The organism is Bradyrhizobium sp. Arg816 (assembly GCF_029989365.1).
Classification (GTDB): domain Bacteria; phylum Pseudomonadota; class Alphaproteobacteria; order Rhizobiales; family Xanthobacteraceae; genus Bradyrhizobium.
The window spans coordinates 1-112,251 of the sequence record NZ_JAPRAQ010000005.1; the positions used below are offsets into that span (position 1 = coordinate 1).

Sequence of the window (112,251 nt, forward strand, 5' to 3'; positions counted from 1 at the left end):
GCCGCCCGCCGAGGGCGACAACTACAGATCTTGGCAGGAAATTACCGGGACCAAGGCCTTCTCTCCTGACGTCTTCAGCCTCAAGAGCCGATAACGCAACAGGCCCCTTGTGGGAGAAGGTGGCGCGCGTAGCGCGTCGGATGAGGGGTCTCTCTCAGCGCGTACCCCTCTCAACGCTTGAACTCGGGGATAGAACCCCTCGTCCGGCGCTTCGCGCCACCTTCTCCCACAAGGGGAGAAGGAAGAAAGCGTCGCCCAGCGCGCTCCTCACATCATCCCGCTCTCTTCCTCTTCCGCCTGCTCGATCAACTCCTCGCTCACCACCAATTCGCGGCGGGGGACGACGAAGATCATCATGCAGGCGCAGAGCAGCGAGATCGCCAGTACCGCAGAGGTCAGCGGCAGCGTGGTCGCGGAGTGGCCGCCGAGATAGGCGCCGAACTGCGACATCAGCGCGCCGATGCCCTGCTGGAGGAAGCCCATCGCGCCTGACGCGGTGCCGGCGGCTTCAGGGCGGATGCTGATGGCGCCGGCGGCGGAATTCGCCATCACGAAGGCATTGCCGACCATCACGATCATCTGCGTGCCGAATAGCCACGCCGGTGCCTCGTTCCAGCCGGTGAAGCTCCAGAGCAGGTTCAACAGGCTGCCGCAGAGTTGCAAGGCCAGCCCGAACCAGATCAGCTTCTCCAGCGAGTGCCTGGGCGCGAAGCGCACGCAGAGCAGATTGCCGACGAGATATGCAAAGCCGGTGGTTGCGAACCAGGCGCCGTATTCGGCGCTGGTCCGGCCCATCTGCGTCACGACGATGTAGGGGCCGCCGCCGGCGAAGGTGAAGATGATCTGCGACGCCAGCACCTGGCACATCACATAGCCGATGAAGGCGCGACTCTTGATCAGGGTGCCGACGTCGCTGCGAAAGCCGCCGCTGCCGACGGCGCGATCGCGGCGGGTCTCGGGCAGCGCGATCGCGATGCCGATTGCGACCGCGATCGCGCCGATCGTGACGGCGTAGAAGATCGCCCGCCAGCCGAATGCGGTCTCGATCAGGCCGCCGGTGAGCGGTGAGACCATTTGGCCGATCATGAGTGCTGCGATTACGAGGCTGATCATGGAGGCGACGCGGTCGCGCTCGTAGATATCGCGGATGATGGCGCGGCTCACCACCATGCCGGAGGCGCCGCCGAGCGCCTGGAAGAAGCGCGCTGCGATCAGTTGCGGCAGGGTTTCGGCGAAGATGCAGGCGATGCTCGCCGCGACCATCAGCGCGAGACCGCCAAGCAGCACCGGACGCCGGCCGAACTTGTCCGACAGCGGTCCCATGATGAGCTGCGACAGTGCGATGCCGACCATGTACAGCGATACCGTCATCTGCGCGATCGAGATGTCGCGGCCGAACGTCGTCGCCAGCACGGGCAGCGCCGGAACCAGGATGTAGAGCGAGATCGGCGCGATCCCGGTCATGACGACCAGCAGCAGCAACACCACGCGCGAGGTCGCGATGTTTTTCGTCGCCGCGTCCGGCGGCCTGCTGATCATGCCGTGCATAGTCGTCCGTCTTTCGAAGTCGAATCGACTGTAGCGTGCTCGCACAAGACGGATATCGGCGTTTCGGAATGCGGCTATTCGGATTTCGGGACGGTTAGGATGAGGGCACGATGGCGACCGATTGGGCGCGTTGCTGGTGCCACATCACAGGTGTCATTCCCCGCGAAAGCGGGGAATCCAGTACGCCGCGGCTTCTCCGCATACGTTTGCTGCCTCGGGAATACTGGATGCCCCGCTTTCGCGGAGCATGACAATCATGGTGGCGAAGGAGCCGTGCGCAAATCGCGTGGCGCTATGCGCGCTACGCCTTCAGCTCCGCCGTGGCCTGATCGAGCCAGGCCTTCGTCGTCTCGTCCAGCGCCGGCCGCACCTCGGCGCGAACGCGCGCGTGGTAGGCATTGAGCCAGTCGAGCTCGTCCTTGCCCAGCATCGCGACATCGATCAGCCGGCGGTCGATCGGCGCCAGGGTCAGCGTCTCGAACGCGTTCATCGGTTTTTCCGCGCCCTCGATGTCGGCGGCGACCACCAGCTCGAGGTTCTCGATGCGGATGCCGAAGCCGTCGGTCTTGTAATAGCCGGGCTCGTTGGAGAGGATCATGCCGCGCTTCAGCGGCGTCGTGCCGAGCTTCGAGATCCGCGCCGGTCCTTCGTGCACACTGAGATAGCTGCCGACGCCGTGGCCGGTGCCGTGCTCGAAATCGATGCCGGCGGCCCAGAGATATTGCCGCGCCAGCGTGTCGAGCTGCGCGCCGGTGGTGCCGTCGGGAAACACCGCGCGCGCGATCGCGATGTGGCCGCGCAGCACGCGGGTGAAGCGGTCGCGCATCTCGCCGGTCGGTTCGCCAACGGCCATGGTGCGGGTGACGTCGGTGGTGCCGTCTTCATATTGCGCACCGGAATCGATCAGCAGCAGATCGCCCGGCGCGATGCGCCGGTTGCTCTTGCGGGTGACGCGGTAGTGCACGATGGCGCCGTTCGGACCGGTGCCTGATATGGTCGGGAACGAGACGTCCTTCAGCGCGCCGGTGTCACGGCGGAACGTCTCAAGCGCCTCGACCGCATCGATCTCGGTCAGCTTGCCGCTCGGTGCCTCGCGGTCGATGAAGCCGAGGAAGCGCGCCAGCGCCGCGGCATCGCGGCGGTGCGCCGTCCGTGTGCCCTTGATCTCGGTCGCGTTCTTGACGGCCTTGAGCAGTGCAATCGGATCGCTGCCGCGCACCGGCTTGCCGCCGGCGCTTGCGATCAGCCGGCTGAGCGCGTCGGCCGCGGTGGCATTGTCGAGTGCGATCGCGGCGCCGCTCTTGGCCAGCGCCATCAGCGTCGGCGCCATCGCATCGGGCTGGCGCACGTCGGCGGACTGCTCAAGATGGTCCCGCGTCAAATTGGAGAGTTTTCGGTGGTCGATGAACACGGTCGGCCGGCCATCCTTCGGCACCAGCGCGTAGGACAGCGGCAACGGCGTATGGGCGACGTCGGCGCCGCGGATGTTGAAGGTCCAGGCCACGGCGTGGCTGTCGGAGAGCACCAGCGCGTCGACGCCGAGCTTGGCGATCTCGCTTTTGATTTGCGTGATCTTCTCGGCCTCGGCGATCCCGGCATTTTGCAGGCTGTGCACCGCGACCGGGGCCAGCGGCGGCTGCGGCCGGTCCTGCCAGATCGCGTCCACCGGGTTGTTGTCGACCGCGACCAGCTCGGCGCCGGCCTTGGCGCAGGCTGCGGCGAGGCGCTCGGCTGCCGAAGAAGTGTGCAGCCACGGATCAAATCCTAGGCGGTCGCCGGCCTTCAGGTGCGTCGACACCCAGCTCTCCGGCGGCGGATCGATCAGCGATTCCACCGCCCAGGCCTTTGCGTCGACCTGCTTGGCCGCCTGGATCGTGTAGCGGCCGTCGACGAAGATCGCGGCCTCATGCGTCAGCACCACCGCCAATCCCGCCGAGCCGGTAAAGCCGGTCAGCCAGGCCAGCCGCTCTTCCGAGGGGGGCACATATTCGTTCTGCTGCTGGTCGGCGCGTGGAACGACGAAGCCGGTCAGCTTGCGGCGGGCGAGTTCCTCGCGGAGCGCGGCAAGGCGCGCCGTCAATGCGACGCCGGCCTCGGGTTCTTCGAATGTCTGGAAGTGTGCTTCGAACATTGGCTCAGTTTAGGATCATGAGGACTGGTCCGCAATGTAGACGCATTTGGGGGCGGCATTTGGCACGGACTGTGCTTGAAAATGTTCCATTCGAATTGAGTGGAGTACAGGATGCAGCAGTTGCGCTTCGTCCGGATAACAAGGAAATTCGAGCAGGTGGTTCATCTCAACGGCGAGGGGACACACGATGCCAGCGTTCATGTTTGAGAAGATTTCGCCGCCGGCCCACCGCGCCCCGGCCGCAACGACACCGAAGAAGCCGCGCGGCCTCATCAGCCAGATGATCGACCGTTTCGCCGAGCGCCGCGCCAGGCGTGCCCTGCAGGGCAAGCGCGCGACACGTCGGGACGAGAAGCCGGCGGAGTAGCGGCGGTGTTCGTTCGCCTCGCCCCGCTTGCGGGGAGAGGTCGGATTGCGAAGCAATCCGGGTGAGGGGGACTCTCCGCGAGTCCAACTCTCACCGTCGCTGCGGAGGCAGCCCCTCACCCCAACCCTCTCCGCGTAAGAACGGGGCGAGGGGGCGCAGTACCGCCGCGGACGCGGTTCACCCCACCTTCCGCAGCAACAAGCTGCTCCACCCCTCGATCCGCAGGTGCCGCACCGGCACGAGGCCGCGTGCGCGGTAGGCGGCGATCACGGCGGGGGCCTGGTGGGTCAAGAGGCCGGAGAGGATGACGCGCGCGCCGGGCGCGAGGTGCCGCGCCATCGGGCCGGCCAATTGCCTTAACGGGTTGGCAAGGATGTTGGCCAGGACCAGGTCGAACGGGCCGCATCTGGCAAAGTCCGGCGCGGCAAATCCGGTCGCGCGGATCACCCGCACCTGGTCGCCGGCGTGGTTCAGCGTCGCGTTCTCGGCCGCCACCCGCACCGACGGCGGGTCGATGTCGGAGGCGAGCACCTCGCGATGCAGCGCTTTCGCTGCCGCGATGGCCAACACGCCGGTGCCGGTGCCGAGGTCGAGCAGGCTCCTCGGCCGGGAACTCTTCAGGACGTGGTCAAGCAACAGTAAACAGCCCCGCGTGGTGCCGTGGTGGCCGGTGCCGAAGGCGAGCGCTGCCTCGATCTCGATGGCAAGCTTGTTCGGCGCCACGCGGTCGCGGTCGTGGCTGCCGTGCACGACGAAACGCCCGGCCGGCACCGGGACGAGATCTTCGAGGCTCGCCTTGACCCAGTCCTTGGCTTCGACAATGTCGAAGATGAGCGTTTCGGCGATGTCGTTTCCTGCAGTCGTTGCAACGAGTTCGCGCAGCCATGCCTGATCGGGCGCCGCGGCGAAATGGAGCGTGACGTCCCACTGTCCGTCCGGCCGCTCGAAGGCGGCGACCGCCGCATCGCCGTCGAAAAAGACCTCCGTGAGCACGTCGACGACGCGCTTGGCCGCGGCCTCGGTGCCGATCGAAAAGCAGGCGCGATGAGTGGGAGAAAGCTGCATCCTAGGGTTCCGTCAGTTCAATTTTTGGGACTTTTGTTCCCAATTTTCCACATAACTTGCAGGTTCCGATTTAACCTGACTGCAGGTTGTATCCCGTACATTTCCGGGTGTTGGATTCAGCCAACGCATCTTGGAATTGAAACGGAGGCGAGTCTTGAAGAGCATGGTTTTGAAGTTCTGGTCGGACGAATCCGGTGCAACCGCGATCGAATACGGTCTGATCGCAGCGGGCATCGCGCTGGCGATCATCACCGTGGTGAACAGCCTGGGCACCAGCATGAACGACAAGTTCGGTTCGATTAGCAGTTCCTTGAAGTAATTTCCGCCTCCCATTTTCCGGCGGGGGCTGTTTTTCTTTAGAGGCTGTTACCTGACGATTGCCCGCACGGGGAATTGCCCCCCGGCGGGCGAGGTCGTTTTGGGGGCCCGGAATGCCCACAGGCCCTCCACTCGTTTCCCCAAAGTTGTCCACGGCTTTATCCCGCCACTCATCCCCAGCTTTTCCACCGCCTTTTACGCGGCTCGCCGGGCCTGCCGCGCGCAGGCAGCCCACTGCTTTCTCACAGCGTTGCCAACAGACTTGCCAACAGCCTGTCCACAGCTCTTTCCACAGACCTATCCACGGCTTCCGAACGGCGAGCGGTGATCCCTCAAGATCGCCTGCGCAGCGTTATGGCCGGGGGCGCCGGTGACGCCGCCGCCGGGGTGGGCGCCGGAGCCGCAATGATAGAGGCCCTTCAGCGGACCGCGATAGTCGGCATGGCCCAGCATCGGCCGGGCCGAGAACAACTGGTTCAGCGTCAGCGCGCCGTGGAAGATGTCGCCTCCCAACAGGCCGAATTGCCGTTCGAGGTCGAGCGGGGAGAGCATCTGGCGGCCGAGCACGCTTGCCGCGAAGCCAGGTGCGTATTTGTCCACTGTCGCGATCATGAGATCGGCGACCTCCTCGCGATGGTCGTCCCAGGATTGTCCGTCGGGCAGTTCGGGCGCGACGTGTTGGCAGAACAGGCTCGCGACGTGTTTGCCCGCCGGTGCGAGCGTGTCGTCGAGCGTGGAGGGGATCAGCATTTCGACGACAGGCTCCCGGCTCCAGCCTAGCGCGCGCGCGTCGAGATAGGCGCGGTCCATGTAGCCGAGGCTCGGCGCCAGGATGATGCCGGAGGTGAGGTGATCGCCGTCGCCCGGGAGCGCGGTGAAGGAGGGCAGGCGGTCGAGCGCCACATTCATGCGGAAGGTGCCGGAGCCGTTCTTCCAGTGCCGGATGCGGGCGAGAAAGTCGGCGGGCAGCGCGTCGGCCGCGATCAGCCGCGTATAGAGCAGCTTTGGATTGACGTTGGCCGCGACATATTTCGCGCGAATGATCGAGCCGTTGTCCAGCACCACGCCCACGGCGCGGTCGCGCTCGACGATGATCTCGCGCACACCCGCATCCGTGTCGATCGTGACGCCGCGGCCCTGCGCGGCGCGCGCCATCGCCTGCGTGATCGCGCCCATGCCGCCGATGGCGTGGCCCCAGACGCCCTTCTTGCCGTTCACCTCGCCGAAGGCGTGGTGCAGCATCACATAGGCCGAGCCCGCCGCGTACGGGCTGGCATAATTGCCGACGATGGCATCGAAGCCGAACAGCGCCTTGACCAGATCGTGCTCGAAGCGCTCGTCCAGCATCTCGCCGGCCGAGCGGGTGAAGAGGTCGAGCAGGCTGCGGCTTTGCTCCAGCGTCAACCCACGCAGGATGTTGGCGCTCTGGAACGCGTTCACCGCTTCGCGGATCGCGTTCGTGCCAAAACCGTCGAGCAGGTTCGGCGGCGCACGCAGCACGAACTGCCTGAGCACGTCGGCGATGTCTTCCAGCTCGCGCGAGAACCCTTCGAGCGCGCTTGCGTCATGCGTGCTCAGCCGCGCGACGGACTCCTTGGTCCGCCCCTCGCCGGTGAGCAGATAGCTGCCGTCGGGCGCGGGCAGAAAATTCTGGGCGCGCCGCTCGACGATCCGCAGGCCCTGTTCAGCGAGGCCCAAGTCGCGGATCACCTGCGGATTGAGCAGGCTCACCGTGTAGGCGGCGACCGAGTTGCGGAATCCGGGGTGAAACTCCTCCGTGACCGCGGCCCCGCCGACCACCTTGCGGCGCTCGACGACGCGCACGCGCAGGCCGGCCATCGCGAGATAGGCCGCGCAGGTAAGGCCGTTATGGCCAGCGCCGATGATGATGACGTCGGTTTCGGTCATGAAGGATTCAAAATGTTCCACGGTCATTCCGGGATGGTCCGAAGGACCAGACCCGGAATGACATCTGTATATCAAGCAATCGTCGCTGCAACATCACGAGACCCTTTATTGCCCGTTCATGCGCCTTGTGCTCCATTGCGCGCGTCCGGCGCCCGCCGGAGTTCAGCCGGAGCTTCCATGGATTCGATCGTGCAACCCGCCGCCACGGAGCAGCCGTCCTCGTCGCGCAATCGGCTGCTGCTGACGGTCTACACCGCCGCGATCTTCGTCAGCGCGCTGCTGCTGTTCTCGGTGCAGCCCTTGTTCGCCAAGATGGTGCTGCCGCGGCTCGGCGGCTCGCCGGCGGTGTGGTCGGTGGCGATGGTGTTCTTCCAGTCGCTGCTGCTGGCGGGCTATGCCTATGCGCATCTCTTGATGCAAATCAGGAATCGCATCGTTCCGGTCGCGGTGCATCTGGTCTTGCTGATCGCAGCCTTCGCCACGCTGCCGCTCGGCATCGCCACCGCCTACGGCGATCCACCGGCCTCCGGCTATGCATTCTGGCTGCTCGGCCTGTTCGTGGTTTCGATCGGCCTGCCGTTCTTCGCGCTCGCCGCCAACAATCCGCTGCTGCAGGCCTGGTTCGTCCGCACCGGCCATCCTGCCGGACACGATCCCTATTTCCTCTATGCCTCCTCCAACATCGGCAGCTTCCTCGCGCTGTTGTCCTATCCGTTCCTGCTGGAGCCGATGTTCACGCTGCACACGCAGAACCGGTTCTGGACCCTTGGCTATGGCCTCCTGATCCTCCTGATTGCCGCCTGCGGCGCGCTGCTGCTGCGTTCGCCGAAGCTGGCCGTGGTCGACGCAAAAGTCGAGGACGTCAATGCGCCCGCGCCGGACCTGGTGACGCGGCTGCGCTGGATCTTCCTCGCCGCGGTGCCGTCCGGCCTGCTGATCGCCGTCACAGCGCACATCTCGACCGACGTCGCGGCGGCGCCGTTGCTCTGGGTGCTGCCGCTGTCGCTGTATCTGCTCACCTGGGTCGTGGTGTTCCAGTCGCGGCCGCTGCTGCCGCACAAATGGATGCTGATGCTTCAGCCGGTCGCGATCGCGGGCGTCATCGTCCTGCTGGCCTTCGGCGGCGAACAGAATCTGCTGCTGACCCTCGGCGGCCACCAATTGTGCTTCTTCGTCATCGCCATGGCCTGCCATGGCGAGCTGGCGCGGACACGCCCGGCCGCCAAATATCTCACGGGTTTCTATGTCGCGCTGTCGTTCGGCGGCATGGTCGGCGGACTCTTTGCCGGCCTCGTTGCTCCATTCACCTTCTCCTGGATCGCCGAATATCCGATCCTGGTCGCGCTGGCCGCGCTGTGCCGGCCGCCGGCAAACGAGCGGCTGGCGGGCATCGTCAGATGGTACTGGCTGGCACTCGCCGTGCTCGCAGTGGCGCTGGTGGCGCCGTCTTACACGACCGGCGATCTCTCGACCTGGTTCGAGGATCATCGCGTCTGGGTCGCGGGAGCCGTAGGCGTGCTCGCAGCACTTCTGGCGCTCGCGCTCAACGCCAGCCGCTGGAAGATCTTCGCCACCGCCGCGCTCGCGCTGGCGTTGATCCGGGCCTATCCGGCGGACGAAGGCCGCGTCACGACGGTGCGCAGCTTTTTCGGCGTGCACAAGATCGTGGTGACGCCTGGCGGCTATTTCCATGTGCTGATGCACGGCACCACGATCCACGGCGCCGAGCGCTTCCGCAACAATGACGGCACGCCGGTCGTTGGCCGGCCCGAGCCGATCACCTACTATCACAAGGACGGCGGCATCGGGCAAGCCATCACCGCGATCCGCGAGCGCAAGGGCGCGCCGCTGAAGGTCGCCGCAATCGGCGTCGGATCGGGCACGCTCGCCTGCGCCGCCGAGCCCGGCGAAACCTGGACCTTCTTCGAGATCGACCAGTCCATGGTCGACGCGGCGAGCGACCCGAAGAACTTTCGCTACATATCGAGCTGCATGCCGGGCCTGAAGCCGGTGATCGGCGATGCGCGCCTCACCTTCGCGAAAGAGCCCGACGGCGCTTATGACCTGATCATCGTCGACGCCTATTCGTCGGATGCGATCCCGATTCATCTCGCCACCGAAGAGGCGATGAGTATCTACAAGGACAAGCTGGCGCCGCACGGCGCTGTGGTGATGCATGTCTCCAACCGGCACCTCGATCTCGAGACCGTCGTGGTCAGTATCGCCGATGCCAACGATCTGAAGAGCTGGGTCTTCAACGAGGACTCGGGCCGCGATGGCGACTATATCTTCTCGACCGACGTCGTCATCTCCGCGCGCGAGGACGCCGATGTCGGCCGGCTCGCCTCCTCCAAGTCATGGGAGCAGACCGAAGCCGACGACCGGGTGCGGGTCTGGACCGACGACTATTCCAATATTCTGGGCGCGCTGTACCGGCGGTTGAGGGACGGGGAGTAGGGACGTCTTCGTAGCCCGGATGGAGCGAAGCGCAATCCGGGGGCGTTTCCGCGTGGCGACACTGCTCCCGGATTTCGCTGCGCTCCATCCGGGCTACAAGGGGAAGGCTTCTACGGCACGACCGGCGTTCCCGCCGGCAGCGCAATTCCCTTCTCGCCCGCGACTTGCCGCAGCAGGTCCGGCCTGTCCGAGATGATGCCGTCGACGCCGAGCTCGATCATGCGCGCCATGTCCTCACGCTTGTTGACGGTCCAGACCACGATGTGCAGTCCGAGCGTGTGTGCCTCCGAGACGACCGCCTCGGTCACGTCGCCGAAATAGGGCGACCAGACCGTGCCGCCCGCAGCCTTGATCGTCCGCGGCAGCGAGCCGCCGTGATCGGCCGGGCTGAAACCCGCCGTCCAGTTCGTCGCCTTGTCCAACGACACCGTCTGGCCCGAGCCGCGCTGGAGCGTCAAATACACCGTCGGAATGTTGGGCGCCTGTTGCTGGACGAACAGCAGGGTCCGCCAGTCGAACGACTGGATCATGACGCGATCGGAAAACCCCTCGGCCTCGATCAATCCGAGCAGCTTTACGACAAAGCCTCGCGGATCGAGCGATTCGTCCGGATGGTTTGGATCGATCTTGGTCTCGATATTGAAACGCACGCGCGTGTTGCCGGCCTTGCGCACCAGCGCGAACAGCTCGCCCAGGGTGGGAATGCGTGTTCCCGGCACGGCCCGCTGGTCGGGGAATTGCTTCGCGTAAGAACTGTCGGGGCGGATCTGGCCGACGTCATAGGTCCTGACGTTGGCCAACCGCAGCTTCACGAACGGCGTGCCGGGCGCGGCGACATAGGCGCCACCTGCATCGCGCGCGAGGTCGGGATTGAGCCCGCGTTCATGCGAGATGACGACCTCGCCATCGGCGGTGACGCCGACGTCGAGCTCCAGCGTATCCACGCCCATCGACAGCGCGTTCGCGAAAGCCGGCAGGGTGTTTTCCGGCAACAGCGCGCGCCCGCCGCGATGCGCTTCGAGATCAAAGGCCATGGCTTGTCCCGCAGTGAGAACCGAGAGCACGATCAGGATTGTTGCGGCACGTGACGACATCAGGGTTCGCAGCCCGGGTGAAAGGAGGAGCTTATGAAATCTTCGCCCGGTTCGTCCAGCGTCGCGGTCGACTTGTGCTTGACGGCAGCCGGGGAAGGCGGAAACTGGCTCTCAAAAAACAACGGTTCAGGGAGCCATTCCTATGCGGCTTATCTTCATCGCAACGATGGCGGTTCTCATGGTCGGACAGGCGATGGCCAAGGATGTGCTTTCGGGTGCGAGCCTCTATGAAGATGTGGCGCGCTATGCATCCTTCGGTCTGCACCGCTTCGGCTCCGCGGGCGATCGCGCGACGGCCGACTGGATCGCCGGCGAGATGAAGCAGGCGGGTTTCGAAATCAGCTTCCAGCCCGTCGTGCTCGGGCGGCAATATGTCGTCGAGCGGGCCAGCGCCGAAGCTGCCGGCATCTCTGTCGAGGCGACGCCCTTCTGGTGGCCGCCGGAAGACAAGGCCAGCTTCCATCTCGCCGCGCCGCTCGCGCGCGATGGCGATGTCACCGGCAAGATCCTTCTGCTCGATCTGCCGTTCGATCGCGGCGCGTATCTGGGGCCGACCCATCGTGCGGCGATCGCGGAAGCCGCGGCAAGGAAGCCGGCGGCCATCCTGCTGATGATCGGCAATCCCGCCGACGACCGCTTCGCCTATAACGTCACGCAGGAGGATGCGCCCTGGCCGGTGCCGGTGATCGTGGTCGGTGCGGCATCGCGAGCGGTGTTCGAGCGCGCGCTCGCCTCAGGCGCGCCTGTGACCTTCGACGTCAAGGGCCATTACGAGCGCGATGTAGTCGGCCGCAATGTCATCGCCGAGATCGGAGCCGGCCGTGGGCCGGTCATCGTCGTCTCCACGCCGATGACCGGCTGGTACTCGTGCGTCTGCGAGCGCGGCCCCGGCATCGCCAACTTTCTCGCGCTGGCGCGCACCGTCGCCGCCGAGAAATGGCCGGCGCATCTTGTTTTCATCGCCACCGCCGGCCACGAGATCGGCCATGGCGGCATGGAGCTGTTCTTGAAGCACGGAGCGCCGTCACCGAAGGACACGCTGGCGTGGATTCATTTCGGATCGTCGAACGCCTGCTATGCCTTCGCGGAAGGCGCCCGCACCAATCGGCCCGAGCAAGAGCGTTATCTCGTGCTGAGCAAATCCGCCGTCGCGCTGACCGACGAGGCTTTTGCAAAAGTCGAGGCCAAACGCCTGGTGACGGAGAAGCAGGCGGTCGGTGAGCTGCGCGACGTGCATGCGGCGGGTTACGCCAATTTCCTCGGCATGGCTGGGCGCCATCGGACGTTTCATACGCCGTCCGACGATCTCGCCGCGACCGGGCCCGAGATCCTCGAGCCGGTCGCGCGCGCCTTCGTCGATGCTGCGCGAAAGATCGTCGAACGCGGCAACGCCGCGTTCCGGTAGCGTCAGTTCTGATAGTAACCGCGCGGCTGATAGTATTGCCGGGGCTGTGGCTGATAGTAGCCCTGCTGGCCGTAGCCTTGATTGTAGTACTGCTGCGGCTGCTGCTGTTGATAGACCTGCGCGTCATACAGCGGGCGGCTGGCCGAGCGCGGCGCGGGATAGCGCGTGCCGTTGTCACTGCCGTCGGCCGGATAGATGTAATTGTCGTCCTGCGGCATGTAGCGGCGGGCGGGCTGCGCCGGCGGTGCGAGATTCACGGGATCGCCCGAGGTGGCGTACTGCTCTTCGGCCGGCTGCGGAGCGCGGGCCACCGCAGTATTGGCGCGGCCGCGCGGATTGCGGGCCAGAGCCACCTGGGCCGAGCCGGTCAGCGTCACCGTGGTGTTGAGCACGCCCTGCTGCTGCACCAGCGCGTACAGCGTCGAGGCATTCTGGCGCGACAGCCGTACGCAGCCGTGCGACGCCGGCGAGCCGAGCCGGCCGACCGAGTCGGTGCCGTGGATGGCGTGCCCGACCTTGGTGAAGAAGATCGCGTGCGGCATCGGCGCGTCGTCGAATTCCTTGGAGTAGTGATCCTCTTCCATCCGGAAGGCCCGGAAGGCGCCGCCCGGCGTTTCGCGCGAGGGGATGCCGGTCGACACCGGCCAGTGATAGCGCGCGACGCCGTCGACGGCGACGGTCATCTGCTGATTGTCCTTGTCGACGGTGATCTCGACCTTGGCCTGCGCGGCGCCCGCGCTCAAAAACATCAACGAGGAAAAAGCGATGAAAAAGGAACGCATCTGGAAACGCATTTGAGGGAAACGCATTTGAGTTCTGGCCTCCGGCCTGTTCACGCTAGGCGCCGCGGCTCTCCGTCCCCCGGCGTGCAATATGCCTGCAATCCGGCTTTCGTTCCAGCGGACTGGCCGTCCATCGTTAACGCGATGCCGGGCGTAAGCAAGGCCGCTTTGTGCCGCGCGGCTGGCGGCGGCGCTGACATTTTCGCGAGCGTGCCAAGCAGTCACAACGCCGACAATTCGTCACAAAGGCGCAACCATTCGGCCGCTTCAGGCGTTGATCCTGGCTGCCCTCGACGGGCGGCTTCCGCTGCCCTTTCCCCTTTAATTCCCTTGGGACCGAAGATGAACAAAGCCCGTATCGCCGCCGCGCAATTGCCGGCCGGTTTGCCCGTCCGCCTGCTGTTCGCAGCCGCCGCCATCCTGCTCGCGCTGTTGTCGCTGCCGCAAGCCGGCCACGCCCAGGGCATCGTGCGCGGCGCCCAGGAAGGCTCCTACGAAGGCAACCGGATCGCCGGGCCTGTCGGTGGCGTCGTTGGCGGCGCGGTCGGCGCCGGTGTTGGCGGGGCCGTGGGTGCGGTGGAGGGCGTGTTCGGCATTCCGCATCACCGCCATTACCGCTGCCGCGGCTACTATGACGGCTACCATCGCTTCCACTGCTACCGGTGAGTCCACCGTCGTCATTCCGGCGCGCCCGAAGGGCGAGCCCGGAATCCATTCATCCACCAACTCTGCCGCCTGATGGATTCCGGGCTCGCGCTACGCGCGCCCCGGAATGACAGCTCAGTTCTTCAGCCGGTAACCGGTGCGGAAAATCCACCAGATCACGGCGAGGCAGATCAACAGGAACGCCGTCGTCATGCAGATGCTGACGGACACGCTGACATCCGCGATCTCGTAAAAGCTCCAGCGGAAGCCGGAGATCAGATAGACGACCGGGTTCAGCAGCGCCACCGAGCGCCAGCCTGCCGGCAGCATGTCGATGGAATAGAAGCTGCCGCCGAGGAAGGTCAGCGGCGTCACCACCAGCATCGGGATCATCTGCAGCTTTTCGAAGCCGTCGGCCCAGATGCCGATGATGAAGCCGAACAGGCTGAACGTCACCGCCGTCAGCACCAGGAAGGTCAGCATCCAGATTGGATGGTGGATATGGAGCGGCACGAACAGGCCGGCTGTCGCCAGGATGATGAGGCCCAAAATGATCGACTTGGTCGCGGCTGCGCCGACATAGCCCAGCACGATCTCGACATAAGAGATCGGCGCGGAGAGAATTTCGTAGATCGTGCCGGTGAATTTCGGAAAGTAGATGCCGAACGAGGCGTTGGCGATGCTCTGCGTCAGCACCGAGAGCATGATCAGCCCCGGCACGATGAAGGTGCCGTAGCTGACGCCCTCGACCTCGCTGATGCGCGAGCCGATCGCAGCACCGAACACCACGAAATAGAGCGAGGTCGAGACGACAGGCGAGACGATGCTTTGCAGCAGCGTACGCCAGGTGCGCGCCATTTCGAACAGATAGATGGCGCGGATGGCGCGATGATTCATGACGTCCTCACGAGGTCGACGAAGATGTCCTCGAGCGACGATTGCGTCGTGTCGAGATCGTTGAAGCGGATGCCGGCATTGCGGAGGTCGCTGAGCAGGCTGGTGATGCCGGTGCGCTCGCCCTTGGTGTCGTAGTCGTAGACGAGCGTCGCGCCGCCGTCGCAGAGGTCGAGCTCGTAATGGCTGAGGCTGTCCGGCAGCGTCGTGACCTTGCCCTGCAGATGCAGCGTCAGCCGCTTCTTGCCGAGCTTCTCCATCAACGTCGCCTTGTCCTCGACCAGCACGATCTCGCCCTTGTTGATGACGCCGATGCGGTCGGCCATCTCCTCGGCTTCCTCGATGTAGTGCGTGGTCAGGATGATGGTGACGCCGGATTGCTGCAGCGTGCGCACCACCTCCCACATGCCCTTGCGCAGCTCGACGTCGACGCCGGCGGTCGGCTCGTCCAGGAACAGGATCTGCGGCTCGTGCGACAGCGCTTTTGCGATCATCACGCGGCGCTTCATGCCGCCGGAGAGCGTGATGATCTTGTTGTCCTTCTTGTCCCAGAGCGAGAGGTCCTTCAGCACCTTCTCGATATGGGCGGGGTTCTTCGGCTTGCCGAACAGGCCGCGGGAGAAGCTCACCGTCGCCCACACGCTCTCGAAGGCGTCGGTGTGCAATTCCTGGGGCACGAGGCCGATCAGCGAGCGGGCCTTGCGGTACGAGGTCTGGATGTTCTCGCCGCCGACGAGGACCGTGCCTTCGCTTGGGTTGGCGATGCCGCAGATGATCGAGATCAGCGTGGTCTTGCCGGCGCCGTTGGGGCCGAGCAGCGCAAAAATCTCGCCGCGCTTGATGTCGAGATTGACGTTCTTGAGCGCCTTGAAGCCGGACCCATAGGTCTTCGACAAATTGGCGACGGAAATGATGGAGGACATGATGGCCGCAGGCTGAAAGGTAAGGACTGGGGAGGGGAGGCTGGAACCGTCCCGGGAGGAGGTCAGCGGAGCCCTGAAATAGGAATGCACTTGCCCGGCCGCAATTGGCTGGGGAAAAATGGTCTCAAAACAGGCCCTTCGGTGGTGGGTTTCGGGAAAGTGTTGCGCGATGGTCACGGGCTGCGGCTAAGATTGCCGCTCACGCGCCTCTTTGTTGCGTCTGCGAGCGCGCCGTGGCTACGATTCCGGCCAATCGCAAAGCGTATTGTCCCCAGGGAAAAGATCGATGAGACCGAACGGCCGTCACACCGCCGGCGCCAGCCAATTGTCCGCCCACCGTGTGTGGGCGATCTGCCTGCTCCTGCTGTCAGCTGTTGCCATCAGCCCGACCACCGCCAGGGCCGCGCCCAGCCAGGCCGCCGCCACGACGCATGTCTACCTGCTCCGCGGCGTGCTCAACATCTTCTCGCTCGGCCTCGACACGATCGGCTCCCGCCTCCAGGCGCAGGGCATCCAGGTGACCGTCGCGAACTTCGTGTCCTGGTCCTCGCTCGCCGATGAGGCCGCGGCCAACTACAGGGCCGGTCGCGTCAAGACCATCGTCCTGGTCGGCCATTCCTCCGGCGCGACCGCGCTGCCGGACATGATCGCCAAGCTCAACCAGCTCGGCGTTCCCGTGAAGCTCGCGATCGGCCTCGATTCCGTGTTCAAGACCAGGCTGTCGACCGGAGCCGAACGCTACATCAACATCTATATCGGCGACGGTCCCGGTGAGCCAGTGCGGGCCGCGTCTGGCCTGCGCGGCAAGCTCGACAATGTCGACGTGCGCGGCACCGGCGTCGGCCACATCTCGATCGACAAGAACGAGGCGATCCAGCGCCGCGTCATCGGCGAGATCGACGCCGCCATCATGCGCTCGCGCGCACCGGCAGCTCCGGTCGCCGAGCCCGCCACACCGCGGCGGGCGCGCTCGGCGGCGGCGGCGGCTCCGGCCAGGAACTGAGGCGGTTTGCGCGACCGGCTGCTGTCCGTCGCGCAGCGATCTTTCCGTATTGGCCGGCAAGCGCAGAGATCGCGAGGGGCGGGAGTGAGCGTGTGCGCGTCATCCCCGCGCTCCCTCGTCATCTCATGAAGGCGCGAATGGTGTCCGCGATCTCACTTGAATGCGTTTCCAGCGCGAAATGGCCGGTGTCGAAGAACCGCACCTCGGCGTTGGGATTGTCGCGCTTGAAGGCTTCGGCGCCGGGCGGGATGAAGAACGGATCGTTCTTGCCCCAGACTGCGAGGAACGGCGGCTTGTGGGTGCGGAAATAGTTTTGGAATGACGGATAGAGCGCGACGTTGCTCTTGTAGTCGCCGAACAGGTCGAGCTGCACCTCGTCAGAACCCGGTCGCGCCAGATAGAAATTGTCGAGGTTCTGGCCGTCAGGCGACACCATGGTCGGATCTGGAACGCCATGCGTGTACTGCCAGCGTGTCGTCTCCGGCGTGAGGAAGGCGCGGAGCGCGTCGCGGTTCGCCGGCGAGGGATCCTGCCAATAGGCCTTGATCGGGGTCCAGCCGTCGCTGAGGCCGTCCTCATAGGCGTTGCCATTCTGCGAGATGATGGCCGTGATCCGCTCGGGGTGGCGCAGCGCCAGCCGGAAACCGGTCGGCGCGCCATAGTCGAAGACGTAGACCGCAAAGCGATCGAAGCCGATCACTTCGGTGAAGCGCTCGATGACGCGCGCGATATTGTCGAAAGTATAGGCGAAGGTTTCGCGTGAGGGCATATCGGACTGGCCGAAGCCGGGCAGGTCCGGCGCCACGATGTGAAACTTGTCCGCGAGCAACGGGATCAGATCACGGAACATGTGGCCGGCACTCGGGAATCCGTGCAGCAACAGCAGCTTTGGCCCATCCGAAGGACCCGCCTGGCGATAGAAAACCTTGAAGCCATCGACGTCCGCGGTGCGATACGTGGTCGGGGACATGACCGTTCTCCGTGAGATTAGTAACCTGTATAACGCCAATGAAAAGGTTACATACTACGAGTAACTTGTCAAACGCCATATAAGAGGTTACGCATGTTCGGCCACCTTCAGATCGGCTGGGACCGCTCCATGAACAGACCGCCTGCCGTGTTCATCGCCGACGCGCTCGGCCTCGATTTCCTGAATTCAGTCGCGACGCCGGTCGATACGCCCGTCGATTGGCTCAACGATGGTGATGGTCTGTTCGACTGGCTGGCGCAGGCGGGGCTGGTGCCGACAAACGAGTTGGAGGCGCTGAGGGCGCGTGCGATGCCGGGCGAGTTGGACAAAGTCGCCGATGAGGCCAGGGCCTTGCGCGAGTGGTTCAGGGCTTTCGTTCGCAAGCATGCAGGCCGGCCGCTCGCGGTAGATGCGTTGCGCGAGCTCGGTCCGCTGAACAGCCTGCTGGAGCGCGACGAAGCCTTCAGTCGTATCGAAGCACGGGACGACGACGGCAATCAGTCCCTCGCGCTACGGATGACGCGGCGCTGGGAATCACCTGAATCCCTGCTGCTGCCGCTCGGCGAGGCAATGGCGAAATTCGTCTGCGATGAAGACTTTTCCGACGTGAAGGCGTGCGAGGGTCATAACTGCACGATGCTGTTCGCGGACCACACCCGCAGGCGGGCGCGGCGATGGTGCGCGATGGCGATCTGCGGCAACCGCGCCAAGCAGGCCGCACACCGCGACCGGCTCAAGAGCAGACATTGACCGAGGGCAGCGCCATATGCGGCGCAGCCTAGGCAGCCGTCACGCGGACCGGCATGCTCTCCAGCCCACGCAGGGAATTGTTGAGCCTGCGTCTGGGCTCTGCCGTGAGCTCGATGGTCTTCACGCGCCGTGCGAGCTCGCCGAAGATCAATTCGCCTTCCAGACGTGCGATCATCTGCCCGACACAGGCGTGAATGCCGGCGCCGAAGCCGACATGTCCGGTCGCACTCCGTTCGACCTCGAAGCGGTCCGCGTTGTCCCAGCGCGCGGGATCGCGGTTGGCTGAGGCCATGAACAGCAGCACCTTGCGGTGCGCTGGGATCACGCCGCCACGCGTCTCGACCTCGCGCGAAGTGGTTCGGAAGAACGTCTGCACCGGTGAGTCGTAGCGCAGGCCTTCCTCGAAAGCGTTGCGCGCCAGCTCCGGCTTGTGGTGTAGCTTGCGATATTCATCCGGGTGTGTGGCGAGTGCCAGCAGGGTATTGCCGATGCCATTGACGGTGGTGTCGATCCCCGCGGTGAGGAACGGCCGCACCAGGTGCGTTGCTTCGTGCTCGGTGATCTCGCCGTCGTCGGCCGCCTGGTAGATCATCATGCCGAGCCCGTCGGGCTGCAGCGCGTCCCGAGCGCAGCATTCCATGATCCAGCTCTGTGCGGCGAGGCCCGCCTTGCGCGATGTGGCCAGCATCTCGTTCTCCGGGCCAAAGCTGTCGAACACGAACGTGCTCCAGGCCAGCAATTTCTCGCGGCCATCCGGCCGGATGCCGATCGCATCCGGAAACACTTTCATGGGATAGGCCTCCGCAAGATCGGCCACGGCATCGAAGGTGCCTTTGTCGATCAGCTCCGAGACCTTCCTCTCCGCCTCCTGCTGAAACGTCTCGCGCAGCTTCCTTGCGACGCCCGGAGACAGGGTGCGGCCGAGGACGCGGCGGCCCTTGTCGTGATCGGGAGGATCGATCTGGAGTGTCAGCGGCTTCGGCAGGGCAGGATTCATCCCGTGAAGCCCGACGCCCTCGCCGCTGATGAAGGTCTTCCAGTCCTTCAGCGCCGCCTCGACCCCAGCATAGCCCGCCATGGCCCACACGTCGTAACGCGCGAGAGTGAACACGGGCCCCAGCGCACGCAAGGTTTCGTAGGCAGGATACGGATCGATCAGGAAATCAGGTGCAAACGGGTCGGCCTGGCTACACGCGATGCCGGTCATCGTGAACTCCTGATGCTGCTTATTGACTGGAGAGTGGACACTTGCCTTCGCGCTCCGAGCGGAATGCGTCCTCGCCCTTGATCGTGGCGACGACCTTCAGCAGGTCCCAGGCCGAACTCGACTCCTCGGGCGCCTTGACCTGGAGCAAATAGAGCGGATGGATTTTGCGTCCGTCCCTCCGGATGTAACCTTTGCCGAACAGCGGATCGTCCGTCGGCATCTCCTTCATCGCGGCAACGACGGCCTTGCCGTCCTTGGCGCCGCCGGCCTTGTCGACCGCCTTGAGGTAGTGAATGACCGAGGCATAGACGCCGGCCTGCATGTCGTTGGGATAGGCCTTCGAGGGAATGCGCTCGGCGAAGCGTTTGGCGAAAGCCCGCGTGCCGTCGTTCAGATCCCAGTAGAACGGGTTCATGATCTGCGCACCCTGCGCAAACTTCAGTCCGAGTGAGGGAAGGCCATTCATCCCTAGGATCAATCCGACCAGCTTGTGGTCCTTGGTCAGCCCGAACTCGGCGGCCTGCTTCATCGAGGTGATGGTATCGTCGCCGGCATTGGCGAAGCCGACGACGTTCGCGCCCGAAGCCTGGGCCTGGAGCAGGAAGGAGGCATAGTCGGCCGTTCCCAGCGGATGCCGCACGCTGCCGAGCACTTCGCCGCCGGACGCTTTCACGGCCTCCGCGGCCTGCTTCTCCAGATCGTGACCGAACGCATAGTCGGCGGTGATGAAGAACCACTTCTTGCCGCCCTGCTGCACGATCGCCTTGCCGAGGCCGCGCCCGTAAGCATAGGTGTCGTAGGTCCAGTGTACGGTGTTCGGCGTGCATTTCTCGCCGGTCAACAGCACCGTGCCGGCCCCCGATCCGACGAAGACCTTGTTCTTCTCGGCGCTCATGCCGGCGACAGCGAGCGCGATCGAGGAGTTGGGGATGTCGAAGATCGCGTCCACGCCGTCATTCTCGTACCAGCGCCTGGCGATGCCGATCCCGATGTCGGTCTTGTTCTGGTGATCCGCCGCGACGACCTCGACGGGCTTGCCGGCAGCCTTGCCGCCATAATCCTCGACGGCCATTTTTGCGGCGACGACCGAGCCGATCCCCTGATAGCTCGCGAACGGACCGGATTGGTCGTTCAGGATGCCGATCTTCACGGCATCCTGGGCGAAGCCCGGCGCGGCAACCAGCGTCGAAGCCAAAATGCACAATTTGTGCAGGAATTTGCTGTTCATTGTGTCCCTCCCATGGGCGGTCTTGGTGCCGCTAAATAATAGTTATATTTTATAGCTATTTTTGAGAGTGTCAATTCGGCTGAGCCGGTGGCCGCCGCGGATTGAGGATCATGAGCTTGAAAACCGTAAGACCCGGGTTGAAGTCCGACCAGCAGCCGGAGAAATCGCTGGACCTGCGCGCGCTCCGGCGGACGCCCGGCTTCATGCTGCGTCTCGCGCAATTGAAGTTCTTCGAAGGCTTTTACGAGGAGTTCGCCGCGTTGGGCCTGACGCCAGCGACCTATGCGATCTTCGCCGTCATTCGTGACAATCCCGGCGTGCCGCCGAGCAGCCTCGCCAGCCTGCTTCGGCTGCGCCTGCCGAACCTGATCAAGATCCTGAACGAGCTCGAATCGTCCGGCTTCATCAAGCGCAATCGCTCGAAGGCGGATCGCCGTGCCGTCGAGCTGATGCTGACGCCGAAGGGCGCAAAGCTCATTGCCGAGGGGGCAAGGCTGACCGAGCCCTACAACGAAAAGATGCTGGCCCCGCTCAGCGCGGCCGAGCAGCGCGCGCTGCTGGAATTGCTGAACCGCCTCCTGCCGCTCTAGGGTCGGGCTCTATCGCTTCCTGACCAGCTTCAGGGGACGACCGGCCTTCTGAATGCGGGGCTTGATCGCAACGCTCTGTGCGTCGGGCGGGTTCAGGAAGCGGACGAGCATCGTTCTCAGATGCTCTACGCTCTGCTTGATATCCAGCTTCGGATTGCGGATCGGCATGGCGCGTGACCCGTCGATGAGGGCGATCAGGATGTTTGCCGTCGCGTCCGGATCGAGTCCCGGATCCACCCGTCCCCGGTCTTGCGCCTGGCGCAGGAAATCGCTCCACATGCGGCGAACCGCCCTGGTGTGGCGTTCGATGATCTCGGCGAATTCCGGATTGCGGGCGGCCTCCGCGAGGCCATCCAGATTGAGGATCTGGGCGGGACGAAATCGCAGGCTGGTTTCCTCGATATCGACGAGCAGCGCCTCGATCACGTCGGGGGCAGCTAGAATTTTTTCGAACTTTTCGGTCGACCGCGCGAGACCGAGGTCGATCATCGCCTCGATGATCGCCACCTTGCTCGGAAAGTAGTGATAGAGGTGGCCCGGACTGATGCCGGCTTCGGTGCAGATATCTGTCGTGCTGGCGCCGCGGAAGCCGTCCCTGATGAAGCAGCGGATCGCCGCGCCGAGGATTTCCCCGCGCTTCTGCTCATGCTTGACGGGATCGACTTTCCTCAAATGGGACATCTCCATTCACACTCGCCCCGTTTAGCACGACGGTCCGCCACGAGAAAATCAAAATTAGAGAGTTCCATCTATTTACGTTGACGGATGTTGCGGGGCGTGAGAAGTGATTATTAGAGCGATCTCTCTAATAAGCTGCCGATGCGGGAATGGGACCATGCGCTTTCCACGGACGGCCCTGATGGGTGCCGCGCTTGCGCTCGGAGGGTGTGCGACCGCGCCGCTCGAACAGGCCGGCTCGCTCAGGAGCTACGACCGGATGTCGGAAGCGAACGGGCTGGTGACGCGATCGAAAATCCGCGTGAACAAGCAGGATGTGCTGGCGGCGAAGACGATCCGGATTGCATCGACCGTCTTTCCCGCGCGCACCGATGTCGTGTTGAACGAAAAGGAACGTCGCCTGGTTGCAAACGCCATCAGCCGCGAGCTGTGTCTCCGCCTGAGCGAGCGCTTCCGTATCGTCTCATCCGATGACGACGCCGATCTCACGGTGCAGGCGACGGTGACGCATGCCGCGCCGACCAGCCCGACCGCCTCCGGCGCATCGAAAGCCCTGTCGATTGCCAAGACCGTTGCGCTTCCCGGCGTGCCTGTACCGGTGCCGAGGCTCCCGGTCGGGCTCGGCAGCCTGTCGGTCGAGGCGGAAGCGCGCGACTTTGCAGGATTTCAGAAGGCGGCCATGGTCTGGGCGCGTGGCGCCAACTCGCTTACCAACTCTCCGCGGGTCGCCAATGAGGGCGATGCCTACGATCTCGCCGCCGATTTCGGCACGGACTTCGCAAAACTGGTTACGACCGGAGAATCGCCGTTCGGCGGCATCCCTGCGCTGCCGCCGATGGACAGCATTCCCGTGCGCTTCGGCGGTGCGCCCAAATATGTCGCCTGCGAAGCGTTCGGACGGTTTCCCGGCATCACCGGCTTCGCGGGGCAGGGGCTCGGCCTGCCGCCGGCCTGGACCGATTCCGGCGCCAAGGAGAGCCCGGCCAACAATGCGGCCCCGCCGCCTGTGTCAGGAGCGAATTCAGAGCAGGCGCTGACACAGTGATGCGGCTGCGCGCCCCGCAACATCCGAGCTCGACATATTGGTCGCCGATCAGAGTCAATGACATGCTGACATCCGGAATAACTCGCCCTTCCCAACACGCTTTGCGTCAAAGCACAGCGCGCGATGATGCGCGGGCGAGCAGCGTTCCCCTGTTCACGGCCGATGAAGCTTGGAGCCGGACGAACGCAGATCGGCGTGCAGTGGATGAGAGGGATGACCAGGACTCGATGCTCGAGCCCGGCTTCTGGATGACGGCCCTGGTCGCGTTCCTGCCCACGGTCGCCGGCTGCCTCTATCTCGTCCTGACCCGGGGATGAGGCGCGCAGCGAGCGCGGCACCGGGGACAAGCGATGCATCCACGATATGAGTTGGCGCGGTGCGGCCAGCGAAGCTCCGTCTTCGGCCGTCGCAGATCGCTGGCGGCCTTGTCCGCCGTCTTGACGCTGCTACTGGCGGGATGCGCGTCGAGCGGGAATTTGCCTCCTGTCTATCATCCTCCGCGTCCGCCTGGTGCCGAGGCGGTGCAGGAGGGCGTCAGGAAGGCAGCCGCCGAAGTCAAGCTGACCGGGGGACTCGAGACATCCGGCGTCCGTCCTACCGACCACGGGCCGGGGTCGTATTTCGTCTGCCTGAGGCAGCGCGGTGGTCCGTCTGACAGACACCCGGCCTATTCGGTCTTTTTCGACGATGACGCCTACAAGGGAATTCAGAGCTCGGTGATCCTCGATACCTGCGAAGCCCAGCCATGGGCTCCGTTCAATTGATGCCGGGGATGCAAGGGGGCAGAATGAGAACCTCGACCGACGGGCGTCACGGGCCCGGTTCCGTGCCCCAAAATCCACCCAATCGGTGGTCACTAAGCCCCCGGAGGGGGCCTTTGCCTCCCATGGTGGGACTGCTGGACTGATGATCGATCTGAGACGGCTGGTCGTGCTGGCGGCGGTTGCGCTGCTCGCCCTGGGCACCGGCATGGCCGTTGCCTCACCTGCGAAGCCGAAGCGCCCCGCGGTCGCGACCGCTGCGCCGCCGCCTCCTGCCCCGCCCGCCGAACCGCTGCCGCCGCCAAAAATCTACCTGTTCCGTGGCGCCATGGGGCCGATCTTCTCGACCGGCATGGACCGGCTCGGCGAAAAGCTGACGAAGGCCGGCTTCTCGGCCGACGTCTATGAATTCACCATCTGCCGATGGGTCGGCGATCGTGTCATCTCCAGCTACAAGGAAACACCGGCGCCGATCGTGCTGATCGGCCATTCCATGGGCGGGCTGTGCTCGGTCGTGATCTCCGAGATGGCGGCCAAGGAGAACATCCGGATCAGCCTCGTCATCGCCATCGATTCCGCGCATGCGACCGGCGACGTGCCGCTCAATGTCGAGCGCTTCATCAACATCTTCCTCTCCGACAGCGTGCTCGGCGGCGGCGACGTCGTGGCCGTGCCCGGCTATCGGGGCCATTATGCGAGCTACGACCTCAAGGAGAACAGCCGCGTCTCGCACATCAACATCGAGAAGTCGGACGACATCCATCGCCAGATCATCGAGATGGTGACGCAGCTGCCACGCATCCCCGCGCAGAGCCAGGCCGATGCGGTGCCGCTGCGCTATCTCGTTCCGGCGAACACGCCGGTCGAATTGTGGGACAGCGGCGTGCGGGTGCCCGTGCGCGCCGGCGACACCATGGAGAGCATCGCCGCCGCCCGCCGCGTGCCGCTGTGGACGCTGGCGCAGAGCAACTCGCTGGCGGAGAACGCGACCCTCACCCCCGGCCAGTCCATCATCGTCCCGCGCCATCTGACGCCGCCCGAGCCTATGGCCGCGATGGCGGCGCCGGCGCCGCCGCCGCAAGGGCGGAAGTAGGGCTCTTCGCCTCTCCCCGCGTGCGGGGAGAAGCCGGATCGCATCGCAGATGCGATCCGGGTGAGGGGGACTCTCCGCGAATCTAACTGTCACCATCCTTGCTGAGGCAGCCCCTCACCCCAACCCTCTCCCCGTAAGAACGGGGCGAGGGGGCGCACTTGCGTTCGCGGCGCTAGCTTGGCCTCAGACGTTCGTCCCGTGGATCGCGTCGATCACGGCGTCCGTGACTTCCTTCGTCGTCGCCTTGCCGCCGACGTCGGGCGTCAGCACGCCGGCCGCGCAGACGCGCTCGACCGCCGACATCAGCCGTATTGCCGCGTCCTTCTCGCCGAGATGCTCGAGCATCTGGGCACCGGTCCAGAAGGTCGCGACCGGGTTGGCGATGCCCTTGCCGGTGATGTCGAACGCCGAGCCGTGGATCGGCTCGAACATCGAGGGGAAGCGGCGCTGCGGGTCGATGTTGCCGGTCGGCGCCACCCCGAGGCTGCCGGCGAGTGCGCCGGCAAGATCGGAGAGGATGTCGGCGTGGAGGTTGGTCGCAACGATCGTGTCGAGGCTCTTCGGATGCAGCGTCATTCGCACCGTCATGGCGTCGACCAGCATCTTGTCCCAGGTGACATCGGGGAATTCGGTCGCGACTTCGGCTGCGATCTCGTCCCACATCACCATGCCGTGGCGCTGCGCGTTCGACTTGGTGACGACGGTCAGGAACTTGCGCGGCCGCGACTGCGCGAGCTGGAAGGCGTAGCGCATGATGCGGGTGACGCCGACGCGGGTGAACACCGCGACCTCGGTGCCGACTTCTTCCGGAAGGCCCTTGTGGGCACGGCCGCCCATGCCGGCATATTCGCCTTCCGAGTTCTCGCGCACGATCACCCAGTCGAGATCGCCGACGCCGACATTGCGCAGCGGCGAGGCGACGCCGGGCAGGATCTTGGTCGGCCGCACATTGGCGTATTGGTCAAAGCCCTGGCAGATCGGCAGGCGCAGGCCCCACAGCGTGATGTGGTCGGGCACGTCGGGCGCGCCGACCGCACCAAAGTAGATCGCGTCGAACTTCTTCAGTTCAGTGAGGCCATCCGCCGGCATCATCACGCCGTGCTTCTTGTAATAGTCCGAGCCCCAGTCGAACGTCTTGACGTTGAAGGCGAGGTCGCCGCTGCGTTTTGCCAGCGCCTCCAGCACGCGGACGCCGGCCGAGATGACCTCGGGGCCGATGCCGTCGGCCGGAATTGCTGCGATCGAATGAGTGCGCATGAAGATGCTCCGTTTGAGATGTCAGTGGGATTGCGGGACGGGTTCGACGGGCGCGGTCTGCGCGCGCGACAATAGCAGGGTCAGGACCGCCGAGAGAACGAGCAGGCCGCTGACGAAATAGAGTCCGCCGACAAAACTGCCGGTCTGGTCCTTGATCCAGCCGATCATGGCCGGACCGACGAAGCCGCCGAGATTGCCGATCGAGTTGATGGTGGCGATCCCGGCCGCGGCCGCGGGGCCGGAGAGGAACAGCGTCGGCATGCTCCACAGCGGCGGTTTTGCGGAAGAGATGCCGATGTTCACGAGAGCGAGCGCGACCAGCACGGCGACGACGCCGGCCGCAAGACCGGCATAGGCGAGCCCCACGGCCGCGAGCAGGCAGGCGAGCACGACGTGCCAGGTGCGCTCGCCGGTGCGGTCCGAATGCCGCGCCCACAGAACCATGGCGACGACGGCGGCGGTTGCCGGCAGCGCATTGAGGAAGCCGACCTGGAGCGTGGACAGGCCGAACTGCTTGATGATCTGTGGCGCCCAGACGCCGAGCGTGTAGAGGCCGGCCGAGGTGCCGAAATAGATCAGCGACAGCGCCAGCACCCGCGGGTCCGCAAGTCCGCGCCAGATGCTGTGGCTCGCGGTCGCGGCTTTGCTGGTGGTCTCCGCGTTCATGGTCTCGACCAGCCAGCGCCGCTCGTCCTCCGCGAGCCATTTCGCCTTCTCGGGGCGATCGGTCAGGAAGCCCAGCACGACGAAGCCGAGCAGCACGGCCGGCACCGCTTCGAGCACGAACAGCCATTGCCAGCCCTTGAAGCCGAGATGGCCGTCCATCTCCAGCAGCGCGCCTGATATCGGCGAGCCCAGCACGGTCGAGAGTGGCGCGGCCGCCATGAACAGCGCGGTCACCGCGGCACGCTGGCGCGCTGGGAACCAGTAGGAGAGATAGAGGATGATGCCGGGGAAGAAGCCGGCCTCGGCGACGCCAAGCAGGAAGCGCAGCACGTAGAAGCTGGTCGCGCCCTGCACGAACGCCATCGCGGCCGAGACGAGGCCCCAGGTGATCATCACCCGCGCGATCCAGATCCGCGCGCCGACCTTGTGCAGGATGATGTTGGAGGGCACCTCGAACAGGAAGTAGCCCCAGAAGAAGATGCCGGCGCCGAAACCGTAGACGGTGGGCGACAGGCCGATGTCCTTGTTCATGGTCAGCGAGGCGAAGCCGATATTGACGCGGTCGATGAAGGCCACGAAGTAGAGCAGCATGATGAAGGGAACGATGCGCCAGGTGATCTTGCGCAGCACGCGCGTCTGAATCTCGCTCGCCACCCTGGCCTCCTCGAGTTCCGGTTTGTTGTTGTATCGGCGGACCCGGAGGTCCACGCCGGCAACGAGCCTAGGCGGGGGAAGGAGGCATACTCAATTGGCGCTGGTTTATACAAAAAAATGATATAATCCTCGCCTGGCGAGACGAGAGGACCTTGAATGGAATTGCATCAGTTGCGATGCTTCGTGGCAGCGGCCGAGCAGCTGCATTTCGGCCATGCGGCGCAGCAGCTCCAGATGCTGCCCTCCGCGCTCGGCCGGCAGATCAGGCTGTTGGAAGAAGATCTGGGAACGCGGCTGTTCGCACGGACCACGCGCGCGGTGTCGCTGACGGAAGATGGTTCGACGCTGCTGCGCGATGCCCGCGCCATCCTCGCCCGGGTCGAGGCGGTCGAGAGCAATCTGCGCAACCGCTCGCGCGCGGGCGCTGCGCGGCGGCTGCGGGTCGGCGCCATCGACAGCGCGGCGGCGGGATTGCTGCCGCCGCTCTTGCGCGATTTCCGCGACAAGCATCCTGAGATCGCGGTGCAGCTGCTCGAAGACAAGACCGTTCGGTTGCTGCCGAAGATTTTGACCGGCGCGCTGGATCTCGCCTTCGTCCGCCCGCCCGACAGCGCGGACAAGCGGCTCGAATTCCGCGATCTGCTCCAGGAGACTGCCATCGTGGCGTTCCCGCAGCGCCATGCGCTCGCCGCGCGCAAGTCGATCACGCTGGCGCAGATCGCCGACGAGGCGATGCTGGTGCCGGACCGCCGCTCGCGGCCGCACAGCCATGACCTCACGATCAAGCTGTTCGAGCAGGCGGGGCTGACGCCGCGCATCGTGCAGGTCGCCGACGAGAAGCAGACCATCATCCATCTGGTGGCAACGAAGCTCGGCGTTGCGATCGTGCCGCGCTGGACCACGCGGATGGCGGTATCAGGCGTGCGCTTCGTGCCGCTGCGGCCGAAGCAGAGCGGACCCATCGGCCGGCTGCCGCTTGCCGCCGCATGGCTGCGCGGTTCGCGCGACCCGGCCCGCGATGCCATGCTGGCGGTGCTGGAGGCGCGCCTGCGCAGCTATGCGCGGGAGGCGTGAGCGGCTATGACATTGGCTTGGCGAGAAGGTGGGACGCGATGACTGGACAGAAAGATTCGAACGAATTGCGGGTTGCCATCGCAGGCCTGGGCTCGATCGGCACCAAGATCGCGTCGGCGCTCGATCAGGGTATCGAGGGCTTGACCCTGTCGGCCGTCGCGGTCCGCAATCCCGCAAAGCATCAGGCCTTTATCGGCGGTCTGCGCCGTCCGCCGCAAATCGTGCCGATCGAGCAGCTCGGCGAAGTCGCCGACATCGTGGTCGAGTGCGCTCCGAGCAGCCAATTGCGCGCGATCGTCGAGCCCGCGGTGAAACGCGGCAAGGCCGCGGTCGTCGTCAGCGTCGGCGGGCTGCTCGATAATTTCGATCTCGTCGATCTCGCCCGCGCCAATGGTGGCCGCATCATCGTGCCGACCGGCGCGTTGATCGGGCTGGACGCCGTCAACGCCGCCGCAATCGGCACCATTCATTCGGTGAAGATGGTGACGCGCAAGCCGATCGACGGCCTGAAGGGCGCGCCCTTCATCGTCGAGAACAACATCGATATCGACAATCTGCGCGAGCCGCTCAAGCTGTTCGAGGGTACCGCGCGTGAAGCCGCAAAGGGCTTTCCGGCCAATCTCAACGTAGCGGTCGCGCTGTCGCTCGCGGGCGTCGGGCCCGACCGCACCTCGGTGCAGATCTGGGCCGATCCGACCGTGTCGCGCAACGTTCACCGCATCGAGGTCGAGGCGGATTCGGCGCGCTTCTCGATGTCGATCGAGAACATCCCGTCGGAGAATCCCAAGACGGGCCTGATCACGGCGCTCTCCGTGATCGCGCTGCTGCGCAAGCAGCGCGCCACGCTTTGTGTCGGAACGTAACCTCTACGCCCCCGTCACGCGCCAGATCACATTGCCGACGTCGTCGGCCATCAGCAGCGACTTCTTGTCCGGGCCGATCACGACGCCAACCGGACGGCCGTAGGATTCCTTCTCGTCCGGGGACAGGAAGCCCGACAGGATGTCGCGACCCGGGCCGGACGGGCGGCCGTTCTCGAACGGGATGAACACCAGCTTGTAGCCCGAGAGAGTGCTGCGATTCCACGAGCCGTGCTGACCGATCACCATGCCGTCGGGGAAGCCGGGCAGCGTGCCCGCCGGCATCCAGCACAGGCCGAGCGAGGCGGTGTGGCCGCCGAGCGCGTAGTCCGGCGTCAGCGCCTTGGCGACCATCGCGGGATCCTGCGGCACGCGATCGTCCACCGTCTTGCCCCAGTAGCAATAGGGCCAGCCGTAGAAGCCGCCGTCGCGCACGGAAGTGAGATAGTCCGGCGGCGTCTCGTCGCCGAGCCCGTCGCGCTCGTTGACGACGGTCCAGAGCACGTTCGTATTGGGCTCCCACGCGAGTCCAACCGGATTGCGCAGGCCCGCACCAAAAATGCGATGCGTGCCGGCGGCGAGATCGAGCTCATAGACCGCGGCGCGGCCTTGCTCGACCTCCATGCCCATCTCGGCAATGTTGCTGAGCGAGCCGACGCCGGCATAGAGCTTCTTGCCGTCGGGGCTTGCGAGCAGGCTGCGCGTCCAGTGGCCGCTCGGCTTGAACGTCGTGAGCCGCTTGCCCGGCGCGGTGATGCGGTCGGCATTGGCGACATAGGGGAAGGCCATCACGCCGTCGGTGTTGCCGACATAGAATGTGTTGCCGACCAGCGCCATGCCGAACGGCTGGCTGAGGTTCTCCATGAAGGCGCCGCGCACTTCCGCGACGCCGTCGCCGTCCTTGTCGCGCAGCAGCGTGATGCGGTTGGCGCTGACGCCGAGCGCTGCGGCGCGCCGCATCGTCGCCTGCATCGCATAGTGAAACACCGACCTCGGCGCGCCCGCAATCTGCGTCGCCTCCGCGATCAGCACGTCGCCATTCGGCAGCACCTCGATCCAGCGCGGATGGTCGAGCGCGGTCGCGAACGCATTGACCTTGAGCCCGGGGGCGACCGTCGGCTTCTGCCCCTCGCTCCAACCCCTGGCCGTCGGCATCTTCAGCGTCGGGATTGCGCCTTGCGGCTTGGCTTCGGGAATGGAGGGCGTCTGGCCCCAGGCCGGCGCAGGCATGGTGCCCGATAACTTCCGCCATTGCAGCGCGATGCCACCGAGGAGCGCAACGAACTGCGCGAAGATGCTGGAAAATGTCATGAGAACCCCTGTCGAACCCTAGGCACAGTGCACAGTCCAACACCGGATCGCACCAAGCCCCGCGCGGGCTCAGGCCTGATCGTCGACCTCTCCAGATCCACGATGAATGTCGTCATGCCCAGTTGCGCGCGCATCCAACTGGGTCGTGGGACAAAGGTCAACCGTTGCGGAACTCGACCAGCGCCTATTCCCGTGGAATGGCAGCCGACCAAATTTGCATGGAGAGAGGAAGATCAGCGGCCGATCTGCCGGTCCAGCCGCCGGCGCGGGCCTCTGCTGCTACGCTAGGCACGCCCAAAGAACTGACTGATTTTCGGTGCCATTGCCCGCCGCGCGCCGTTACGACATCTCCAGGCATGCAACTGGTTAACCATCCGTTAACCACAGCTATTCATGATACTGCCCGTGTATGTGTGTTCGCGACGAGCTTGAACTGCATGGCGCAGCGTGGTTCCAGAGCGCCAGTTGGAGGGGATGAAGGCATCTTGAGCTTTCCCTCACCGCTGGCACCAGACAAGGGAGCAACAGCCCTCGATCTGGTATATCAAGCGGCCGATGTCTTCCGCGATATGGAGAAGCACGCCCGCGAGACCGAAGCCCGTGCCCAATCGCTTTGCACGAGCGCCTTAGAAAGATTGCAACTGGCCGAAGGGCGAGCCGAGGCCGCCGAGCGCGCACAGCGTGAACTCACCGTAACCACCCAACGTAAGCTGCAAGATGCTTGCCGAGCGCTGGAGCAAGCCCAGTGCTGCATTGAAGCTCATAAGGATAAGTTGACGGCCATAGAGCTTCGCGCCGAAGTTGCGGAAGCCGAAGCGCGACAAGCCAAGGAAGCGCTCGCGCTCGTTGAAGAGGCCATTCGCAAGCGTCTGCTTTGCGCAAATCCGCATGCCGATGGCAGGTTGGCAGCGGTAGCCTGATCAATTGCGACTGCAATGGCTCACTGGGGGCTACCGCGCGGACCGGCGCGGCACGGGCGAACTACCCCTGCTGCAAGCCTGGCGGTAGCCACCTCCTTGAGCATTTGAAATCGGCTGGGATTGGGTTCGATCCAAATAGGGGCTGGTGCAGCCTGAGAGGCTCATTTTACTTGCGGGACAAGACGCCGCGTGACCCGCGCGCCAATCCAAATGACAGAGCCAAACGATAACGAACTATTAACCATGTTGGGCTATCTGGAGAATTGGGCATTCGGGGCGCGTGTGCTGGCTTGCGAGCCAGCCGGTAGCGTAGGCGTGGACCCATGGCCTTTGACCCGGAAGAACTCGTCACCCTGACAGATCACGGCTCGATGAAACTGCGCGCGGCGGTATCGCGCGCGATGACGTTGCCACCCAAGGAACGCAAGCGGACGACAATCGTCCGCGAGGGTGAACCGGCGATCCTGCATTTCGAGCAGATCAAAAACCTTGCGGCGCGGTGGAACGCACGGCTCGCGCCAATCGACTGACTAGTTTTGCTGTGCTGGTGTCAATCGAGCCCCGAGCCCCCAAAGAGGCGGCCCGTGCACGGCCTCGTCGACCCTCGGTAAGCACGAGTTTGATGCCGGTCGCCGCATGCGGATTACCGTTCGTTGCGACCTGCGTCCGCGAGCGTTGCCGAGATATCTCGCAATGAGCGCCGACCGCCCTTGAGCGGCACCCGCGCGACGCTTGGCTTCCGCTGCCCGTTAAGATTTCATTAACCTTACGAGAGCAAGTCTTTTGGCTGGGGCCGGGCGGATCATTCGCAAGGAAAATCCCATGCCAAATCTGGAAGAGGCAATTCGCGAGCGCGCCTACCACCTCTGGGTCGCCGATGGTCAACCCGACGGAAAGGCGGAAGTCCATTGGATGCATGCGCAATGCGAAATTCTCGCGACGTCGGTCGCAAGCCCTGCCGCGGCTGACATTGCAGTGACAAAACCCGCCAGAAGGGTGCGATTCCCGAAAAAGCAAAACTCGCGCTGACGGGTCGAGCGCGAGGACGTGCGCCATTCGCAATTCGGTCGGCAGGCTGCCGGTTTTCGTTAGAAATGACATCCAACGATGCGGGAATTGGCAGCCTCGCTAACCCAAATTTCTTCGAGAGGAACAGACAACAACACCTAGACTATTCGTCGGGTCGGCAGTTCAATTGGCATTGGTTGATCGAGTCGGTTTCTCGCACCATCCAGCGCCGAGAGCGACGAGCGCCGACGTGACCAGAGCCGATGGCAACCAGTGTCCGACGGGACCAGCGTCCATAAGGCCAGCGTCAAAGAGGCCAGGGTCCAGAAGGCCAGCGTAGAGCGAGCATCAACCCTGCAAGCAGCCCGCCAAGTCTGCTCGCAGCCCAACTTGGCAAGACACGGCAAGGCCTTTGCCAGCGAAGAGCCTTTGAGGCTTTTGGGACCATCGGTAACTCCGATGGTCCCTTTTCATTGTGGTGCCATTGGCGCGAGACATCGGGCGGCTGGTGCTTCCGCGTTCACCATGCAATCGAGCGAGGAACGCTATTTGATCGTCGCGTGCACAGTGATTACCGACGTGCCAGAAGCTGTCGGTCCCTGACCCGTCGCTTTGATGGCAAAGGTATCGCTACCCTTATATTTGGCCTTTGCCTTGTATTCGAACGTAGACAGGTTGAGCCTTTTCAGCTTGCCGTGTGTCGGCTTTTGAGAGATGTCCGAGCCACTCACCGTGCCGCGCATCTTGATTGGAAATTGGCAACTTCCTCCGGACGTGAGGTCAATGTCGGCCGTCGAGTTCTCGCCCCAATCCGCTAGTGTGCCTGAGATTGAGCATTCAGAAACGGCCGCCGCCCGAGATACAGACAGTAGGCTTGGACAGCTAGCGATGAGCGCCAACGCGGCGACCTTTGACAACTGCATAATAGGCTTCTCCGTAGCGTTGTCAGTTTACGGACATCACTCCTCTGGCACCCCGGCTAGGGCTAGGCCGCATGCCCTCGCAGACCCGCTCTCGTCCTGCGAGATATTTCGTATCGTCGCTTGCTTGGCTGACAAGCAAGCGACTGATGGTAAAGCTTGGATCGAGCGCAAGTCCGACACTAGCAGTAACGTCGTGCAGAGAAAGCGGAACGCAGCGACCGCGCCTTCAGGACGCTTCACCGCGGCGACAGGAACGGAATGATCATCGGCACGCGACGGCAATAGGCGCCGTAGGCGTCTTCGCCGAGCTCCTTGGACAGAAACACCTCTTCCATCCGGCCCTTCTGCCACATGCCGAGCGAGATCAGGATGGCGCCGAGGATCGTCGTTACGAGGCCGATCGCGATGCCGGTGACGAGCATGCCTGCAATCAGTCCCGTGTAGATCGGGTGACGCACGATGCCGTAGGGGCCAGTGTCGATAACGCGGTGGTCTTCCTTGTGGGTGATGGTGTTGGACCAGAATTTTCCGAGATGCAGCCGGCCCCACCAGGCGAAGGCGATGCCGGCGGCCGAGAGGACCGCGGCGATGTAGATGCCCGTGTTGCCGAGCACCCAGAGCGGCTTCCAGCCCAGGACCTGTGCAACCCACGGCGTGTACAGGATTCCGCCGACCAGGATCGGCAGGCGATAGCGCTGCGACTCCAGCGTCATGACCTGCTTCTGGGTGCGGCCCTGCCAGAACGAGGCGCCGACCCAGCTGGCGAGAAAGGCGAGCCAGATCAAGGCCAGGAGTTCGGTCGGCCAGGTCGTGGTCCAGCCACCCCAGGCCACGGAGAGAAGCTTGCTGAAATCGAAGGACATGAAGGTTCTTTGCGTTAGGGCGGCGGCTTTAGCTCGCGCGCGAGGACAGCGCGTGATGCTCGATGGCGCCGGAGGGCCGCTGGCCGTTGCGGGCGAGCAGATGGGTGATGGTTTCGCGCAAGACCGGCTCGATCGGGCGCGGTGCGTAGCCGAGCTCGGTGCGCGCCTTGCCGATCGAGAGGTCGCTTGCGGCAAGCGCGATGCGCACGCCCTCGGCGGTGCCGTTAGGCGGCCGGCGCGTGATGTGATCGGAGATGGATTCGAGCATGATCGCGGAGAGCTCGGCGATCTTGCCGGGCACGACGACTGGAAACTGCCGGCGGCCGCTCATCGCCGACATCATCCGCAGGATATTGCCGAGCGGGACGCAGTCGCCGCCGAGGATGTAGCGCTGGCCGATGCGGCCGCGCTCCATGGTCAGCACGAGTCCCATCGCGACGTCGCGGACATCGACGAGATTGACCAGGAAGTTGAGATGCGGCTGCACCTTCTTCTGGAGGAAGTACCACAGCATCGCCGTCGGCGGCGTCAGATTGTGGTCGGCGGCACCGATCGGCATGGTCGGCGTGCCGATCACGAGCGGGAAGCCTGCGGCTGCGGCCTTCGCGGCGTGGTGCTCGGCGAGCGACTTCGACCGCGTATAGGCGCCGGGCATCGCGTCGGCCGGCTGCAGCGCCTCTTCGGCGGCAACGCCGTTGAGGTCGGAATAGGGGAACAGGATCGATTCCGTCGAGCAGTGCAGGAAGCGCGACACGCCGCGCTTCATCGCCGCGGCCAGCACGATTTCGGTGCCGCGGCAATTGACGTCGTGGAAGTCCTGCTTGTTGGCGACCCACATGCCGGGCAGGCCGGCGAGGTGATAGACCTGATCGACGCCGGCGATCGCGGCCTCGACCGCGGCACCGTCCAGCACCGAGCCGTGGACGTGTTCAACGTCCGCGTTCGCCGCGGCCGGCGCACGGACATCGAGAACGCGTACCCGCTGCCCACGGGCGCGGAGCGCTTCTACGAGATGATGTCCGATGAAGCCACTGCCACCGGTAACCAGTACGAGAGCCATGCAGAAGGTTTACTGTTTCGCTTCTAGAGCTATCGGGTTGAAAGGGAATTGGTCGGAACAGGCGCCAGAATCGCGGCAAGGTCGCGACGGAAGCCCAATGCAATGAATAATTTCGCCATGACAAACATCGGTCCAAGCAGGAAATGCGCGGGGTGGTCGACCATCGACGGCTGCCGTTCCTCGAAAACCCTGTGGCCCACGATCTGCGCTGCGACGCCAAATCCGATCAGCACCGCAAAAATCGACCACATCATGACGATCGAGGCCTGATTGCCGATTGCGGTTGCGACCGAAAGCAGCACGATCATCGCGGCGAGGATGCCGAGTCCGATCCCGGCGTCCAGCATCAGCCAGTAGACCAGTACCGGCAGGGCCGCAACCACGGCCAGGCTTACCTCGATCCCGAAGATGGGAAAACGCACGAGGGTGAGCGGCAGCACGGCGCCGGTGAAGAGCAGGAGGATTCCGACCACGTGCATCGCGCAGTTCCAGGGATCGCGATGATATTCGACGTAGTCGGCCAGTTGGCGTTGAAAATAACCAGCCATCTCGGTCTCGTGCAGCATGGGGTCGGGGAAGGGCGAGAACAGGCTATAGCACCTGATAGGGCAGTGCACAAACCGGCCCGCGTGTCGCGCAAAGCATGGCTGTTGCGCTTTCGACAGGCCACAAAACGGTCGGGACTTCAATGGGTTCCGTCAGGTGAAGCGCTCTCGCTCAACGCTTCTTGGCGGACTTTTTCGCCGCAGGCCCAGGCGCCGCAGCCGGATGCGCAGGCGCGTCCTCCGGCACCTTGGCATAGGTCAGGATCTGCAACTGGCCGTTGACGGCCGAGGTCGGCTTGGCCCGGTCGAGAAACTGCTCCTCGCCGAGGCCGACCGGATGCAGTCGCTTGGTCGAGATCTTGAAGGTGTTGACCAGGACGTCGCGGATCGCGTCGGCGCGTCGCTGGCTCAGGATCGCATTGGCCTCGCGCGTCTTCGCATTGGATTCGACATGGCCGACGATCAGGAACGTGTAAGGCAGCAGCGAGGAATGGACCAGCGCGTCCGCGATGCGGCCAACGGTCTGGTAGGACGCTGGCTGGATGATCGGCGTGTCGGCGTCGAACTGGATCTGCGCGTTGAAGGCCGGCAGGTTGGCCAGATCAGGCGCGATCAGCGGCCGGTTCACCGGACCCGGATCGTTCTTGATCCTGGTCTTGGCGCGCTCCATCACCTGCTGCTTCAGCGCGGGAAGGTCGACCTCGGCGGCCTGTTCGAAATGGTTCAGCTTGCCGACGATGTCGTCACGGGTCGGCGCCGCGGTCTGCGCGCTTGCTGCGCCCGCGAGCATGCCAAGGCCAAGCGTGATGGCAATTCTGGACGCGCGCATCACCGATACCCCGCGTCGTCGACGGCCTTCAGGCAGTTGTTGCTGATGCCCTTGGGCGTCGTGACCAGGCAGGGGATCGACTTGCTGGTCTCCTTGGTCGAGCCGCCGCAGACCTTGACGATCTCGCGCTGGCAGGCGTTCGCGACCGTGACGCGCGCGGCGACGCGCTTCTGGATGGCATCGAAGGCGCCGAGATAGTCGCTCTGGCATTGCTGGGAGAGCACGTCGCGGTTGCGCGACAGGCACTCTTTCAGCCGGGTCGAGTCCGGGTTGACGCCGCGGCAATTGGCGACGATTTCCGCACCGCAGCTCTTGGCCAGGAGCCCGATCGAATCGCCAAAGCTCATGGTCTCCGCCGCCGCAAGCGACGGCATAACCAATGCCAGCAAGATCAGTGTGATGGAGCCCCGGACCATGGGCGCATCTGATACGGGGAAGTTCGCGATGGTCAAGGGCTGTTCGGGCGAGAACCGTCGAACGTCCGGCCAGTGCGGCGAACAGTCCTCACTCGGCGTCGGGGAGGGGCGGCCATTCGATCAGGGCGACCGTGTGTTTCCTGAGGTCGTCGGCCACATCAGGATCGGCCTTGAGCTCGTCCAATGTCCGCGGCGGGGGAAGCTGGCGGCCGTCCGCGCTCAGCTCCTGCGCATAAAATGCGAGCGCCTCGGGCGCGCTCTCCAGGGCCTCGTCGACGTCGTCGCCGCCGGAAATGCAGCCGGGCAAGTCGGGAAACCACAAGCCAACGGCTTCGTCCGGACCGGCATCTTCGATGATGGCGACGTACTGAGGCATATCAGGCCTCACGCCCGCTGCACAAAGCTGTCCACGACCTTCTTCTCGCCGGCCTTGTCGAAGGCGATGGTGAGCTTGTTGCCGTCGATCTTGGTGACGCGGCCGTAGCCGAATTTCTGGTGGAAGACGCGGTCGGAGAGGGAAAATTCCGAGGTGGTGCCGGTGGATTTGGCGACCAGCTCGCCCTCGATCGTCATCGGCCCGCGGCGGCGTGAGGAGAAGCTGCCGAAATCGGGCGAGGACGACGATGAAGAAAACGACGAGGCTTGTTCCTCGAAGCCGCCGCGACCGCCGCCCCCCCGATTACGGTTGGCTTGGGCGCGCTGCCAGCCCGGGGTCGAATAGGTCGAGCCGAACGCCTCCATGTCGTCGAAACGCGAGGCGCCGTAGCCGCCGGGGCCGCCCCAGGCCGAGCCGCCCTTGGATTCCGTGATCTCGACATTGGCGGACGGCAATTCGTCGAGGAAGCGCGACGGGATCGTGGTCGACCAGGTGCCATGGATCCGGCGGTTGGTCGCAAAGTAGATCTTGGCGCGGCGCCTCGCGCGGGTCAGGCCGACATGGCCGAGCCGGCGCTCTTCCTCGAGGCCGGCGCGGCCCTGTTCGTCCAGCGTACGCTGGCTCGGGAACAGGCCTTCCTCCCAGCCGGGCAGGAACACGTTGTCGAATTCGAGGCCCTTGGCCGAATGCAGCGTCATCAGCGACACCGCGTCTTCCTCGGCGCCGCCGTCGCGGTCCATCACCAGCGAGATGTGCTCCAAAAACCCTTGCAGGTTCTCGAACTCCTCCATCGAGCGCACCAGCTCTTTCAGGTTCTCCAGCCGGCCCGCGGCATCCGCCGAGCGGTCCTTCTGCCACATCTCGGTATAGCCGCTCTCGTCGAGCACGATCTGGGCGAGATCGGTGTGCGCGGTGACCTCGCGCTGGGCACGCCAGCGGTCGAACTGGGCGACGACGTCGCGCAAGCTTCCGCGCGCCTTCGGCTTCAGCTCGTCGGTCTCGACCACCGCGCGCGCCGCCTCGAACAGCGGAATGCGGCGCTTGCGGGCGTGGTCGTGCAGCATCTGCACGGTGGCGTCGCCGAGGCCCCGCTTGGGCACGTTGACGATGCGCTCGAAGGCGAGATCGTCGGCCGGTGAATTGATGACGCGCAGATAAGCCAGCGCGTCGCGGATTTCAGCGCGCTCGTAGAAGCGCGGGCCGCCGATCACGCGGTAAGGCAGGCCGAGCGTGACGAAACGGTCTTCGAATTCGCGCATCTGGTAGGAGGCGCGCACCAGGATCGCGATCTCGTTGAGCTTCTCGCCCTGGCGCTGGAGCTGTTCGATCTCCTCGCCGATGCCGCGGGCTTCTTCTTCCGAATCCCACGAGCCCGTCACCGTGACCTTCTCGCCGTCATGGTCCTCGGTGCGCAACGTCTTGCCGAGCCGGCCTTCGTTGTGCGCGATCAGGTGCGAGGCGGCGGCGAGGATGTGGCCGGTCGAGCGGTAATTGCGCTCGAGGCGAATGACCTTGGCGCCGGGGAAATCGTGGTCGAAGCGCAGGATGTTGTCGACTTCGGCGCCGCGCCAGCCATAGATCGACTGGTCGTCGTCGCCGACGCAGCAGATGTTTTTGACGTGCGGCATGGCCATCGGCGCGCCGACCGCATGCTCGGTCATTCCGGGGCGATGCGCGGCATCGCCTCCGGAATCTCGAGCTGTGGACTCATCTCCAGATTCCGGGTTCGGCTCTTCGAGCCGTCCCGGAATGACGGCGGGCGTGGTTTGCTTCGCCGGCGCCTGCGACAGCAGCCGCAGCCACAGATATTGCGCGACGTTGGTGTCCTGATATTCGTCGACCAGGATGAATTTGAAGCGCTGCTGGTATTGCCGCAGGATGTCCGGGTGCTCGCGGAAGATCCGGATGTCCTCGAGCAGCAGATCGCCGAAATCGGCGGCGTTCAAGATCTTCAGCCGCTCCTGGTAGCTCGCATAGAGCTTGCCGCCCTTGCCGTTGGCGAACACGGCGGCTTCGCCTGACGGCACCTGCGACGGCGTCAGGCCGCGGTTCTTCCAGCCGTCGATCAGGCCGGCCAGCATGCGTGCCGGCCAGCGCTTGTCGTCGATGTTGTCGGCCTGCAGCAGCTGCTTGAGCAGCCGCACCTGGTCATCGGTGTCGAGCACCGTGAAGTTCGACTTGAGCTGCGCCAGCTCGGCATGGGTGCGCAGGATGCGGCCGCCGATGGAGTGGAAGGTGCCGAGCCACGGCATGCCTTCGACCGCGTGGCCGAGCATCTGGCCGAGCCGATGCTTCATCTCGCGCGCAGCCTTGTTGGTGAAGGTCACCGACAGGATCTCGGCGGGGCGGGCGCGGCCCTGACTGAGGATGTGGGCGATGCGCGTGGTCAGCACGCGCGTCTTGCCGGTGCCGGCGCCGGCCAGCACCAGGACCGGGCCGTCCAGCGTCTCCACGGCGTCGCGCTGCTCGGGATTGAGCCCGGACAAATATTTCGGGCCCACGGAGGCGCGCGCACGCGCGGCGATGCCGCCGGCTGCGGGCTGGTGGTCGGGTACGCTGGTGATCTTGCTCGGTTCGGTCATGCGAATCATTGGCCCCACGATGGCACCGCAGGGTGGTGGAAGGGAGCCTTCTTAACAGGGATTGCTGCCTATATGGGGCGCCGGGGCGAGGTTTTCCACGTGCGCGGCGGGCCGATTTGTTCCCTCGGCGAGGGCGAATTTCCAGCTTGCGTGGGCCGGAACCATCGTTCCCGCGTCGAGATTGTCTGGACAGGTGGCGCGGCCAGCCGCGCCGACGCAGACAGACATCAAGACGAGGGTTTGACCATGCTAGGCTGGGTTGTGACGTTTCTTGTTATCGCACTGATCGCCGGCATCCTGGGCTTCGGCGGTATCGCCGGCGCCTCGATCGAGATCGCCAAGATCATCTTCTTCATCGCCGTCGTGCTGTTCCTGGTCTCGGCCGTGGTGGGCCTTGCCCGCGGCCGCAACAGGATATAGCGCGGTCTGATTGGTGCATGATCTTACCGGAAATCCGCTTCACGCTTTGCGCGAACGCGGCCCTTCGGGTCCGGACCATGCACTACCGCTTCGAGGGCATCGCCACGTTCCGGCCGATGCCCTCGGGCTGCGGCACGGCGCCGTGGGCGCCGACGACGGCTGCAATGCGCTGCCGGATATCGGGCGGAAAGGCCGCCACCTTTCGCGAGCCCATGTCGATGTGGAGCGACATGTTTTCGGAGGTCGCCGACAGCCAGCCTTCCGTCGCGTGCCGCAACTCCTGGAACGTGTGCAGCCGCTTGTCGTCGGCTTCGAGCAGCCAGACCGACACCTGCACGGGATCGCCGAGGTGGATTTCGCGCAGATACCGCACATGGCATTCGGCAGTGAAGGTCGAGCCGCCTCGCTCCTTCATGTAGCCCGGCCCGATCCCGAGCTGTAACCACATCTGGTCGATCGCGCGGTCGAACATCACGTTGTAATAGGCCATGTTGAGATGGCCGTTATAGTCGATCCATTGCGGCTCGATCTGCATGATCGACGAGCGGAACGGCTCGGCAGCGGCGGTCTCCGGCATGTGTCTTTCCTGCTATGCGCGCGGTCGCTTGACTTGACCGGTTAGATGTCCTTTGCCACGGTTCTTCTGTCGGGAGGACTATCCGTGGGTACGACCATCACCAATAATCCGCCGCGGGTCGAGCCGAAAGCCCTCGCAAGCGCGCTGGAGCAGCTTGCCGCACGGTTCGGCAACCGCCTCATCACCTCGCAGGCCGTTCGCGAGCAGCACGGCCATACCACCACGTGGATCGTCAACCAGCCGCCGGACGGCGTGGTGATGGCGCAGGAGACCGCCGACATCCAGGACGTGGTGCGGATCTGCGCCAACAACCGCGTCCCCGTCATCGCCTTCGGCACCGGCACCTCGCTGGAGGGCCAGGTCAACGCGCCCGCCGGCGGCATCTCGATCGACCTGCGCGACATGAACAAGGTGCTCGCGGTGCATGCCGAGGACCTCGACTGCGTGATCCAGCCCGGCGTCACCCGCAAGGCGCTGAACGAGCATCTGCGCGACCAGGGCCTGTTCTTCCCCATCGACCCCGGCGCGGATGCTTCGCTCGGCGGCATGGCCTCGACCCGGGCCTCCGGCACCAACGCGGTGCGCTACGGCACCATGCGCGACAGCGTGCTGGCGCTGAAGGTCGTGCGCGGCGACGGCGAGATCATCACCACTGGCACGCGCGCCAAGAAATCATCCGCCGGCTACGACCTGACGCATCTGTTCGTCGGCGCCGAAGGCACGCTCGGCATCATCTCCGAGCTGACCATTCGCCTGCGCGGCATCCCTGACACGATCGCGGCCGGCGCGGTGTCGTTCGAGACCGTGCACGGGGCATGTCAGGCCGTGATCCTGGCGATCCAGACCGGCATTCCCGTGGCGCGTATCGAGCTGCTCAACGCCGCGCAGGTGAAGGCCTGCAACGCCTATTCGAAGCTGACGCTGCCGGAAACGCCGCTGTTGCTGATGGAATTCCACGGCAGCGAGGTCGAGGTCGGCGAGCAGTCCAAGGCCTTCGGCGAGATCGCAAGGGATTGCGGCGGCGGCGATTTCTCCTGGACCACCAAGCCGGAGGATCGCACCAAGCTGTGGCAGGCGCGGCACGACGCCTATTGGTCGGTGAAGGCGCTGCGGCCCGGCGAAAGCATCGGCGTGGTTGCAACCGACGTTTGCGTGCCGATCTCGCGGCTTGCCGATTGCGTCGGCGAGACCGAGGAAGATCTCAAGCGCCTCAACCTGTTGTCGCCGATCGTCGGCCATGTCGGTGACGGCAATTTCCACTGCTCGCTGGTCTGCGACACCAACGATGCCGACGAGATGGCGCGCGGCGAGGAGTTCATGCATCGCCTGGTCGAGCGCGCGCAGGCGATGGACGGCACCTGCACCGGTGAGCACGGCATCGGCCAGGGCAAGCAGAAATATCTTAGGGCGGAACTCGGCCCCGAGGCGATTGATGCGATGCGGGCGCTGAAAAAGGCACTCGATCCGCTCAACATCTTCAACCCCGGCAAGATCGTGCCGGAGGCCTAGGGCTCGGTCGCGGAACTTTCGGCAGTCAGGCCGGTTCCAATCCCGTCAGTTTCCGATGCCTGTATGGCGCGGCTCTGCGGGAGGATGCGATGTTGCGACCTGTCATTGGAATTGCCGTGATGGCGCTTGCCTGCGTGCTGGCGGGCACGGCGCTGGGCAAGGGCGGGCACGGTGGCGGCCATGGTGGTGGGCACGGAGGCGGTCATGGCGGCGGGCATGGCGGTGGCCATCACGGCGGCGGTCATCATGGTGGTGGTCATCATGGAGGCGGCCATTTTGGTGGTCATGGCTTCGGACACGCGCATGGCGGCGGACATCATGGCGGGCCCCGCTTCGCAACTGGCGCGCGACATCGTGGCCCGAACTTCGGCCAGATCCGCAATGCGGCCGTCCGTCCTGCGAATTTTCGCAACGCCCTCAACGCGCATTCCAGCGCCTTCCGCAACGGCCGTCTGATCAGCAATCCGGCCGCACGAGCTCAGATCGCGGCGGCGGCCGCACTGGCCGGCTGGCACGGCGCCAGCAGCGGGTGGTGGCAACATGCGGGCGGTGGTTATGGCTGGGTCGGACCGCTGTTCTGGCCGTTCGCCTACAACGATCTCTACGACTACACGATCTGGGGCGACGGTCTCGGCTTCTGGGGCTACGGCTATCCGGACATCTATGCCGGCATCTTCGGACCCTACGGCTACGATGGACTTTCCGCCTATCTGCCGCAGCGGCCGCTGGGACGGCGCCAGGCGCGCGGTGTTGCGCTGGATCAGCTTTGCGGCAGCGACCGCCGCGAGATCGCCGGTCTGCCGATCGACCAGATCGCCGCCGCGGTGCAGCCGAGCGAGGCGCAAGGCGCAAGCCTCGACGAACTCGGCAACGCCTCGATCCAGGCGTCCGAGATGATCCGCGCGTCCTGCCCGTCGCAGGTCGCGGCGACAGCGCCAGGTCGGCTGACGGCGATGCAGCAGCGCATCGAGGCGATGGAGAAAGCCGTCGATCTCGTTCAGCCCGCCCTCGATCGATTCTACGGCTCGCTCACCGACGAGCAGAAGGCGCGCTTCAATGCGCTGGCCGAGGATCAGCGTCGTGCGACAGCTTCCACCAACACCGGGGGATCGCTGGTCCAGAATTGCGCGACGCCTGCTGCGCTCGACTGGCCAAGCGCCGATATCGAGGCGAGGCTTCATCCCAACGACACCCAGCGCGCTGCGCTGCAGGTGCTCCAGGATACCAGCGCCAAGGTCAGCGCATCGCTCAAGGCGGCCTGCCAGCCCAGCGACGTGATGACGCCGCCGGCGCGAATGGCGGCGGTTCGCAAGCGGCTCGACACGATGCTCGACGGCGTCAAGTCGGTTCGCGCGGCGCTGGAGGATTTCTACGCCACACTGAATGACGAGCAGAAGGCGCAGTTCGAGGCCATCGGACCACGTCGGACGTCCTGACTGCAGATCGATAATGCGTGGCGGAAAAATCGCCTCGCCGATCCCGATCGGCCTCTCTATGCTGGGCGGGGCGGGAGCGCGGAAATACTGGAAGACCATTGTGGCGGGGCGATGAAGTGGTTCGCGAAGCAGAAGCCGATGCACATATGGGACGAGACGATCGAAGGACCGCTCGGCGACATCGAGGCCGCCGAGCGCATCCGCGCGATCTGTGACGCCGCAGCCGCGAGCGCGACCGGTTCGGCGCGCAACGACAAGCGCGAAGCTGAGCGCTATGAACGCGCGGCCAAGGTCGCCATGGAAATCGCGATGAAGATCTCGGATGGATTGATGCGCGACGCCGCCGTCCAGCGCATCGTCGATCTCTGCATGAAGGCGAACGACCTCAAGACCGCGCAGATCCTGTTTCGCGCGATCCATGCCAGCTGGATCCGCGAGGCCGTGCAGCATGATCACCCCATCCTGGCGCAGTGAGGGCGGCTCTCGTTATCCTCGTTGCACCCAGACCCTCATGGTGAGGAGCGCGTCTTCGCGCGTCTCGAACCATGAAGGCCCGGATCTCGCCCGTGGCCATCCTTCGAGACGCCCGCTTTTCGCGGGCTCCTCAGGATGAGGATCGAGGGCGTAAGCAGGATTATTTCGCCAGCTTGCGCACGGCCTCGTCGACGCTGTGGAAGACGTGGTCGCGGGGCAGGGCGTCGAACAGTCTGAAACGTTCGAACGCGTTCTGCGCGCGCACCGATTCCAGCCGCGCCAGCGCGACGGTGACGCCCTGTTCGCTGCACGCCTTGAAGACGTCGAGCAGGATCTGCGCGGCGGTGAAGTCGATCTCGACCATGCCGCTCGCCTCCAGCACCAGCAATTGCGGTGTCGACGTGCCGAGCACTTTGGCCACATCGCTGCGAAAACCCGGCGCGTTGAGGAAGGACAGCGGCGCCTGGAGCCCGATCACGGCGACGCCGGCGACGTGCTCGCCGGTGATGTGCGGATGTGCCGGCCACCAGATTGTGGTGCCCGGTACGCGCTCGAACTCAACCAGCTTGGCGCGCGTGGTGCTCCAGATGCCGTGCAGCAGCGACAGCACGATGCCGAGGAAAGCGCCCTGCTCGATCGGCAGCACGATGATCAGCGCGGCAGTGGCGACGATCAGCAGGAACTCGCTGAACGATTGCCGGTAGATCATGGCGATCTGCTTCACCCGGATGATCCGCAGCGCCACGAACAGCAGGATGCCGCCGAGCGCGGCGTCCGGAACGTGCTGCAGCAGCCCCGTGCCGAACGCGAGCAGCGCCAGCACGATTGCCCCGGCCGCGAGGCCCGCGAGCTGCGATTGTCCGCCGGTCTCGGCAACGATCCCGGTTCGCGGCGGGCTGGCATTGACTGGAAACGCGCCGAACAGGCCGGACAGCACGCTGCCGGCGCCCGCGCCGAGGAAATCGCGATCGACGTCGGCGGGCTTGTCGGGATCGGACGGGAACGACCGCGTCGTCGCGGCGGTCTGCACCATCACGACGACGGTGATGACGAAGGCGAGCGGCACCAGGCGCACCCACAGCTCCGGCGCAAGGTCAGGCAAGGTCGGTCGCGGCAGCGCGCCCGGCACAGCGCCGACGACGCTGACGCCCTTGCTTTCGAGGCCGAGCCCGATCACGGCCAATGTAGCGGCCACGAGCCCGATCAGCGCACCCGGAATTTTCGGGCTGATCCTCTCGGCGATGAAGACCACGGCGAGCACACCGAGCCCGATGCAGAGCGTGAAGGGGTTGGTGCGGCCGAGTTCGGTCGCGAGCACGCCGATGCGGTCGAGTGTCGGCCCGCTTGGTGACTGGAGCCCGAGCACGCCCGGCAGTTGCGAGACGATGATGTGGACGGAGATGCCGGCGAGGAAGCCGACCGTCACCGGCACCGACAACAGATTGGCGATGCCGCCGAGGCGGAAGGCGCCGCCGGCCAGCATCATCGCGCCGACCATCAGCGCCAGTGCGATTGCCAACCCCTGATACTCTGGCGAGCCGGTGGCCGCGAGCGCGGCAAGTCCGCCGGCGAAGATCGGCGTGATCGTGGAATCCGCGCCGCAGGACAGGAAGCGGTTGCCGCCGAGCAGCGCGAAACCGAGCGAGCCCGCCATGAACGCGAAGAAGCCGATCTGCGGCGCAAAACCGCCGAGCCGTGCCGTCGCCATCTGCTCGGGGATCGCAATCGCCGCCAGCGTCAGGCCCGCCATGAGGTCGCCGGGCAGGGAATAGGACGCGAGTGACCGGAACAGCGGCCATGAGTTCTTGGTGGACGCGTCGTGCGGCATCGATGTGGAATCCCCGGAAAGGCTGGCGGCGATCAGACTACAGCATTTTCGGGAAGGGGGCAGAGTCGTTGATGGTCAGCCTCTCCGTCGTCATTGCGAGCGAAGCGAAGCAATCCAGAATCCCACCACGGAGGGAGTCTGGATTGCTTCGTCGCAAGGGCTCCTCGCAATGACGGAGGGCACATTTGTCCTCCGCATTGCGCGAGCAGTCTCAGTACCTGCCGCGGTTGTAGTCGCCGCGTCCGTAGCCGCCTCCGCCACGACCGCCCATGCCCATGCCGAGACCAATCCCGACACCAATTCCGACGCCCACGGCTTCAGGTGGCGGGCCTGGGGGCGGCGCGCGCTCGTAGACCACTTCGTCGGGCGGCGGCCGGCGCGGCTTTGGCGGCGTCTCGACCACCTTTCGCTTCGGCGGGGTGTCGTCGACGCGTTTCTTGATGACCGGCGCCACCGCCGGATTGACCGGCGTTGCCGGCGCCGAGCACGGGCAGGTCGGGGCCATTGCGACCGCGACCGGAGCAGGGGCCGCTGCGGCCGCGACGGGCAAGGCATAGTTGCGGTTCTGCACGCGAAGCAGCAGCCGGCGCGCAGTTGCGGCGAGGTCGCTGTTGTCCCAATTCGCCAGATAAGCCTCGAACGAAGCGCGGGTGTTGATTGCGGTGGCCCGCTCCCAGGCCAGCATCTGACGCCGGCGCTCCAGGATCGTGCGCAGACGCGGCGTGTAGGAGGCCTGTGCGTAGAGCTCGATATAGGCCTGATACGCCTCGACGGTGTCGTCGGCGATCACCAGCTCATAGGCAGCCTTCGGCTCCTTGCCCTGCAAATCCTTGCGCCAGTCCGCGACGCTGCGCGTGCCGCTGGCGAGTGCCATGGCGGATGCGCCCGGGAGAGCAGGCTGTCCGCCGCTGCTCTCGCCGCCGAAGAACTTGAAGTCGGTCGTCAGCGACGAGCTTTCCCACGGGATCTGCCGCCCGTCGGTCGATTGCGCCACGGCGATGCGGATGCGCTTGAACACTTCCTCGATCGGCAGGTTCGGCTGCTTGGCGACGGTCAGCGCGGCCGTGGTGTAGGGGCTGTCGATGCCGGAGCCGTCCTCGGCTTCGGCGCCGGGCGAGGTCGAGTAGGAGATGAAGGAGCCGGGCGCGCCGGCCTTGGTGTCGACGATTGCAAGCCCGTGGCCGGCGCCGCTGAGCGCCGGGAACGGATTGTTGCGGCAGGCGTCGAGCATGAAGATGCGTGCGCGCGTCGGCAGCGCACCGAGCGTGTTGAGCAGATCGTTCAGCCGCACGCCCTGGAGCGGAATGTCGGCCTCGCGCTTGGGATCGAGATCGACCGGCACCAGATAGTTCTCGCCGTCGATCTGGAGGCCGTGGCCGGCATAGAACACCAGAGCGACGGTGTCGGCGCCGCTGGCGCTGACCTTGCCGGCGAAATCGGAGATCGCAGCGCGCATCTCGTTCTGCGCCAAATTGGCCGCCGTGGTGACGGTGAAGCCGGCATTGCCGAGCAGCTCCGTCATGCCCCTGGCGTCGTTGGCGGCGTTGGGCAGCTCCGGCACGGTGCGATAGGCGGATTGACCGATCACGAGTGCGAGCCGCGCCTCGGCGTCGGCGTCGGTCGGCGTCATCAATTGCGCGAGCGCGACGAGGCTGGATGCAAGAAACAAATTGCGAAGGACTGGACGGCGCATGGTGTCACCTCCATCGGCAATGCGCACGATGATGTCACCTTTCTAGGTCGCCGCCACGCGTCTGTCTGTGCGCTGGCTCACGCAGCGGTGCGACAAAATCGGGCAGGAGTCTGCCGGGCTAGCGCGCGGTCAGAACAGTTCGCGGTCCCAGGGCGGGTCCGGCGCGAAGCGCGCGGCAAGAAAATCGATGAAGGCGCGCACCTTGGCCGGCGGCCGGCGGTCGGGCAGATAGACCGCGTGCACCGCCGAGGTCTGGATCTCCGGCTGGTCGAGCGGAAGAGCAACGAGCGAGCCGGCTCGCAAATCGTCGGCGATGATGAAGGTGGGCTGCCGCGACAGGCCAAGGCCTGCCAGCGTCGCCGCGCGCAGTGCATCGCCATTGTTGGCACGCAGGGTGCCACTGACCTGGACGCGAATCTCGCCATCCGCGCCGAACAGCCATTCCGCCGCGCTCGCCTGCTGCGCAAGCGTGTAACCGAGGCAATTATGAGTAGCGAGGTCGGCAACGCTGCGTGGCGTGCCGTGTTTCGCCAGATAGGACGGCGCGGCGCAGACCACGAGGCGGTTCGGCGCGAGCCGCCGCGCCACCATGCTGGATTCGCGCAGCTTGCCGATGCGGATCGCGAGGTCCCAGCCTTCCTCGGCGAGATCGACGAGGCGGTCGTTGAGGCCGAGTTCGACCGTGACCTCGGGATAGCGTGCGGAGAACTCCGCAATCAGGGGCGCAATCTGCCTGTTGCCGAACACGACGGGCACGTTGACACGCAGCAGGCCGCGCGGCTCGACGCGTTCGCGCGCCACCGCGGCATCGGCGGCCTCCATGTCGGCGAGGATGCGCTCGGAGGATTCAAGATAGCTCCGTCCGGCCTCGGTGATGGAGAGCCGCCGCGTGGTCCGGTGAAACAGTTTTGTGCCGAGCCGCGCCTCCAACGACGCAACGTGCTTGGTCACCATGGTCTGCGACAGGCTCATGGCCCGGGCCGCGCCGGAGAGGCTGCCGGTCGCGGCGACCTTGGCGAAGACCTCAAGGCTGGTCAGGCGGTCGAGCAAACAATCTCACTCTATTGGTGTGAAGTATATTTCCAGAATAGCGGATTATCATCGGAATGAGAATAGATCAGTTTGCGGCGCAAAGGAGACCGCCATGATCGATTCCCGTACCGCCCCCTACGCCGCGCTGGTGCTGCGCGTGACCCTGGGCGCGCTCTTTCTGGCCCATGCAGGCCTGAAGCTGTTCGTGTTCACGCCCGCCGGCACCGCAAAATTCTTCGGCAGCCTCGGCTTCCCGCCTGAGCTCGCTTATCTCATCATGACGGTTGAGGTGCTGAGCGGCGTCGCGCTGATCCTCGGCGTCTGGACCCGCTATGCGGCGCTCGCGGGCATTCCGATCCTGCTCGGCGCGATCTTCACGGTGCACGGCGCTGCCGGTTTCTTCTTCACCAATCCGAAGGGCGGCTGGGAATACCCCGCGTTCTGGGCGATCGCACTGGCGGCGCAGGCGCTGCTCGGCGACGGCGCCTATGCGCTGCGGCCCTCGCGCGATGTCGAGGCGGCGAGCGGGCAGTTGAGCGGCGCACATTCGCGCTGACATCACGGCATCTGCTTAAATCTGAGAGCCGCGGGATCACGATCCCGCGGCTTGTTCTGCTTCGCACCGATCAATCTGCGTTCGGCATTGATCCATACCTGAATTGGATCGATCCACGCCAATCTTGCATGGCGGGTCTTGTCGCTGCCGCGCGGCATCATCGAAAACACCCATAAACACAGGCGTCCCGCTCGGTCTCTGCCGGTGCGCCTGCTGCTTGTGCCGTCGCGGCTCCCCCGGCCGCAACCCTTGCCTGCTCCGTCGCTTTGGCCATACAGTCCGCGCAACAGGCCGTGGCAGCGATCTCGGCCGTCAACAAGAATATTCGGGGAGAGACCGCGCCATGACCATCGTGCCCGTGAGCCGTCGCACGTTCATCAAGTCGTCGACGGCGGTCACCGCCGGCCTCGTTCTCTCTCCTGCCATCATCGGTCGCGCCGAAGCGGCGACGCTGAAGCTGAAATGCTCCTCCTCGCTGCCGAACGATCCGAAATACGCCAATGGCCGCGTCTACTATGACAACCTGGTCAAGAACCTGAAGGGCAACGGGCTCGGCGAGCAGGTCGAGGTCGCCTTCTTCCCTGACAACCAGCTCGGGCAGGAGATCGACGTCATCAATTCGGTGAAGCTCGGCGTCATCGACCTCATGGTGTCGGGCTCGTCGATCTCGGCCAACCTGGTGCCGTTGGTCGGCACCTTCGACCTCGGCTTTCTGTTCTCGAGCTTCCCGCAGCAGACCAAGGCGTTCGATTCCGGCGCCGCCAAGCCGATCGAGGACGCGCTGCTCAAGGGCGGCAACATCCGCATCATCGCCTGGGCCTATAATTTCGGCTCACGCAGCGTGCTCGCGAAGAAGCCGGTGAAGACGCCGGAGGATCTCGCCGGCCTCAAGATCAGGACGCTGCCGAATCCGGTGATCACGGAATGCCTGCGCCTGATGGGCGCCGCCGCGACGCCGCTGGCATTTGGCGAAATCTACACGGCGCTGCAGGCCGGCGTGCTCGATGGGCTGGAGCACGATCCGCCGACGATCCTGGCCAGCAAGTTCTTCGAAACGGCAAAATTCTATGCGCTGACGCAGCACAATTTCTCGCCGCTCGCGATCTACTTCAGCGACGTGACCTACAACCGCATGGATCCGAAGCTGCGCGAGGGCTTCCTCGATGCCGCCAAGAAGGCCGCGGTTGACACCCGCGCCCACGGGCTCGCGGTCGAGAAGGAGGCGCTGACGGCCTTGACGGAGAAGGGCGTGACGGTGGCCGAATGCGACCGCGAAGCCTTCAAGAAGCGCGTCGCCCCGCAGCACGAGAACTTCATCAAGGCGCGGCCGGAGTCCAAGGCCGTCATCGACATCATCCGCGCGACGCAAGCTTGAGATGACCAAGTCTGAGATGGCGATGACAGCCGCCGTGCCTCTCTCGGGCGGCCGTCACGGGAGCATCTCGCTGCTGCTCCGCCTCAGCGACGCGATTGCGGCCATCCTCCTGGCCGCCGATCTCGTGGTCGTCTGCGCGTCGGTGCTGCTGCGCTTCTGCTTCAATGCGCCGGTCGAATGGTCCGACGACGTCGCGCGCGGACTGATGGTCGGCTCGGCCTTCTTCGGCGCGGCGAGCGCGCTCGCGCGCGGCGAGAATGTCGGCGTGTCCTTCTTCCGCGATCTACTGCCGGTGCGGCTGCGCGCGCTGGTGGATGCCGCGAGCGCGCTTCTGGTCGTGTTGATCTCCGGCTATGTCGCCTACAACGCGATCAAGCTGGGCTCATTGACTTCAGGCCAGACCACCGGCTCGGGCCTGCCGCTGGAGCTGACCTTCTATCCGATGGGCGTCGGCGCGCTGTTCATGACGGTGTTCGCGATCGACCAGCTCTGCGCGCGGCCGCTGCCTGACATCGTCAGGGGCCTCGTTGCGGTCGTCATCGTCAGCGGCCTCTATCTCGCCTGGGATTATCTGTCGCCGTCCACCGTGCCGTCGGCGGGTACGCTGATGCTGATCGGCTTCTTCGCAACCCTGTTCGGTGGCTTGCCGATCGGGTTCGCGCTGGCGCTGGCCGCGCTGATCTTCATCTGGGTCGAGGGCGCGCTGCCCGGCGTCATCTTCGCCCAGCAGATGGCGCGCGGCATCGACAATTTCGTGCTGCTCGCGATTCCCTTCTTCATCCTCGTCGGCTACCTCATGGAAGCCAACGGCATGTCGGTGCGGCTGATCGAGCTGCTACAGCGCGGTGTCGGCCGCATGCGCGGCGGCCTGAACGTCGTGATGGTGGCCTCGATGGTGCTGTTCTCCGGCATCTCGGGCTCGAAGATGGCGGACGTCGCCGCGGTCGGCTCAGTGCTGATCCCGGCGGCCCGACGCTCGAAGCAGAACCCGGGCGGCGCGGTGGCGCTGCTTGCCGCGTCCGCGGTGATGGCGGAAACCATTCCGCCCTGCATCAACCTGATCATCCTGGGTTTCGTCGCGAACCTGTCGATCGGCGGCCTGTTCGTCGCGGGCCTCTTGCCGGCGGCGCTGATGGCGCTGGTCCTGATCGCGGTCTCCATCATCTTCGGCAAGCGGCCGGCGGATACCGAGGACGTCGCGCCGCAGATGCCGGTGTCGGGCTTGTGGAGCGGTGCGATCGCCTCGTTCGGCCTGATCTTCATGATCTTCTTCGGCTTCAAGAGCGGCTTTGCCACAGCCACCGAGATCTCCGCTTTCGCCGTGGCGTATGCGCTCGTCGTCGGCAGTCTCGTGTTCCGCGAGCTCGGCTTCAAATCGGCCGCGCACAGTTTTGTCCAGGCTGCGACGCGCGCGGGGCTCGTGCTGTTCATCGTCGCAGCGGCGCAGTCGCTGGCGTTCACGCTGACCTTGCAGCAGGTGCCGCATGCGGTCGGTGATTTCATGCTTGGATTGTCCAAGACCTCAGGCGTCTGGCTGTTCATCCTGCTCGCGATCGCCGTGCTGATCGTGATGGGCTCGGTGCTGGAAGGCGCGGCCGCGCTGATCATCTTCGGGCCGCTGCTGCTGCCGGTCGCCGTGCAGCTCGGCGTCGATCCCCTGCATTTCGGCGTCGTGCTGGTGATCGCGATGGGCATCGGCCTGTTCGCACCGCCGCTCGGGCTCGGACTCTACGGCGCCTGCCTGATCGGCAATGTGCCGATCGAGCAGACGGTGAAGCCGATCATGGGCTATCTCGGGCTGTTGTTCCTCTGCCTGCTCGTCATCGCCTTCGTGCCATGGCTCTCGACTGCGCTGCCGCGGGCATTCGGCTACTGAAGGAGTCTTGTCGTGAAAGTGTTGCTGGCTCACACGCCGGAGATGCGTCGCAATTACTACGGCGACCGCAGCCTGAACGGCCTGCGCGCAGCCGCCGAGGTGATCCTGCACGAGAGCGACGATACGCTGGACGCGGTTACCCTCGTGCGTGCGGCGAAAGATGCCGACATCATCGTCGCCGATCGCATGACCGAAGGACGCGGCGAGATCTTCGCGCAACTGCCGCGCCTGCGCGCCTTCGTCCGCTGCGCCGTTGACATCCGCAACGTCAATGTCGATGCGGCCTCGCAAGCCGGCGTGCTCGTGACCCGCGCCGGGCCCGGCTTCGTGCAGGCGGTGGCCGAGCTCGCGCTCGGTTTCATGGTCGATCTCTCCCGCGGCGTGTCGCGGGCGACGGCGGACTACCAGGCCGGCCGCAAGGTCGAGGCGCGGATGGGCCGCCAGCTCGCCGGCAGCAAGATCGGCATCATCGGCTATGGCAGCATCGGGCGCTATCTCGCCGAAATCGCCAAGGTGATGCGCATGGAGGTGCTGGTCTCCGATCCCTTCGCGGATGTCAGCGACAGCGCGATCCGGCAGGTCAGTCTCGACGAGCTTCTTGGGGCCTCCGACTACGTCGTCTGCCTCGCGATCGCCAACGAGCAGACCGAGAATCTGATCGGCGAGGCGGCGCTGGCGCGCATGCAGAAGCATGCCGTGTTCATCAATCTCTCGCGCGGCAATCTCGTCGACGAGGCCGCGCTGGCGCGCGCGCTGCGCGAGAACCGCATTGCCGCCGCGGCGATGGACGTCGGCCGCGCGCCCGACCAGATGCCGAGCCCGGAGCTGGCGAGGCTTCCCAACGTTATCGCCACGCCACATGTCGGCGGGCTGACACCACAGGCGATCGAATACCAGTCGCTGGAAACGGTGCGGCAGGTCGAGGCGATCGTCAAAGGCGAGGTCCCGCAAGGCGCAGTGAACGCCGACCGCTGGACGCGGCGGCCCTAAAGCCGATCCACCGCCCTGAACGTCCCGTCCTTCTGGATCACGGTCAAGAACACCTTCGGCGGCGCGTCGGTCATGCGCGCGCCGACGGTGACGATGCTGCCGCTGATGTCGAAGCGGCCGACGTCGTTGATGGCGCGCAGGAGGCTCGCGCGGGTCGGCTGCGGCCCGGCCTGTTCCAGCGCCGCGGCCGCGAGGCGGCCGGAGAGGTAGCCTTCGAGCGACACGAAGTCCGGTGTCAGCGTCGGGTCGAACGCCTGCTGCGCCGCCTGGTAATCGGCGACGAGCTGTTGCGAGCGATCCCAGGGAAACGGCACGACCTGCGAGACGATGACGCCTTCGCCGTCGGGGCCGAGCTCTCGGGCGAGCGCATTGGCGCCGACGAAGGAAATGTTGACGAAGGTCGGACGGAAGCCGCTGCGATGTGCGAGCTTGATGAACTCCGCGCAGGGGCCGTAGGTCCCGACCATGACGATGGCCTCGGGCTCGGCGCGCTTGATCATGCGCCAGGCCGAGCCGACCGCGCGGGTGTTGCGCTCGAAGGTGCCTTCGGCGGCGAGCTCGAGGCCGCGCCTGGCGAGCGCGCGCTTCACGCCGGCGAGACCGTCGCATCCGAAGGAATCGTCCTGGTAGAAGATGCCGATGCGGGTGAAGTGGCGATCCTCGGTGAGGTGCTTGACCCAGGCCTCCGCCTCAGCGCCATAGCTCGCGCGGATGTTGACGACGTTCGCAAGCTCGAGATCGCGCAGGAATTCGGCGCCGCTGAACGGACCGAAGAAGGGAATGTTCCTGCTACTGGTGATTGGTATCGTCGCCATCGCGGTCGGCGTGCCCACCGCGCCGATCAGCGCGAACACCTTGTCGTCCTCGATCAGCCGCAGCGTTTGCGCCACCGAGCGGTCGGGATCGTAGCCGTCGTCGCGGCTGATGAGCTGGAGCCTGCGGCCGTGGACGCCGCCCTTTTCGTTGATCTCGGTGAATGCCGCGACGATGCCTTGCCGCATCCGCTGTCCGAGCGCCGAGGAGGGGCCTTCGAGCGCGGCGGCCTGGCCGAACAGGATCGCGTCGTCGCTGACGCCGACCTCGTCGCCTTTCGCTGCAGGAATGGCCGCGGCGAGTAGCGCGATGGCCAATGCGACGCAGGCCGCTGATCGCGATCGTGTCATGAGGATGCTTGCCGGATAAGGGAATACCTGCCGGAAACGATAGTCCGGTCGCCCTGAACAGCTCGCTAACCCCTGACGTAACGGTGCTCCGTAAGACTCCGGGGAAAAGCGGCAAATTGCTCGCTGCTTGCAGGCCAATCGTTAACTAAGCCGCGCAATCTGCGACGACCCGGTTGCGAAATTGTGCGGTTCTTAACCCCGATCCTTGTCCGATAGCGGTTCCGGCAGCTCAACCAGAAGTGGGTTGCCGCGCCGAGGGGGACTTGCGGAATCAAGATGGGCGGTCGGGGTCAGAACCATCAGGATCGGGAACGTAGGACCGGATGGTGGCGCGCCGCGCCGCTGCTCGGACTCTATCGCCCTGCGCTCGTCGCAGTCGGCGTCGGTCTTCTGTTCTCGCTCGTCGGCGCCGCCGCCGTGGCGCGATGGGAAGACCGCGTCAACAGGATCGAGTTCGAGAACGCCGCCGAAACCGAAGCCATCGTCATGCAGAACGGCATGAGCGAGTACATTTCCAGGCTCGTCGCGCTGCGTACGCTGTTCGAATCGACCAACGAGGAAATCACCCGCAGCGAATTCGAGACCTTCAGCTCCCGGCTGTTCGAGCGTCATCCCGGCATGCTGCGCATCGCCTGGCTGCCGCGCGTCAACCGCAAGGAGCGCGCCGAATACGAGGCTGCCGCGATCACGGACGGCGTGTCCGGCTATCGCATCAAGTCGCTCCAGGGCGAGACCTTCGCGACCGCGCCGCAGGCCGATGAATATTTCCCGGTGTTCTACTCGACCCAGCCGAAGACGTCGCCGGTCTACGGCATGGATTACGCGACCGTTCCGGAGCGCCGCGCAATCCTCGAGCGCGCGCGCGACAACGATCGCGTCGCCGCCATTCGCACGCGCCTCTACGAGCCGAAGGAGGGCGGCCGGCAGCCCGACGTGCTCGTTGCCATTCCCGTCTACGCCAAGGGAACCTCGCGCGAGGCGGTGGTGGACCGGCGCCGCAATCTGGCGGGCTTCGTCGTCGGCGTCTTCGACCTGCCGCTGCTGATCCAGTCCATTCGCGTGACCACGGGAGCAAGCCCCGCGGTCAGCGTGAACGTCTATCCGCCCTTCACGGGGCAGATCGTCAGCCTGGAACAAACCTTGCCGGACTATTCGTCGGCCGCCACGTCGCCGCAATCGATGCGGGACGTCGCCCGGGCGCTGCACTGGTCGGGCAGCCTCAAGATCGGGGATACCGACTGGCAGGTGCGCGCCATGCCGACGGCCGGCGGTTCGCTGGAGACGGCCTACGACCGCGCGGTTGCCGTCATCGTCGTCGGCATGCTGCTGACGCTGTCGCTCGCAACCTATCTCATGCTCGCAAGCCGCAACTCGCGGCGGCTGTCGCTGGCGAACCGGCAGGTGCTGGAGCTCGCCCAGACCGACATCCTGACCGGGCTGCCGAACCGCGCCTTCTTCCTGACCCGGCTCGACCTGATGAACAGCCAGTTGAGCGTGCGGGGCCTGCCGTTCGCGATCCTGATGCTCGATCTCGACCGCTTCAAGAACGTCAACGACTCGCTCGGCCACGGTGCGGGCGATGTGCTGCTGCGCCAGGTGGCGCTAAGGCTGAGATCTGCCTTGCGCGCCACCGACGTGCTGGCGCGGCTCGGCGGCGACGAGTTCGCTATCATCCAGGAGGCTTGCGACGATCAGCGGGCGTGCGCGACCGAGCTCGCCGCGCGGATCACGAAGCTGGTCGCCGAACCGTTCCTGCTGCCCGGCCATCGCGTCGAGATCGGCACCAGCATCGGCATCGCGATCGCACCGGACCACGGCAGCGATCAGGAGCAGCTGCTGAAGAAGGCGGACCTCGCGCTCTACCGCTCGAAATCGGCCGGCCGCAATTGCTTCACCATCTACGACGAGGCGATGTCGGCCGAGCTCGAGGCTCGCAATACGCTGGAAGGCGATTTGCGCGATGCCATCGCGCAGTGCCAGCTGGAGGTGCACTATCAGCCCTTTATGGACGTCGCCAGCGGTGGCCGTCGCGGCTTCGAGGCGCTGGTGCGCTGGCGGCATCCGAGCCGCGGCCTGATCCCGCCGGACCAGTTCATCGCGCTTGCCGAGGAAACCGGGCTGATCGTGCCGCTCGGCGAACTCGTGCTGCGGCGCGCCTGTGCGGACGCCGCGGCCTGGCCATGCGATCTCATGGTTGCGGTGAATCTGTCGCCGATCCAGTTCAAGGAAGCCGAGCTGTTCGAGACGATCTGCGCGGCGCTGGCAGATTCCGGCCTGGCGCCGCAGCGGCTGGAGATCGAGATCACCGAATCCGTGCTGCTGGAACGCGGCGTCGAGAACCTTGCCTTCATGGAGCGGCTGAAGCACATCGGCATCGAGCTGGCGCTCGACGATTTCGGCACCGGCTATTCCTCGCTGAGCTATCTGACCACGTTCCCGTTCGACAAGATCAAGATCGACAAGTCCTTCATCCGCAACCTCACGCATCAGCCGCGCAGCTCCGCGATCATCGCCTCGATCGTGACGCTCGCACGCGGACTCGATATGTCAGTTACCGCCGAAGGCGTCGAGACACGCGAAGAGTTCGAGCGGCTGACGGCGCTCGGCGTCAATTTTGCGCAAGGTTATCTGTTCGGACGCCCGCAGCCGGTCGACCAGATCGAGTTCGACGAGATCGCTCAGCCTTCGCAGCGCAACGCGGCCTGAGCGCCCCGCGCAAAGGGGCATTTCGCGAAAATCGCTTGACCCGGACGGCCCTGGATGGTCGGTAGCACCATCTAGGGATGAAATAAGCACAACATGCGGCTTCCGTTCTTCTACGGCTGGGTCGTGGTCGCGGTGACCTTCGTGACCATGGCGATCGGCGTCAACGCGCGCACCGCGTTTTCGCTGTTCTTTCCTCCCATCATCTCCGAATTCGGCTGGGAACGCGGCGTCACGGCCGGCGCGTTCTCCTTCGGCTTCGTCGTGTCGGGCATCGTCAGCCCACTGATCGGCCGCCTGATGGATCGCGCCGGCCCGCGCGCGGTGATGGAGCTCGGCGTCGTGCTGATGGGCGGCGGGCTGCTGCTCGCGCCACTCACCAGTGCGCCCTGGCATCTCTATGTGACCATCGGCGTCATGGTCGGTGCCGGCTCGGTGTGTCTCGGCTATTCCGGCCAGTCGCTGTTCCTGCCGAACTGGTTCATCCGCAAGCGCGGCTTCGCCATCGGGATTGCCTTTGCCGGCGTCGGCATCGGCTCGGTGACGCTGCTGCCCTGGGTGCAGCACATGATCGAAGAAACCGGCTGGCGCACCGCCTGTACCGCGATGGGGCTGCTCATCCTCGTCGTGCTGGCGCCGATTAATCTGTTCCTGCACAAGCGGCCCGAAGACATCGGCCTTCAGCCGGACGGCGATGCCACGCCGGCGGCGGGCGCGGCGACACCGGTCTCCAACATCGTCGATCCCGTCTGGGTCGGCACCGACTGGACGCTCAAGCGGGCGGTTGCGACCGCGCGCTTCTGGTGGATCGCGCTCGGCTATTTCTGCGGCTTGTACATCTGGTACGCGGTGCAGGTGCACCAGACCAAATTCCTGCTCGACATCGGCTTCAGCTCCGGTGTCGCGGTGTGGGCGCTCGGCATCGTCAGCCTGCTCGGCATTCCCGGCCAGATCCTGCTCGGCCACGTCTCCGACCGGATCGGACGGGAATGGGTATGGGCGATCAGCTGTGCGGGCTTCGCGATCTGCTTCGCGGCGCTGATGGCGCTGAAATTCCAGCCGTCGCTGTGGCTGGTCTATGTCATGGTGTTCGCGCAAGGCGCGCTCGGCTACGGCCTCACGTCGATCATGGGCGCGGTGGTGTTCGAGATCTTCCAGGGCAGGCACCAGGGCAGTATTTTTGGAACGATCATGCTGGCGGCCCTGGCCGGCGGCGCGGCGGGTCCCTGGCTCACTGGTTTCCTCTATGATCGCACCGGCGACTACACGCTCGCCTTCGCCATCGCCATGGTCGTGAGCGGACTGTCGGCGCTCGCGGTCTGGCAGGCCGCTCCCCGCAAGGTGCGGGCGGTGGCCGGCCGGCTGCACAAGCTCAAGGCCACAAGTGCGAACTAGCGTTTTCGAGCGAAGTGGATACCGGTTCGCGTAAAGAAAACGCGTCAAAACGAGAGTCCAGGTTCCGAACGCATCGGATTGCCTTCGCATCTTTCGCGAGCCGTTAAGCATGTCGTGTCCTGGCCGGACGCAACCCGGTCGCAAAAACGTTCTGGACACCATCGCGGCGCTAGCCTCGGCCCTGCTTGCCGCATCTTGCCGATGCCTCCGGGTCCAACTATGTCTGCCGCCGATTGTCCCATGACAGAAATTCCGGACGTGCTGTTGGCTGCGCTCGAATGCGCCGACGGCGGTATCGTCATCGTCGACGGCGCGCGTCGCATCATGCATTTCAATGCCGGCGCAGAGCGGATCTGGAAATTCGCGCGCGCCGAGGCGCTCGGCCGCGACGCCGAACTTCTCACGCTCAAATGCCTTCAGGCCGATCCGGTCGCGGCGTTCCGCGACGAGATCAGCCTCGTGCGGCGCGACGGCACCCGGATCCGGGCGGCCATCTCGCTTTCATCCTTCACGAGTGGCGGCGTCACCCATCACGTCGTGTTCGCGCGTGACGTCACCGCGGAGGCCGAGCGCCGCGTCAGAATCGGGCTCCTCCACGCTGTCTCCGACCAGACCAACCGCGCGGTGCTCATCACCGACACGGAGCAGAACATCGTCTACGTCAATTCCACCTTCGCGACGCTGTTTGGCTACACCAGCGAGGAGGCCGAGGGCCGCCGCGCCGGCGCGCTGATCGCCGGCCGCCACACCGATCGGAAGGCCGTCGCGAAGCTGGTCAAGCGCCTGATGAGCGGCGGCCGCCGCGGCGAAATCGAGACGCTGGTCTACAACAAGGACGGCGAGGAGATCTGGGTCTGCGCCCGTATCGACGTCTTCCGCGACAAGAAGGGCAGGGCCAGGCACATCTTCGCGCTGCTCGAGGACATCACCGAGACCAGGCAGCTGCGCTCGCTCCAGCAGCTCATCATGAGTGCGCTGGCCGACGAGGTTCCGATCACCGATATCGCCGACAGGCTGTGCCGAAGGGTCGAAGAGATCGCGCCTGACGTGGTTTGCTCGCTGCTCCACGTCGATGCCGCAGGCCTCGTCCATCCGCTCGGCGGCCCCAGCCTGCCCGAGGACTATTCGCGTGCGCTGGACGGCATCGCGATCGGTCCGAATGTCGGATCCTGCGGCACCGCGGCCTTCTACGGTGAACCGGTGCTGGCAACCGATCTGGAGACCGATCCGCGCTGGCAGCCCTATAAGGCCATGCCGCTCGCGATCGGCCTGCGCGCGTGCTGGTCGACCCCGGTCAAGGCCAAGGACGGCCGCGTCATCGCGACCTTCGCCTTTTACTATCGCGAACCGCGCGCGCCGAGCAATTGGCACCGGCGCATCGTCGAGGCCTGCGTCAACCTCGGCGCCTTCGCGATCGAGCGCAAGGAAGCGCGGGCCGAGATCGCGCGGCTCGCCTATCACGACATTCTCACCGGGCTGCCGAACCGTGCGCAGCTGCGGCACCTGATCACCACGGCCATCGATGCCTGCCCGACCGGCAGCCACGTCGCGCTGGCCTTCCTCGACGTCGATCATTTCAAGGACGTCAACGACACGTTCGGGCACGCCGCCGGCGATGAGCTGCTGATCCAGCTCGCGCAGCGCCTGCGCGAGCAGATTGGCCCTGAGGACATGCTGGGACGGCTCGGCGGCGACGAGTTCGTCATCCTGCTGCCGCAGCGCAACGCCGAGAGCGCCCAGCGCGTCGCGGCCGGGGTCACCGAGGCGCTCGCTGCGCCGCTGCGGCTTGGCTCCAGGCAGCTGCAGATGTCGGCGAGCATCGGCATCAGCCTCTATCCCGACCATGCGACCGACATCGACACCTTGATGCAGCAGGCGGATGCGGCCATGTACATGGCCAAGCAGGCCGGCCGCTCCACCCATCGCATCTTCAGCGCCGAAATGAACGGGCTCACCGAGCAGCGCCTGGCGCTGATCGCAGCGCTGCGCCGCGCCATCGCCGAGGGCGCGCTGACCCTCAGCTACCAGCCGCAGATCCGCAGTTGCGACGGTGCCGTCCACGGCGTCGAGGCATTGGCGCGCTGGCATGATGCCGTGCTCGGCGACGTCTCGCCGGCGAAGTTCATCCCGCTCGCCGAGGAGTGCGGCCTGATCGAGCAGATCGGCCTGTGGTCGGTGCGTGAGGCCTGCCGGCAGATGGCGGACTGGCGCCGCGCCGGGCTCAACATTCCCAGCGTGTCAGTGAACCTGTCGCCGATCAATTTCCGCAACGTCACGCTGGCGGCGCGGCTCAAGGACATCCTCGCCGAATACGATCTGCCGCCGGACGCGCTGATGCTCGAGATCACCGAGGGCACGTTCATGCGGGACAGCGTAGCCGCGCTGGAGACGATGAACGCGATCCGCGAGCTCGGCGTCGGGCTCTCCGTGGACGATTTCGGCACCGGCTATTCCAGCCTCAGCCGGCTCGCGCATCTGCCGATCCGCGAGTTGAAGATCGACCGCAGTTTCATGCGCGACATCGAGAGAGATGCGGGCGCGCTCGCGGTTGCCACCGCCGTGGTGCGCGTCGGACAGGGCCTCGGCATGACCGTCGTCGCCGAAGGCGTCGAGACCGAAGGCCAGCGCAAGACGCTGGCCGAGCTCGGCTGCGACGTCGTGCAGGGCTTCCTCTACGCGCCCGCGCTGCCGCCGGTCGCGTTCGAGCGCTGGCTGATCGAGCATTGCGCCGAGCAGGCGAGGGCGATGCTGGGCCGCCTCGACATCGCGCCGGCCGGTCGCCACGCGGTAAAGCGGTCGGCGTAGTTGCCTCTGTCGCCGGCTCGCTCGTGGTCTCATGCGGCTGGCTCGACGGCAGTGTGGAAACCAGGGCGCGAACTCGTTACGCCAAGAGCACGCGCCCTGGTTGGGCCTCAACGCAACAAGCCGTCAGTAGTCCCAGAACACCGGCACCCAGCGAAAGGCGTCGCCGGCGACCGCGACATGGCCGACGGACGGGAACGGCATGTGGGTGGCCACCAGCATCTCGCCGCTCGCGGCAATCTCTCGCAACAGACGGACCCGAACGCGCGCCGCCTCCTCGGGGTCGTGTTCGAAACCGTTGTGCCAGTCGGGTTGATCGAACCCGACGGCAAACACGGCGTCGCCGGCGAACGTCAGCCCGTCCCCGCCGGACGCCACGCGAACCACGCTGTGTCCGGGGGTGTGACCGCCGGTGCGACGAACGACGACGCCCGGCGCAACCTCGTGCTGCTCATCGAACTGCCGCAGCTGACTGCCGTACTCCTTGACGAACCGCTTGGCGGTCGCCCGAAGCGCGTCCGGGAAGCCCGGCGGCATGGCGGTGTGGGAGAAATCGGGCGCCTCCCAGAATTTGACCTCGGCGGCCGCCACGTGGATCCGCAGGTCTTTACGCAGCCGCTGCTTCACCCCGTCGACGAGCAGTCCGCCAATGTGGTCCATGTGCAAGTGGGTCAGCACCAGATCGGTCACGGTCGAAAGATCGATGCCGGCGGCCTCCAGTCGCTTGATCAACTGGCCGGCGCGCGGCAAGTGCAGATCCGGGTCTGACCCCAGTCCGGCGTCGATCAGGATGGTCTTGTCGCCGCTGCGGACCACGACCGCATTCAACGCCCAGTCGAAAGCGTCCTGCGGCAGGAACATGTCGTGCAGCCAGGTCGCCCGGACGGCCGGGTCGGCATTGTGCGCCAGCATCGTGGTCGGCAACGGCAGCACGCCGTCGCTGACCACCAGCACGTCGATCTCGCCGACCTTCAGCGCGTAGCGCGATGGAACGAGCTCTTCCGGCTTCGATGTCGCGGGGTATGAGGTGTTGTGCAGGTTCATGTTGGTCTCCTGTTTCAAGGTAGGGCTCCCGGCTGGTCTTGGTTGAGCAGGCCGCGCAGCCAGGGAGGTGCGGCCGTCATCGTTTCGTGCCTCTAGAGGCTCGTCACACGTTCCGGATCGGCCGAGGCGAGCGCTGCGGCACGCTCGGCACGGGGCGGATAGATCCAGACCGTGTTGATCTCCTGCTTGGTCTTCTTGGCGACGTCGCCGACCATCTCGACCTTGCGCTCCCAGCCGCGCGTGAACAGCGCGCCGGCTTCGCCGAGATCGAGGCAGGTGACGTAGGCCTTCTGGTGATACGGCCTGGTCGGGACGCGCAGGAGTTCGGCGGCCGCATTGTTGCCGGCAAACGCGCCCATCCGCGTGGCGTGCTGGCACGACATCAGCGCGTAATTGCCCGCGTCGTCACATGCGGCCCGCGCGGCATCACCGGTGGCGAAGACGCCGGCGATGCCGGGCACGCGCAGATCGCGGTCCACCAGCAGCCGGCCGAAATTGTCGCGCTCGGCGGGAATCTGCGCTGTCAGGGGCGCGGCGCGAATGCCGGCTGCCCAGATCACCGTTTCGGTTTCGATGTGTTCGCCTGTCGACAGCGTCACGCCGGACTTGTCGAGCGAGGCAACGCCGGCGCCGAGCCTTGTCTCCACACCGAGCTTGCGAAGCGCTTGCTCGATGACCGGGCGGGAGCCTTCGCCCATGTCGGGAGCGATCACGCCGTTGCGCTCGACGATGATGACGCGCGTCCTGGCGTTTTGGCCGAAGATGGCGCGCAGGCGCGCGGGCAGCTCGGTCGCCGCCTCGATGCCGGTGAAGCCGCCGCCGGCGACCACGACCGTGTCACGTCCATTGACGGCCGGCCGGTCGGCGAGGCCATGCAGATGCCTGTCGAGGGCAACCGCATCGTCGAGCGAGTCGACGCTGAAGCCGTGCTCGGCAAGGCCGGGAATGTTGGGTCGGAAGAGGCGGCTGCCGGTGGCGATCACCAGGCGGTCGTAGGACAGGGTCTTGCGGGTGCCTTTGGGAGTCGAGATCTGCACCGTCAGCGCCTCGGTGTTGACGGTCTCGGCGCTCCCCTGGATGTAGTCGACGTCGATCGCCTTGAGGACATCGAGCAGCGGCGCCGTCAGGGTTTCCGGCTTCGGCTCATAGAGCCGAGGGCGGACCACCAGCGTCGGCTCGGGTGCGATGAGCGCGATCTCGAGCTCTTCCGGCGAGACGCCCTGAATGTCGCGCAGGCGGGCGGCGGAGAGGGCGGCGTACATGCCGGCGAAGCCGGCGCCAATGATGAGCAGTCGCATGTGGTTCACTCCTTGATTTGGTTCTGGGTTTGTTGGTTCGAAACGCGCGCCATCGCCGCCGCTCGATGCGAGCAGAGCCTTTTGCGAGCGATGATGACGCGAAGAGGTGAGACGGAGACCGCCGGGCCCTTACGGCGCGGTGCAGTTCGGCAGCGAGGACAGCAGCGCAGGACCTTCACATCCTGCGCGGCAGCTTCGCGGGCCCGATGGCCAGCCGCGCAGGGCGACCGGCAGCGCAGGTTTGTTGGTCCAGCCCCGATTGATCAGGATCGACGTCGAGACCTTGGCGTTCTGCGCGGCTTGTGGCGGCGCCTCTTCGGCCGTCGGCGAGGTGAAACGCACCGTCAGCGAAAGCCCGTACATGAGCGCCGTCGAGACGGCCTTCCGTCGTGGCGCGATTGCAAGCCGTTTCCTGTCCATCGTTTGTCTCCGTCCCCATGATGTGACGTTGCGATGTTTAGCCAACCGGATCGTCGACTGCGCCAGAGCGATTGCCGTCCCTGTCGAGAGATTGCTGCTAACGCAGGCGCCTGCGCCAATCGCTCGGTGTCTCGCTCGTATGCGTCGCGGGAAGCCCGGCGTATTTCCCGAAGCGGCCATGCCTTGTCCGATTCTGCCGCAAGCAGGCATGCGTTTTCACAAACGCACGATGGGGGCGGATGACGAGTTGTCGGAGAAGCGAACACCGGCCGGATGACGGTCCGGTCGTGCGATTGATATCGGCGATCCAGGCTAGTTCGACGACAGTCCCGTCCTGCGCCTCAAATCGGTGATCGCGCGCAGAAAACTGTCGGCCGGCGTCGTCTCCGGATCGATCAGGCGGTGCAGGCGAAAGCCGTCTTCCAGCGCCAGCACGACGGAGGCCATCCACGGCGGATTCAGCGTGTCGTTCCTGCCACTGCTCTTCAACGTGGCCTCGACGATGTCGGCGACCAGCTTGCGCCGCGCGCGTAGCCGCTTGGCAAGCTCCGGGCGGCGCTTCTCGGCGCGCGCGACGAACAGGATCATCTCCATGTGCAGGAGGGGCGAGCGGGCGAGCGGGTCTTGCCGGCTGCGATCCATCGTCTTCAGCGCCGCGATGAAATCGTCGAGATTGTCGTGCTGCGCGAGGATGTCGAGGTTGCGCCGGATCGACTGCTCGACATGATCCTCGAGCATGGCGATGATCAATTCGTCCTTGCTCTTGAAGTTGGAATAGAACGCGCCGCGGGTGAAGCCCGCGGCGGCCGCGATCGCCTCGATGCTGGCGCCGCCGATGCCGTCCGCCTCGAACACGCGCGCGGCCGCCTCGAACAGTTTGTCGCGCGTGTCGTCCCTGGTCGGCCTGGTTCTCACCCTTGACATCGGCGCAGGTTAGGGCAGAATGCAACTCGATACAATAATGTATCGAGTTTATAATCTTGGGGATGGTTACGCCGCGCAAGCAAGGGGGCTGCCGGCGTATTCGTGTCATGCGGCAACCGATTGAGGTCACCATGAACGAGCAAGTGCAACCCGCAGGCGGACCGCTGTTCAATCCGCTGTCGCCGGACTTCATCCGCGATCCCTATCCACACTACGACCGGCTGCGCACGGTCGAGCCGATCCATGTGACGCCGTTCGGCCAGTTCGTCGCCAGCCGCCATGCCGACGTCAGCTTCGTGATGCGCGACAAGCGCTTCGGCAAGGACTTTGTCGAGCGCTCCAAGCGCCGCTATAGCCCTGCCATCATGGACGAGCCGGTGTTCCGCAGCATGAGCCACTGGATGCTGCAATCCGATCCGCCCGACCACACCCGCTTGCGCGGCCTCGTCGTGAAGGCCTTCACCGCCCGCCGCGTCGAGGACATGCGGCCGCGGATCCAGGCGATCGTCGACCAGGCCATCGATGCCGTGATCGAGCGCGGCCACATGGACCTGATCGAGGATTTCGCCTTCCGCCTGCCGGTCACCATCATCTGCGACATGCTCGGAATCCCCGAGGACCATCGCGAGACCTTCTACAACAGCTCGCGCGATGGCGGCCGCCTGCTCGATCCCGTGCCGCTCACGCCGGAGGAGATCGCGAAGGGCAACGCCGGCAACATGATGGCGCAGATGTATTTCCAGCAGCTGTTCGAGCTGCGCCGCCGCAATCCTGGCGACGATCTCATCACCCAGCTGGTGCAGGCCGAGGAAGACGGCAACAAGCTCACCAACGAGGAATTGACCGCCAACATCATCCTGCTGTTCGGCGCCGGCCACGAGACCACCGTCAATCTGATCGGAAACGGCCTGCTCGCGCTGCATCGCAATCCGGATCAGCTCGCGCTCCTGAAGGCGCGGCCCGAGTTGATGGTCAACGCGATCGAGGAATTCTTGCGCTACGATTCCTCGGTGCAGATGACCGGACGCGTGACGCTGGAGGACATCGAGGATCTCGGCGGCAAGAGCATCCCCAAGGGCGAGACCGTGCTCTGCCTGCTCGGCTCGGCCAACCGCGATCCGGCGGTCTACCCTGATCGCCCCGACCGGCTCGACGTCACCAGGCCCAATGTCAAGCCGCTGTCGTTCGGCGGCGGCATCCATTTCTGCCTGGGCGCCCAATTGGCGCGCATCGAGGCCGAAATCGCCCTCGCGACGCTGCTGCGGCGGCTGCCGGATCTGCGCATCGACGACGTCGAGAACCCGGAATGGCGCCCGACCTTCGTGCTGCGCGGCCTGAAACGCCTGCCGGCGAGCTGGTGATGGCCGGCCCCGTTAACCTCCGCGCGCAACAGTCGCTGTGACTTCGCCACACTTCCCCTTATATAAGGGGCTGTTCCGGCGCGCCTGAGGCCCTCAGGTTCGGCCCGGGCCGGTTTGGCCGAGGGGAGACCCGTGCAGACGACGCTGCTCGGATTGGCGATTGCCTTCATCATTGCGCTGCTGACCGCGCTGATCGGGCCTTACTTCATCGACTGGAACCAGTTCAGGCCCCAGTTCGAGGCGGAGGCGGGCACGATCATGGGCGTGCCGGTGCGGGTGGCGGGCGAGCTGGATGCGCGGCTGCTGCCGGCGCCGACGCTGCGGCTGCGCTCGGTCACCTTCGGCGGCAACAATGACCTCGGCCGTCTGCGCGCCGACAAGCTCGACGTCGAGTTCAGCCTGAGCTCGCTGATGCGCGGTGAATGGCGCGCTACCGAGCTGACCGTCAACGGCATGGCGGTGGATCTCGGCCTGGATGCCAAAGGACGGGTCGATTTGCCGTCCACCGCGAGCGGCACCTTCAATCTGGCCTCGCTTGCGATCGAACGGCTGAACCTCACCGGCCGCATCGCCCTGCATGATGCCGCCAGCCGCTCGACGCTGGAATTGAACGACATCACCTTTTCCGGCGACGTGCGCTCGCTGGCCGGCTCGGTCCGCGGCGATGGCAGTTTCACCGCCACCGGGGTGCGCTATCCGTTCCGCGTCTCCTCCGGCCCAAGCGCCGACGGCAGCGCCACCCGTCTCCACCTCAACATCGATCCCGGCGAGCGCGCGATCTTGGCCGATCTCGAAGGCGTGCTCGCCTTCGACAACCGCCTGCCGAAATTCGACGGCGCGCTGACGCTCGCTGTGCCTCCGGTCAAGAAGGCGGGCACGGCGGGGCCGACACCCTGGAAGCTCACGGCAAAGCTCAAGGCCGATCCGGCCGGCGCCAAATTCGATCAGATCGACGCGAGCTTCGGCGCCGAGGACAACGCGCTCAAGTTTGGCGGTGTCGGCGATGTCAGGTTCGGCGCTTCGCCGCTGCTGCGCGCGGTGCTGTCGGCGCGCCAGGTCGATGCCGACAAGCTGGCGGGCAAGGATGATGCCGAGCCGCAGCGCGTCCTGCCGGCGCTGCGCGCGGGCCTTGCGGCGATCCCGCAGGCGCCGATGCCGGCGCAGATCGAGTTCAACTCCGATCAGATCATGCTGGGCGGGCGTCCGCTCCAGAACATCACGGCGGAGCTTCAGACCGACGGAAGGTCCTGGACGTTCCAGCGGCTCGAGCTGCGCGCGCCCGGCATGACGCAGCTCTCGCTCAACGGCGCAACGCCCGGCGCCGACAGCTTTAGCGGCCGTCTCAGCGTCGAGTCGTCCGATCCCGATACGCTGGTGGCCTGGCTCCAGGGCCGCAGCGAGATCAACCGCCGCAGCACGCGCCCGCTACGCCTTGCCGGCGACGTGACCATCGCCGCCAACCATCTCGCCGTCGACAGGCTGAAGGCCGAGATCGAGGGCGGCGCGGTGGAGGGCCGCATCGGCTTCGTCCAGACCGGCGCGAGCAAGGGCTCGCGGATCGACGCCGAGCTCAAGGCCGACCGTCTCGACCTCGATGCCGCCGCAAGCTTCGTGCGCGCGCTCGCGGGGCCGCAGGGCGAATGGCCCGAGGAAGCCAAGCTCGCGCTCGACGTCGGCCGCGCGATGTCGGCCGGACAGGAGCTGCGGCCGTTCACGGCGAAGCTCGGCTACGGTCCGGCGGCGCTGTCGCTGGAGCAGTTGCGGTTCGGCCAGGCGAGCGGGGTGACCACCGAAGCGAGCGGCAGCTTCGACCGCGTTCATGCCACCGGCAAGCTCGCGCTGAAATCCTCGGCCAATTCGCTGCGTGAGCTCACCGCGCTGCTCGAGCCGATTGCGCCTTCGGTGCGCGCGCGGTTCGACGCCATGCCGTCATTGCCCGGCGCGACGCGGTTGAAGCTCGACCTCAGCCTCGACAAGAACGCCGACCATGCCGATCGCAACGACGCGCGCGCCGTGCTCGATCTCGATGCGCCGCAGCTCAAGGCCACCGCGACGCTGGCCGGGCAGACGCCGGTGGCGGCGGTCAACGGCATCGACATCGACCGCTTGCGCAACAGCGACTTCACGCTGGACTCGAAAATCTCGACGCCGAAGGCCGGCACATTGCTGGCGCTGCTCGGCCTCGATCGCGTCGCCGCCGCGGGCGAGGGCGCCTCGCAGTTCGAAGGCCGGTTGAGCGGCGCGTGGCGCCGGCCGTTGCAATTGAACGCAAAGCTCAGTGGCGGCGGGCTGGATGCGGATGCGCAAGGCAGCATCGAATTGCCGGACTTCAATTCGTCCCAGCCGAAGGCCAGCGTGAATTTGCGCGTACGCAATGCCAATCTGGCGCCGCTGTTCGGGACCAGTCCAACCGACAGATCGGTGCAGAGCGTCAACCTGTCCTCGCGCGTCGGCCTCTCCGGCAACCGCCTGACCTTCGACGATCTCGACAGCAGCGCGGCCGGCTCGCATCTGCGCGGGCATCTCGCGGTGACGCTCGATCAGGAGAAGAGCGTCGATGGCGAAATCGGCCTCGACGCGCTCGATCTTGCGCCCGCGTTCGCAATGGCCATCGGCGCCGCCGGACGTGATGCCGGTGATCCCCTGAGTGCGGGGCTGCTCGGCGGCTGGCGCGGCCGCATCGCCTTCCAGGCCTTGCAAGGCACCTTGCCCGACGGCATCGAGCTGCGCCCCGTCGGCGGCACGATCCGGAGCGACGGCCAGTCGCTCGCGCTCGACGCGCTCAAGGGTGGTGTCGGCGGCGGTGAGATGTCGGCGAGCTTCGACGCGCGCAATGGCGCCAATGGCATTGCGCTGAACGCGCGTATCGAGCTCAGAAACGTCAATGCGGCGGCGCTGCGCTACCGCGATCTCGCCTTGCCCAAGGGACGTGCCTCGGTGCAGATGGCCTTGACCAGCCAGGGCCGCAGCGTTGCGGCGTTGACCGGCGCGCTCGCCGGCAATGGCACGGTGACGCTCGAGGCCGCGGAAATCAGCGGCCTCAATCCGCGCGCCTTCGAGATCGCCATCCGCGCCAGCGACGGCGGCCAGGTTGCCGACGACAACAGGCTGCGGCAGCTCGTCGAACCCGCGCTGTCGGCAGGTCCGATCGCGGTCGCCTCGGCGCAGATCCCGTTCACGATCCGCGACGGGCGCCTGCGCGTCGGCGCGACACCGCTGGAAGCAAAGAACGCCCGGGCGATCGTCTCCGGCGGCTACGACATCCCCGCCGACCAGGCCGACATCCGCGCCAGCCTGACGCCGATCATGACCGGACTTTCCGGCGCGCCACCGGAGATCCAGCTGTTCGCGGCAGGTCCTCCCGACAGGCTCAACCGCACCGTCGATGTCGCGCCGCTGTCGTCCTGGCTCGCGGTGCGCACGATCGATCGCGAGACGCGGCGGCTCGACGCGATCGAGCGTGGCGAGCCGCCGCCGGCGACTGCGGCGCTGCCGACGCTGGTCTCGCCCGACCCGGTGCCCGAGCCGTCGCTGACCGACGTGCCGTTGCCCGGCCGCGATCCGCGCCGCGCGCCGCCGAAGCCAAAGGCCGCGCCGATGCCGAAGGCGCCGCAGGCCGCCCCCGCGGTGCCAAGTCCTTCAATCGCAAGTCCTCCACTGACAAGCCCGCCGCTCGCGAGCCAGCAGATCGCGCCGCTGCCGCCGCCGATCGAAGTGAGGCCGGCACCAGGCCCGCCGCCCGCAAAACCCAAGCCGAAGCCGCCGCTGGTGCTGACGCCGTCGAATCCGTGAGGCGGCGGGCAATGTTGTCGTGGCCATCCTTCGAGACGCCCGCCGTTGGCGGGCTCCTCAGGATGAGGTCTCGTTTCGCCGTGAAATCCTAGACTTTCATGGTGAGGAGCGCCGTTTACAGCGCGTCTCGAACCATAAGGCCGAGCAGCTTCGCAGTCCCCATCATCCTTTGCCGCCGCGGACGCCTTGCCCGCCGGTAAACCCATTCCCGCGCATTTTAACGAATTTTGCCCGGCAAAACTGATCTGCCGACTTTACCGGATTCTCGCGTTTGTTCCCTAGTCTCTGTTCCCAGAGGAATTCGGCGTCCCGCCAGCACGAGCGGGATGGCTAGCCAAGAACTGGGGTATCGAGATGAACGGGGCAAAATCGCTTCTGCAAGATCTGGACGACGCCATCGCGCGCGGCACCGACGAGAGCCGGGCGAAGGCGTTGTGGCATGCGACCGACATCCTGATCACCGGCCGCTACAGCGACGACGAGATCAGCATGTTCGGCGAGGTCATCGGGCGGCTTGCCGACGAGATCGAGGTCGCCGCGCGGGCGCAGCTCTCGGACGTGATGTCGGCGTGTGATCACGCGCCGCTCAACGTCATCGCAAAGCTCGCCCTCGACGACGAGATCGACGTGGCCGGTCCGGTGCTGCGCGACTCCAGTCGGATCAACGAGAAGATGCTGGTCGAGAGTGCCATGACCAAGGGCCAGGCGCATCTGCTTGCGATCGCCCAGCGCAAGTCGATCGGCGAAGCCGTCACCGACGTGCTGGTCAAGCGCGGCGACCAGGCGGTCGTGACCTCCGTCGCCAAAAACGAGGGCGCGCGCTTCTCCGGTTCGGGCCTGCTGCACATGGTCCGGCGCGCCGAGGGTGACTCGATCCTCGCCGAGCAGCTCGGCCTGCGCAAGGACGTGCCGCGCCACATCTTCCAGCAGCTCATTTCCAAGGCGTCGGAAGACGTCCGCCGCCGCCTCGAGAGCGAGCGGCCCGAGATGATGTCGCAGATCCAGAGCTCGGTGACCGACGTCACCGGCGATCTCCAGTCCAAGTTCGGCCCGTCCTCGCGCAGCTATTTCGTCGCCAAGCGCGTGGTGACGACGCAGTACCGCCAGGGCAACCTCAACCAGGACTCGATCTCGAACTATGCGCGCCAGCACCGTTTCGACGAGGTGCAGATCGGCCTGTCGCTGTTGTCGTCGCTTCCGGTCGACGTGATCGAGCGCGCGATGATGGACCGCAATCGCGAGATACTTCTGGTGCTGTGCAAGGCGCTCGACTTCTCGTGGGACACGACCATGTCGCTGCTGTTCCTCGGCGCCAAGGATCATCTGATCACGGCGCGCGAGCTTCATGACAGCGAGCGCGAGTTCGGCAAGCTCAAGATCGAGACGTCGCGCAGCATTCTGAAGTTCTACCAGTCGCGCAAGACCGGCGCGGGTGCCGATACGGGCCGTCAGCCCGAGCTCCAGGTGCACTGAGCAAGAGGGGAGTATTGCAATGTTGCCTCAATTCGGCACTGCGGTTCGCAAGAACAAGATCCTCAACAAGAGCCTTCCCGTCGATGCCGGCGGTTCGGCCCCCGAGAAGGCTTCCGTCGACGCCGCCTGGCTCGTGCTCGAAGCCGCCAACGATCTCGGCGACCACGCCGCGATCGCAGCCTGCCGCCGGGTCATCGACGCCGAGCTGAACGGTACGGTGGCGGGCAGCGCGGATATCGATCTCGTGCTCGGCTATTTCAGGTAGCGACGATCACCAACGTCTAGTGCGCCATCGCGATGTCGCCGGACACTTGCTCGCGTCTTGCATCGATGCGTAGCAGCACGACAACGACTGCGCCCACCAGCGCGCAGCCCGCGAGCAAAAGAAGACCCGCGGTAAAACTGCCAGTTAAATCCTTCAGGTAGCCCATTGCGTAAGGACCGGCGAAACCGGAAAGATTTCCAAGCGAGTTGATCGCGGCGATGCCGGCGGCAGCCGATGCTCCCGTTAAAAAGCTCGCCGGCAGCGGCCAAAACATCGGGGGGACCGCGGAAACGCCGATCTGTGCGAAGCAAAGCAATGCCATGACAAGGACGGAGTTGGAAACGAGACCTGCCACTCCGATCCCCACCGCTGCCATCAACAGTGCCGCAGCGACGTGACCCTTTCGTTCCATGGTCCGATCGGAATGACGACCAAGCAGCACCATGCCCGCGGCCCCGAAAATAAAGGGCAGCGCCGCCAGCAAGCCGGTCTGGGTATCACTGACGCCAAAACCCTTGATGATGGTTGGCAGGAAGAACGCTACGCCGTAACTTGCAGCATTCAGGCAGAAGTACACCAGAGCGCACAACAAAATGCGGTAATCGGTGAGCGCCTGACCCAATGACAGGTGTTCGACCTTCTCTTTGTTTCGCTTCTCGGTGGCCTGCACGTCTTCCAGCCAGGCAATCTCGTCTTGTTGCAGCCAGCGGGCCTGGCGCGGAAAATCAGTCAGATAGAGCAGGACGCAGATGCCTACCACGACCGACGGCAGCGCCTCGAGAATGAACAGCCACTGCCAGCCTTCCAATCCCAAACCGGTCACGCCGAGCAGAAGCCCGGAGATGGGCGATCCGATGATGGACGAGATCGGGATCGCCAGCATGAACAGGCTGATGACCCGAGCCCGGTAAACCGCCGGGAACCACAGCGTCAGATAGAAGATGATGCCCGGAAAGAATCCTGCCTCGCAGGCGCCGAGCAGCAACCGAAGAGAGTAGAAGACGCCCGTCGTCGGTATTCCCGTCGCTGCCGATATCGATGGGATGAATGCGAAGGCCGCCGAGACGATCCCCCACGTAATCATGATGCGGGCGATCCAGACGCGCGCGCCGACTCTTTCCAGGAAGATGTTGGAGGGGACTTCAAACAGGAAATACCCGACGAAGAACAAGCCCGCGCCCAGTCCGAACGCTGCTTCACTTAAACCCAGCGCCTGGTTCATGTGCAGCTTGGCAAAGCCGACATTGACGCGGTCAAGATAGGCCACGAAATAGCAGACGATCAGGAACGGTATGAGCCGCCACATCACCTTGCCAATGACACGCTTCTCGACGTCTTGCATCGCAAAGCCTCCCGCTTGATCACCGGAACCCGCTCAACATCCGGGCGGCGTTGCAAAACAATGACGGGTGCGAACGATGAGTGCAAACGGCATTTTGACGTTCAAGCCAAAGTGACAGTTGTGCTGTCATGCTCCGAAGCTGGAGGAGGGACGAAGCATGCGACACGTTCCATCTAACGCTCGGGCGGCCCAGGCATCGGCCGCCCGCCATGATGATCGCGAACATCATCCTATTTTGCCATCGCCATCCTGGCCGACTCGATCTTCGCCTTGGCGGCATCGAGTTTGAAGCTCGCGCCCTTCTGCGTCTGCGGAAACGCGATCGCAGTCACGGCCAGCTTCTCAACCTCCTGTTGGACGAACACGAAGAGCCAGAATGTCTAGGCGTTCGCGCCGCCGTCGACGGTCAAGGTCGAGCCGGTGATGTATTTTGCCTTCGCGCTCGCCAGGAATGCCACGGCATTCGCGATGTCATCCGTCGCACCATACCGGCCCAGTGCCATGAACTGTTTCAGCGTCTCCGCGGTCGGGCCGCTCGCGGGGTTCATGTCGGTGTCGATCGATCCCGGCTGCACCAGATTGACCGTGACGTCCCTGGGACCGAGCTCCCGCGCGAGCGCCTTCGTGAACGCTGCAAGCGCCGACTTCGACGCCGCATACACGCCGAGCACCGGCGCGGGCACGCGGTCGGCGAAATAGCTGCCGATGGTGATGATGCGGCCGCCTTTGCCGAGATGGGGCAGCGCGGCCTTGCTCGCGATCATCGGCGAGCGCACGTTGACGTCCAGCAGCGCATCGATGTCGGCGAGCGAGATATCGTTGAGGCCGCCCAGGCGCAAAATGCCGGCGTTATTGACCAGGATATCAAGCCCGCCCAACTCCTTGACGGTCTTCTCGACCGAGGCCTGAACGGCAGCGACATCGGCGCTGTCGGCCTGGATCGCAACGGCTTTGCGCCCGCCTGCCTTGATGGCGTCCACGATCTTCGCGGCACTGTCTGCGGACTTCTCGTAAGTGATTGCAACATCGGCGCCTTCCGCGGCCAGCGCTTTTGCAATGCCTGCTCCGATTCCCCTGCTTGCGCCCGTCACCAGGGCCCGTTTTCCAGCCAGATTCATTTCATCTCTCCAATTCTGTAACGATCGACACAGAATATGTGGAGTCTTGAACGGGCGCGTCAAGTCAATTATGTGTTGATCATTACAGAAAGGGCGAGATGGCCGGACGACCCCGGGAATTCGATCGAGAGGCAGCCCTCGAAGCCGCCATGTTCCTGTTTTGGCGCAAGGGTTTCGAGGCGGCCTCGATGCACGACCTCTGCGACGCCATGGGCGTCCGCTCGCCGAGCCTCTATGCGGCCTTCGAAAGCAAGGAGGCGCTCTATCTCGCCGCGATCGAGCATTACGTCCAGACCCAGGGACCTCCGGTGTGGGACAAGCTCGCGGACGGAAAAACCGCGCGCGAGGGCATCGAGCACCTGCTGATCGGGGCGACCGAGACCCTGCCGAAATCCCGGACCGCGCCGGCCGGCTGCATGGCCGTGCTCGGCGCCGTCAGCGACGAATGGCCGGCCACCATTGCCCGCGCGATCAGGAAGGTCCGCCTCGACATGCTGGGCAATCTGCGTGCGCGGATCGAAGGCGCGGTCGGCAGCGGCGAGCTGCCTGCCGCAACCGACATCGATGCGCTGAGCCGGTTCTACCTGAGTGTGTTTCAGGGCATGGCCATCCAGGCCAAGGACGGCGCGACGCCTGAGGAGTTGAGAGGCGTAGCGAAGGCGGCCATGGCGATGTGGCCGGGCGAGCGGTAGCTCGCGGCCTGTAGCATGGGTTTCGCTCCGCTCTATCCATCCTACGAGCTGGGCCGAGAGATTGATCTATCTCAAGACCGCATCCGAAACGCGAGCCCAGCTTACATTCGGAAGGCAGCGATACGTCCAGACAGGCGGGAGGTGAAGCATGTACCGGCACATTCTCATTCCGACAGATGGGTCGGAGCTAGCGGAGCACGGCGTGGCGCATGGGTTGGCGCTGGCGAAATCCCTTGGAGCCAAGGTATCTCTAATCTTCGTTGTGGAGCCGTTTTCAGAAATGACAGGGCGGTTCCGTGAAGCAGTCGCAACATATGCCGAGCTGCGCAAGGAACAGGCCACGAGCACATTGGATCGCGCGGCAAATGCGGCCAAGGAGGCCGGCGTTTCCTGCGAACCGATTCAAGTGGAGAACGGGCAACCCCATCAAGCCATCATCGCAGCAGCCGAGAATAAAGGTTGCGATCTCATCGTGATGTCATCCCATGGCCGCAGCGGACTCTCCATGCTTCTCATCGGTAGCGTGACAAACAAGGTGCTGGCGCAGGCGAAAACTCCCGTACTGATTTGTCCGTGAATGTGCGGACCTGCTGACAGAGTTCTCGCTCGCCGCGAGGACTAGAAAACTCAACGGCCGCATAAACCGGCTTGTCTGCTTTTCGTCATCTGCGGGCCTTACCTGCCGGTCAGGCCTTGTCGGCCCGGCACCCGGGTAGCCGGTGACAGTGCACTCAACTCGAAGCAGCGGACCCCCGTGTGCATCAATTGAATGCACTGTCACCGCAATTGCGGCGACGGCTAGAGCCTGTCGATCCGAAATGCGCGAGTCTCGATCGCGGCGCGAACACGCGCGTTGCACGCAGCTGTGATCCGTGGAACCCGCCGCGCATGTAACGACAGGCGCTCCCCTCCGAATAGCTCGTAGCGGACGCTTCGTTCGCCAACAGATGGATGCGCAATCCGGGGAGAAATCGTCGCATGATGGGATTCAACGTCGCGGAAAATGGTGGAGGCTCTTATCGTCCGCTCGCCATTCTCCGCTGGGTCATGGTGGTCATATTCGTATCGTTTGGAATGCAGAAATTCACACTGCAATCCGCACAGGGCATCGCCCAGTTCATCAGCAACAGCCCGTTCATCTCCTGGCTGTCGGTATTCGGCCTGAGGGGAGAGGCCTATGTTCTCGGTGTCGCCGAATTCGTGATTGCGGCGCTGCTCGTGGCCGGTGCGTTCAATCCGGTCTTGTCCGCGCTCGGTTCATTCATGGGCGTGGTGACGTTCGCGGTCACGTGGTCGTTCTTCTTCACGACGCCGGGCGTCGTCACATGGAGCCTTTCGACCGATCCGATGGCGTGGAATCTGGCCGGCGAGTTCCTGTTCAAGGACATCGTCCTGCTGTGTGTCTGCGCGGTGTTGTTTCTGGCCTCCTTGCCTCAATCGGTTGTCCGGCTCCGCACCGGCTGAGCGTTCCGCCTCTCACCACCGGATGCGGTAGATCACGACGGCTTCGCCGTGATGCGTCGTGCTCTTCTCGAGGATATAGTTCGACTTCTCCAGCACGCGGCGGGATGCGCCATGCCCGACAAAGACGAGGCCGATGAGGGACGGCAGCTCGAGTTGCGACAGCCCGATCTCGGTCAGCGCCGTCGCGATCTCGCTCGCAAGGCCCTGACCCCAGAATTCGCGCTTGAACGTGTAGGCAATCTCGACCTCGTCCACGCCATCGACGAGGATGTGCCGGATGCCCGCTCGCCCGGCGAAGGCGCCGTCCTTCGTTCGCAGCACCCACAGCCCAAAACCGTGCTGGTCCCAATGCGCCATGTTGGTCTCGAGATACGTCTTGGTGACCTCGGGTGCACGCACGCCGCCGAGATAGCGGGACACCTCGGCATCGAGATGCAGCGCGACGAGATCGGCAAGGTGATCCTCGCGCAGCTTTTCGGCGGTCAATCTGTCGGTGCTGAAGCGGTCCATGGAGACTGATAGCCGCTTTGGAGGCCGGTCGTCGATCGCTTTCGCGATGCGACACCGCGCGACATCAGCGCCGGCTGGACCGCTTGGACTCCGTGTCGCGCCCGGGTTCTGACTTTGCCGCGCCGAGCGCCGCGGCCAGCTCGTCGATATGGTAGGGTTTCGGCAGGATCTGCAGACCCGCCAATTCGGCGTCGTGAACTGCGGCGTCGGAGTATCCGCTGGTCAGAAGCACGGGTATGTCGCTTCGCCTTCGTTTGATTTCCCGCGCCAGCTCGACCCCATTCATGCCGCCGGGCATCATGATATCGGAAAAGACGAGGTCGACGGCGCGGCCGTCGGCGAGGGCACCGAGCGCGGCGGCGCCACTCGCCGCGTGCGTGACCTCGTAACCGAGCTGGCCCAGCATCTCGCTCACCAATGCGGCCACCTCGTCATCGTCTTCGACCAGAAGGATGCGGCCGTGATTGCTCTTTTTCGGCCGCGCCATGTTGAGATCGATGAGGTGTCGCTCCCTGGAAGGAATGCTGAGCGATCGCGGCAAATAGAGCTCGATGCTGGTGCCTTGGCCGACTTCCGATCGAATGCGGACCGTCCCCCGTGACTGCGTCGCGAATCCATGGACCTGGGCAAGCCCGAGCCCCGAGCCCTTTCCGACCTCCTTGGTCGTGAAGAATGGTTCGAAAACGCGTGACAGGATCTCCGGACTCATGCCGACACCCGTATCGACCACGGACAGGCGCACGTAGTCTCCGGCGATCTGCTCGTCATTCAGATCGGGCAGATTTTCCCCGCGCACGCGAATCGTGCCGCCATTGGGCATGGCGTCGCGGGCGTTGACGGCGAGGTTGAGGATCACGAGCTCGAGCTCGCCGGGATCGACCTCCACCGGCCAGAGCGTGTCCGGAAAATCGAACTCGACATGGACGTCGCCTCTCAGGCTGCGGTCGAGCAATTCGCGCATGCCGCCCATCTGCGAGGCGACGTCGACGGGCTCCGGCCGGAGCGTCTGGCGGCGGGAGAACGCAAGAAGCTGCCTGGTCAGGCTGGCCCCGCGCTGGGCGGCCTGGACCATCCCGTCCATGAGCCGGCGGCGACGGGCGGGATCGGTCTGGCGGTCGAGCATGTCGAGGCCGCCGGAGATCACCATCAGCAGATTGTTGAAGTCGTGCGCCACCCCGCCGGTCAGCTGTCCGATGGCTTCGATCTTCTGGGCTTGCCGAAGCGTCTCCTCGACCCGCGCGCGCTCGTTCATCTCCAGGCGCAATTGCTTATTGGCTTCCGCGAGGGCCCGCGTGCGCTCGACCACCAGCGTTTCGAGCTCCTGAGCCGCCTGTTCGCGCGCCGCGAGCAGGGCCCGGATTTCATATTGGCGCCGCCGTGCGCGCAGTGCCGATTGAATGGTGCTGGTCAGCGTCATCGGCTGAACCGGCCGCTCGAGCAGCGAAACGTTGCGGAGAAGCGCGACAATGCTGCGGCGCCAGGCGAGGACGGCCGGCTGCTCGCGATGGCTGGTCAGGACGACGAAGGGCAGGTCGGACCAGGGCGGCTGGCTCTCGATCCATTGCGCCAGCGGCGACGTGTCTTTCCCGAACAGCGCTTCCTCGGCAAGGAAAACGGCGCCGACGCCGGCTGCCATCTCGCTGACGAGTTCGGGCAGACTGCGGCAGCTGCTCGCTTCCAGGTGCGAACTCCGGAACAGCTCGACGGAGGCAAGCCCGTCGCGCCCGATCGGAGCAAAGACGAGAACATGGTGATCTCGCTCAACGCTCATTCAACCGACCCTTCGGGCTTGGGTGACCCGGTGTAACGCGGATTGCCGGAGAAGATGCCGCTGAACTCCCTCAGCGGCGGGCCGAGCGTGATGCCGGCGCGGCTGAGCCGAAATTCGCGGATGGTGTGCTCGTGTTGGCCGCTGCGCTTCTTGACGACAGACAGGGCGCGCCGCACCGTTCCGCTGACCTCGAAATAGCGCAGCATGAGCACCGAATCGCTGAGATAGCTGATGTCGAGAGGCGTATCCATCGGACCGACGAGGCCATGCTGGGCGAGGACCAGGATGGTCAGCACACCCTGCTGCCCCAAATAGCTCAGGAGTTCGTGCATCTGCAGGATGAGAAATCGCTCGTCGGGCATCGCGGCCAGATAGCCGTTGAGGCTGTCGATGATGACGAGGCGGGCCTTGTCGACCTCGACGCTCTTTCGCACGTTCGCGGCGAACTCACCCGGTGACAGCTCGGCGGGATCGATCTGCTGAAACCGGACATGGCCGGAATCGACGTGTTCTTGCAGGGGCAGGCCAAGTGTCCGGGCGCGCGCTTCGACCGTGCCGCGGCCTTCATCGAACGCGAAGAACACCGCGTGCTCGCCACGTTCGGCCGCCGCGATCGCATAGGTGAGCGCAACCGATGATTTCCCCACGCCGGCGGCGCCGATGAGCAGCGCATTGGTGCCGCGCTCGAGACCGCCTCCCAGGAGCTGGTCGAGCTCGGCGTTGCCGCTGGGGGTGAACTCGCCGACGAAGGTCTTGTGATGCTCGGCCGCCACCAGGCGAGGGAATATCCGCAAGCCGCCTTGCTCGATCGTGAAATCGTGGTACCCGCCGCGAAACCGGATGCCGCGCATCTTGATCACGCGGAGCCGGCGCCGCTCGGCGCCGTAGTCGATCGCGAGCTGTTCGAGCATCACCACGCCATGCGCAATGGAATGGAGCTGCAGATCGTCCTGAGATGACGAGAGATCGTCGAGCAGGACCACCGTGCAATTGCGGTTGGTGAAGAAATGTTTCAGCGCCAGCACCTGCCGCCTGTAGCGAAGCGGGTTCTGGGCAAGCAGGCGCAACTCGGACAGGCTGTCGAGCACCACGCGGGTAGGATTGATCCGCTCGACCTCCTTGAAAACAAGGTTTGTCGTTTCGCTCAGCTCCATCTCGGCGGGATGAAACACCGTGAGCTCGCGTTCCGGATCGAGCGTCGTCTCCGGCGGGACCAGTTCGAAGATGTCGATGCCGTCCAGCGACCAGCCGTGCCGCTGCGCCACGAGGTCCAGCTCGTGCTTGGTTTCGGACAGCGAAACGTAGAGCACGCGCTCTCCGTCCCGCACCCCCCTCAGCAGGAACTGGAGTGCGATCGTGGTCTTGCCCGTGCCGGGCCGCCCCTCGTAGAGATACATCCGGTTGGAGTCGAACCCGCCCCCCAGGATGTCGTCCAGGCCGGCGCTACCGGTCGATATTCTGGACACCTCTTGGGGCGCACTGTCTGCAACAGTGTCGGATGGACTGCTCATTGAACCCCCTGACGCTTCGAAAAGGGGCGCCACCGCCCCTACGCGAGTTCCAAGGCGCGCTTGTTGACAGGGCTCGCGCTTGGTCGAGCCGAAGGCCTTGGGAAGGAACTCTCAGGGAAGGAACTCTCAGCTCGGCGCCGGGTTCCTTGCTCATCGGGATGGTCGGCTCTGCATCGCGATGCTGATCGAGGCCAAAGACGGTATCGTACCGCCACTCGCAGGATGGAGCAGGTCGCGAGCTGGATGTCGCTGAAGCCGATGATGCCATCGTGATCGTGTCTTGCCAGGCGGGTCAACTGGCCCCGCAGCCCGGATGAACCGCGCGCCGCTCATCCATCGCGCAGTGTCCTCCGCCACATCGGCCTCGATGATGACGCCGACGATAGGCTTCTGCCGCAGCTCTGCCCAACGTTTCAATCGCCGCATCAAGTCGTCAAGTAGCGACTTGATCTGAATCAAGCGCCGCGATCAGGGCCGCACGACAACCGCCTCTGTGCGGTTTGTGAGAAGCTGGTGCGTGCGATGATCCCGACCTGGTACGTCACCTTTGAAGTGCAAAAGCGGGGCATCCTGCCGAGACAGCGGAGTCCTCGCGAGACGAGGACGTTTGTGACGGAGCACGAGGCAAAGCTGTTCGCGCGCGCAAAACTCGACGAAGGCCTCGCTGTCTTTGCGGGCACGATCAATCCCCACCTTCCCCGGCGGCTCATTCCAGCGTCCGGCATCAACGCGTGGCTTGCCGAAGGACAGGAAAGCGCTGCACCGCCCGGAGCTACGGATACCGACTAAGCACATTGCCGTGCACAGCGATGGCGCTTGGGTGTTGCCATTTTGGTACGGGTCGAAAATCCCCTTGCACGTAAACTTCTGGATGTTCGCGGCGCTTAAGCACGTTAACCCGCATAAGGGCCCGCTTTCTGAACCAAGAAGATTCGAGCAAAGGGGATAGGATGATGAAAAGGCTCTCGATGGCTGCGATCGGCTTCGCGGCGCTGAGCATGGCGGCTCCGGCCATGGCGGCCGACATGGCCGTTAAGGCACCGCCGCCGGCACCGATGGTGGCGGTCTATAATTGGAGCGGATTCTATATTGGCGCCAACGGAGGTTGGGGGCAGAGCCATAATTGCGTGGATTTCGTCACGCTCGCAGGAACAGTGGGAGGCGGTTGCGCTGATCGCTCCGGGGGTCTCGTCGGCGGCCAGATCGGATATCGCTGGCAAACCAATCAGTTTGTGCTTGGGTTGGAAGCACAGGGCGATTGGGCGGAGATCAAGAACACGCGCGTGAGCCTGATTGATCCGCTGATTTCGACCACGGGGAAAACCGATGGCATCGGCCTGTTCACGGCCCAACTCGGATGGGCATGGAACGCGTCACTGCTCTACGTGAAGGGTGGCGCGGCCGTCACTCGCAATCGCTTTGATGTATTCAACAACATCACCGGAGTCGGCCTGGCCTCGGCAGGTCACACGCGCTGGGGCGGCGCCTTGGGTGTCGGCTGGGAATACGGCTTCTCACCGAACTGGACCGTCGGTGTTGAATACGACCATCTCTGGATGGGGAATGACAACACCTCCTTCGCAGGCGTGGTCACGCCCGGAGGGCGCACCCTCCTCGGCACCGGGGTCAGCCAGGATGTGGACATGGTCACGCTTCGGTTGAACTATCGCTTCGGCGGTTATGGTGCTGGTTATGGTGCTCGCTACTGAGCTGGTGTCTTCCCAGTGACTTCAGGCCCCGGCATGGACCGGGGCCTTTTTCATGGGAAGCGCGAAACCGCGAGGATGTCCGTCGCTTCCAGCGTCAGTTCCGACGGTCGAACCCGGCGAGTTGTTGCCTGTCCATGAGCACGATGTGACGCTGGTTGTTGTCGATGAATGCGAGGACCCCAAGCTCGCGCAAATGCGAGAGAGATCGCGAGACGGTCTCGAGCGTCAGACCGAGATAATCCGCGATGTCGCGCCTCGACATCGGCAGCGCGAGGACGCCTGCGGCGGTGAGTCGCCTGTCCATCTCGATCAGAAAGGCGGCAACCCGCTCCAGCGACGTCTTGCGTCCAAGCAGCAGCATGTGGTCTTCGGCATGCCGGAGGTTCGTCATGGTCATATGGAGCAGGCTTCCGGTCAAGGTGCCGTCGCTCCCGGCAACAGCGTCGAGGCTCTCCCGCCTGATCAGCCGCACGGTCGTGTCCGTCACCGCTTCCGTCGTGAAACGATGGACACCGCCATTCGTCAGCCCGAAGGTGTCGCCGGGAATATGAAACGCATTGATCTGCCGGCGCCCGTCCGACAGCAGCTTGTAGCTTCGTACTGTGCCTGACTTGACCTGGTAGATGTATTCGGCGGGCTCCTTCTCGCCATAGATCTCGCTGCCGCGCCTGTAGGTGAATTCCCTCAGGCTGACCATCGGATTCGAGGCGGCGCTCATTCCGAGTTCGCTAAGAGAATGCGGGCGGGGAAGGGAGACCGGGGTCGCGTGCATCAGCATTGGACCAACTCCTCAATCTCATGGCGATCGGGTTTGTCAGTCGCGGAGCATGTGCTGACACGGGGGCAGTGTCGCGCGGCTCTTGTTCCTGATATCGAGCTTGTTCGAAAGCAGGACGAGTGACTATCGTCCTAAGGTTCATTGTACCAACGGACAGGACGAGTTTTGGCATGTCGCGATACGCCGCCTTGATCTAGCGCAACTTGAGGCCTCGTAGGCTTTCCATGCTTCGATGGCTGGACTTCACCAGCTCACGGAGGCAACTATGGATGCAGGACGACTTACTGCGGCAGCAGCCGCATTCGCGTGTGCGGCCTCGTGCACCCTGCCTTAGATCCGTTGATTTTGGTTGGGACCGCGCGCGCCCGATTGTGTTGATGTTCGCAGCCGGAAGGCAGGTTGGCGCGCAGCAACCGACAGAACTTGAATCAGGAGATGAAGATGACCCGCCTGCTTTTCGCAATTCTATCGGTTAGCTCAATTCTGGTATCGGCGGCCTCGATCTCGTCTGCGGCCGAACGCCAGTATCGCCATGGCAACGTCGCCCCGGGTGTTCCTGATAGCTACTGCTTGCAGGGGCGGATTTGGGGATACCCAGGCAATTGCCAATTCGCGACCTATGAGCAGTGCATGGCAACCGCCTCAGGGATCAATGCCTATTGCGGCGTCAATCCGAGCTACGCGTTCGCGCGTCAGCGCGACCCTCGCGGTCAGTGGTATCCGCGCTAGCGGATCTCGATCCCGGCCTGATCCCGGTCTTGGCAATTCTTCGATGATACCATTGTGCCAGTGTTTTGCCCGACGGTGCAACCGGCGCGCATTAGTCCTTGGCCCGGGTGGTTTTTGCACATGCGTAAGCCATTGATTTCACAACCCTCGTCTACTGTGCATGGGGTTGTTTTCGCAGTTTTGGTTTGAGAGGGGCCTTATCCCGCCCCCAACGCGACCGCGACGTTGTAGGTCAGGAGGCTCGCGGCATAGGCCAGCACCAGCATGTAGAAGAAGGTCACGGCCATCCAGGTCCAGCTTCCGGTCTCGCGCCGGATCACGGCGAGCGTGGAGGCGCATTGCGGGGCGAAGATGTACCAGGCCAGCATCGACATCGCGGTCGCGAGCGACCATTTCGTCGCCAGCACCTGGCCGATCTGCTCGGCCGCTTCCTTGCCGCCTTCGATCGCGTAGACGGTGCCGAGGGCTGCGACCGCGACCTCGCGCGCCGCCATGCCCGGGATCAGCGCGACCGCGATCTGCCAGTTGAAGCCGACCGGCGCGAGCAGGGGCTCGAGCGCCTTGCCGATGATCGCGGCGAGGCTGAAGTCGATCGCGGGTTCGGTGGCGCCCGCGGGCGGCTGCGGGAACGAGGCCAGAAACCAGATCAGCACCATCATCGAGAAGATCGTGGTGCCGGCGCGGTGCAGAAACATTTTCGCCCGCGTGTAGACGCCGATCGCGATCGATTTCAGCCGCGGCATCTTGTAGTCCGGCAGCTCCAGCATGAACGGCGCCGGCGCATAGTCGCGCAGCATGAAGAATTTGATCAGGAACGAGACCAGCAGCGCGCTGGTGATGCCGGCGGCGTAGAGGCCGAACATCACGAGGCCCTGGAGGTTGATGAAGCCCCAGACGTCCCTGGCCGGAATGAAGGCGGAGATGATCAGCGTGTAGACCGGAATGCGCGCCGAGCAGGTCATCAGCGGCGCGATCAGGATCGTGGTCAGCCGGTCGCGCTTGTTGTCGATCACGCGCGTCGCCATGATGCCGGGAATGGCGCAGGCAAAGCTCGACAGCAGCGGAATGAAGGCGCGGCCGTGCAGGCCGGCGCCGCCCATGATGCGGTCCATCAGGAACGCGGCGCGCGCCATGTAGCCGAAGTCTTCCAGCAGCAGGATGAACAGGAAGATGATGATGATCTGCGGCAGGAACACGATGACGCTGCCGACGCCTGAGATCACGCCGTTCTGAAGGAAGCTCTGCAAGAGGCCAGCGGGCAGGGTGGCGTGCACGAACTCGCCGAGCGCGTCGAAGCCGTTGTTGAGCAAGTCCATCAGCGGCTGCGCCCAGGCAAACACCGCCTGGAACATCACGAACAGGATAGCGGCGAGCACGATCAGGCCGCCGACCGGATGCAGCACCACGGCATCGATCCGCGCGGTCCAGGTGTCGGGCCTAGCAGGCAGGCTGACGCAGTCGGCGATGATGCGGTCGGCCTCGCGCTGGGTGGCGCGCAGCTCGGCGACGCTGAGCGCGCGCCAGCTGTTCTCCCGCGGCTCCGCGGCGAGTTTCGCCGAGATCTCGTCCGTCAGCGCCAACAGGTCGGCCGTGCCGCTCTTGCGCACCGCGATCGAGGTGACCACGGGCACGCCGAGCTCCTTGGCGAGCCGCTCCACGTCGACGGTGATGCCGCGGCGGCTCGCGATGTCGAACATGTTGAGCACGAGGATCATCGGCCGCCCGGTGCGCTTCAGCTCCAGCAGCAGGCGGATGGTCAGGCGCAGATTGGTCGAGTCGGCCACGCACAGCACGAGGTCGGGCACGGTCTCGCCGGACGCCTTGCCGAGCACGAAGTCACGGGTGATCTCCTCGTCGGGGCTGCGGCCGCGCAGCGAGTAGGTGCCGGGCAGGTCGACCACCGAGACCTGGCGTCCCAGGGGCGTGACGAAGAAGCCTTCCTTGCGCTCGACGGTGACGCCGGGATAGTTCGCGACTTTCTGTCGACTGCCGGTCAGCGCGTTGAACAGCGACGTCTTGCCGCTGTTCGGCGTGCCCACCAGGGCGAGATGCAGCAGAGGAGCTTCCATGTGATCAAAGGCCTTGGGATCAGATTTCCGGTCGCTGTCTAGGCGACAATGATGGCCATGGCTTCACGACGGCGGATCGCGATCGTGATGTTGTCGACACGGACGGCGATCGGGTCACGCCCGACCAGGCCCTCGTGCAGGACCTCGACCCGGGCGCCCTCGACGAAGCCGAGCTCGATCAGCCGGCTCTCGAGCTCGATGTCCGAGAGCGCCGAGCCCGCATCCCCAGCGGAAAGATGTTGGATGACGCCGATATAGCCGCGCTGGGCCAGGCCCAGCGGGATTCGCGAACGCGTGTCATTGGTGTCGGTCATGCCCTGTATTTTCAACGCAGGGCATTGAGGTCAAGCGCGCGGGTCGGCTGAAACTGCACCTTAGAGTGATTTTAAAGTGCAGAACCGTGAGGCGCCGTTGGAGGACGCCCAACGCCTACTGGGCCGGGACCTTGTCCGCCTGGATCGCGGCCATGGCGCGGCTCTTGAAGTAGTCGAGGACGAACAGGCGGATCGCCGAGGACAGATTGCCCTGCTGGCGGTTGCCGTCGATCTCGCCGACCAGCTCGGACAGCGTCATGTTGCGCAGGCCCGAGATCTCCTTCATGCCGTTCCAGAACGCCTCTTCCAGGCTGACGCTGGTCTTGTGGCCGGCAACCACGATCGACCGTTTCACCACGGGCGACTTCATGACTGATCCTCGCGATCGATCTGATGCTGGTCCAGATGCGCCTTCGCCTTGTCCGCGCGCGTCTCCTCCGCCGACCGCTCCGCCTTCGTGCGGCCGAACTTCGCCCGGTTGACGTCCGCCTGCTTCGCCGTGGCTTCCCGCTCGGCGCGCTTCCTGAAACGATTCAGGTTGATGACGTTCCCCATGCCGCGTCTCCATCATCCGCTCCTCTTCTGGCAGGATGAAACATTCAGAAACTGGGTGCCGTGTCGCGCCCCATGAGACTTGATCGCCATTCGCTCGTCCTCGTCAATTGGCCCCTTGGGCCATCAAACGATGAATTCGCCCCGTCAAAGGGCAGAGAGGCCTGCGTAGCACGCCGCCTCGCCACAACATTGACGGTAATCAAATCCCGTCCCTTAAGCCTTATATTTATGAGCCCCAGGGGCACCGTATGATTACGGATGACTATCGGAATTCGGAATTCATCCAGGCCGCGTCATTTTCTCCGGCTGCACCAGACGGTCGAACTCGTCGGCCGAGACGAAGCCGAGCCGCAGCGCCTCCTCCTTCAGCGTGGTGCCGTTGGCATGCGCGGTCTTCGCCACCTTGGCGGCGTTGTCGTAGCCGATCTTCGGGGCGAGCGCGGTCACCAGCATCAGCGAGCGCTGCATCAGCTCCTTGATGCGCTTTTCGTCGGCACGGATGCCGCTGACGCAATGATCGGTGAAGGAGCGCGCGGCGTCCGCCATCAGCCGTATCGAATGCAGCATGTTGTAGGCGAGCACGGGCTTGTAGACGTTGAGCTCGAAATGGCCCTGGCTGCCGGCGACCGTGATCGCTGTGTGATTGCCGAACACCTGGCAGCACACCATCGTCATCGCCTCGCACTGGGTCGGGTTGACCTTGCCGGGCATGATCGAGGAGCCCGGCTCGTTCTCCGGCAGGATCAGTTCGCCGAGGCCCGAGCGCGGGCCCGATCCGAGCAGGCGGATGTCATTGGCGATCTTGAACAGGCCGGTCGCGACGGAATTGATGGCGCCGTGCGCCAGCACATAGGCGTCGTTCGAGGCCAGCGCCTCGAATTTGTTGGCGGCGCTGGTGAAGGGGAGCTTCGTGATACCGGCAACGTGCTTTGCGAACAGTCTTGCGAAGCGCGGCTTGGAGTTGAGGCCGGTGCCGACGGCGGTGCCGCCTTGCGCCAGCGGATAGAGGTCCTTCACCGCCACCTTGAGGCGGGCGATGCCGCTTTCGACCTGCGCGGCGTAGCCGGAGAATTCCTGGCCGAGCGTCAGCGGCGTCGCGTCCTGGGTGTGTGTCCGCCCGATCTTGACGATCTTTGCGAACTCCTTCTCCTTCTTGCGGAGCGCGCGCTGCATCTCGCCGAGGGCAGGGACGAGATCGGCATTGATGCGGCTTGCGGCCGCAATGTGCATCGCGGTCGGGAACGAGTCGTTCGACGACTGGCTCATGTTGACGTGATCGTTGGGATGCACCGGCTTCTTGGCGCCGAGCTCGCCGCCGAGCAGCTCATTGGCGCGGTTGGCGATGACCTCGTTGAGGTTCATGTTGCTCTGCGTACCTGAGCCGGTTTGCCACACGACAAGCGGGAAATGATCGTCCAGCTTGCCCTCGATCACCTCGCGCGCGGCGCGGATGATGGCGTTGGCCCGGCGCTGGTCGAGCAGGCCGAGCGCGAGGTTGGATTGTGCGGCGGCGAGCTTGACGATGCCGAGCGCATGCACCAGCGCGATCGGCATGCGGTCGATGCCGATGCGGAAATTCTGGCGCGAACGTTCGGTCTGCGCCCCCCAATAGCGATCGGCGGGGACCTCGATGGGACCGAAACTGTCGGTCTCGGTGCGGCTGGCGGGGCGGGCAGTGTTCGAGCGAGCAGTCTTCGAGCGAGCAGTCTTGGCCATGAGCACATCCATTCTGCGGCACGGAATTCCGCGCAGCCTCTTCATGTGCTCTTCTATATCGGCAGTTTGGCCGGGCGCGACCGTTTCGCGCCCAACCTAGATCATTTCTTGCGGAAACGATCGAGCCGCACCACCTCGGCGCCGCCCTGGTTCGGGGCGGTCGGCTCCTCGGCGCTTTCCGCCGGCTCGCTGGCAGGCGCCGGCACTGCGACGGCCGACGGCGCGGGAGCGGCCGGCAATGTCTCGGGCGAGACCTCGGCGACGTCGGAGGTGTCGAACTGGAGGCCGAACTTCACGGACGGATCGAGGAAGCTCTTGATCGCGCTGAACGGCACGATCAGCCGCTCCGGAATGCCGCCGAAAGACAGGCCGACCTCGAAGCGGTCCTCGAGCACGGTCAGATCCCAGAACTGGTGCTGGAGGATGATCGTCATCTCTTCCGGGTATTGCGCCAGGAGCCGCGACGACAGCTTCACGCCCTCGGCCTTCGACACGAAGGTGATGAAGAAATGGTGCTCGCCCGGCAGTCCATGGGACGCGGCATCGGTCAGCACCTTCCGCAGCACGCCGCGCAGCGCGTCGCGGGCCAGCACATCGTATCGGATATGATCGGTCGCCATGGTGGTCCTGTTGCATTCCAGGAGTTGGGCCCTGCCGGCCCGACTCGCCAAGCCGCAATAGTACCGCGCCTGACGGGTCAGCAGGAGTCCCCGCCGGGAAGGAAATAAGAGGTAAGTGGAGGCTTCTGTTGCCAGGTGCCTCCGAACCCCGCCTAACGGAGCTTAACCCGTTAGGACTTTAAGATGGTCTTTCAAACTGCGTTACGCAGCCTGAGCAACCGGAGCAAAGTTGTCGTTGGCAACTATTGCAGTAGCCCGATAACGGCGGAACAATACCGGGAAAAAGCACGCCCTTTACGCCCTCGTCGATCCTATTTCGCCCCCGCCAAAACCCGCTGTGGGTGAGCCCGCTGGTGGGCTTTGGTGGAGGCGCCGGGTACCGCCCCCGGGTCCGAATGGTTTATTGCGACGACCGTTTATTTCCATAGCCGGCGAACCGGCACCCCCAATATAGGGGGCAAAGGTTTCAAATGACAGGTGTTTCGAGCGGCTATGGCGAGGTTCCCTTTGGATAGGTTCCGGCCGGCCCTCCGTATGATCTTGGCCCTGGGACGGCCAGCGTTCTAAGCTCCTGACATGTCCACGGATTCAGCACCGGCCGCCCAAGAGCCAGATCAAGAGCCAGATCAAGAGCCGGACCATCCAGCCACCCACGCTCCTCCGCCCGGCCTCGTCGCGCTGTTCCTGGCCTTCGCCCGGATGTCGCTGGCCGGCTTCGGCGGGGTCCTGGTGTTTGCCCGCCACGCCATCGTCGATCAGCACCGCTGGATGACGGCGGACGAGTTCAACGAGACCTTTGCGCTCTGCCATTTCCTGCCCGGGCCCAACATCGTCAACCTGTCGATGGTGTTCGGGTCGCGGCTGCGCGGCATCGCCGGCGGCGTTGCCGCCTTTACCGGGCTGTTGCTGCCGCCGACGGTGATCATGACCGTGCTTGCGATCATCTACGCCCGGTTCGGCGATGTGGAGGTGCTGCGCCGCATCCTTGCGGGCATCTCCTGCGCGGCGGTCGGGCTGCTGATCGCGGTGGTCTTTCGCATGATGATGCCATTGCTCAAGCGGATGGACGTCGTCGTGCTCACTCTCATGCTCGGCGTGTTCGTTGCGATCGGCGTGCTTCGCCTGCCGCTCCAGGCGGTGCTGCTGGTCGCGATTCCCATCAGTATCGGCGTCACATATTGGGTGCGGCGGAAGGTAGCAGCATGAACAGCGAAAACCCGATCTGGGCGCTGATCTCCACCTTTGGTCTAATGTCGCTGTTCGCAGTCGGCGGCGCTGCGGCGGCGGTGCCGGAGATGCACCGCATCGCGGTCGACGTGCATCACTGGATGACCGAGAAGCAGTTCGCCGACGCCTATGCGATCGCGCAGCTCTCGCCAGGTCCGAACGTGCTTATCGTCACGTTAATCGGCTATGCCGTCGCCGGCATCCCTGGCGCGCTGGCGGCAACGCTGGCGATGTGCCTGCCGACGGCGCTGCTTGCCTATTATGTCAGCCGTCTGCTGAGCCGGCCCAGCCAATCGCGTTGGCCCGCCTTGATTCAGACTGCACTGGTTCCGCTATCGATTGGATTGATGGCAGCCAGCGCCCTGATCCTGGCCCAGTCGACCGATCGCACCTTTGCTGCGCTGCTTCTGACCGCGGCGGTTGCGGTGCTCGCGTCCGTCTCGCGCATCAATCCACTCTGGCTTCTGCTCGCCGGAGGCCTGTTTGGTTTTGCTGGCATTGTGTAATGAAAATCGCTAGGCAGTGATCCGGGCGGGGGATCCTTTTCCAGCCGATTAGAACAACAGTGCTCGTGACTTAGGAGTCGCGGAGGAGACAAGCATGGCCGACACGATGGGCCACTCGGCGACTGCCACCCGAAACACGGCGGTGGCGATTGGCTTCTGCCTGCTGGCGATAGCGCCGCAGATTTTCGAATTCATCTGGTCGATCGGGACGATCTTCGGCTGGGGTGCCGGGCGCGGCCCATTGCAGGTCGTAACCAGCCATGCGACAGCGCTGCTCGCCGGCGCGCCCAGTGCCATATTCGGATCGTTCGGTGGCGGCACCAAGAAGGCGTCATCCGACGTGCTGCTGGCGCTGATCTATTCCTATCCGCTGTTTGCAGTGGCGATCCTCACGCTGTTCATGACGATCCGGTCGGCGCAGGACTATATCGGCGGCGTCATCCTGATGGCGCTCGCCCTGTTCGCGCTGTGGGCGTCGAGCGATCTGCAGGGCATGCGCGGCTTCTCCTTCGGCGCCGGCACGGCACCGCGGATGTTCGGTGGATTGCTGGTGGCCTTGTCGGCCGGCATCGCCTTGACCGGCCTTCTGACCGATGGGCCGGCGATGGCCCATTATTCCTGGCGCGGGCCTCTGTTCGTGATGGTCGCGATCCTGTTTTTCGCGCTGGCGATCCGGCCGCTCGGCCTCGTGGTCACGGCCTTCGTGAGCTTCATGATTGCAGCGCTGGGCTCGCATGAGACGCGCTGGCTGGAGGCCGCCATCGTCGGCGCCTGCCTGACGCTCGGTTGCGCAATCCTGTTCCCGTACGTGCTCGGATTGCCGATGCCGATGTTCCCGCGTTTCCTGGTTCAGTGAGGGTGTAATGGAGCTCTTTGCCAACCTCGCTCACGGTTTTGCCGTCGCGTTCTCTCCGATCAACCTGCTGATGTGCCTGATCGGCGCCCTCGTGGGCACGCTGGTCGGCGTGTTGCCGGGCATCGGCACCATCGCGACGGTCGCGATGCTGCTGCCGATCACTTTCGGCCTGCCGCCGGTCGGCGCGCTGATCATGCTCGCCGGCATCTATTATGGCGCCCAGTACGGCGGTTCGACCACGTCGATCCTGGTCAACATACCCGGTGAGGCGACATCGGTCGTCACCGCCATCGACGGCCACCAGATGGCCAAGCAGGGCCGCGCCGGCCCGGCGCTGGCGATCGCCGCGATCGGCTCGTTCTTCGCCGGCTGCGTTGCGACCGTTTTGATCGCCGTCCTCGGCGCGCCGCTCACGAAGCTCGCGCTGGCGTTCGGTCCGGCCGAGTATTTCTCACTGATGGTGCTCGGCCTGATCTTCGCGGTGGTGCTGGCCAAAGGCTCGGTGCTGAAGGCGATCGCGATGATCGTGTTCGGCCTGCTGCTCTCGATCGTCGGCTCGGACATCGAGACCGGCGCCTCGCGCATGGCCTTCAACATTCCGGAGCTCGCCGACGGCCTCGGCTTCGCGACGGTGGCGATGGGTGTATTCGGCTTCGCCGAGATCATCCGCAATCTCGACGCCGGCGCCGAGATGAATCGCGATCTGGTGCAGCAGAAGATCACCGGCCTGATGCCGACCAGGAAAGACCTGACCGACTCGGCGCCTGCGATCCTGCGCGGCACGGTGCTCGGCTCGATCCTCGGCATTCTGCCGGGCGGCGGCGCGGTCATCGCGTCGTTTGCGGCCTATACGCTCGAGAAGAAGCTCGCCAAGAACCCGTCGCGGTTCGGCCGCGGCGCGATCGAGGGCGTGGCAGGGCCGGAAAGCGCCAACAACGCTGCGGCGCAGACCTCGTTCATTCCGCTGCTGACGCTCGGCATCCCGCCGAACGCGGTGATGGCGCTGATGGTCGGCGCGATGACCATCCACGGCATCGTGCCGGGCCCGCAGGTCATGCAGAAGCAGCCGGATCTGGTCTGGGGCATGATTGCCTCGATGTGGATCGGCAATCTGATGCTGATCATCATCAACCTGCCGCTCGTTGGAATCTGGGTGCGGCTGCTGCGCGTGCCTTACCGGCTGATGTTCCCCTCGATCGTGATCTTCTGCGCGATCGGCATCTACTCGGTGAACAACGCACCGGTCGACGTCATTCTCGCGGGCGTTTTCGGTCTGGTCGGCTACTGGCTGATCAAGCACGATTTCGAGCCGGCGCCGCTGCTGCTCGGCATGGTGCTCGGACCGCTGATGGAAGAGAACCTGCGTCGTGCGCTTCTGATCTCGCGCGGCGACTGGAGCGTGTTCCTGACGCGTCCGTTGTCGGCGGTGCTGCTGGCGATCGCGGCGTTTCTGCTGATCCTCACGGTCCTGCCCGTGCTGCGTGCCAAGCGCGACGAGGTGTTCACCGAATCCGAGAACTGACCGCGCCTGCGTCGTCGCGGCGCCCTGCGTCCGCACGCCGCATTCGGAAGTCGAATCGACTTGTGTGACCGCTTCGTGAAATGAAAATGCCGGCCCTGTGGCCGGCATTTTTGTTTTACGTCCGAGGGGATCGAGATGACTTCCATTCGCGCGCTTGCGGGCGCATGTGTCGCGACGTTCGCATCGTTGTGCGGCTTTGTCGCACCGGCGGAGGCGCAGACCTATCCGACGCGCAGCATCACCATGATCGTGCCGTTCGCGGCCGGCGGACCGACCGACGTGATTTCGCGCATCGTCACCGGGCACATGGCGCAGACGCTCGGACAGAGCATCATCATCGAGAACGTGGTCGGTGCCGGCGGCACCACCGCGACCACGCGCGCTGCGCGCGCGGCCAATGACGGCTATACGCTCATTACCGGGCATATGGGCACGCACGCCGCCTCGGTGCCGCTCTATCCGAAACTCGCCTACCACCCGGAAAAGGATTTTGAGCCGGTCGCGCTGCTCGCGGGCACGCCGATTCTGATCCTGGCGCGCAAGGACTTTCCGCCGAAAGACCTCAAGGAGTTCGTCGCCTACGTGAAAGCGAACGCGGAGAAGGTCAACGCCGCGCATGCCGGCGTCGGCTCGGTCTCGCACGTCTCCTGCGAGCTCCTGCACTCGATCCTCGACGTCAAGCCGGTCGGCGTGCCCTTCAACGGCACGGGCCCCGCGATGAATGCGCTGGTGGCCGGACAGGTCGATTACATGTGCGACCAGATCGTCAATGCGGTGCCGCAGATCAATGCCGGCACCATCAAGGCCTATGCGATCGCGACGGCCGAGCGCAATCCGTCGCTGCCGAACGTGCCGACGACGGCGGAGGCCGGCCTGCCTGCATTCCAGGCCCAGGCCTGGAACGCGATGTTCGCGCCGAAGGGAACTTCGCCCGCGATCATCGCGAGCCTGAATGCCGCCGCCATCAAGGCGCTCGAGGACGAGACCGTGAAGAAGCGCCTGCTCGAGCTCGGCAGCGTCATTCCGGGCCCCAAGGACCGGACGCCGGAGGCGCTGGCGACCCTCGTCAAGAACGAGATCGCGAAGTGGACCCCGGTGCTCAAGCCGGCAACTTAGCCAGCACTTTCAAGCCGATAGGCGAGGGGCGGGACGCAAGTTCCGCCCCTTGTTGTTTGCACCGGGAACAGTCACTTTTCGGGGTATAATGGGCTTAAACAGCGAATCGCTGCTGTCGTAGCGCGGGGCGCGCCGTTAAGTTCGCCGCCTCCCCAAAGGCTCTATCGCACATGCACCAGTATCAGGACCTGCTCGAGCGGATTCTTTCAGACGGCACCGAGAAGACCGACCGGACCGGCACCGGCACGCTGTCGGTGTTCGGCCATCAGATGCGCTTCAACCTGTCTGCCGGCTTCCCGATGCTGACCACCAAGCGGCTGCCGCTGAAGGCGATCGTGCATGAGCTGTTGTGGTTCCTGAAGGGCGACACCAACATCAAATATCTGCGCGACAACGGCGTCACCATCTGGGACGAGTGGGCCGACGCCAATGGCGATCTCGGCCCGGTCTACGGCCATCAATGGCGCTCCTGGCCCACGGCCGACGGGCGCAGTATCGACCAGATCGCGAATGTGGTCGACATGATCAAGCGCACTCCGGACTCGCGCCGGCTGATCGTGACCGCCTGGAATCCGGCCGACGTCGAGAAGATGGCGCTGCCGCCCTGCCACCTGCTGTTCCAGTTCTATGTCGCGAACGGCAAATTGTCGTGCCAGCTCTATCAGCGCTCGGCCGACGTGTTCCTCGGCGTGCCCTTCAATATTGCGTCCTATGCGCTGCTGACGATGATGGTCGCGCAGGTCACGGGATTGAAGCCCGGCGACTTCGTGCACTCGCTCGGCGACACCCATCTCTATTCCAACCACCTGGAGCAGGCGAAGCTCCAGCTCACGCGCGCGCCGCGGGCGCTGCCGATGATGCGGATCAATCCCGAGGTGAAGGACATCTTCTCCTTCCGCTACGAGGATTTTGAGCTCGTCGGCTACGACCCGCATCCGCACATCAAGGCGGCGGTCGCGGTCTAGCGCCGATGTCGTTGAACATCCGCCGCGCGCGTCCCGGTGAGACCGGGCTCGTTCTTGCCTTCATCTGCGAGCTTGCCGAATACGAAAAACTCTCGCACGAGGTCGAGGCGACCGAGGCGATGATTGCGGAGGCGCTGTTCGGCAACGATCCGCGGCTCTTTTGCGCGATCGCCGAATGGAACGGCGAGCCGGTCGGCTTTGCGGTGTGGTTTCTCAATTTCTCCACCTTCAGCGGCCGCCACGGCATCTATCTCGAAGATTTGTATGTGCGGCCGTCGCATCGGGGCAGGGGCCTCGGCAAGGCGCTGCTGGTCCATCTCGCCAGGGAATGCGTCGACCACGGCTGGTCGCGCCTGCAATGGGCGGTGCTCGACTGGAATGCGCAGTCGATCGCGTTCTACAAGTCGCTCGGCGCCGTGATGATGGACGACTGGACGCTGTGCCGCGTCACCGGTCCTGCGCTGACACGGCTGGCTGGGAGTGCGACTTGATGGAGATCGTTTTCGTCGTGGCGATTGCCGAGAACGGCGTCATCGGCGCCGGCAATGCCATTCCGTGGCGATTGAAATCCGACATGGCGCGCCTCAAGGCGCTCACGATCGGCAAGCCCGTGATCATGGGCCGCAAGACCTTCGAATCCCTGCGCCGTCCGCTTCCGGGCCGCACCAATATCGTGATCACGCGTGATGCGGCTTATCGCGCCGCCGGCGCCGTCGTCACGACATCGGCCGCGGATGCAGATGCGGTCGCACGCGGCGATGCCCTGCGGCGTTCGGTCACCGAGATCGCGGTGATCGGTGGTGCCGAGATCTATCGGCAATGGCTCGATCGTGCCGATCGCCTCGAAATCACCGAAGTTCATGCACGGCCCGAAGGCGACACGCATTTCGACATCGACAAGGCGGAATGGGACGAGGTTGAGCGCATCCGTCATCCTGCCGACCCCGACAACAGCGCCGACTACTCCTATGTGACATATCGTCGGCGGGCGGGCAATTAACCGCATTCGTCAATGTTTACATTGACTTTTTCGTGCCCGAGCATAGCTCGAAAGACGGCCCGGGCCGCGTTGTAAGGGACTTGCCTGTCCCCTATAAAGCCGGACCGGACAAAGCGGGCGGGGGCGATTTCACCCTGCCGAGGAGAGCGTCGAATGCCGTGGAAGAATCAGGGCGGTGGCCCATGGGGCTCGGGTCCCAAGGGACCATGGGGCAACGGCCCGCAACCGGTCGGGCCAAGGCCGCCGGATCTGGAAGACCTTCTGCGGCGCGGCCAGGACCGCCTTCAGCAGATCATGCCGGGCGGCTATTTCTCCGGCATCGGCATTACGCTGATCATCCTGCTCATCATCGCGTTCTGGCTGCTGTCGGGCTTCTTCCGGGTGCAGTCCGAAGAGCTCGGCGTCGTGCTGCGCTTCGGCAAGCATGTCCGCACCGTGCAGCCGGGCCTGAACTATCATCTGCCCTATCCGATCGAAACCGTGCTGCTGCCGAAGGCGTTGCGCGTCAACACGATCTCCATCGGCATGACGCTGATCGACGATCCGGCGCGACGCGGCCGCTCCATTCGTGACGTGCCGGAAGAGAGCCTGATGCTGACCGGCGACGAAAACATCGTCGACGTCGACTTCACCGTGCTCTGGCGCATCAAGCCGGACGGCGTCGGCGACTTCCTCTTCAACATCCAGAATCCCGAAGGCACGGTGAAGGCGGTCTCCGAGAGCGCAATGCGCGAGGTGATCGGCCGCTCGCAGATCCAGCCGATCCTGACCGGTGCGCGCAACGTCACCGAACAGGGCGTGCAGGAGCTGATCCAGAGGACCCTGGACAGCTACGGCGCCGGTATTCTCATCAGCCAGGTGCAGATGCAGAAGGTCGACCCGCCGGCGCAGGTGATCGACGCGTTCCGCGACGTCCAGGCGGCGCGCGCCAATCTCGAGCAGCTGCAGAACGAGGCGCAGACCTACGCCAACCAGGTCGTGCCGCAGGCACGCGGACGTGCGGCGCAGATCATGCAGGCCGCCGAAGGCTACAGGGAGCAGACGGTCGCCGAGGCCAAGGGCCAGAGCTCGCGCTTCCTGAAGGTTTACGAGGAATACAAGAAGGCGCCCGACGTGACGCGTGAACGGATCTATCTGGAGACGATGGAGCGCGTCCTCGGCGGCGCCGACAAGCTCGTCTATGACGGCGGCCCCTCGGGCCAGGGCGTCGTGCCCTATCTGCCGCTCAGTGAGTTGACGACCAAGCGGCCGCCTACCACCGGTCAGCAGTCGAGCGGAGGCAACCGATGAGGTCTCCGGTCACAGGTATCGTCACGCTGCTCGCGCTCCTGCTCGTCGTGATCGTCGGCTACATGTCGCTGTTCACGGTGCAACAGACCGAGCAGACCATCGTGCTGCAGTTCGGCCGTCCCGTCGACGTCGTCACCGCGCCCGGCCTCCACTTCAAGGCGCCGTGGAATTCGGTGATCAACATCGACAAGCGGATCCTCGATCTGGAGAACCCGTCGCAGGAAGCGATCGCGTCCGACCAGAAGCGGCTCGTGGTCGACGCCTTCGCACGTTACCGCATCAAGGACGCGCTGCGCTTCTACCAGAGCGTCGGCTCGATCCAGGCCGCCAACATCCAGCTCACCACGCTCCTGAACGCGGCGCTGCGCCGCGTGCTCGGCGAGGTCACCTTCATCAACGTGGTGCGCGACGACCGCGAGAAGCTGATGCAGCGCATCCGCGACCAGCTCGATCGCGAGGCCGACGGCTACGGTATCCAGGTCGTCGACGTCCGGATCCGCCGCGCCGACCTGCCGGAACAGAACAGCCAGGCGGTCTACCAGCGCATGAAGACCGAGCGCGAGCGCGAAGCCGCCGAGTTCCGCGCGCAGGGCGGCCAGAAGGCACAGGAGATCCGCTCCAAGGCCGACCGCGAGGCGACCGTGATCGAGGCGGAAGCCAGATCGCAGGCCGAGCAGACCCGCGGCGTCGGCGACGCCGAGCGCAACCGCCTGTTCGCGGAAGCCTACGGCAAGGACGCCGACTTCTTCGCCTTCTACCGGTCGATGACGGCTTATGAGAACGGGCTGAAGTCGAACGACACCCGCTTCCTGCTGCGGCCGGACTCGGATTTCTTCCGGTTCTTTGGTAACCCGTCCGGCAAGACGGCGACCGAGACGCCGGCGAAGCCGTGAGCTAGACAGAGGGCGGCAGTTCTCTGCCGCCCTTCGTCCAGACAAGAACAGCATAACGGGAGGTTCCATTCCGATGAGGTCCATTGCGTTCGCCGACTTCCTCATCGGCTTAGGCATCCTGTTCGTGCTGGAAGGCTTGATGTTCGCGGCAAGTCCCAACTGGATGCGCAAGGCCATGAAAAGCGCCATCGCCACGCCGGACAATATCCTGCGGGCGGTTGGGATCGGTTCGGCCGTGGCCGGCCTGGTCTTGATCTGGGTTATGCGCCGTCCGATTTAGGCTTCACGCCAACGCCAAAGTGAAGGCGAGAGACTGGTTTTCGCCGTATTATCCGGCTCTTGAGGCCCGTTAAGCTCCGCGCTTGCGCCGTCCCCCCGTTCGAGCGCAGTCTTGGCGTTGAAGCCTTGGAGGCGAATCCCTGGCGCCTGATCCTTTTCTCTGGAGATACCAATGACCGCTGCCACCATTGCCCCGACCCGCTTGCGCTTAGGGCTGGCCGCGCTCGCCGTCAGTGCATTCAGCGCGTTCGGCACGCCGGCCCTTGCGCGCGGCCCGGACGGGATCGCCGACGTCGCCGAGAAGGTGATCGACGCGGTCGTCAACATCTCGACCTCGCAGACCGTCGAAGCCAAGGGCGGCGGCAGCAACACCATGCCGCAACTGCCGCCCGGTTCGCCCTTCGAGGAGTTCTTCGACGACTTCTTCAAGAACCGCCGCGGCCCCGGCGGCGGCAGCAAGGGCGGCGAGCGCGGTGACAATCCGCCCCGCAAGACCAATTCGCTCGGCTCCGGCTTCATCATCGACACCGCCGGCGTCGTCGTCACCAACAACCACGTCATCGCGGACGCCGACGAGATCAACGTCATCCTCAACGACGGCACCAAGATCAAGGCTGACCTGGTTGGCGTCGACAAGAAGACCGACCTCGCCGTGCTGAAGTTCAAGCCGCCGAAGCCGCTGGTCGCCGTCAAGTTCGGCGACTCCGACAAGCTGCGCCTCGGCGACTGGGTGATCGCGATCGGCAATCCGTTCAGCCTCGGCGGCACGGTGACGGCCGGTATCGTCTCGGCCAAGAACCGCGACATCTCCTCGGGACCGTATGACAGCTATATCCAGACCGACGCCTCCATCAACCGCGGCAATTCCGGCGGTCCGCTGTTTAACCTCGATGGCGACGTCATCGGCGTCAACACGCTGATCATCTCACCGTCCGGCGGCTCGATCGGCATCGGCTTTGCCGTGCCCTCGAAGACGGTTGTCGCCGTGGTCGACCAGCTCCGCCAGTTCGGCGAACTCCGCCGCGGCTGGCTCGGCGTGCGCATCCAGAGCGTCACCGACGAGATCGCCGAGAGCCTCAACATCAAGCCCGCGCGCGGCGCGCTGGTCGCCGGCGTCGATGACAAGGGCCCGGCCAAGCCCGCCGGCATCGAGCCCGGCGACGTCGTCGTCAAATTCGACGGCAAGGACGTCAAGGACCCCAAGGATCTCTCCCGCGTCGTCGCCGACACGGCGGTCGGCAAGGAAGTCGATGTCGTCATCATCCGCAAGGGCCAGGAGGAGACCAAGAAGGTCACGCTTGGCCGTCTCCAGGATCCCGATAAGGTGCAGGCCGCGGTGAAGACCGACGAGCCCGCGCCCGAGAAGCTGGTGACGCAGAAGGCGCTCGGTCTCGATCTTGCGGCGCTCAGCAAGGATTTGCGCACGCGCTACAAGATCAAGGACAGCGTCAAGGGCGTGGTCGTCACCAATGTCGAGGCCAATTCGGACGCTGCCGAGAAGCGCCTCTCCGCCGGCGACGTCATCGTCGAAGTTGCGCAGGAAGCGGTGTCGAGCGGCGCCGACGTCCAGAAGCGGGTCGACCAGCTCAAGAAGGACGGCAAGAAGTCCGTGCTGCTGCTCGTCTCCAACGCCGACGGCGAGTTGCGGTTTGTGGCGCTGAGCGTGCAGTAGGGCGCTCTGAGGCACATCATCACTGTCATCACCCGCGAAAGCGGGTGATCCAGTATTCCAGAGACAGTGCGAGGATACGGAGACGCCGCGGCGTACTGGATGCCTCGCCTTCGCGGGGCATGACTGCGGAGAGGAGGCTAAGCCTCCACGAACTCGTCCCGCCGATACCCCTGCGCATAGAGCAGCGCGGTGAGATCGCCATGGTCGATCCGCGCGGCGGCCGCAGCCGCGACCGCTGGCTTGGCGTGATACGCCACGCCCAGTCCCGCCGCCTGGATCATCGCGAGATCGTTGGCGCCATCGCCGACCACGACGGAGTCGATGTCGTCGAGATCGAACGACTCCATCAGATCCACCAGCGTCGCAAGCTTTGCCGCACGGCCCAAAATCGGCTCCTTGACCTCGCCGGTGAACTTGCCGTCGCGGACGACGAGCTCGTTGGCGCGGTTCTCCTGGAAGCCGATCTTGGCGGCGACCGCGCGCGTGAACAGCGTGAAGCCGCCGGAGACGAGACAGGTATAGGCGCCGTTGGCGCGCATGGTCGCGACCAGTTCGCGGCCGCCCGGTGTCAACGTGATGCGCTTGGCCAGCACCTCGTCGACCACGCCGGCGGGAAGGTCCTTCAGCAGCGCGACGCGCTCGCGCAGCGCCGGCTCGAACTCGATCTCGCCGCGCATCGCGCGTTCGGTGATGGCGGCCACGTGGGCCTTCATCCCGACCAGATCGGCGAGCTCGTCGATGCATTCCTGGCCGATCATGGTGGAATCCATGTCGGCGAGAAAAAGCTTCTTGCGCCGGAAGCCGACTGGCTGCACCACGATGTCGATGGGAAGGTCGCCGCGAAGCTCGCGCAACCGCTGTTCGATGGCGTGACGGTCGCCTTGGAGGTTATCCTGCGCGCCGAAGGGGATGTCGACCGCAACCCCGTCGAACAGCCAGTGCGCGGGTTGCGCCTGGGGCAGCACGGCGCGGGCGCCGTCGACGATGGTGCTGTCGAGCGCGGGATTGTCGGGATTGCAGATCAGCGTGGCGACGAGGGACATTTGAGGTTTTCGTGAGCGAGGGGCAAGTCAGCAGAAGCCATGTTGGCAAGGCCGTGCTTATCGCAGGCCCGACCGCCAGCGGCAAGTCGGCGCTGGCGCTGGAGCTTGCCCTGAGTACGGGCGGAATCGTCATCAATGCCGATTCCATGCAGGTCTATCGTGACCTCCGCATCATCACCGCGCGTCCCACACATGGCGAGGAAGGGCGCGCGCCGCACCGTCTCTACGGTCACGTCGATGCGGCCGTGAATTTCTCGGCCGGCGCCTGGGTGGTCGACGCGACGAAGGCGCTGGAAGAGGCGCAAGCCGAAGGCCGCCTGCCGATCTTCATCGGCGGCACGGGCCTTTATTTCAAGGCACTGACGGCGGGCCTCTCCGTAGTGCCGCCGATACCAGCCGAAATACGTGAGGGTGTGCGCGCGCGGCTGGAGCGGAACGGCGTCGAGGCGCTGCACGAGGAACTTGCACGCCGTGATCCGCGCGCCGCCGAACGATTGAACCTGCGCGACCGCACCCGGATCGCGCGCGCGCTCGAGGTGGTCGAGGCGACGGGCCGTTCGCTGCTCGACTGGCACCATGAAGGCCAGCCGCCGCTGCTGCCCAAGGACAGTTTTCACGCGGTGTTTCTCGCCCCCGAGCGCGACGAGCTCTATGCCCGCATCGATGCCCGTTTCGATGCCATGCTCGGTGCCGGCGCGTTGAGGGAGGTTGAGCGGCTCGCCGCCAGACATCTCGATCCGCTGCTGCCGGCGATGAAAGCCCATGGCGTGCCGGCCCTGATCCGGCATCTGCGCGGTGAGATCGGCCTGGACGATGCCGCCATGATCGGTCGCGCCGACACCCGCCACTACGCCAAGCGGCAATTCACCTGGTTCCGGCACCAATTGCCCGAATTCGAATGGGTCAGGCCGGAGGAGGCGAGGGGATGGCTCGCCGCCATCGTGAATGCGGAGCGGGACCCCGGTTGACGCGCTTTTGTACCCGGGTTCCCGAATTTACCTCTCGCCGAACCCCGGGAACACCGCTACACTGGCAAAATCGCGCGGGAACGGCCGCATTGCCTTGACATCCGGGCTTTGGCCGTTATGTTTCGCGCAACCTTTGGGAAGCCGGGCGCCTGCCATGCGTAACATTATTACCAAACTCCTTATCGCCGTCGTACCCAGGCACACCGCCGGGGGTGGCTAGCTGCCATCCACATGACAGGCGGTGTGCAGGGTCCCTCTTCGGGGCCTTTTTTATTTCCCGAACCCGACACGAACGAAGCCGCTGACAACAGCGCATCCGGAGCAAGACAATGAGCGACAAGAGCCACGATCCGAACCAGATGACCGGCGCCGCGATGATCGTCCGTGCGCTCATCGATCATGGCGTGACCGACATTTTCGGCTATCCCGGCGGCGCCGTGCTTCCGATCTATGACGAGATCTTCCAGCAGAGCGAGGTCCAGCACATCCTGGTCCGCCACGAGCAGGGCGCGGGCCACGCCGCCGAGGGCTATGCGCGCTCGACCGGCAAGCCGGGCGTTGCGCTGGTGACCTCCGGTCCCGGCGCCACCAACATGGTGACGCCGCTGACCGACGCGCTGATGGACTCGATCCCGCTGGTCTGCATCTCCGGCCAGGTGCCGACGCATCTGATCGGCAACGACGCGTTCCAGGAGTGCGACACGGTCGGCATCACGCGGCCCTGCACCAAGCACAATTGGCTGGTGCGCGACGTCAACGATCTCGCCAAGGTGCTGCACGAGGCCTTCTATGTCGCGACCTCCGGCCGTCCCGGCCCGGTGCTCGTCGATGTGCCCAAGGACGTGCAGTTCGCGACCGGCACCTATCATCCGCCGCGCAAGTCGGACGTGCACCGCTCCTACGCGCCGCGCGTGAAGGGCGACGCGACGCAGATCCGCAAGGCCGTGTCGCTGCTCGCTAATGCGAAGCGCCCGGTGATCTACAGCGGTGGCGGCGTCATCAATTCCGGCCCCGAGGCGACCAAGCTCTTGCGCGAGCTGGTCGAGGTCACCGGCATCCCGATCACCTCGACGCTGATGGGCCTGGGTGCCTATCCGGCGTCGGGCAAGAACTGGCTCGGCATGCTCGGCATGCACGGCACCTATGAAGCCAACATGACCATGCATGATTGCGACGTCATGCTGTGCGTCGGCGCGCGCTTCGACGACCGCATCACCGGCCGCGTCGATGCGTTCTCGCCGGGCTCGAAGAAGATCCACATCGACATCGATCCGTCCTCGATCAACAAGAACATCCGTGTCGACGTCCCGATCATCGGCGACTGCGGCAACATCCTCGGCGACATCCTCCAGGTGTTCAAGGCGGAAGCGAAGAAGCCCGACATCAAGGCCTGGTGGCAGCAGATCGCGCAGTGGCGCGCCCGCAACTCGCTCTATTACAAGAAGAGCAACGACGTGATCCTGCCGCAACACGCGATCCAGAGCCTGTTCGAGGCGACGCGCGGCAAGGACACTTACATCACGACGGAAGTCGGCCAGCACCAGATGTGGGCGGCGCAGTTCTTCGGCTTCGAGGAGCCGCATCGCTGGATGACGTCGGGCGGTCTCGGCACCATGGGCTACGGCTTGCCGGCCGCGATCGGCGTGCAGGTTGCCCATCCCGACAGCCTCGTCATCGACATCGCGGGCGATGCCTCGGTGCAGATGACGATGCAGGAGATGTCGACGGCGGTTCAGTACGAATTGCCGATCAAGATCTTCATCCTGAACAACCAGTACATGGGCATGGTGCGGCAATGGCAGCAGCTGCTGCACGGCAACCGGTTGTCGCACTCCTATTCGGAGGCGCTGCCGGATTTCGTCAAGCTCGCGGAAGCCTATGGCGGCGTCGGCATCCAGGTGCACAAGCCAGGCGATCTCGACGGTGCCATCCAGGAGATGATCTCGGTCAAGCGCCCCGTGCTGTTCGACTGTCGTGTCGCCGCATTGGAAAACTGCTTCCCGATGATCCCCTCCGGCAAGGCGCACAACGAGATGCTGTTGCCCGAGCAGGCGAACGACGAGGCCACGGCAAAGGCGTTCGCCGGCGGCAAGGCGCTGGTGTGACGTCATGTTCGACCTGACGGAGCTCGAGCGCGCACATGCGATCGTGGGGCAGGCGGTGCCGGCGACGCCGGCACGCGGCTGGCCGCTGCTCGCCGAGCGCCTCGGGACGCAGGTCATCGTCAAGCACGAGAACCACACGCCGATCGGCGCCTTCAAGGTGCGCGGCGGTCTCGTCTATCTCGAAAGGCTGAAGCGCGAGCGGCCGAACATTCCGGGCATCATCTCGGCGACGCGCGGCAATCACGGCCAGAGCCTGGCCTTTGCCGCGAGCCGCCACGGCGTGCCGGCAGTGATTTACGTGCCCCGCGGCAACTCGGTCGAGAAGAACCGGGCGATGAAGGCGTTTGGCGCCGAGCTGGTCGAGCATGGCGAGGACTTTCAGGCGGCCGCCGAAGAGGCACAGCGGCGCGCCCAATTTACCGGCCTGCACATGGTGCCGTCGTTCCATCCGGATCTCGTGCTCGGCGTCGCCACCTATGCGCTCGAACTGTTCCGGACGGCGCCGGATCTCGATGTCCTCTATGTGCCGATCGGGCAGGGCTCTGGAATCACCGGCTGCATCATGGCCCGCGACCTCCTTGGCCTGAAGACCGAGATCGTCGGCGTGCAGTCCACCGAAGCGCCGTCCTACGCGCTGTCGTTCGCGGCCGGCAAGGTCGTGACGACGAAGACCAGCAACACGCTGGCCGACGGCATGGCGACGCGCATTCCCGACGCAGACGCGTTCGCGCTGATCCGCAAGGGTGCCGCGCGCATCGTGCAGGTCTCCGACGACGAAGTCGCCGCCGCGATCCGCGCCTACTGGACCGACACGCACAATCTCGCGGAAGGCGCCGGCGCCGCCGCGCTCGCCGCGGCGCTTCAGGAGAAGACCAAGCTGTCAGGCAAGCGCGTCGGTCTCGTGCTGTCCGGCGGCAATATCGATTTCGATCTGTTCCGCAGTTGGGTCGGGGCAGAGGCGCCAGCGATGGCGTGACGGAGAGACAAGAGGGGACGACCATGAACCAGCCGGCATCCGCCTACTTCATCGAGGACCGCCACGATCCCAACGAGACGCATACGCTCTCGGTGCTCGTGCAGAACGAGCCGGGCGTGCTCGCGCGCGTCATCGGGCTGTTCTCCGGACGCGGCTACAACATCGAGAGTCTCACCGTCTCGGAGACCGAGAGCCAGAAGCATCTGTCGCGCATCACCATCGTCACCACGGGCACGCCGATGGTGATCGAGCAGATCAAGCACCAGCTCGACCGCATGATCCCGGTCTATCGCGTCGTCGACATGACCCTGACCAAACGCTCGATCGAGCGCGAGCTTGCGATGGTGAAGGTGCGCGGCGAGGGCGAGCATCGCGTCGAGGCGCTGCGGCTGGCGGATGCGTTCCGCGCCCGCGTGATCGACGCCACCACCGAGAGCTTTGTGTTCGAGATCACGGGCAATACGGACAAGATCAATCAGTTTATCGACCTGATGCGCCCGCTCGGCCTCGTCGAGGTGTCGCGCACCGGCGTTGCCGCGATTGGCCGCGGGCCTGAAGGGATGTGAGCCATGCTGGCGCGCGACTGGTACTACAACGAGCGCAACCGGATGGGGATCGAGCCCGCAGTGGCCTCGATCTACGACGCCCATGACGATGCCGATCTGCGGGCGCGCGCCGCGCTGAAAATGCTCGGGGTGCAGCGCGGTTGGCGCATCGCGGATATCGGCTGCGGCAACGGCGTGCTCGCGACCGAAGCGGCGCTGATGGGTGCCGAGGTGGATGCCATCGACATCTCGCCGGCGATGCTGGCGCTCGCCGAGATCTACGCCCGCGACCGCAAGGCGCCGGTGCGCACGCAGTCCGCCGGCTTGCTCAGCTTCGCCTACCGGCCGGAATCCTACGATCTGATCGTCAGCGAGTTCACGCTGCACCATCTGCCGGATTTCTGGAAGGCGGTGGCGATGTCGCGGATCTACCGTGCACTGAAGCCGGGCGCGAGCTTCTATCTGCGCGACATCGTCTACGCCTCGATGCCCGACGCCATCGAGCGCGACGTCGAGCAATGGGCCGACTTCCATATCAAGAACCACGATTTTTCGCGCGAAAGCGTCGTCACGCACATGCGCGACGAATATTCCACCTTCGGCTGGGTGATGGAGCGGATGCTGACCGATGTCGGCTTCACGCTGGTCTCGGCCGACTACCACGCGCCCATGCACGGCACTTATCTGCTGCGGAAATCGAAAGCCGGCGAGCAAGGCTAGAACAGAACAACAAACAGGGCTGCACGACAAAGCAGAGCCGAGAACAACAATGAAGCCGGCCGATATCCTCATCGCCATTCTGGTGGCGGTCATCTGGGGGCTTGCCTTCGTGGCGAGCCGGATCGCGCTCGACGAATTTTCGCCGGAGCTGATGACGGCGATGCGCTTCACCATTGCCGCGGTGCCGTGCCTGTTCATTCCCAAGCCGAAGATCGCCTGGTCGCTGCTGATCGCGATCAGCTTCACGCTGTTCCTCGGCCAGTTCCTGAGCCAGGCCTATGGCATCGCCCACGGTGTGCCGGTGGGGCTCACCAGCGTCGTCGTGCAGAGCCAGGCGTTGTTCACCATCGGTTTTGCCGCGATCGCATTCGGCGAGCGGCCGACGCCAGTGCAGACGCTTGGCATTGTCATTGCCGCAGTCGGCCTGCTCATGATCTGCGGTACCGTCGGTTACGATTTCAGCGTTGGTGCCTTCGCGGTGCTGATGATCGCCCCGATTTGCTTCGCTGTCGGCAATCTCCTGCTGCGCGGCGCCCGCGGCGCGCCGATGTTCGACCTGTTCGCCTGGCTCTGCCTCACCGCCGCCGTGCCGCTGTTCGCGCTGGCGCTGGTCGTCAACGGGCCGGCGCCGACCTTCCAGTCGCTGATCCATATGTCGCCGACTGGCCTCGGCTGCCTGCTGGCGATCGGCGCCATCTCGACCAGCATCGCCTATTGGCTGTGGGGCCGGCTGCTGCGTGATTATCCAGCCGCTCAAGTGGTGCCGTTCGCGCTGCTGGTGCCGTTCGTCGGCTCGGCCGCTTCCAGCATCGTGTTTGGCGAGAAGTTCGGCCCGTTGCGGCTGGCCGGGATGCTGACGGTCATCGGCGGCATCGCGGTCATGGTGCTGGCGAGACGCCCGCAGCCGCTGCCCAAGATCGCGTGAGGTGAGCATGTCCCAGTCGCTGCTCTATGCCTTCATCATCTTCGCCCTCGTGATGTTCTTCACGCCGGGGCCGAACAACATCATGCTGCTGTCGTCGGGACTGACTTACGGCTTCCGCCGCACCATCCCGCATATCGCCGGCATCACGATCGGCTTCGCCTTCATGGTCGGCGCCGTCGGCCTCGGGCTCGGCACCGTGTTTCTGGCCTATCCGATCCTCCAGACCATCCTGAAATATGCCGGCGCCGCCTACTTGATCTACCTCGCCGCGGTGATCGCCTTCTCGGGGCCGGCCAAGCCGGGCAAGGAGGACGGCCGTGGCCCGATGACCTTCTGGGGCGCGGCGATGTTCCAGTGGATCAACGCCAAGGGCTGGGTGATCGTGATCGGCACCATCACCGCCTATGCGGCCATCGCCCAATTCCCCCTCAACATCGCGATCCAGACCCTGATCAGCCTGCTCGTGGGCACGGTCTCGACGGTGGTCTGGGCCCTGTTCGGCACTGCACTACGACCGGTACTGACCTCGGAGCGGCTGGTCCGCGCCTTCAATATCGTGATGGCGCTGCTGCTGCTCGCCTCCCTCTACCCCGTTTTCATGGATGCATGATGTCGCGGATTTCCATGCAGAAACGGGTTTCCCTAGGGGCTGAAAATGCTCTAGACAGCCCCCGAAATCCGCAAATTTCACCCTTCGGACACTGACTATCGGCCGCTTCTGGCCCTGAACGAGGAAACGACTATGCGTGTTTATTACGATCGCGACGCCGACCTGAACCTGATCAAGGGCAAGAAGGTCGCCATCGTCGGCTATGGCAGCCAGGGCCACGCCCATGCGCTCAACCTCAAGGACTCCGGCGTCAAGGAAGTCGCCATTGCGCTGCGCAAGGACTCGGGCTCGGTCAAGAAGGCGGAAGCCGCCGGCTTCAAGGTGATGGAAGTCGCCGAAGCCGCCAAATGGGCCGACCTCGTCATGATGCTGACCCCGGACGAGCTCCAGGGCGACATCTATCGCGAGCACCTGCACGACAACATGAAGAAGGGCGCCGCCCTCGTGTTCGCCCACGGCCTCAACGTCCACTTCAACCTGCTCGACCCGCGCGCCGACCTCGACGTGCTGATGATCGCGCCGAAGGGTCCCGGCCACACCGTGCGCTCCGAGTATCAGCGCGGCGGCGGCGTGCCCTGCCTGATCGCGATCGCCAAGGACGTCTCGGGCAACGCCCATGACCTCGGCCTGTCCTACGCTTCGGCTGTCGGCGGTGGCCGCGCCGGCATCATCGAGACCACTTTCAAGGAAGAGTGCGAGACCGACCTGTTCGGCGAGCAGGTCGTGCTCTGCGGCGGCCTGGTCGAGCTGATCAAGGGCGGCTACGAGACCCTGGTCGAAGCCGGTTACGCCCCGGAGATGGCCTATTTCGAGTGCCTGCACGAAGTGAAGCTGATCGTCGACCTGATCTATGAAGGCGGCATCGCCAACATGAACTACTCGATCTCCAACACCGCGGAGTACGGCGAATACGTCACCGGTCCGCGCATCGTCACCGCGGAGACCAAGGCCGAGATGAAGCGCGTTCTCGCCGACATCCAGGGCGGCAAGTTCGCCCGCGACTGGATGCTCGAGAACAAGGTCAACCAGACCTCGTTCAAGGCGACCCGCGCCAAGCTCGCCCAGCACCCGATCGAGGAAGTCGGCGCGAAGCTGCGCGACATGATGCCCTGGATCAAGAAGGGCGCGCTGGTCGACAAGAGCAAGAACTGACGGCTAGCCGTCATTCCGGGTTCGCGACTTCGTCGCGCCCCGGAATGACGCGCGAAACAACAAGCTTCGCTCGCCGAACCAAATCTTAAACCTTCTCGACTACATCGGAGCGAGATCGCAAACGGCGGTCTCGCTCCTTTCATCTCGCGCGAAGCATTGCTGCTTCATTCAAATTCTTCGCGAGCTGACATGCCCCCCGAGCACGAAGAACTGACGCTTAAACCACATTCTTGGTCTCGCGTCGTTTTCAGAACTCTTCCAGAACCTCGCGATCGCCAAAAGCCCAGCGTCTTCAGGGTCGAAGATTCGGATCTTCATCTGCATCTTCAGGGCGCAATCAATCTGATGTCGCGAAGCTCGCGCGCCGCTTCATCTTAAGAATCGACACCCGCGACGTCCCTTTGAGCGTTGGGTGGCATTGCGCTGACACATCCTTCTCTCCATGATCGCGGGAACTTGAGGGGGAGGGGTCTATGCGATCTGTCGTCGTCACCGGCGCGTCCACCGGCATCGGCTGGGCCATTGCGAAATTTCTGATCGGACGCGGCTACCGCGTCTTCGGCAGCGTCCGCAAGCAGGCCGACGCCGACCGGCTCAGGGGTGAGTTCGGCGCGAACTTCACACCGCTCCTGTTCGACGTTACCGACGAGGCCGCCGTGCTCGCCGCTGCGCGCCAGGTTCGCGAGGCGCTGGCTGGCGAGACGCTGGCGGGTCTCGTCAACAATGCCGGCATTGCGGTCGCGGGGCCGGTCCTCGAATTGTCGGCGGATGATTTCCGCCGCCAGATCGACATCAACGTCATCGGGCCGGTCATCGCGACGCAAGCCTTCGGGCCGCTGCTCGGCGCGGACCCGTCGCTGAAGGGGCCGAAGGGGCGGATCGTGATGATCAGCTCCGTCGCCGGCAAGAACGGCAATCCGCTGTCGGCGCCTTACTGCACCTCCAAGCACGCCATCGAGGGCCTGTCCGAGAGCCTGCGGCGTGAGCTGATGCTGTTCGGGATCGACGTTATCATCGTCGCCCCGGGCGCAGTGAAGACGCCGATCTGGAGCAAGGCCGAAGAGATCGATCTCTCCGTCTACAAGAACTCCCCCTATCTGCCGGCGCTGAACAAGGTCATGGCGTTCATGATGGACCTCGGTGCGAAGGGTTTGCCGGCCGAGCGCATCGCCCAAATCGTGTTCGAGGCGCTGACCGCTGCGAGCCCCAAGGTGCGCTACCAGATCACGCCGGACCCGCTGCGCCATCTGGTCGGCGCATTGCTGCCGAAACGGATGGTCGATCGCATCATCGCCAAGCGCCTTGGGTTCCTGCCGCAGGGCTGATTGACGTTCAGCTCGCTTCGGCCGTCCGTCGGCGGGGTTGGGCGGCCATCGCAATCAGCCGCAGCGCCATCACGGCGAGCAGCGGAATGAGGAAGGCGGCATGGAGCGGCATCGCCGGCACGCGCTTGCCGAACGACACCATGAACTGGAACCAGAGATAGTAGCCGCCCACGAGGTGCAGCACGCGCCAGGCCTGCGGCCCGAGCAGCGCGGCGGTGCGGTCGAACGAGGTCGCGCTCATGGCGATGATGAACGCATAGCCGATGCCGCCGAAGATGTAGGAGGCGGCCGAGGTGGTCTCCGCAAAGCCGGCCGGGTCCATTTTGGCGAAGGCAACGATCGCGACCGCGTGGATGGCGTGGGAGGCCGCAAAGCTCAGGCCCAGATAGCGGCGGTTGCGGCGCTGCCAGCGGGTCCAGGCGTTCGGCCACAGCCGTGCGAGCGCCGCGGCACTGAAGGCAAGACAGAACAGCAGCAGCGAGCTTCGCGCCGTGAAACGGATCACCATCCGCACACCCTCGACCTCGAACTGCCGCATCGACGCGATCCACAGGCTGAGCGCGATCAGACTCAGGAAGAGAACGGCGAGCAGCCGCCAGCCCTCGAACCAGCTTTGACGTTGTGACATGGCGATCTCCTCCCTTATGTAATCATCGATTACATTTCAGGCTAGCGAAATCGTCAACGGTGTAATCGATGCTTACATTCACGTTCGAGTGATGCTAGGAAGCGCCATGCCTGCCCGACAGCCGTCCAAGCCGCGCGCGCGTCGCCAAACTTCCGAGGCCCGCCCCTATCATCACGGCGACCTCCGCCGCGTGCTGATCGATGCTGCGTTGCAACTGGCGGCAGAGGGTGCCGAAGTCTCGGTGCGCGAGGCCGCGCGCCGGGCCGCGGTTTCGCCGGGGGCGCCGTTCCGGCACTTCCCCAACCGCGACGCGCTGATGGCGGCGGTGGCCGGGGAGGCGCAGCGGCGCTTTCGTGCCGAGATCGAGGTGGCGCTGAACCAGGCGCCGGCCGCCGACCCACTGGCCCGCTTCCGCGCC

At 64.9% G+C, this 112,251-nt stretch carries 105 protein-coding genes and 1 other RNA gene (1 of these 106 only partly in view); 58 read left to right on the forward strand and 48 right to left on the reverse strand.

The window, feature by feature from the left end:
- Positions 1-267: 267 nt before the first annotated feature.
- Positions 268-1,548 carry a multidrug effflux MFS transporter gene (locus OWC48_RS14055; RefSeq protein ID WP_282520532.1) on the reverse strand — a complete coding sequence of 427 codons (1,281 nt, stop codon included), beginning with the start codon at positions 1,546-1,548 and terminating at the stop codon, positions 268-270.
- A 301-nt stretch (positions 1,549-1,849) separates the two neighbouring features.
- Positions 1,850-3,679: an aminopeptidase P family protein gene (locus tag OWC48_RS14060; RefSeq protein WP_282520533.1), complete on the reverse strand. Its 1,830-nt coding sequence runs from the start codon at positions 3,677-3,679 to the stop codon at positions 1,850-1,852.
- Positions 3,680-3,866: 187 nt separating this feature from the next.
- Here OWC48_RS14060 and OWC48_RS14065 point away from each other — a divergent pair, with 187 nt between their 5' ends.
- Positions 3,867-4,046 (forward strand): hypothetical protein, encoded by a 180-nt coding sequence (locus OWC48_RS14065; RefSeq protein ID WP_028147633.1) that lies wholly within the window; start codon positions 3,867-3,869, stop codon positions 4,044-4,046.
- A gap of 177 nt (positions 4,047-4,223) precedes the next feature.
- On the opposite strand, the gene OWC48_RS14070 is transcribed toward OWC48_RS14065, so the two are convergent.
- Complete coding sequence (locus tag OWC48_RS14070; RefSeq protein WP_282520534.1) at positions 4,224-5,111, reverse strand: 50S ribosomal protein L11 methyltransferase; 888 nt, start codon at positions 5,109-5,111, stop codon at positions 4,224-4,226.
- Between the two features lie 163 nt (positions 5,112-5,274).
- Here OWC48_RS14070 and OWC48_RS14075 point away from each other — a divergent pair, with 163 nt between their 5' ends.
- Positions 5,275-5,430 carry a Flp family type IVb pilin gene (locus OWC48_RS14075; protein WP_404979767.1) on the forward strand — a complete coding sequence of 52 codons (156 nt, stop codon included), beginning with the start codon at positions 5,275-5,277 and terminating at the stop codon, positions 5,428-5,430.
- Between the two features lie 296 nt (positions 5,431-5,726).
- Here OWC48_RS14075 and OWC48_RS14080 read toward each other — a convergent pair whose 3' ends face one another.
- Complete coding sequence (locus OWC48_RS14080) at positions 5,727-7,337, reverse strand: NAD(P)/FAD-dependent oxidoreductase (RefSeq protein WP_282520536.1); 1,611 nt, start codon at positions 7,335-7,337, stop codon at positions 5,727-5,729.
- 177 nt (positions 7,338-7,514) lie between these two features.
- Between OWC48_RS14080 and OWC48_RS14085 the strand changes: the two genes are divergently transcribed.
- Positions 7,515-9,794: a fused MFS/spermidine synthase gene (locus tag OWC48_RS14085; RefSeq protein ID WP_282520537.1), complete on the forward strand. Its 2,280-nt coding sequence runs from the start codon at positions 7,515-7,517 to the stop codon at positions 9,792-9,794.
- A 110-nt stretch (positions 9,795-9,904) separates the two neighbouring features.
- On the opposite strand, the gene OWC48_RS14090 is transcribed toward OWC48_RS14085, so the two are convergent.
- Positions 9,905-10,888 carry a glycerophosphodiester phosphodiesterase gene (locus tag OWC48_RS14090; RefSeq protein WP_282520538.1) on the reverse strand — a complete coding sequence of 328 codons (984 nt, stop codon included), beginning with the start codon at positions 10,886-10,888 and terminating at the stop codon, positions 9,905-9,907.
- Between the two features lie 142 nt (positions 10,889-11,030).
- Here OWC48_RS14090 and OWC48_RS14095 point away from each other — a divergent pair, with 142 nt between their 5' ends.
- On the forward strand, positions 11,031-12,293 hold the full coding sequence (locus OWC48_RS14095) for a hypothetical protein (RefSeq protein WP_282520539.1): 1,263 nt from the start codon (positions 11,031-11,033) through the stop codon (positions 12,291-12,293).
- Between the two features lie 2 nt (positions 12,294-12,295).
- On the opposite strand, the gene OWC48_RS14100 is transcribed toward OWC48_RS14095, so the two are convergent.
- A complete protein-coding gene (locus tag OWC48_RS14100; RefSeq protein WP_282520540.1) occupies positions 12,296-13,075 on the reverse strand; it encodes a L,D-transpeptidase in 780 nt (259 codons plus the stop codon).
- A 342-nt stretch (positions 13,076-13,417) separates the two neighbouring features.
- On the opposite strand from OWC48_RS14100, the gene OWC48_RS14105 reads away from it, so the two are divergent.
- Complete coding sequence (locus OWC48_RS14105; protein ID WP_282520541.1) at positions 13,418-13,741, forward strand: hypothetical protein; 324 nt, start codon at positions 13,418-13,420, stop codon at positions 13,739-13,741.
- Positions 13,742-13,855: 114 nt separating this feature from the next.
- On the opposite strand, the gene OWC48_RS14110 is transcribed toward OWC48_RS14105, so the two are convergent.
- Together OWC48_RS14110 and OWC48_RS14115 are read right to left on the reverse strand one after the other, a co-directional pair.
- Positions 13,856-14,617 carry an ABC transporter permease gene (locus OWC48_RS14110; RefSeq protein WP_282520542.1) on the reverse strand — a complete coding sequence of 254 codons (762 nt, stop codon included), beginning with the start codon at positions 14,615-14,617 and terminating at the stop codon, positions 13,856-13,858.
- A complete protein-coding gene (locus tag OWC48_RS14115; RefSeq protein ID WP_231143124.1) occupies positions 14,614-15,537 on the reverse strand; it encodes an ABC transporter ATP-binding protein in 924 nt (307 codons plus the stop codon). The genes OWC48_RS14110 and OWC48_RS14115 overlap by 4 nt, the downstream gene beginning before the upstream one ends.
- Before the next feature lie 286 nt (positions 15,538-15,823).
- Between OWC48_RS14115 and OWC48_RS14120 the strand changes: the two genes are divergently transcribed.
- A complete protein-coding gene (locus OWC48_RS14120) occupies positions 15,824-16,540 on the forward strand; it encodes a hypothetical protein (protein WP_282520543.1) in 717 nt (238 codons plus the stop codon).
- Between the two features lie 118 nt (positions 16,541-16,658).
- On the opposite strand, the gene OWC48_RS14125 is transcribed toward OWC48_RS14120, so the two are convergent.
- On the reverse strand, positions 16,659-17,510 hold the full coding sequence (locus OWC48_RS14125; protein ID WP_282520544.1) for an alpha/beta fold hydrolase: 852 nt from the start codon (positions 17,508-17,510) through the stop codon (positions 16,659-16,661).
- Positions 17,511-17,639: 129 nt separating this feature from the next.
- Between OWC48_RS14125 and OWC48_RS14130 the strand changes: the two genes are divergently transcribed.
- Positions 17,640-18,260 carry an ABATE domain-containing protein gene (locus OWC48_RS14130; protein WP_282520871.1) on the forward strand — a complete coding sequence of 207 codons (621 nt, stop codon included), beginning with the start codon at positions 17,640-17,642 and terminating at the stop codon, positions 18,258-18,260.
- A gap of 28 nt (positions 18,261-18,288) precedes the next feature.
- On the opposite strand, the gene OWC48_RS14135 is transcribed toward OWC48_RS14130, so the two are convergent.
- Together OWC48_RS14135 and OWC48_RS14140 are read right to left on the reverse strand one after the other, a co-directional pair.
- The gene (locus tag OWC48_RS14135) at positions 18,289-19,467 is read right to left on the reverse strand and encodes a cytochrome P450 (RefSeq protein ID WP_282520545.1); all 1,179 of its coding nucleotides are present in this window, start codon (positions 19,465-19,467) and stop codon (positions 18,289-18,291) included.
- A gap of 19 nt (positions 19,468-19,486) precedes the next feature.
- Entirely contained in the window at positions 19,487-20,695 is a 1,209-nt protein-coding gene (locus OWC48_RS14140; protein WP_282520546.1) for an ABC transporter substrate-binding protein, read from the reverse strand.
- A gap of 110 nt (positions 20,696-20,805) precedes the next feature.
- Here OWC48_RS14140 and OWC48_RS14145 point away from each other — a divergent pair, with 110 nt between their 5' ends.
- On the forward strand, positions 20,806-21,285 hold the full coding sequence (locus tag OWC48_RS14145; protein WP_282520547.1) for a MarR family winged helix-turn-helix transcriptional regulator: 480 nt from the start codon (positions 20,806-20,808) through the stop codon (positions 21,283-21,285).
- A 9-nt stretch (positions 21,286-21,294) separates the two neighbouring features.
- Here OWC48_RS14145 and OWC48_RS14150 read toward each other — a convergent pair whose 3' ends face one another.
- Positions 21,295-21,972 (reverse strand): TetR/AcrR family transcriptional regulator, encoded by a 678-nt coding sequence (locus OWC48_RS14150; RefSeq protein WP_282520548.1) that lies wholly within the window; start codon positions 21,970-21,972, stop codon positions 21,295-21,297.
- Between the two features lie 172 nt (positions 21,973-22,144).
- On the opposite strand from OWC48_RS14150, the gene OWC48_RS14155 reads away from it, so the two are divergent.
- Both OWC48_RS14155 and OWC48_RS14160 read left to right on the forward strand, forming a co-directional pair.
- Entirely contained in the window at positions 22,145-23,008 is an 864-nt protein-coding gene (locus OWC48_RS14155; RefSeq protein WP_282520872.1) for a DUF3313 domain-containing protein, read from the forward strand.
- Between the two features lie 906 nt (positions 23,009-23,914).
- A complete protein-coding gene (locus OWC48_RS14160; RefSeq protein WP_282520549.1) occupies positions 23,915-24,862 on the forward strand; it encodes a LysM peptidoglycan-binding domain-containing protein in 948 nt (315 codons plus the stop codon).
- 183 nt (positions 24,863-25,045) lie between these two features.
- Here the strand turns inward: OWC48_RS14160 and OWC48_RS14165 are convergent, their stop codons facing one another.
- Positions 25,046-26,119, reverse strand: a complete 1,074-nt coding sequence (locus tag OWC48_RS14165; protein ID WP_166343692.1) for a tartrate dehydrogenase — start codon at positions 26,117-26,119, stop codon at positions 25,046-25,048.
- 21 nt (positions 26,120-26,140) lie between these two features.
- Complete coding sequence (locus tag OWC48_RS14170) at positions 26,141-27,439, reverse strand: MFS transporter (RefSeq protein ID WP_282520550.1); 1,299 nt, start codon at positions 27,437-27,439, stop codon at positions 26,141-26,143.
- A 156-nt stretch (positions 27,440-27,595) separates the two neighbouring features.
- Here OWC48_RS14170 and OWC48_RS14175 point away from each other — a divergent pair, with 156 nt between their 5' ends.
- Positions 27,596-28,513 carry a LysR family transcriptional regulator gene (locus OWC48_RS14175; RefSeq protein WP_282520551.1) on the forward strand — a complete coding sequence of 306 codons (918 nt, stop codon included), beginning with the start codon at positions 27,596-27,598 and terminating at the stop codon, positions 28,511-28,513.
- A gap of 38 nt (positions 28,514-28,551) precedes the next feature.
- On the forward strand, positions 28,552-29,376 hold the full coding sequence (locus tag OWC48_RS14180; protein WP_282520552.1) for an aspartate dehydrogenase: 825 nt from the start codon (positions 28,552-28,554) through the stop codon (positions 29,374-29,376).
- Between the two features lie 3 nt (positions 29,377-29,379).
- On the opposite strand, the gene OWC48_RS14185 is transcribed toward OWC48_RS14180, so the two are convergent.
- Positions 29,380-30,684 (reverse strand): sorbosone dehydrogenase family protein, encoded by a 1,305-nt coding sequence (locus tag OWC48_RS14185; protein ID WP_282520553.1) that lies wholly within the window; start codon positions 30,682-30,684, stop codon positions 29,380-29,382.
- Between the two features lie 356 nt (positions 30,685-31,040).
- Here OWC48_RS14185 and OWC48_RS14190 point away from each other — a divergent pair, with 356 nt between their 5' ends.
- The 3 genes from OWC48_RS14190 (at position 31,041) to OWC48_RS14200 (ending at position 32,633) form a co-directional block, all read left to right on the forward strand.
- A complete protein-coding gene (locus tag OWC48_RS14190; RefSeq protein WP_282520554.1) occupies positions 31,041-31,604 on the forward strand; it encodes a hypothetical protein in 564 nt (187 codons plus the stop codon).
- Positions 31,605-31,927: 323 nt separating this feature from the next.
- Positions 31,928-32,134, forward strand: coding sequence for a hypothetical protein (locus tag OWC48_RS14195; RefSeq protein WP_166343682.1), 207 nt, complete (start codon positions 31,928-31,930; stop codon positions 32,132-32,134).
- A 292-nt stretch (positions 32,135-32,426) separates the two neighbouring features.
- Positions 32,427-32,633: a DUF2934 domain-containing protein gene (locus OWC48_RS14200; RefSeq protein WP_282520555.1), complete on the forward strand. Its 207-nt coding sequence runs from the start codon at positions 32,427-32,429 to the stop codon at positions 32,631-32,633.
- 524 nt (positions 32,634-33,157) lie between these two features.
- On the opposite strand, the gene OWC48_RS14205 is transcribed toward OWC48_RS14200, so the two are convergent.
- The 8 genes from OWC48_RS14205 to OWC48_RS14240 form a co-directional block, all read right to left on the reverse strand.
- The gene (locus OWC48_RS14205) at positions 33,158-33,535 is read right to left on the reverse strand and encodes a hypothetical protein (RefSeq protein WP_282520556.1); all 378 of its coding nucleotides are present in this window, start codon (positions 33,533-33,535) and stop codon (positions 33,158-33,160) included.
- A 236-nt stretch (positions 33,536-33,771) separates the two neighbouring features.
- Positions 33,772-34,398: an isoprenylcysteine carboxylmethyltransferase family protein gene (locus OWC48_RS14210; RefSeq protein WP_063981571.1), complete on the reverse strand. Its 627-nt coding sequence runs from the start codon at positions 34,396-34,398 to the stop codon at positions 33,772-33,774.
- A 28-nt stretch (positions 34,399-34,426) separates the two neighbouring features.
- Complete coding sequence (locus OWC48_RS14215) at positions 34,427-35,458, reverse strand: NAD-dependent epimerase/dehydratase family protein (RefSeq protein ID WP_282520557.1); 1,032 nt, start codon at positions 35,456-35,458, stop codon at positions 34,427-34,429.
- 29 nt (positions 35,459-35,487) lie between these two features.
- A complete protein-coding gene (locus OWC48_RS14220; RefSeq protein ID WP_049802979.1) occupies positions 35,488-36,024 on the reverse strand; it encodes a DUF962 domain-containing protein in 537 nt (178 codons plus the stop codon).
- 151 nt (positions 36,025-36,175) lie between these two features.
- Positions 36,176-36,832: an OmpA family protein gene (locus OWC48_RS14225; protein ID WP_282520558.1), complete on the reverse strand. Its 657-nt coding sequence runs from the start codon at positions 36,830-36,832 to the stop codon at positions 36,176-36,178.
- Positions 36,832-37,248, reverse strand: coding sequence for a hypothetical protein (locus OWC48_RS14230; RefSeq protein ID WP_085399497.1), 417 nt, complete (start codon positions 37,246-37,248; stop codon positions 36,832-36,834). Before OWC48_RS14230 ends, OWC48_RS14225 begins: the two co-directional genes overlap by 1 nt.
- Positions 37,249-37,336: 88 nt before the next feature.
- The gene (locus tag OWC48_RS14235; RefSeq protein WP_282520559.1) at positions 37,337-37,624 is read right to left on the reverse strand and encodes a type II toxin-antitoxin system HicB family antitoxin; all 288 of its coding nucleotides are present in this window, start codon (positions 37,622-37,624) and stop codon (positions 37,337-37,339) included.
- 8 nt (positions 37,625-37,632) lie between these two features.
- Positions 37,633-40,215 (reverse strand): ATP-dependent helicase, encoded by a 2,583-nt coding sequence (locus OWC48_RS14240; RefSeq protein WP_282520560.1) that lies wholly within the window; start codon positions 40,213-40,215, stop codon positions 37,633-37,635.
- Between the two features lie 237 nt (positions 40,216-40,452).
- On the opposite strand from OWC48_RS14240, the gene OWC48_RS14245 reads away from it, so the two are divergent.
- Positions 40,453-40,626 carry a DUF1328 domain-containing protein gene (locus tag OWC48_RS14245; protein WP_008556598.1) on the forward strand — a complete coding sequence of 58 codons (174 nt, stop codon included), beginning with the start codon at positions 40,453-40,455 and terminating at the stop codon, positions 40,624-40,626.
- A gap of 82 nt (positions 40,627-40,708) precedes the next feature.
- On the opposite strand, the gene OWC48_RS14250 is transcribed toward OWC48_RS14245, so the two are convergent.
- Positions 40,709-41,203 carry a thioesterase family protein gene (locus OWC48_RS14250; RefSeq protein ID WP_282520561.1) on the reverse strand — a complete coding sequence of 165 codons (495 nt, stop codon included), beginning with the start codon at positions 41,201-41,203 and terminating at the stop codon, positions 40,709-40,711.
- 84 nt (positions 41,204-41,287) lie between these two features.
- On the opposite strand from OWC48_RS14250, the gene OWC48_RS14255 reads away from it, so the two are divergent.
- From OWC48_RS14255 to OWC48_RS14265, 3 genes are all read left to right on the forward strand, one after another.
- Positions 41,288-42,712 carry an FAD-binding oxidoreductase gene (locus OWC48_RS14255; RefSeq protein ID WP_282520562.1) on the forward strand — a complete coding sequence of 475 codons (1,425 nt, stop codon included), beginning with the start codon at positions 41,288-41,290 and terminating at the stop codon, positions 42,710-42,712.
- Positions 42,713-42,801: 89 nt separating this feature from the next.
- Complete coding sequence (locus OWC48_RS14260) at positions 42,802-44,148, forward strand: Spy/CpxP family protein refolding chaperone (protein ID WP_282520563.1); 1,347 nt, start codon at positions 42,802-42,804, stop codon at positions 44,146-44,148.
- A gap of 111 nt (positions 44,149-44,259) precedes the next feature.
- Positions 44,260-44,622 (forward strand): hypothetical protein, encoded by a 363-nt coding sequence (locus tag OWC48_RS14265; RefSeq protein ID WP_282520564.1) that lies wholly within the window; start codon positions 44,260-44,262, stop codon positions 44,620-44,622.
- 160 nt (positions 44,623-44,782) lie between these two features.
- On the opposite strand, the gene OWC48_RS14270 is transcribed toward OWC48_RS14265, so the two are convergent.
- The 3 genes from OWC48_RS14270 to OWC48_RS14280 all read right to left on the reverse strand — a co-directional run bounded on the left by OWC48_RS14270 (position 44,783) and on the right by OWC48_RS14280 (position 49,193).
- Positions 44,783-46,450 (reverse strand): SulP family inorganic anion transporter, encoded by a 1,668-nt coding sequence (locus tag OWC48_RS14270; RefSeq protein ID WP_282520565.1) that lies wholly within the window; start codon positions 46,448-46,450, stop codon positions 44,783-44,785.
- A 211-nt stretch (positions 46,451-46,661) separates the two neighbouring features.
- A complete protein-coding gene (locus OWC48_RS14275; RefSeq protein WP_282520566.1) occupies positions 46,662-48,143 on the reverse strand; it encodes a caspase family protein in 1,482 nt (493 codons plus the stop codon).
- A 129-nt stretch (positions 48,144-48,272) separates the two neighbouring features.
- Entirely contained in the window at positions 48,273-49,193 is a 921-nt protein-coding gene (locus OWC48_RS14280) for a LysR family transcriptional regulator (protein WP_282520567.1), read from the reverse strand.
- 94 nt (positions 49,194-49,287) lie between these two features.
- Between OWC48_RS14280 and OWC48_RS14285 the strand changes: the two genes are divergently transcribed.
- Entirely contained in the window at positions 49,288-49,731 is a 444-nt protein-coding gene (locus OWC48_RS14285) for a DoxX family protein (RefSeq protein ID WP_014493016.1), read from the forward strand.
- Between the two features lie 2 nt (positions 49,732-49,733).
- Here the strand turns inward: OWC48_RS14285 and OWC48_RS14290 are convergent, their stop codons facing one another.
- A complete protein-coding gene (locus OWC48_RS14290) occupies positions 49,734-49,892 on the reverse strand; it encodes a hypothetical protein (RefSeq protein ID WP_282520568.1) in 159 nt (52 codons plus the stop codon).
- Positions 49,893-50,074: 182 nt separating this feature from the next.
- Here OWC48_RS14290 and OWC48_RS14295 point away from each other — a divergent pair, with 182 nt between their 5' ends.
- From OWC48_RS14295 to OWC48_RS14305, 3 genes are read left to right on the forward strand one after another with little or no spacing between them, the layout of a single operon-like run.
- Positions 50,075-51,106 carry a TRAP transporter substrate-binding protein gene (locus OWC48_RS14295; RefSeq protein ID WP_282520569.1) on the forward strand — a complete coding sequence of 344 codons (1,032 nt, stop codon included), beginning with the start codon at positions 50,075-50,077 and terminating at the stop codon, positions 51,104-51,106.
- Between the two features lie 22 nt (positions 51,107-51,128).
- Positions 51,129-52,982, forward strand: coding sequence for a TRAP transporter large permease subunit (locus tag OWC48_RS14300; RefSeq protein ID WP_282520873.1), 1,854 nt, complete (start codon positions 51,129-51,131; stop codon positions 52,980-52,982).
- Between the two features lie 12 nt (positions 52,983-52,994).
- Positions 52,995-53,972 carry a hydroxyacid dehydrogenase gene (locus OWC48_RS14305; RefSeq protein ID WP_282520570.1) on the forward strand — a complete coding sequence of 326 codons (978 nt, stop codon included), beginning with the start codon at positions 52,995-52,997 and terminating at the stop codon, positions 53,970-53,972.
- On the opposite strand, the gene OWC48_RS14310 is transcribed toward OWC48_RS14305, so the two are convergent.
- Positions 53,969-55,135, reverse strand: a complete 1,167-nt coding sequence (locus OWC48_RS14310) for an ABC transporter substrate-binding protein (RefSeq protein WP_282520571.1) — start codon at positions 55,133-55,135, stop codon at positions 53,969-53,971. The genes OWC48_RS14305 and OWC48_RS14310 overlap by 4 nt on opposite strands.
- Before the next feature lie 276 nt (positions 55,136-55,411).
- Between OWC48_RS14310 and OWC48_RS14315 the strand changes: the two genes are divergently transcribed.
- From OWC48_RS14315 to OWC48_RS14325, 3 genes are all read left to right on the forward strand, one after another.
- A complete protein-coding gene (locus OWC48_RS14315; RefSeq protein ID WP_282520572.1) occupies positions 55,412-57,841 on the forward strand; it encodes an EAL domain-containing protein in 2,430 nt (809 codons plus the stop codon).
- Positions 57,842-57,934: 93 nt separating this feature from the next.
- On the forward strand, positions 57,935-59,233 hold the full coding sequence (locus tag OWC48_RS14320) for an MFS transporter (protein ID WP_282520573.1): 1,299 nt from the start codon (positions 57,935-57,937) through the stop codon (positions 59,231-59,233).
- Between the two features lie 219 nt (positions 59,234-59,452).
- Complete coding sequence (locus OWC48_RS14325; protein ID WP_282520574.1) at positions 59,453-62,038, forward strand: EAL domain-containing protein; 2,586 nt, start codon at positions 59,453-59,455, stop codon at positions 62,036-62,038.
- A gap of 123 nt (positions 62,039-62,161) precedes the next feature.
- On the opposite strand, the gene OWC48_RS14330 is transcribed toward OWC48_RS14325, so the two are convergent.
- From OWC48_RS14330 to OWC48_RS14345, 4 genes are all read right to left on the reverse strand, one after another.
- Positions 62,162-63,079 (reverse strand): MBL fold metallo-hydrolase, encoded by a 918-nt coding sequence (locus OWC48_RS14330; RefSeq protein WP_282520575.1) that lies wholly within the window; start codon positions 63,077-63,079, stop codon positions 62,162-62,164.
- Between the two features lie 92 nt (positions 63,080-63,171).
- On the reverse strand, positions 63,172-64,377 hold the full coding sequence (locus OWC48_RS14335) for an NAD(P)/FAD-dependent oxidoreductase (RefSeq protein ID WP_282520576.1): 1,206 nt from the start codon (positions 64,375-64,377) through the stop codon (positions 63,172-63,174).
- Positions 64,378-64,506: 129 nt separating this feature from the next.
- On the reverse strand, positions 64,507-64,797 hold the full coding sequence (locus tag OWC48_RS14340) for a hypothetical protein (protein WP_282520577.1): 291 nt from the start codon (positions 64,795-64,797) through the stop codon (positions 64,507-64,509).
- A 312-nt stretch (positions 64,798-65,109) separates the two neighbouring features.
- Complete coding sequence (locus tag OWC48_RS14345) at positions 65,110-65,721, reverse strand: TetR/AcrR family transcriptional regulator (protein WP_282520578.1); 612 nt, start codon at positions 65,719-65,721, stop codon at positions 65,110-65,112.
- Positions 65,722-65,852: 131 nt separating this feature from the next.
- Here OWC48_RS14345 and OWC48_RS14350 point away from each other — a divergent pair, with 131 nt between their 5' ends.
- The 4 genes from OWC48_RS14350 (at position 65,853) to OWC48_RS14365 (ending at position 72,612) form a co-directional block, all read left to right on the forward strand.
- A complete protein-coding gene (locus tag OWC48_RS14350) occupies positions 65,853-67,082 on the forward strand; it encodes a cytochrome P450 (protein ID WP_282520579.1) in 1,230 nt (409 codons plus the stop codon).
- A 132-nt stretch (positions 67,083-67,214) separates the two neighbouring features.
- On the forward strand, positions 67,215-70,874 hold the full coding sequence (locus OWC48_RS14355) for an AsmA-like C-terminal region-containing protein (protein WP_282520580.1): 3,660 nt from the start codon (positions 67,215-67,217) through the stop codon (positions 70,872-70,874).
- A 354-nt stretch (positions 70,875-71,228) separates the two neighbouring features.
- The gene (locus tag OWC48_RS14360) at positions 71,229-72,347 is read left to right on the forward strand and encodes a DUF2336 domain-containing protein (RefSeq protein ID WP_282520581.1); all 1,119 of its coding nucleotides are present in this window, start codon (positions 71,229-71,231) and stop codon (positions 72,345-72,347) included.
- A 19-nt stretch (positions 72,348-72,366) separates the two neighbouring features.
- Positions 72,367-72,612, forward strand: coding sequence for a hypothetical protein (locus OWC48_RS14365; RefSeq protein ID WP_282520582.1), 246 nt, complete (start codon positions 72,367-72,369; stop codon positions 72,610-72,612).
- Positions 72,613-72,628: 16 nt separating this feature from the next.
- Here OWC48_RS14365 and OWC48_RS14370 read toward each other — a convergent pair whose 3' ends face one another.
- Positions 72,629-73,954, reverse strand: coding sequence for an MFS transporter (locus OWC48_RS14370; RefSeq protein ID WP_282520583.1), 1,326 nt, complete (start codon positions 73,952-73,954; stop codon positions 72,629-72,631).
- Positions 73,955-74,334: 380 nt separating this feature from the next.
- Entirely contained in the window at positions 74,335-75,072 is a 738-nt protein-coding gene (locus OWC48_RS14375; protein WP_282520584.1) for a 3-oxoacyl-ACP reductase family protein, read from the reverse strand.
- 98 nt (positions 75,073-75,170) lie between these two features.
- On the opposite strand from OWC48_RS14375, the gene OWC48_RS14380 reads away from it, so the two are divergent.
- The 3 genes from OWC48_RS14380 (at position 75,171) to OWC48_RS14390 (ending at position 77,228) form a co-directional block, all read left to right on the forward strand.
- The gene (locus OWC48_RS14380) at positions 75,171-75,764 is read left to right on the forward strand and encodes a TetR/AcrR family transcriptional regulator (protein ID WP_282520585.1); all 594 of its coding nucleotides are present in this window, start codon (positions 75,171-75,173) and stop codon (positions 75,762-75,764) included.
- 148 nt (positions 75,765-75,912) lie between these two features.
- Positions 75,913-76,341: a universal stress protein gene (locus tag OWC48_RS14385; protein ID WP_071910488.1), complete on the forward strand. Its 429-nt coding sequence runs from the start codon at positions 75,913-75,915 to the stop codon at positions 76,339-76,341.
- Between the two features lie 401 nt (positions 76,342-76,742).
- Positions 76,743-77,228, forward strand: a complete 486-nt coding sequence (locus tag OWC48_RS14390; protein ID WP_282520874.1) for a YkgB family protein — start codon at positions 76,743-76,745, stop codon at positions 77,226-77,228.
- Positions 77,229-77,240: 12 nt separating this feature from the next.
- Here OWC48_RS14390 and OWC48_RS14395 read toward each other — a convergent pair whose 3' ends face one another.
- From OWC48_RS14395 to OWC48_RS14405, 3 genes are all read right to left on the reverse strand, one after another.
- The gene (locus tag OWC48_RS14395) at positions 77,241-77,738 is read right to left on the reverse strand and encodes a GNAT family N-acetyltransferase (RefSeq protein WP_282520586.1); all 498 of its coding nucleotides are present in this window, start codon (positions 77,736-77,738) and stop codon (positions 77,241-77,243) included.
- A 64-nt stretch (positions 77,739-77,802) separates the two neighbouring features.
- On the reverse strand, positions 77,803-79,509 hold the full coding sequence (locus tag OWC48_RS14400; protein WP_282520587.1) for an ATP-binding protein: 1,707 nt from the start codon (positions 79,507-79,509) through the stop codon (positions 77,803-77,805).
- A complete protein-coding gene (locus OWC48_RS14405; RefSeq protein ID WP_282520588.1) occupies positions 79,506-81,020 on the reverse strand; it encodes an ATPase domain-containing protein in 1,515 nt (504 codons plus the stop codon). Before OWC48_RS14405 ends, OWC48_RS14400 begins: the two co-directional genes overlap by 4 nt.
- A 609-nt stretch (positions 81,021-81,629) precedes the next feature.
- On the opposite strand from OWC48_RS14405, the gene OWC48_RS14410 reads away from it, so the two are divergent.
- The gene (locus OWC48_RS14410) at positions 81,630-81,809 is read left to right on the forward strand and encodes a hypothetical protein (RefSeq protein WP_404979755.1); all 180 of its coding nucleotides are present in this window, start codon (positions 81,630-81,632) and stop codon (positions 81,807-81,809) included.
- 164 nt (positions 81,810-81,973) lie between these two features.
- Positions 81,974-82,729, forward strand: a complete 756-nt coding sequence (locus OWC48_RS14415) for an outer membrane protein (RefSeq protein WP_282520589.1) — start codon at positions 81,974-81,976, stop codon at positions 82,727-82,729.
- 94 nt (positions 82,730-82,823) lie between these two features.
- Here OWC48_RS14415 and OWC48_RS14420 read toward each other — a convergent pair whose 3' ends face one another.
- Positions 82,824-83,447: a helix-turn-helix domain-containing protein gene (locus OWC48_RS14420; protein ID WP_282520590.1), complete on the reverse strand. Its 624-nt coding sequence runs from the start codon at positions 83,445-83,447 to the stop codon at positions 82,824-82,826.
- A 501-nt stretch (positions 83,448-83,948) separates the two neighbouring features.
- Here OWC48_RS14420 and OWC48_RS14425 point away from each other — a divergent pair.
- On the forward strand, positions 83,949-84,236 hold the full coding sequence (locus OWC48_RS14425) for a DUF3551 domain-containing protein (RefSeq protein WP_282520591.1): 288 nt from the start codon (positions 83,949-83,951) through the stop codon (positions 84,234-84,236).
- Between the two features lie 197 nt (positions 84,237-84,433).
- On the opposite strand, the gene OWC48_RS14430 is transcribed toward OWC48_RS14425, so the two are convergent.
- From OWC48_RS14430 to ssrA, 7 genes are all read right to left on the reverse strand, one after another.
- A complete protein-coding gene (locus OWC48_RS14430; RefSeq protein WP_282520592.1) occupies positions 84,434-86,305 on the reverse strand; it encodes a ferrous iron transporter B in 1,872 nt (623 codons plus the stop codon).
- A 38-nt stretch (positions 86,306-86,343) separates the two neighbouring features.
- On the reverse strand, positions 86,344-86,619 hold the full coding sequence (locus OWC48_RS14435) for a FeoA family protein (protein ID WP_282520593.1): 276 nt from the start codon (positions 86,617-86,619) through the stop codon (positions 86,344-86,346).
- Positions 86,620-86,734: 115 nt separating this feature from the next.
- Complete coding sequence (locus OWC48_RS14440; RefSeq protein WP_282520594.1) at positions 86,735-86,989, reverse strand: ribbon-helix-helix domain-containing protein; 255 nt, start codon at positions 86,987-86,989, stop codon at positions 86,735-86,737.
- Positions 86,986-87,174 carry a DUF4169 family protein gene (locus OWC48_RS14445; protein WP_028156439.1) on the reverse strand — a complete coding sequence of 63 codons (189 nt, stop codon included), beginning with the start codon at positions 87,172-87,174 and terminating at the stop codon, positions 86,986-86,988. The genes OWC48_RS14440 and OWC48_RS14445 overlap by 4 nt, the downstream gene beginning before the upstream one ends.
- Before the next feature lie 279 nt (positions 87,175-87,453).
- Positions 87,454-88,902, reverse strand: a complete 1,449-nt coding sequence (gene fumC, locus OWC48_RS14450; RefSeq protein WP_282520595.1) for a class II fumarate hydratase — start codon at positions 88,900-88,902, stop codon at positions 87,454-87,456.
- 89 nt (positions 88,903-88,991) lie between these two features.
- Positions 88,992-89,510 carry an SspB family protein gene (locus OWC48_RS14455; protein WP_028147704.1) on the reverse strand — a complete coding sequence of 173 codons (519 nt, stop codon included), beginning with the start codon at positions 89,508-89,510 and terminating at the stop codon, positions 88,992-88,994.
- Positions 89,511-89,624: 114 nt separating this feature from the next.
- Positions 89,625-89,990: a transfer-messenger RNA gene (gene ssrA / locus OWC48_RS14460) on the reverse strand.
- Between the two features lie 96 nt (positions 89,991-90,086).
- Between ssrA and OWC48_RS14465 the strand changes: the two genes are divergently transcribed.
- The 12 genes from OWC48_RS14465 (at position 90,087) to OWC48_RS14520 (ending at position 100,836) form a co-directional block, all read left to right on the forward strand.
- Positions 90,087-90,716 (forward strand): chromate transporter, encoded by a 630-nt coding sequence (locus tag OWC48_RS14465; RefSeq protein ID WP_282520596.1) that lies wholly within the window; start codon positions 90,087-90,089, stop codon positions 90,714-90,716.
- Positions 90,713-91,243 (forward strand): chromate transporter, encoded by a 531-nt coding sequence (locus tag OWC48_RS14470; protein ID WP_282520597.1) that lies wholly within the window; start codon positions 90,713-90,715, stop codon positions 91,241-91,243. Before OWC48_RS14465 ends, OWC48_RS14470 begins: the two co-directional genes overlap by 4 nt.
- Positions 91,244-91,337: 94 nt before the next feature.
- The gene (locus OWC48_RS14475; protein WP_282520598.1) at positions 91,338-92,099 is read left to right on the forward strand and encodes a tripartite tricarboxylate transporter TctB family protein; all 762 of its coding nucleotides are present in this window, start codon (positions 91,338-91,340) and stop codon (positions 92,097-92,099) included.
- 7 nt (positions 92,100-92,106) lie between these two features.
- A complete protein-coding gene (locus tag OWC48_RS14480; RefSeq protein WP_028147708.1) occupies positions 92,107-93,621 on the forward strand; it encodes a tripartite tricarboxylate transporter permease in 1,515 nt (504 codons plus the stop codon).
- Positions 93,622-93,756: 135 nt separating this feature from the next.
- Positions 93,757-94,737 (forward strand): tripartite tricarboxylate transporter substrate binding protein BugD, encoded by a 981-nt coding sequence (locus OWC48_RS14485; RefSeq protein ID WP_282520599.1) that lies wholly within the window; start codon positions 93,757-93,759, stop codon positions 94,735-94,737.
- 170 nt (positions 94,738-94,907) lie between these two features.
- On the forward strand, positions 94,908-95,702 hold the full coding sequence (locus OWC48_RS14490) for a thymidylate synthase (RefSeq protein ID WP_282520600.1): 795 nt from the start codon (positions 94,908-94,910) through the stop codon (positions 95,700-95,702).
- Between the two features lie 5 nt (positions 95,703-95,707).
- Entirely contained in the window at positions 95,708-96,193 is a 486-nt protein-coding gene (locus tag OWC48_RS14495; protein ID WP_282520601.1) for a GNAT family N-acetyltransferase, read from the forward strand.
- Positions 96,193-96,702 carry a dihydrofolate reductase gene (locus OWC48_RS14500; RefSeq protein ID WP_282520876.1) on the forward strand — a complete coding sequence of 170 codons (510 nt, stop codon included), beginning with the start codon at positions 96,193-96,195 and terminating at the stop codon, positions 96,700-96,702. Before OWC48_RS14495 ends, OWC48_RS14500 begins: the two co-directional genes overlap by 1 nt.
- A 153-nt stretch (positions 96,703-96,855) precedes the next feature.
- Entirely contained in the window at positions 96,856-97,992 is a 1,137-nt protein-coding gene (gene hflK, locus OWC48_RS14505; protein ID WP_282520602.1) for an FtsH protease activity modulator HflK, read from the forward strand.
- Positions 97,989-98,885, forward strand: coding sequence for a protease modulator HflC (gene hflC, locus OWC48_RS14510; RefSeq protein WP_282520603.1), 897 nt, complete (start codon positions 97,989-97,991; stop codon positions 98,883-98,885). Before hflK ends, hflC begins: the two co-directional genes overlap by 4 nt.
- Positions 98,886-98,958: 73 nt before the next feature.
- Complete coding sequence (locus OWC48_RS14515) at positions 98,959-99,165, forward strand: DUF2065 domain-containing protein (RefSeq protein WP_025038031.1); 207 nt, start codon at positions 98,959-98,961, stop codon at positions 99,163-99,165.
- 171 nt (positions 99,166-99,336) lie between these two features.
- The gene (locus tag OWC48_RS14520; RefSeq protein ID WP_028147715.1) at positions 99,337-100,836 is read left to right on the forward strand and encodes a Do family serine endopeptidase; all 1,500 of its coding nucleotides are present in this window, start codon (positions 99,337-99,339) and stop codon (positions 100,834-100,836) included.
- 137 nt (positions 100,837-100,973) lie between these two features.
- Here the strand turns inward: OWC48_RS14520 and serB are convergent, their stop codons facing one another.
- Complete coding sequence (gene serB, locus OWC48_RS14525; protein ID WP_282520604.1) at positions 100,974-101,879, reverse strand: phosphoserine phosphatase SerB; 906 nt, start codon at positions 101,877-101,879, stop codon at positions 100,974-100,976.
- An 11-nt stretch (positions 101,880-101,890) separates the two neighbouring features.
- On the opposite strand from serB, the gene miaA reads away from it, so the two are divergent.
- The 9 genes from miaA to OWC48_RS14570 all read left to right on the forward strand — a co-directional run bounded on the left by miaA (position 101,891) and on the right by OWC48_RS14570 (position 111,205).
- Complete coding sequence (gene miaA, locus OWC48_RS14530) at positions 101,891-102,847, forward strand: tRNA (adenosine(37)-N6)-dimethylallyltransferase MiaA (protein WP_282520605.1); 957 nt, start codon at positions 101,891-101,893, stop codon at positions 102,845-102,847.
- A gap of 329 nt (positions 102,848-103,176) precedes the next feature.
- Positions 103,177-104,952: an acetolactate synthase 3 large subunit gene (locus tag OWC48_RS14535; protein WP_282520606.1), complete on the forward strand. Its 1,776-nt coding sequence runs from the start codon at positions 103,177-103,179 to the stop codon at positions 104,950-104,952.
- Between the two features lie 4 nt (positions 104,953-104,956).
- Entirely contained in the window at positions 104,957-105,928 is a 972-nt protein-coding gene (locus OWC48_RS14540) for a threonine dehydratase (RefSeq protein ID WP_282520607.1), read from the forward strand.
- 23 nt (positions 105,929-105,951) lie between these two features.
- Positions 105,952-106,494, forward strand: coding sequence for an acetolactate synthase small subunit (ilvN, locus tag OWC48_RS14545; RefSeq protein WP_282520608.1), 543 nt, complete (start codon positions 105,952-105,954; stop codon positions 106,492-106,494).
- A 3-nt stretch (positions 106,495-106,497) separates the two neighbouring features.
- Positions 106,498-107,193 (forward strand): class I SAM-dependent methyltransferase, encoded by a 696-nt coding sequence (locus tag OWC48_RS14550; RefSeq protein WP_282520609.1) that lies wholly within the window; start codon positions 106,498-106,500, stop codon positions 107,191-107,193.
- Positions 107,194-107,242: 49 nt separating this feature from the next.
- Positions 107,243-108,118, forward strand: a complete 876-nt coding sequence (locus OWC48_RS14555) for an EamA family transporter (RefSeq protein WP_282520610.1) — start codon at positions 107,243-107,245, stop codon at positions 108,116-108,118.
- A 7-nt stretch (positions 108,119-108,125) separates the two neighbouring features.
- Positions 108,126-108,728 carry a LysE family translocator gene (locus OWC48_RS14560; RefSeq protein WP_282520611.1) on the forward strand — a complete coding sequence of 201 codons (603 nt, stop codon included), beginning with the start codon at positions 108,126-108,128 and terminating at the stop codon, positions 108,726-108,728.
- Positions 108,729-108,860: 132 nt separating this feature from the next.
- Positions 108,861-109,880 carry a ketol-acid reductoisomerase gene (gene ilvC, locus OWC48_RS14565; protein ID WP_027529584.1) on the forward strand — a complete coding sequence of 340 codons (1,020 nt, stop codon included), beginning with the start codon at positions 108,861-108,863 and terminating at the stop codon, positions 109,878-109,880.
- A 473-nt stretch (positions 109,881-110,353) separates the two neighbouring features.
- Positions 110,354-111,205 carry an SDR family oxidoreductase gene (locus OWC48_RS14570; protein ID WP_282520612.1) on the forward strand — a complete coding sequence of 284 codons (852 nt, stop codon included), beginning with the start codon at positions 110,354-110,356 and terminating at the stop codon, positions 111,203-111,205.
- 7 nt (positions 111,206-111,212) lie between these two features.
- Here OWC48_RS14570 and OWC48_RS14575 read toward each other — a convergent pair whose 3' ends face one another.
- On the reverse strand, positions 111,213-111,833 hold the full coding sequence (locus OWC48_RS14575; protein ID WP_282520613.1) for a hypothetical protein: 621 nt from the start codon (positions 111,831-111,833) through the stop codon (positions 111,213-111,215).
- Between the two features lie 106 nt (positions 111,834-111,939).
- Here OWC48_RS14575 and OWC48_RS14580 point away from each other — a divergent pair, with 106 nt between their 5' ends.
- A protein-coding gene (locus tag OWC48_RS14580; protein WP_282520614.1) for a TetR/AcrR family transcriptional regulator crosses the window boundary here: on the forward strand, positions 111,940-112,251 show its 5' end (the start). It continues 354 nt past the right edge of the window; only the first 312 of its 666 coding nucleotides appear in the window; it begins with the start codon at positions 111,940-111,942; its stop codon lies beyond the right edge, outside the window.

Excerpts from the sequence above, each read along its gene's own strand:
- OWC48_RS14445 (WP_028156439.1), bottom strand. The coding sequence starts at position 87,174 with ATGGGGAACGTCATCAACCTGAATCGTTTCAGGAAGCGCGCCGAGCGG.
- OWC48_RS14395 (WP_282520586.1), bottom strand. The coding sequence starts at position 77,738 with ATGGACCGCTTCAGCACCGACAGATTGACCGCCGAAAAGCTGCGCGAG.
- OWC48_RS14375 (WP_282520584.1), bottom strand. The coding sequence starts at position 75,072 with ATGAATCTGGCTGGAAAACGGGCCCTGGTGACGGGCGCAAGCAGGGGA.
- OWC48_RS14435 (WP_282520593.1), bottom strand. The coding sequence starts at position 86,619 with ATGACCGACACCAATGACACGCGTTCGCGAATCCCGCTGGGCCTGGCC.
- OWC48_RS14555 (WP_282520610.1), top strand. The coding sequence starts at position 107,243 with ATGAAGCCGGCCGATATCCTCATCGCCATTCTGGTGGCGGTCATCTGG.
- OWC48_RS14180 (WP_282520552.1), top strand. The coding sequence starts at position 28,552 with ATGACTGGACAGAAAGATTCGAACGAATTGCGGGTTGCCATCGCAGGC.
- OWC48_RS14550 (WP_282520609.1), top strand. The coding sequence starts at position 106,498 with ATGCTGGCGCGCGACTGGTACTACAACGAGCGCAACCGGATGGGGATC.
- ilvN (WP_282520608.1), top strand. The coding sequence starts at position 105,952 with ATGAACCAGCCGGCATCCGCCTACTTCATCGAGGACCGCCACGATCCC.
- OWC48_RS14175 (WP_282520551.1), top strand. The coding sequence starts at position 27,596 with ATGGAATTGCATCAGTTGCGATGCTTCGTGGCAGCGGCCGAGCAGCTG.
- OWC48_RS14075 (WP_404979767.1), top strand. The coding sequence starts at position 5,275 with ATGGTTTTGAAGTTCTGGTCGGACGAATCCGGTGCAACCGCGATCGAA.
- OWC48_RS14210 (WP_063981571.1), bottom strand. The coding sequence starts at position 34,398 with ATGTCCTTCGATTTCAGCAAGCTTCTCTCCGTGGCCTGGGGTGGCTGG.
- OWC48_RS14560 (WP_282520611.1), top strand. The coding sequence starts at position 108,126 with ATGTCCCAGTCGCTGCTCTATGCCTTCATCATCTTCGCCCTCGTGATG.
- OWC48_RS14465 (WP_282520596.1), top strand. The coding sequence starts at position 90,087 with ATGTCCACGGATTCAGCACCGGCCGCCCAAGAGCCAGATCAAGAGCCA.
- hflC (WP_282520603.1), top strand. The coding sequence starts at position 97,989 with ATGAGGTCTCCGGTCACAGGTATCGTCACGCTGCTCGCGCTCCTGCTC.
- OWC48_RS14205 (WP_282520556.1), bottom strand. The coding sequence starts at position 33,535 with ATGCAGTTGTCAAAGGTCGCCGCGTTGGCGCTCATCGCTAGCTGTCCA.
- OWC48_RS14270 (WP_282520565.1), bottom strand. The coding sequence starts at position 46,450 with ATGCCGCACGACGCGTCCACCAAGAACTCATGGCCGCTGTTCCGGTCA.
- OWC48_RS14385 (WP_071910488.1), top strand. The coding sequence starts at position 75,913 with ATGTACCGGCACATTCTCATTCCGACAGATGGGTCGGAGCTAGCGGAG.
- OWC48_RS14265 (WP_282520564.1), top strand. The coding sequence starts at position 44,260 with ATGAAGTGGTTCGCGAAGCAGAAGCCGATGCACATATGGGACGAGACG.
- OWC48_RS14335 (WP_282520576.1), bottom strand. The coding sequence starts at position 64,377 with ATGCGACTGCTCATCATTGGCGCCGGCTTCGCCGGCATGTACGCCGCC.
- OWC48_RS14315 (WP_282520572.1), top strand. The coding sequence starts at position 55,412 with ATGGGCGGTCGGGGTCAGAACCATCAGGATCGGGAACGTAGGACCGGA.
- OWC48_RS14215 (WP_282520557.1), bottom strand. The coding sequence starts at position 35,458 with ATGGCTCTCGTACTGGTTACCGGTGGCAGTGGCTTCATCGGACATCAT.
- OWC48_RS14095 (WP_282520539.1), top strand. The coding sequence starts at position 11,031 with ATGCGGCTTATCTTCATCGCAACGATGGCGGTTCTCATGGTCGGACAG.
- OWC48_RS14065 (WP_028147633.1), top strand. The coding sequence starts at position 3,867 with ATGCCAGCGTTCATGTTTGAGAAGATTTCGCCGCCGGCCCACCGCGCC.
- OWC48_RS14570 (WP_282520612.1), top strand. The coding sequence starts at position 110,354 with ATGCGATCTGTCGTCGTCACCGGCGCGTCCACCGGCATCGGCTGGGCC.
- OWC48_RS14485 (WP_282520599.1), top strand. The coding sequence starts at position 93,757 with ATGACTTCCATTCGCGCGCTTGCGGGCGCATGTGTCGCGACGTTCGCA.
- OWC48_RS14500 (WP_282520876.1), top strand. The coding sequence starts at position 96,193 with ATGGAGATCGTTTTCGTCGTGGCGATTGCCGAGAACGGCGTCATCGGC.
- OWC48_RS14345 (WP_282520578.1), bottom strand. The coding sequence starts at position 65,721 with ATGTCAAGGGTGAGAACCAGGCCGACCAGGGACGACACGCGCGACAAA.
- OWC48_RS14090 (WP_282520538.1), bottom strand. The coding sequence starts at position 10,888 with ATGTCGTCACGTGCCGCAACAATCCTGATCGTGCTCTCGGTTCTCACT.
- OWC48_RS14190 (WP_282520554.1), top strand. The coding sequence starts at position 31,041 with ATGCAACTGGTTAACCATCCGTTAACCACAGCTATTCATGATACTGCC.
- OWC48_RS14405 (WP_282520588.1), bottom strand. The coding sequence starts at position 81,020 with ATGAGCAGTCCATCCGACACTGTTGCAGACAGTGCGCCCCAAGAGGTG.
- OWC48_RS14115 (WP_231143124.1), bottom strand. The coding sequence starts at position 15,537 with ATGTCCTCCATCATTTCCGTCGCCAATTTGTCGAAGACCTATGGGTCC.
- OWC48_RS14070 (WP_282520534.1), bottom strand. The coding sequence starts at position 5,111 with ATGCAGCTTTCTCCCACTCATCGCGCCTGCTTTTCGATCGGCACCGAG.
- OWC48_RS14350 (WP_282520579.1), top strand. The coding sequence starts at position 65,853 with ATGAACGAGCAAGTGCAACCCGCAGGCGGACCGCTGTTCAATCCGCTG.
- OWC48_RS14295 (WP_282520569.1), top strand. The coding sequence starts at position 50,075 with ATGACCATCGTGCCCGTGAGCCGTCGCACGTTCATCAAGTCGTCGACG.
- OWC48_RS14080 (WP_282520536.1), bottom strand. The coding sequence starts at position 7,337 with ATGACCGAAACCGACGTCATCATCATCGGCGCTGGCCATAACGGCCTT.
- OWC48_RS14390 (WP_282520874.1), top strand. The coding sequence starts at position 76,743 with ATGATGGGATTCAACGTCGCGGAAAATGGTGGAGGCTCTTATCGTCCG.
- OWC48_RS14455 (WP_028147704.1), bottom strand. The coding sequence starts at position 89,510 with ATGGCGACCGATCATATCCGATACGATGTGCTGGCCCGCGACGCGCTG.
- OWC48_RS14520 (WP_028147715.1), top strand. The coding sequence starts at position 99,337 with ATGACCGCTGCCACCATTGCCCCGACCCGCTTGCGCTTAGGGCTGGCC.
- OWC48_RS14120 (WP_282520543.1), top strand. The coding sequence starts at position 15,824 with ATGAGACCGAACGGCCGTCACACCGCCGGCGCCAGCCAATTGTCCGCC.
- OWC48_RS14365 (WP_282520582.1), top strand. The coding sequence starts at position 72,367 with ATGTTGCCTCAATTCGGCACTGCGGTTCGCAAGAACAAGATCCTCAAC.
- OWC48_RS14540 (WP_282520607.1), top strand. The coding sequence starts at position 104,957 with ATGTTCGACCTGACGGAGCTCGAGCGCGCACATGCGATCGTGGGGCAG.
- OWC48_RS14250 (WP_282520561.1), bottom strand. The coding sequence starts at position 41,203 with ATGCCGGAGACCGCCGCTGCCGAGCCGTTCCGCTCGTCGATCATGCAG.
- OWC48_RS14260 (WP_282520563.1), top strand. The coding sequence starts at position 42,802 with ATGTTGCGACCTGTCATTGGAATTGCCGTGATGGCGCTTGCCTGCGTG.
- OWC48_RS14275 (WP_282520566.1), bottom strand. The coding sequence starts at position 48,143 with ATGCGCCGTCCAGTCCTTCGCAATTTGTTTCTTGCATCCAGCCTCGTC.
- OWC48_RS14325 (WP_282520574.1), top strand. The coding sequence starts at position 59,453 with ATGTCTGCCGCCGATTGTCCCATGACAGAAATTCCGGACGTGCTGTTG.
- hflK (WP_282520602.1), top strand. The coding sequence starts at position 96,856 with ATGCCGTGGAAGAATCAGGGCGGTGGCCCATGGGGCTCGGGTCCCAAG.
- OWC48_RS14140 (WP_282520546.1), bottom strand. The coding sequence starts at position 20,695 with ATGAACAGCAAATTCCTGCACAAATTGTGCATTTTGGCTTCGACGCTG.
- OWC48_RS14440 (WP_282520594.1), bottom strand. The coding sequence starts at position 86,989 with ATGAAGTCGCCCGTGGTGAAACGGTCGATCGTGGTTGCCGGCCACAAG.
- OWC48_RS14515 (WP_025038031.1), top strand. The coding sequence starts at position 98,959 with ATGAGGTCCATTGCGTTCGCCGACTTCCTCATCGGCTTAGGCATCCTG.
- OWC48_RS14185 (WP_282520553.1), bottom strand. The coding sequence starts at position 30,684 with ATGACATTTTCCAGCATCTTCGCGCAGTTCGTTGCGCTCCTCGGTGGC.
- OWC48_RS14475 (WP_282520598.1), top strand. The coding sequence starts at position 91,338 with ATGGCCGACACGATGGGCCACTCGGCGACTGCCACCCGAAACACGGCG.
- ilvC (WP_027529584.1), top strand. The coding sequence starts at position 108,861 with ATGCGTGTTTATTACGATCGCGACGCCGACCTGAACCTGATCAAGGGC.
- OWC48_RS14135 (WP_282520545.1), bottom strand. The coding sequence starts at position 19,467 with ATGACCGGCATCGCGTGTAGCCAGGCCGACCCGTTTGCACCTGATTTC.
- OWC48_RS14110 (WP_282520542.1), bottom strand. The coding sequence starts at position 14,617 with ATGAATCATCGCGCCATCCGCGCCATCTATCTGTTCGAAATGGCGCGC.
- OWC48_RS14060 (WP_282520533.1), bottom strand. The coding sequence starts at position 3,679 with ATGTTCGAAGCACACTTCCAGACATTCGAAGAACCCGAGGCCGGCGTC.
- OWC48_RS14235 (WP_282520559.1), bottom strand. The coding sequence starts at position 37,624 with ATGCCTCAGTACGTCGCCATCATCGAAGATGCCGGTCCGGACGAAGCC.
- OWC48_RS14155 (WP_282520872.1), top strand. The coding sequence starts at position 22,145 with ATGGGTGCCGCGCTTGCGCTCGGAGGGTGTGCGACCGCGCCGCTCGAA.
- OWC48_RS14470 (WP_282520597.1), top strand. The coding sequence starts at position 90,713 with ATGAACAGCGAAAACCCGATCTGGGCGCTGATCTCCACCTTTGGTCTA.
- OWC48_RS14150 (WP_282520548.1), bottom strand. The coding sequence starts at position 21,972 with ATGGAGATGTCCCATTTGAGGAAAGTCGATCCCGTCAAGCATGAGCAG.
- OWC48_RS14320 (WP_282520573.1), top strand. The coding sequence starts at position 57,935 with ATGCGGCTTCCGTTCTTCTACGGCTGGGTCGTGGTCGCGGTGACCTTC.
- OWC48_RS14125 (WP_282520544.1), bottom strand. The coding sequence starts at position 17,510 with ATGTCCCCGACCACGTATCGCACCGCGGACGTCGATGGCTTCAAGGTT.
- OWC48_RS14430 (WP_282520592.1), bottom strand. The coding sequence starts at position 86,305 with ATGGAAGCTCCTCTGCTGCATCTCGCCCTGGTGGGCACGCCGAACAGC.
- OWC48_RS14245 (WP_008556598.1), top strand. The coding sequence starts at position 40,453 with ATGCTAGGCTGGGTTGTGACGTTTCTTGTTATCGCACTGATCGCCGGC.
- OWC48_RS14370 (WP_282520583.1), bottom strand. The coding sequence starts at position 73,954 with ATGCAAGACGTCGAGAAGCGTGTCATTGGCAAGGTGATGTGGCGGCTC.
- OWC48_RS14230 (WP_085399497.1), bottom strand. The coding sequence starts at position 37,248 with ATGGTCCGGGGCTCCATCACACTGATCTTGCTGGCATTGGTTATGCCG.
- OWC48_RS14220 (WP_049802979.1), bottom strand. The coding sequence starts at position 36,024 with ATGCTGCACGAGACCGAGATGGCTGGTTATTTTCAACGCCAACTGGCC.
- OWC48_RS14055 (WP_282520532.1), bottom strand. The coding sequence starts at position 1,548 with ATGCACGGCATGATCAGCAGGCCGCCGGACGCGGCGACGAAAAACATC.
- OWC48_RS14200 (WP_282520555.1), top strand. The coding sequence starts at position 32,427 with ATGCCAAATCTGGAAGAGGCAATTCGCGAGCGCGCCTACCACCTCTGG.
- OWC48_RS14490 (WP_282520600.1), top strand. The coding sequence starts at position 94,908 with ATGCACCAGTATCAGGACCTGCTCGAGCGGATTCTTTCAGACGGCACC.
- OWC48_RS14130 (WP_282520871.1), top strand. The coding sequence starts at position 17,640 with ATGAACAGACCGCCTGCCGTGTTCATCGCCGACGCGCTCGGCCTCGAT.
- OWC48_RS14330 (WP_282520575.1), bottom strand. The coding sequence starts at position 63,079 with ATGAACCTGCACAACACCTCATACCCCGCGACATCGAAGCCGGAAGAG.
- OWC48_RS14310 (WP_282520571.1), bottom strand. The coding sequence starts at position 55,135 with ATGACACGATCGCGATCAGCGGCCTGCGTCGCATTGGCCATCGCGCTA.
- OWC48_RS14105 (WP_282520541.1), top strand. The coding sequence starts at position 13,418 with ATGAACAAAGCCCGTATCGCCGCCGCGCAATTGCCGGCCGGTTTGCCC.
- OWC48_RS14420 (WP_282520590.1), bottom strand. The coding sequence starts at position 83,447 with ATGAGCGCCGCCTCGAATCCGATGGTCAGCCTGAGGGAATTCACCTAC.
- OWC48_RS14535 (WP_282520606.1), top strand. The coding sequence starts at position 103,177 with ATGAGCGACAAGAGCCACGATCCGAACCAGATGACCGGCGCCGCGATG.
- serB (WP_282520604.1), bottom strand. The coding sequence starts at position 101,879 with ATGTCCCTCGTCGCCACGCTGATCTGCAATCCCGACAATCCCGCGCTC.
- fumC (WP_282520595.1), bottom strand. The coding sequence starts at position 88,902 with ATGGATGTGCTCATGGCCAAGACTGCTCGCTCGAAGACTGCTCGCTCG.
- OWC48_RS14415 (WP_282520589.1), top strand. The coding sequence starts at position 81,974 with ATGAAAAGGCTCTCGATGGCTGCGATCGGCTTCGCGGCGCTGAGCATG.
- OWC48_RS14480 (WP_028147708.1), top strand. The coding sequence starts at position 92,107 with ATGGAGCTCTTTGCCAACCTCGCTCACGGTTTTGCCGTCGCGTTCTCT.
- OWC48_RS14225 (WP_282520558.1), bottom strand. The coding sequence starts at position 36,832 with ATGCGCGCGTCCAGAATTGCCATCACGCTTGGCCTTGGCATGCTCGCG.
- OWC48_RS14425 (WP_282520591.1), top strand. The coding sequence starts at position 83,949 with ATGACCCGCCTGCTTTTCGCAATTCTATCGGTTAGCTCAATTCTGGTA.
- OWC48_RS14085 (WP_282520537.1), top strand. The coding sequence starts at position 7,515 with ATGGATTCGATCGTGCAACCCGCCGCCACGGAGCAGCCGTCCTCGTCG.
- OWC48_RS14285 (WP_014493016.1), top strand. The coding sequence starts at position 49,288 with ATGATCGATTCCCGTACCGCCCCCTACGCCGCGCTGGTGCTGCGCGTG.
- OWC48_RS14240 (WP_282520560.1), bottom strand. The coding sequence starts at position 40,215 with ATGATTCGCATGACCGAACCGAGCAAGATCACCAGCGTACCCGACCAC.
- OWC48_RS14400 (WP_282520587.1), bottom strand. The coding sequence starts at position 79,509 with ATGAGCGTTGAGCGAGATCACCATGTTCTCGTCTTTGCTCCGATCGGG.
- OWC48_RS14360 (WP_282520581.1), top strand. The coding sequence starts at position 71,229 with ATGAACGGGGCAAAATCGCTTCTGCAAGATCTGGACGACGCCATCGCG.
- OWC48_RS14380 (WP_282520585.1), top strand. The coding sequence starts at position 75,171 with ATGGCCGGACGACCCCGGGAATTCGATCGAGAGGCAGCCCTCGAAGCC.
- OWC48_RS14495 (WP_282520601.1), top strand. The coding sequence starts at position 95,708 with ATGTCGTTGAACATCCGCCGCGCGCGTCCCGGTGAGACCGGGCTCGTT.
- OWC48_RS14100 (WP_282520540.1), bottom strand. The coding sequence starts at position 13,075 with ATGCGTTCCTTTTTCATCGCTTTTTCCTCGTTGATGTTTTTGAGCGCG.
- OWC48_RS14300 (WP_282520873.1), top strand. The coding sequence starts at position 51,129 with ATGACAGCCGCCGTGCCTCTCTCGGGCGGCCGTCACGGGAGCATCTCG.
- OWC48_RS14160 (WP_282520549.1), top strand. The coding sequence starts at position 23,915 with ATGATCGATCTGAGACGGCTGGTCGTGCTGGCGGCGGTTGCGCTGCTC.
- OWC48_RS14195 (WP_166343682.1), top strand. The coding sequence starts at position 31,928 with ATGGCCTTTGACCCGGAAGAACTCGTCACCCTGACAGATCACGGCTCG.
- OWC48_RS14340 (WP_282520577.1), bottom strand. The coding sequence starts at position 64,797 with ATGGACAGGAAACGGCTTGCAATCGCGCCACGACGGAAGGCCGTCTCG.
- OWC48_RS14575 (WP_282520613.1), bottom strand. The coding sequence starts at position 111,833 with ATGTCACAACGTCAAAGCTGGTTCGAGGGCTGGCGGCTGCTCGCCGTT.
- OWC48_RS14145 (WP_282520547.1), top strand. The coding sequence starts at position 20,806 with ATGAGCTTGAAAACCGTAAGACCCGGGTTGAAGTCCGACCAGCAGCCG.
- OWC48_RS14165 (WP_166343692.1), bottom strand. The coding sequence starts at position 26,119 with ATGCGCACTCATTCGATCGCAGCAATTCCGGCCGACGGCATCGGCCCC.
- OWC48_RS14290 (WP_282520568.1), bottom strand. The coding sequence starts at position 49,892 with ATGATGCCGCGCGGCAGCGACAAGACCCGCCATGCAAGATTGGCGTGG.